The following is a 115343-nucleotide window of genomic DNA, read 5'->3' as shown; positions in this document are numbered from 1 at the left end:
TTTAGAATCTCATGGGGATTCACTATTTTTTTCATGTGCTAATGGTGATTTAGTAGTTTTATGTGTTGCAGGCGGAGGATATGCTCAAAATATAGGCGGTAAATCTAAAATTATGATATCAAGGAGTACAGATGATGGTATTACTTGGAGTGATTGGAAACTTGCTGAAGGAAATGTCAATAGTTTTGGACAGGGGCTATTGTCTGGTTATGACAGAGGATTTGCAGCTTCGGGTACTGGAGCAAGACTTGCTAATGGTACTTTGATGGGGGCTATGCTTATAAGAAAAGGAAGCAATAATAATACAAGAGCAGCTGCTGTTATAGTTTCTACTGATAATGGTAATACTTGGACAGTTAGAAGTATAGTTAAAAGAAAATCAGGTGCACAAGATGAACCTAAAGTTATTACTCAATTAAATGACAGAAGAATTTTATTATCAGTACGCTCAGGACAAAGAGGCAATAAAAGGGTATGGTTTAGATCTAAAGCTGATTTGGGGGCTGATTGGGAAGAATTTACACCTACTGGAAATTTTTATGATGCTAATTGTAATGCAGAAGGTATTTTATTTACTTCTGTCTTAGAGGGATATGATAAGAATAGGCTTATACATTTAGCATTGGATTCTAATACCGATAGAAGAAACCTAACTGCTTTTATAAGTTATGATGAAGGTCAGTCTTGGGAAAAACAAAGGGTTTTAAATTCTGGAAGAGCAGGATATGCAGCATTGGCTAGATTAAATGATGGTACAATAGTTACTCTTAGTGAGGAACAGGGCGGACAATCAAACTTGCCTCAAAATTCAGGTAATGATCTTTATAACATTGTATTTAGAAGATTTAATTTAAGATGGCTTACTAATCAGAAAGATTTTTATACTCCTCCTGATAAAACTGCTATAAGAAGAATATTATAATTTAATATCATATAAAAGCATCAAAAAAGAGAGGAATTTATTTCCTTTCTTTTTTTATTTATAGAATTTCATTGAAATAATTATAAATATAATGTACTATTATGTTAATTGAATTATGTTAATTATGTGATATATTCAAAGGATTTTTCTATGGCTTCAGTTGTTACTTTTGGAGAAATAATGTTAAGACTTTCTCCTCCTTCAAATTTAAGATTTCTACAGGCTAATTCTTATGATGCAAGATTCGGAGGAGGCGAGGCGAATGTTGCTTTTGCATTATCTAATTTCGGAGTTGATGCTTCATTTGTTACTAAACTCCCTAATAATGATATAGGTCAGGCATGCATCAATGAGTTAAGAAGATATGGTGTTGATGTATCTAATATAGCTTTTGGCGGAGATAGAATAGGTATATATTTTCTTGAAAAAGGTGCAAGTCAAAGAGGTTCTAAAGTTATATATGATAGGGCTAATTCTTCTATATCTAAGTGTACTAAAGAAGATTTTGATTGGGATAAAATTTTTGATGAAGCTAAATGGTTTCACCTTACGGGAATAACTCCTGCACTTGGCAAAAATGTTTCTGAAGTCTGTATTGAGGCTTGCAAAAAAGCTAAAGAAAAAAACATTGCAATTAGTTTAGATTTAAATTACAGAAAAAAATTATGGACATCAAAAGAAGCTAATGAAACTATGAGCAAATTAATGCCTTATATTGATATATGTATTGCCAATGAAGAAGATGCTGAAAAAGTATTTGGTATTAAAGCAAAGGACAGTAATATTATAGAGGGTAAATTATCTCATGAAGGCTATAAAGATGTAGCTAAAGAAATAGTAAATAGATTTAAAGTGAAAAAAGTGGGAATTGCTTTAAGAGGTTCCATTTCTGCAAGTGAAAATCTATGGTCTTGTATGCTTTATAATGGAGAAGAGTATTTCTTTTCAAAAGAATATTTAATAAAAATAGTTGATAGAGTAGGAGGCGGAGATAGTTTTTCTGCTGGGCTTATATATTCACTTTTAAATGGAAAAGATGACAGGGAAGCATTAGAATTTGCTGCGGCTGCAAGCTGTTTGAAGCATTCTATTGACGGTGATTTTAATATTGTAACTGTTGATGAGGTTATGACTGTTTATAATGGAGACGCTTCAGGACGAATACAGAGATAGTTAGAATTTATTTTTTATTCTTGACAATTTATATTCTTAATACTACAATTATATTATATATATGAAAAATAAATAAACTAGGAGTTTTAAATTATGAAAGAAGCAGTTATAGCTATAGATATTGGCGGAACATCTATGAAAGGTGCTGTTATAGAGGAAAACGGCAATATTTTATATAAAGATAATTTTGATGTAAATCCTAGTCATACAACAGAAGAGCATAAAAAAGTTATTACAGAATTTGTTGAGAAATTAAAAAGCAATATGCCTAATGATTATAAAGCAGTGGGTTTAGGAATAGACTGTCCGGGTGTTATGAATAGAGAAACACTTCATATGGGAGGAGCTGAAAATATACCGGGACTTAAAGGATTAAAATTTTCAGATATTGGAAATAAATTTAATATTCCTACAAAGACAGCTAATGATGCTAGTATGGCTGCTTTAGGAGAAGCAAAATATGGAAGCGGTAAAGAAAAGGATTATCAGTCTGTAATGTTTATTACGCTTGGAACGGGTGTTGGTGGCGGATTTGTACTTAACGGACAATTATTTACAGGTTCTTTGGGAGGTGCCGGAGAGATTGGGCATGTATTTGTAGTTCCTGACGGAGATAAATGTAATTGCGGTTCAAGCGGATGTATAGAAAGATATGCATCAGCCACCGGATTTATTGCTATGGCTAAGCAGAAAATTCATAAAGGTGTTATTCCTACAACTTTAACTTATGAAGAATTAGATAAAGGTAAGGCTAAAGCTTTATTTGATGCTGCCAAAAAAGGCGATGCACTTGCAAAAGAAACTATTGCTGAATGTTCTTATTATTTGGGTATGTCTATAGCTCAGGCTTTGAATATGCTTGATTTGGATTTGGTTCTTATAGGCGGCGGACTTTGTAAAGATTTTGATATGATGATAGAGCATATTAATAAAGGTGTTAGAAATTATGGGCTTAGAATGATGGTTAATAATGTTGAAATAAAACCTGCTTCTTTAGGAAATGATGCCGGAGTTTTAGGATGTGCCGCTTTATTTTTTAGAAATAATTAATATTTGTCATTGACTTTTTTTTATATTATGGTAATATACAGTAAGCCGATTATATTGGTAAACTTTTCCATAATAGCAAAATGTTCTTAATTATTTTATAATTTCTAAAAATATAGAATATAAAAAAGACATTGTTACTTATTTAGTAATCAAAGCATTATGATTTTTATACTGCTAATGTTTATATATGAAATTTATGGATAGGGTGCCTTAATCGGTACTCTATTTTTATTTTAAAGGATATGTTATGTCATTACCAGTTATGAAAGACCTTTTAGAGGCAGGCGTACATTTCGGACACCCAACTAGAAAATGGGATCCTAGAATGAAACCTTTTATTTTCCAAGAGAGAAATGATATTTATATCATTGACCTTATGAAAACTTTAACTTATGTTAAAAAAGCTCATGAAGCAGTAAAAGAAATGGCTAGAAACGGCGGAAATGTTCTTTTCGTTGGTACTAAAAAACAAGCCTCTCAAAGCATTAAAGAAGCTGCTGAAAAATGCGATATGTACTATGTTAATAATCGCTGGTTAGGAGGTATGCTTACAAATTTTGCTACTATCAAAAAAAGTATTGCTAGACTTAAAAAAATAGAAAAAGAAGAAGTTGACGGTACTTTTGATAAACTTCCTAAAAAAGAGGTTATACTTCTTCTTAAAGAAAAAGAAAGATTAGAAAAAAACTTTGCCGGTATTAAAGATATGGAAAACTTACCAGATATGCTTTTCGTAATAGATCCTATGCAGGAAGCTATTGCTGTAAGCGAAGCTAGAAAATTAGGAATACCTGTAGTTGCAGTTGTTGATACTAACTGTAACCCTGAAGTTATAGATTATCCTATACCTGGAAATGATGATGCTATAAGAGCTATAAGTTTATTTGCAGGTGTTGTTGCTTCTGCTGTTATAGAAGGTCAGAATGAAGCAGGAAAAGAAACATTAGCTAAGCATGACAGTTCTTCTGAAGAGCCTGCTGAAGAAGTTTACGATAATAGTGCTACAGAAGCTGCTGAGGCTGTTGCTGAAAAATATGGTGTTTCTCAGGAAGATGATGAATAATTAATATAATTTGTTAATAATAAAATATTTAATATAAAGGAAAAAATTGATGGCAAATATTAGTATGGATACTATTAAAGAGCTTAGAGAGCGTACCGGCGTAGGTATAATGGACTGTAAAAAAGCTCTTCAGGAAACTGACGGCGATATGGATAAAGCTATTCGCCTTCTTAAAGAAAAAGGTGCGGCTGTTGCTGCTAAAAAGAATGAACGTATTGTTAAAGAGGGTTCTATAGGTTTCTGCATTAATGATGATAGAACTAAAGCTGCTTGTATAGAACTTCAATGTGAAACTGACTTTGTTGCTAAAAATGAATTATTCATCAATTTAGCCAAAGAAATTGCTAATACAGCTATGGGTTTAGATGATGTATCTGTAGAAACAGTTCTAAATGCTAAAGGTTCTAATGGCGATACTATTCAAGGTATGATAAATGAAGGCATACAAAAATGGGGTGAAAAAACTGTACTTGCTGAAGCTAAAGTTATGAAAACAGATGGATTCTTTGGTACTTATGCTCACTTCAATAATAAACTTGTTGCTATAGTAGAATTTGATGTTAAGCCTAAAGGCAAATGTCAGGAAATAGCAGATCAAATAGCTATGCATGTTGCTAGTGAAAAACCTCTAGCTTTGAATAGGGAAGGAATAGATTCTAATGCTGTTAAAGAACAGAAAGAAATCTTTGAAAAACAAGTAAGAGATGCAGGAAAACCTGAAAACATGATAGAAAAAATTGTTGATGGTAAAATGAATTCTTGGTATTCTGAAAGCGTTCTTATAGATCAAAAATTATTTACTGACAATAAAATAACTATCAAAAGTTTAATAGATGAAATCTCTAAAGAAGCAGGTTCTAAGGCTACTATTAAAAACTTTGTAATTGTTTCATTAGGTTTATAATCAATAAAAAATTAAGCGGATTATTATTTTTTAATAGTAATCCGTTTTATTTTAATAAAAATAAAAAAGGTTATGACTTGTATCATAACCTTTTTTAATGAGTATAATAAATGAGTTATTAATTTCTTAATCGCTGAATGATATAACACCTTCAATAATCGCTTCAAATCTTTCAGGTTCAATAATCATTACAGTATCATCTACTTTCAAATTAGGTGCGAAATCTCCTATACTTATCAAGAAAGAGTGAGCACTTTTGTATTGTCTTGCATATTCCATAAACTGATCCACTGTATCCTGTCTCATAGGATATCCTGAAGTATCTAAGGCAAATGTACTCTTATATGACTGTCCTTCAGAACCGAATTTCTTAATAGTTACAAAGAATACTAATGTGTCAGATTTTTTAGTATGATCTGTAACTACATATCCATTTAAGGTCAATATTCTATAGAAGTATTTTTCAAGATATTCTATAATATCCATTTCCAATGCAGTTCTGAATGCATTATTCGCAATAATAGAACTGTAAGTTTTTAATTTTTGATCAACATCTAAGTATATATTTCTTACAGATTTAATTATTTCCCATTGCTTAACTGCCGCTTCAAACTGCTTATTTTTTACCAAAGTTTCAGCATATCTGTATCTTTCATCTACAACTTTTTCATTTGGTATATTTTCTTTAGTTAAAACTTGTCCGTAATATTCTCTTGCTTTACTGAAATTTCCTAGTTCATAATAAGAATTAGCAAGATTCAAAGATATAGCATCTTTATCAGATACTTCATTACTTTCATAAGCTATTTCCAATTCTTTTATTGCATTTTGGAAATCTCTGCTTGAAGATAATATTTCACCTAAAAGTAAATGGTATTGAGGATTTGAATTATCTAAAGCAATAGCTTTTTCTATATTCTGCTGAGCGGCATGATATGAACGAATTTTATAAAAACAAAATGCCAACATATATAATAACTGCGGATTACTGTCATTTTGTGCTGCAGCTAATGATAAATATTTTTGTGCCTGAACCCATTCTTCATAATTATAGCATACAAGTCCTGCTTTATATAATGAATCATAATCCTGATCCCTAATTTTAGTAATCATATCATATTCATCTATAGATTTTTTACTGTTTCCTGTTTGTTCATATATTTTTGCTAGAAACTCTCTTACATTCAATTCTGTTAATTCTTTTGTAAAATAAGCTCCGTCTATCATATTTTGAAGTGCCGCCATAGCCAATATATATTGCTGCTGCTTATAATACATATTAGCAGTCATCCATAATATATTAGCATCTTTTTTATATTTAGGGTCTAAAGTATTAATTTCTCGCATGGCTACATCATAGTTTTGTTCATTATAAGCCTGAACAATTTTTTTCAGTTTAATAGGGTATGAGCCGCTCTTTATAACATATTGAGTAGCAAAACCTAATAAAACAATTAATACTAATATTACAATTAATGAAGCTTCCACGGTTCTTATCCCTTTTATTCATAATATATAACTGGACTTCCAGTTTCTTCTGATTCATTTAAAGCATCTTTGATTTTTTTCATCATATTGTCTTTAATAACAAATACAGAGATCTTATTTGATATATTATGAGAAAAATCAAATCCGCTTACAGCTATAGATACATTAATATCTACAGATTCTTCATTGTATTCAAAATTATAATTTTTTAATGCTTTAAAATATCTTTTTGTAGCTTTCCAAGCCTCTTCTTCATTTGCAAAAATTACAGAGTATATAATACCTTCATAAAGCATGCATTGATTTTCACCTATTCTGGCATTTTTCTTTATTGCTTTTATAAGTTCATCTTCTAATTTTTTATAAGCAGTATTTCCGTATTCTTCTCTTATAGAGCTGGCATTTGATATTTTAAAAGCTATTATTCCAATAGCATGCTTATATCTTTGTGAAAATGCTATTATGTTTTTGATAGTGCTTGAAAATATTTCATATTCTGATTTATCCATTTTAACAACTTCATAATCACTATTTTCATCATTATCATCTTGTATTATATTATCTTCTATACTGTAGCCTAAATTATATAATATAGTTTTATACATAAATATAATAAGTTTTTTCAAATTATATGATAGCTGTATAGATATAAAAAACAATCCTATTGCTAATATACTGCTGTAAAATGTGTAATCTCTTTTATATAATAATTTTTGTATTTCTGGAACATAGCTAAGAGATAATATTAATATTATAGAAGTAACTGCAAAAAAAAGTAAATTTTCTATTGTTTTAGAAACACCTGTATAACTTTTAGTAGGCTGCATTAATACTATAATGAAAGCATATAATATTGATATTCCAATCCATATCCATACCCAAACATCAAGAGCATATAATAGGTAAACAAAAAAATTCTGAGTATTAGGCGATATCAATAATATGTATATAGGTATAATTACAGCACTATATATCAAAGTACATATCATAGCAGCAAAAAAGCCGTATATATATGATTTAGATAAGTTTATTTGTTTATCTTCCATAAATAGTTCCTAATTTTTTCGCCATATTGCATTATTAAATTTAAGTTTAGGCTGACCGAATACTTTCATCATTTTTTCTAATTCTATTTTATTAGAATAGATAGCATATTCAAGTCCTTTTCTGCCTTTACTTATAGCAGCAATAAAACTTTCTTCTGTTATAGAAACTGCATTAGCTCCTAACATAAAATATTTAAATACATCAGCCCCATATCTAGGAGATTCAGCAAGCCATAATAACTGCATTTTATGACTATTATGCAAATTACATGTTACTCTATTAATAGTATCGGCAACTTTTTCCATACCTTTTAATGCATACCTATTATTATTTGAAAAATATACAGCATTTGCATGTGCTGAATTAATATTATGTATATCATTTTCATTAGATATCCCTTTAATTATTACAGGTATATCTATTTCTTTTATTAGTTTGGACAATTCTTTTTCGCTTCTTATATGTATCTTATTATTGGAATTAATATTATAACAATATGAGAAATCTATTCCAACAGCACAAGCACCATTCTTTTCAGATTCTCTTAATCTTTGAAGTAAAACATCTTGGGTATTATTACCGTCAATCATAATAATACCTCTTTTTTTATCTTTTACAGTTTTTACAGATAATTCAAATAGTTCTTCATTATTAAAATCATTTAATATAGCCAATACTTCGCAGTTAGAAGCACTATCCATTATAGTTTCATAATATTCTCTTATATCCATTATGCCGTCTATTACTTCTGTTAAATTATGTATGGTATCTATAATGACAGGATGAGAAACATGAGTATTAAATAATGTTGTTTCTAATTTTACTTCTTTTTCTTCATGTATAATACTTGGATTAAAAGAATAATTTGAAAGTCCTGTTTTTTCATCTATACTATCTTTGAATAGGTAATTTGCATTATGTTTTGATGCTAATTTTTCCTGGGCTATTCTTTTTATTTCTTCTACTGTTATACTTTTTTCATCTGTAAGTTTGAAATGGACAGCATTTATAGCCTTATTTGCTATTGCTACAGCCTCATCTCTTGTTTTCCCTACAGTTATAACATTACCTGCTTTTTCCAAGTTATTTGTAGGTGTTACTAATATATCGCCTGTTTTTGTTTTTATAAATACTTCTTTAACACCTTCTATTTTTTTAGCATTTTCAACCCCTTCAATAGATTCTATTATTCCTGTACCCGGAAGAAATGCTTTTTCAACGGAAACTTTATCCCATTTGGGTTTTAAATCGCTTGGAGGATTTCCTAATGCTATTTCTATTGCATTTTTTATTAGATTAACACCTGTAGAAAGAGGGTAGGTATAGGCACTCATAAATCCGCCGGATAATCTTGCTGCAATTTCTCCTACCATAGCACCATTTTTTGTTACTTTTATATCTCCTTTAGCAGCTCCTATTTTGAGATTCAACGCTTTTATACCAGCTTTCATTACATTTATGGCATCATCTATCTTTTCTTTTTCTAATGCAGAAGGCATAATATGACCTGTTTCTATGAAAAATGGAGGAAACTCTATTATTCTGTCAGCAACTCCTGTAACATATATCTCATCATTATATATAAGCATATCAATAGATAGTTCCGGACCGTCCATAAACTCTTCTATTATTACTTCCCCAGAAGGCGAAGCACTTTTAGCTCTGTTAAATGCCGCTAATATATCGCTTTCACTTGATACTTTCATTACACCGCGAGCCCCCATATTATCAGCAGGCTTAACAACAACAGGAGTATTTAAATGCTTATATGCTTCCATAGCCTCTTCATAATTCCATACAGGAAAGAAATTCGGCTGAGGTACATTGTTCTTTTTGAATCTTTCACGCATTCTTATTTTATTTGATGCAGCATAAGCATCTTCAAATCTATTTCCCGGAAGTCCTAAAGCGTTGGCAACTGCCGCAACAGTAGAAGAAGCATCAGTACCTACAGTTATAACTCCATGTATTTCCATTTTCTGACTTAAATCTCTTGCCGCTCTTACGCTTCCATCAACATCTCTAGTAGAAACTACCATAGGATAATCAGCTATTTTCATTCCATGTGCATCTTTATTATAATCAAATACTATTGTGTAAAGTCCCATTTCCTGAGCTATTTGTATTGCAGGTACTTGCAATAAGCCAGCACCTATTATTATTATGCGTTTGCCTTTCATTTTGGTATTGCCTTTTTTATTCAGTTTAAAATATTCCATTATATAGTATTATTAGTATCGAAATTTTAATACTAAACTAGAGAATTTTTAACTATTTGTATTAATATTATTGAGTTTTAGTAAATATATATTATAATTCTAAGCAAATATATTTTATTAATTATTTTCATTAAAAAAATATTATTTTAGGTATAATTAAAATGAAGAAACTACTATTTATCTATTTAACTATTGCTATGACATTTATAGTCTCATGCAGTAACAAAGTTTTAAATCCGTCAGAGAGTATTGATGGTATAACTTATTATGATCCTAACAATGCAGAAATAAGTAAATTTAATGCTATTGTTTTTATAGGTGCTGATCTTTATAGTATTAATACAGAGTTTAAAAAAATTGCTGAATCGGATAATGCTATAATTTATATTCAAAATGGTCAATCATTTGATATGAATAATGTAAAGAAATTATTTACTAAATTTGAAGCAAATTATGATGAGGAAATAAGAATATATGGTGAACCAATATCTTTTCCAAGTATTAATGATGATAAAATGGTATTCTTGATATATAATTTTTATCCTAATTCAGAGCCTGGAGATTTTGCAGGTTTTTTTTATGGAGCCGATTTATTTGACTACGAGGCAACTGTTAATAAAGGTAAGTATATGTATATAAATATTAATGGTATAAATAATCCTGATGCCGTAGTTGGTACAATGTTACATGAATTTCAGCATTTAATTAATGCTAGCGTAAATTTAATAAATTCAGGAAATGAAATGGATTTATGGCTGAACGAGTCACTTTCAGAATCAACATCTGTTTTATTTGAACCTTTGACAGCCGATTCTAGAATAAGATTTTTTAATAGATTTCCTTATTATTCTTTTTTTTCTTGGAAGATTAATGAAATTATTGGGAATATAAATACTGAAAAAAGTTCTATTAATTCTCTTTATTTTAGTTATTGTTCTTCGTCAGTATTTATGAGATGGATTAACCATATAGGCGGTAAAGAAGCTATTAGAGCCATAGCACATTCAAGTCCTTCATTAGACTCAAAAACTAGATTGGTTAATTCTGTTCAAAGTTTAAATATTGGTAATAGTGTAGAGGAGATATTTATTTCTTGGATAAAAGATATATATAAAGATAATCTTACAGATGTTAAAGTTCAAAATATCCCATTTGATACATTTGTTAATTCTTTATCAGATCCTAGTAAAGGATTGCCTTTGGCACCTGGAGGATTCATTATTTATGATGCTGATGAATATGATTTGAATAATCAGGAAGTTAAAACAGAAGTTTTGGATTCTCAAAATAATATTTATTTAGCATGGAATGGTAATTTTAATTCTGTTAGTAGTTTAGGGGAAGTTAATCCTAATGATGTTATATGGATTAATGCAATAAATATTTCTTCTTCTGCATCATCTTTATCAAAAAGCGAAATGTTTAGCTTTGATTATTTCAAATATAATAAAATTTATATAGATAAAGTATTAACACCTGAAGAAGTTATGAAAGCTAAATCTAAAGAATAAATATTAATTAAATATTTCATAAAATTAGGCTGCTGTTTAATAAATAGCGGCCTAATTATTATTTTATAAAATAAAAAATAATAATATTGACAATTAAATGTTTTATTATAATATAATATAAGTAGAAATAAAATAATAAATTATCAGGAATTTTTATGAATAAAAATATAATATTTATTTTTTCAGATCAGCAAAGATGGGATACAATGGGAATTTATGGTCAAAAATTAGATACCACACCAAATTTAGATAGATTGGGTAAGGAATCTACAATATTTGATAATGCATTTACTTGTCAGCCTGTATGCGGACCTGCAAGGGCATCATTACAAACAGGGCTATATTCTACAAAAACAGATGTATTTGTCAATGCTATTCCGTTAAATGAAAATATAAAAACAATAGCATCATATTTTTCAGATAACGGTTATCAAACTGCTTATGTCGGTAAATGGCATTTAGCTTCAACAGGTATAGGAAATGATGGATCTAGTGAAGATTATATATATAATCCTATACCGGAAAATAGAAGGGGAGGATATAAAGACTATTGGGTAGTTTCAGATGCACTAGAATTAACCTCTCATGGATTTGGAGGGTATTTATTTGATAAAGATATGAAAAAAGTAGAATTCAATAAATATAGAGTTGATGCTGTTACTGATTATGCCATTGATTTTTTAGATAATAGAGAAAAAGATAAACCATTCTTTTTATTCATTTCATATTTAGAACCTCATCATCAGAATGATAAAAGAAGATATGAAGGACCTGAATATTCTAAAGAAAAATTTTCAAATTTTGAACTTCCTAAAGATATTGAATCACTTGGATGCGGAGATGCTAAAGAAAATTATGCTGATTATTTAGGTGCTTGTCATTCTATAGATTATAATTTTGGAAGAATAAGAGAAAAATTAGAAAAATTAAATATTTGGGATAATACTTATATAGTATATACAAGTGATCATGGTTCTCACTTTAGAACTAGAAATAAAAATATGCCTAAAAACGGACAAGATGATTATAAAAGAACTTCTGAAGATGCTGCAATACATATACCTCTTATTATAAAAGGAGGAGAATTTAATACAGGAAAAAGAGAAGAGAAATTTGTTAGTTTAATAAATCTTCCTCCTACTTTACTAAAAATGGCTGGTATAAAATATCAGGATATGGATGAAATATCTATACAGGATATTATAGATGATAAAAATTATAAAAATATAGTATTTTTACAAATAAGTGAAAGTTTTGTTGGAAGAGCTATCAGAACAGAAGACTATTCATATTGTATATATGATCCTGATAAAAATCCGCTTAAAGATAAAGATAGTTTAACATATAAAAGTTACTCATTATATGATTTAAAAAAAGATCCGTATCAATTAAATAATGTTGTTAATGATGAAAGTTACAAGGATATTAAAATTAAATTAGAGGATATTATAAAAGAAAAAATTAAAAATATAGAAAAATTGGATGTTAAAATAGATTAATTTTATTAGTAAAATATCATTTTTATAGTTTTAGAACAATTATTTTATAATATTAATAATTGTTCTAATTTTTTTATAATTTAGTATTATTAAAATTAATTGCATATTAGATTTTTTCTATTTCTTCTTAGTCTCATATAAATTTCTAAATTATATAGAATTCATTATAACATAAAGAAATAAAAACTCATCAAAATTAAATTCCGTATTAATGCTGTAAAATATTTTTTTGACTTTAATCATTTTATGTATATACTATAATATTATAGTTATTATATTTTACTAATGAAACTGATATTTAGCTTATTTTATAAAATATATTAATAAAAAAAGGAGAATATGATTATGTTAAAAAAAATACTTGTTATTGTATTCAGTATTTTGGCTATTATTTCATGCTCTAAAAAGACATCTAATACCAATGCTGATGCTTGGACAGAAATAACTCCGGATACAGAAACTACCATAGAAGTATGGGCTTGGAATATAGGGGCTAATCATTTAGAAGATACTATTTCTTCTTTTAATGCTAAATATCCAAAAATTAAAGTTAATGTTACTGAGTTTGGAGGTCCTCCAGCTTTAAAACAAAAATTATTTGTTACTTTAGGCGGAAATTCTGAGTTGCCTAACTATGTACAAATAGAGGATCCTGATATAGCATTGATAACTGAACAATATCATCAATACTTTTTAGATTTGAAAGATCAAATGCCTGATAATTGGAGCAATGTTGTAGAACCTTCAAAAATATCTACAAGTTTTGATTCTACAGGTAAGCAAGTAGTTATGCCTTGGGGAATAGCTCCTGCTGTATTATTTTATAGAGCAGATTTATTTGAAAAAGCTGGTATAGATATTAATAGTATAGTAACTTGGGACGACTTTATAGAGGCAGGAAAAAAACTTCAGGCTGCTTTGCCTAATACTAAGATGATAGGTTTCCCTTATACTGTAGGATTTTCATCTCTTATAAGAGCTACTATGCTTCAGCTAGGTACAGATTATTTTTCTAAAGACGGAAAAATAGCTATTGCTTCAGAAGCTGGTATAGAAGGAGCTAAATTAATACAGAGATTTGTAAATGAAGGTATAGCTTTTGATACAACAGATTGGACAGGAACTATAAGAGCCTCAAAAACAGATGATATAGCTACTATTCCTTATGGAATATGGTGGGGAGGTACTTTAAAAGATCAAGCACCAGAAATGAAAGGAAAATGGAAAGCTACTTTCCTACCTGTATTAGTTGAAGGACAGAAAAGAACTTCTATATGGGGCGGGGCTTCAGGCAGTATAATAAATTGCGGAGATCCTGTAAAACAGACAGCTACTTTAGAATTTGCTAAAAATGCTATATTGAGTGTAGAAAATCAAATGATAGCTTTCAAAAAATACGGATTATTACCAGCATATACACCTGTTTATGAAGAAGAAGAATTCTATGAAGAAGATCCTTATTTTGGTAAAGGTTTCAATGAATTAATACCTCAATTAAGTAAAGAAATGCCTTTGGTAGCAAAATATACAGAAGCATTTCCAGATGCACAAACTTTAATGGAATCAGCTTATCAGGATTTAGTTAATAATAATGCGGATCCTGCAAAAACTATGGAAAATGTTGCTAAAGAATTGAATAATTCTACAGGTATAGAAATAGCAAAATAAAATTATGTTATAGCAGTTAGTTTATAAATAATAAACTAACTGCTAGTTAGCAGAGATACAAATTATTTTTTATAAATAAATTTGATATTTAATTGGAAAAAGGAGAACTTAATCATGTTAAAAAAAATACTTGCCATTGTATTTAGTATTTTGGCTATTATTTCATGCTCTAAAAAGACATCTAATACCAATGCTGATGCTTGGACAGAAATAACTCCGGATACAGAAACTACTATAGAAGTATGGGCTTGGAATGTTGCCGCCAATCATTTGAAAGATACTATTTCTTCTTTTAATGCTAAATACCCAAAAATTAAAGTTAATGTTACTGAGTTTGGAGGTCCCCCAGCTTTGAAACAAAAATTATTTGTTAGTCTAGGTGGTAATGGTGAGCTTCCTAATGTTGTACAAATGGAAGATATTGATACTCCTCTTATTACAGAACAATATCATGAATATTTTTTAGATTTAAAAGATCAAATGCCTGATAATTGGAGTAATGTTGTAGTTGCTTCAAAAATATCTACAAGTTTTGATTCTACAGGCAAACAAGTTACAATGCCGTTTGGAATAGCACCTGCAGCTTTATTTTATAGAGCAGATTTATTTGAAAAAGCAGGTATTGATGTTAATAGTATAGTAACTTGGGAAGATTTTATAGAAGCAGGTAAGAAATTACAGGCAGCATTGCCTAATACTAAGATGGTAGGCTTTTCATATACTACAGGTTTTTCTTCCTTCATAAGAGCTATGATGCTTCAGCAAGACAGAGACTATTTTGATCAAGATGGAAAAATAGCAATATATTCAAAGGAAGGAATAGAAGCTGCAAAAATGATGCAGAGATTGGTTAATGAAGGCATAACTTTTGATACAACAGATTGGACAGGTACTATAAGAGCCTCAAAAACAGATGATATAGCAAGTATACCTTATGGAATATGGTGGGGTGGCACTTTAAAAGATCAGGCACCAGAAATGAAAGGTAAATGGCAGGTTACTTACTTACCTGTATTAGCAGAAGGACAGAAAAGAACTTCTATATGGGGCGGAGCTTCAGGCGGAATTGTAAATGTAGGAGATCCTGTAAAACAAACAGCTGCTGTAGAATTTGTTAAAAATGCTATGATGACAATAGACGGTCAATTAATAGCATATAAACAATATGGTTTAATACCTACATATTTACCTACTTATGAAGATGCTAAATTCTTAGAAGAAGACCCTTATTTTGGAAAAGGTTTTAATGAGTTATTAGGTGAATTAGTAAACCAAATGCCTTTATCAGCTAAATATACAGAATCATTCCCAGAGGCACAAACACTTATGGAATCAGCCTATCAAACTATAATCAATGATAAAGCAGATGTAGAAAAAACACTTCAAAATACTGCTGAACAGTTGAAAAATAGTACAGGCGTAGAAATGGCTAAATAAACTAATTGTTTATAATAGTTTTATAACAGTTAGTTTACTTTGTATATATGTGAACTAACTGTTTAATTTTTTAATTAAATGCATTTTATTAATTAAATATATTTTTTGTAAAATTTTATATTAATATGTAAAAATTATTTTTTAAATTGTATTTTATTATCTTGTATTATACATTATGAAATAAACTTAATTCTAATATACTTAAATGCTGACGGAGGAATAATGAAGAAATATTCAAGAAGATTCGGATTCTATTTATCAATTCCTGTTATTATTACTTTAATATTATTCAATTTTTGGCCTTTTATTGAAACAATTGTATTGAGTTTTATGACGCAGAGAAGAGGAGAGTTTTTATTTAATGGAATAAAAAATTATCAAAGACTTTTTGGTGATAATATATTTAGGGCAGCTATAGTTAACTCTTTTATATTTTATATAATAAGACTTCCTATAATGCTCATTACTTCTACATTATTGGGAAGTATTATTCATAGAGGTGTAAAGAAATTAAAATCTTTTTTTGAAGCATCTTATTTTATACCAGTTTTAGTTGATGCTGTTGCCTACAGTATGATATTTTTACTTATATTTCAGGATAGAGGAGTAATCAATTTTGTACTATCTAAATTTGGAATAGAAGCTATACCTTGGCTTAAACAAACTATACCGGCAAAACTTCTTATAGTAATAGCAGTTTCTTGGCGTTGGACTGGTTATAATATGATTTTATTCCTTGCTGCTATGCAGAATATACCGGAAGATTATTATGAAGCAGCAACTATAGACGGAGCTAATTCTTGGCAGAAATTTTTATATGTTACATTGCCTTCTTTAAAACCTATAATTTTATTTACTACTATAATGTCTACAATAGGTACATTGAATTTATTTGAAGAGCCTTTCCTTCTTACAAATGGAGGACCTAATAATGGTACAATGACCTTGGGGCTTTATATATATAATCAGGCATTTGTTTCATTAAATATGACTTATGCCGCTACGATATCAGTTCTAATATTGATTATAGTTGGAACTTTAACTTTCTTGCAGTTGAAATTAGGAGATAAAAAATCATGAGAACTAGTAAAAAAAATAAAATAATCACAATATTATTATATGTATTATTATCAATAGGAGCTTTTTTCAGTATATATCCTATTTACTTTATGTTTGTAGCAGCAACAAAAAGTTCAGGAGAAATATTTATGAATACTCCTCCGATATTTTTTGGAGATTATTTCTTTGAAAATTTGAAATCTCTTAGCAATAGAATTCCTATATGGACAGCATTATTTAATTCTTTAAAAGTATCAATAATATTTACAGTTATTAATCTTCTTTTATGTTCATTATCAGGATATGCATTTGCTAAATTTGATTTTAAAGGCAAGAATTTTTTATTTACTTGCGTGCTTCTTTCTATGATGATACCTGTTTACAGCAGATTAATACCTTTATATAGAATGATGACATTTGTTAATCTACAAAATACACATATTGCACTTATATTGCCTGGTTTAGCCGGAGCATTTGGTGTATTTTTGATGAGGCAGAATTTTGTTAGTATACCAGATGCTTTGATAGAAGCTGCAAGATTAGACGGAGCAAGTGAAATATATATTTTTGCTAAAATTATCATGCCTTTAATGATACCTTCTCTTGCAGCTTTAGGAATATATATTTTTATGGGACAATGGAGTAATTTCACTTGGCCTTTAATAATTTTGAATACAGAAAATATGTATACATTGCCTGTGGCACTTTCTGTATTAAAAGGTGATACTCGTATAGATTACGGGCAAATTATGGTTGGTGCAATTTTTGCAGTACTTCCTGTTTTGGTAGCTTTCCTATTCTCAAGTAAGTACTTTATATCAGGACTTATGGGAGGAGCTGTAAAAGAGTGATATAAATAATAAAATTAATTGATTTGAGCAGCCTATATTTATAGTTATATTGCTGTGAATATAGGCTATTATAATAATATTATCAATTTGTATTAAAATTTATTCAATACAAATAATAAAATAAAAAATAATTAATAAAAAAATTGACAATGTATTATTTATTTACTATACTATAAATATAAAATGTTACAGTACACGCAAAAAATAAAAGAGATTAAAAAATGGATAATAAAAAAACAAATATTATATTAATAACAGCTGATCAAATGAGAGCCGATTCTATAGAATATGTAAATGATGAAGTAAAGACACCGGTATTAAATGAATTAGCTGAAAATGGAACCGTATTTATAAATTCTTTTTGTACAAGTCCTGTATGTACTCCTTCAAGGGCATCTATTTTTACAGGAAGATATCCAATGAATATAGGGGCTTGGAATATAGGTACAGAATTAAATGAAGATGAAAAAACTTTGGCTGATTATTTGAAAGAAGAAAACTATTTTAATGTAGCTTCAGGTAAAATGCATTTCAGACCTCAGTTAAAAAATCTTAATTGGGAATTTGAAGATGTAGCAAAAAGAGATAGAGTAAGAGAAAGAGATAAAACATATTATGGATTTGATATAACACATATAACAGAAGATGATAAACAAGGTGAGTATTTAGATTTTGCCAATAGCCATGGATGCAATTTAGAAACAGGTAAAGGATATGATGGAGTTAATCCTATACCTGAAGAATTTCATCAAACTTATTGGACAGCCCAGAAAGCTATAGATGAGATAGAGAATTATAATTTTGATAATCCATTATTTATGTGGGTAAGTTTTGTTGATCCTCATCATCCTTTTGATCCAATAAAAAAATATTATGATATTTATAAAGATATTAATCCTAAAGAGCTTAACAGTAAATTAAAATTAGATAGCAGAAGACCAGAATATTTAACTAAGCAAGGAGACAGAGGTTATTGGCCTGGCGGCGGTGAAGAACATGATTATAGTGAAGAAGAGATAAAAGAGATAAAAAGACTTTACTACGCTATGATAAGTTTTATAGATTCGCAAATAGGAAGAATTATAGAAAAGTTAAAAGAAAAAAATGAATGGGATAATACAATAATAGTATTTACGAGCGATCATGGAGAATATTTAGGGGATTACGGACTTTTAAGAAAAGGTCCTTTTATGTATGACTGTCTCATAAAAACTCCTTTATTATTTTATGGTAAAGGCATAGTAAAAAATAGAAGCGATGAAATAATAGAAAATGTTGATATAGTTCCAACAATATTAGATATGTTAGGAAAAGAAATACCTTATGGAATACAGGGACATAGTTTAAAGAATATTTTGACTGGAAAAGATAAAAATAAAACATATAAAAAGGGAGCAGTAATTACTTATGATGCCCATGATAGAGGCATATTTATAAAGACATATAGAACTAAACAATATAAACTTTCAATATTTTTAGATGAAGAGTATGGTGAGTTTTATGATTTGGAAAAAGATCCTAATGAGGAGAATAATTTATTTTTTAATAAGGAGTATGATGAGATAAAAAATAAACTATTATTAGAAATGTGTCATAAGATGATAGAATGCAGTGATCCTCTAAATAAAAGATATGCTAGTTGGTAATTATTTTATTTATAATAAATTAACAATTTTAAGGAGATATAAAATGAAAAGAACAGTGAAAATTATTACTTCATTAGTTTTAATTACATGTTTATTTTTATTAGCTTCATGTGCTAATAAAGGCTCATCATCTTCTAATGATGCCAAAACATTGAAAGTGGCTGTAATGCCGTTTTTAAACTCTGTACCTATTGAGTATATGATAAATAATAAATTAGATGAAAAATATGGTTTTAAAATTGAAACTGTATATTTTCCATCAGGCGGACCTATGAACGAAGCATTAGGTGCCGGCTTATGGGAAGTTGGTACTTTAAGTGCTGCTTCTGTTTATTCTTTAGCTAATTATAATGCTCATGTTGTTGCTGATATAGGACACTCTGAAGGCGGAATAGAAGTATTAGTTAATCCAGACTCTGATATTTTAACTGTAAAAGGTGTTAATAAAGACTTTCCAGAAGTTTACGGAGATGCTGCTACACTAAAAGGAAAAACTATAGCTGTACCTACTGGAACAATATCACATTTGAATGTTATACATTGGCTAAGAGCTATAAATGTTGATCCTAATACAGTTAATATAGTTCATATGGAATTCCCTCAGGCATATCAGGCTTTAAAAGCAAAAAAAATAGATGCTGCAGCTTTAAATCCTCCTACTTCTTTTTCTGCTGAAGCTGACGGAATGAAAATAGTTTCAAGTTTAACTACATTAAATATACCTCAGTTTGACTCAATAATAGTATCAGATGAAGCATTTAATAATAAAAAAGATACTATAGTTTTATATATTAAAGCATTCTTAGAAGCATGCGATGCTTTGCAGGCAGATACTAATATGGCAGCAGAAGAATTATTAAATTGGTATACAAAAAATGGATCAAGCTCTACTATAGAAGCATGTCAGTCTGAAGTAGCTACTCGTCCTTTTGTTACTACAGAAGAAATTAAAAATATAAAAATAGGGGATTCTGTAAGAGTAACAGCTGACTTCTTTGCAAGCCAATCACTTATTACAGAAGATAAACTTCCTGTTGTTGATAAAAATGTGGATACTGAATTATTAAATAAAGCATTAAACTAATATAACAATTTTTATAATCTTATAAAGGACTTTATAAATGGAAGAGAATATAATAATTAATCCATCACTTAAAGAAAAAGAAAAAATCGTCATAGCAAACAAAAAAAGAGATAGAAATAAATTTTTTCTTATATCTGTAATATCTGTTGTAATATTTCTTATAATATGGCAGTTAATAACAGATGTATTTAAATTATTTCCTTCATATTCTCTTCCAAGTCCTTATACAGTTTTTAAATCCTTTATTTACAAACTTACAAACAAAGCACCGGATAATGGTACATTATTCCAGCATATATTAGCATCTTTGCAAGTAGCATTAACAGGTTATTTTTTAGGTGCTGCTATAGGAATACCTCTAGGAATATGTATGGCTTGGTTTAGTAAATTTAATTTAGTAGCAACTCCTTTGTTCGATCTAATAAGACCAATACCTACTATAGCATGGATACCTATGATGATATTATGGTTTGGTATAGGATTAGGAGCAAAATCAGCAATAGTATTTATGTCTGCTTTTGTGCCTTGTGTTATTAATACATACAGCGGAATAAAAGCTACTACTCAGGTACATTTATGGGTTGCTCAGACTTTCGGAGCTTCAAGGGGACAAATGCTTAAAGAAGTTGCAATACCTACAGCTTTACCTTATATATTTACAGGACTTAGGGTATCATTGGGGGCTTCTTGGACTTCACTATGTGCTGCTGAAATGCTTGCTGCAAGCAGAGGTTTGGGATTTATGATACAGTTAAATAGACAGTTAGCCAGGGCTGATTTAATAATAGTTGGTATGCTCACAATAGGTGCAGTAGGTGCTATTCTATCAGTGGGATTAGGATATTTAGAGAAAAAATTTGTTAAGAGATGATAAGGGGCATTTATGAAAGATAAAAAAAGAATTAAATTATCTGATTTTGAGAAACCTATTTGGGCAATCATATCCATAGCAGGATTTTTGATAGTATGGCAATTATTAACAACTTATACCCCTATAAAAATAACTACACCTAAACCATTAGAAGTATTTAAATTTTTAATATGGAGTATAAATCATAATATAGGACAGCAGACTATATTAGGGCATGTACTAATAAGTATATTCAGAGTATTAGCAGGTTTTGCAATAGGTGCTGTAACAGGAATTATACTTGGTATATCTATGGGAGTAAATAAATATGTAAGGGCTGTAATAAGACCATTTTTTGAAGTATTCAGACAAATACCTCCTATAGCTTGGATACCTATGGCTATACTTTGGTTCGGAATAGGGGAGGTTCCAAAAATATTTATAATATTTATTGGTACTTTCGTCAATGTTACTTTAAACGCTTATGCAGGAAGTTCGCAGGTTAATCCTACTCTAATAGGTGCTGCTAAAATGCTTGGATCTAATGACAGAGATATATTTTTGCATGTTATACTTCCAGCTTCAGTACCTCAAATATTTAATGGTATGCAGGTAGGATTTTCAGTAAGTTGGATGGGTGTATTAGCGGCAGAAATGGTTAGTTCATTTGCAGGTGTAGGTTGGGTTATAATAAGAGGATCTGATACTGCAAATATACCTCAGGTTTTGGCTGGTATGATAACTATAGGTATAGTTGGTTTATTATTATCTTCTTTAATGAGATATATAGAAAAAAGATTAACTATTTGGAATTCTACAGGAATATAAAATTAATTTAGGTTGTGTTATGGAAAATAAAACTATTATAAAAATGAATCATGTAAATAAAGTATTTTTCAGTGAACATGGATATAAAGAAGTTATAAAAGATATCAGTCTTGAAGTTAAAGAAAATGAATTTGTGGTATTATTTGGACCGGGTCAATGCGGAAAAACTACATTAATAAATTTAATAGCAGGATTAGAAACATCTGAAGACTCTGACATAGTAGTTAATGGTAAAAAGGTAACAGCACCGCACCCTGAAAGAGGAGTTGTATATCAGACTACGGCTTTATTTCCATTTTTAACTGTTATTGAAAATGTGGAGTTCGGTCCTAGAGCAAGAGGCATAGCAAAAAAAGAAAGAAGAGAAAAAGCTAAATATTATATAGATCTAGTAGGGCTTAACGGATTTGAAAATAGTTATCCTAATCAATTATCAGGAGGTATGAGGCAGAGGGTAGGTATAGCTAGGGCTTACTGCAATGAACCTGTTGTAATGCTTCTTGATGAGCCTTTCGGACATTTGGATGCACAAACAAGGTATATGATGGAAGAAGAAATTGAAAAAATTTGGCAGAAAGAAAAAAGAACTGTTGTATTTGTTACTAATAATATTGAAGAGGCTGTATATTTAGGCGATAGAATAATACTTCTTACAAATTGTCCTACTGTTGTAAAAAAAGAATATATTATAGATTTACCAAGACCTAGAAAATTAACAGATCCTGATTTCTTAAAAATTAGAAATGAAATAAATGACAATATGGATATAACTTTATAACATTAAAAGGATATACTTATGACAAATGATACTAGAGAAGTTAAAGTAAAAGTTTCTAGACTTACAAAAAAATTCGGTGATTTATTGGTTTTGAATGATATATCATTTAATGTTATGAAAGGTGAGTTTTTATGCATAGTAGGACCTACTGGATGCGGTAAAACTACATTCTTAAATAGTCTTACAAAATTATATAAACCCACTTATGGTGCTATACAAATAGACGGAGAACATGTAGATTTGAAAAAGCATGATATAGCATATATATTTCAGGAATATTCTACTATGCCTTGGCTTAAAGTAGAAGAAAATATCAAATTTGGATTAAAGATAAAAAAACTTCCTCAGGATATAATAAATGAAAGGGCTGATAAGGTTATAAAAATGGTAGGGCTTGAAAAGTTTAGAAATTTTTATCCGAGTGAACTTTCTGCTAGTATGCTTCAAAGGGTTGTTATAGCTAGAGCATTTGCGGTTGAACCAGAACTTCTTTTAATGGATGAGCCTTATGGGCAATTAGATGTATCTTTAAGATTTAAACTAGAAGATGAACTTTTAAATATATGGAAAACTTTAGGAACTACAATAATATTTATTACTCATAATATTGAAGAAGCTGTTTATTTGGGAGAAAGAGTTTTAGTATTGACTAATAAGCCGACTTCTATAAAAAAGGAAATACATATAGATTTGCAGCACCCAAGAAATATTGCTGACCCTAAATTCGTTGAATACAGAGAAGAGATAACCGAACTTATAAAATGGTGGTAATATATACTAAAAATAAATAATTAACATAGAAAATACTATAATAAATTTTCTCTGAATATTACTTGCGTTTCTATATATGTGTATCTTTTATCTGGTATAGTTTTTGTGAGTAAATATTCAAATAAAACTTTTATTGCTCTGTATCCTTGTTCTTTTGGATTTTGTGTTATTGAAGCTATAATACCTCTGTCTAAAAGCCCTTCTTTTACAACATCTGAAAAGTCATAAGTGATTATTTTTATTTTATTGTATAGCCCTAATTCTTTAATGGCATTTATAACATATTTACTAGTTTCGGCACCGGGACATATAACAACATCTGTATTACTATATTTTAATAAATAATCTTTACTTTTATTAAAATTAAGATTATTGTCTTTTTCCATTTCTATTACAGACTGAACATAAATATTTTTATAGTCTGTTTTAAGTCGGTTTTGCAAACTATCAACACGTTTTTTATTTCCAAGCATTTTATTGAAGTTATTGGAAAACACTAATAAATTAATATGGTTTCCATTAGATATAATATTTAAAATAGAAGCAGCTATTTCTCCTGCTAAATCATAATTGCATCCAACATAAGCTATACAATCATTACTATTTATGAAAGAGTTTAAAAGCACAATAGGAACATTATTATTATGAAGCTCTGATATTTTATTTATAACTCTATTGTCGTTTATAGCAACTATTGCCATGGCATTAGCACCTTCTTTAACAGCATCATCTATAAGCTCTAATTGATTGTCAGCATCGAAATCTTTACAGCGTTTTATAATAACATACATTCCAAACTCTTCTATTTCTTTTCCGGCAATTTCTATGCCTTTTATAACATCTTCAAAAAATACATTATTGTAAGTATTAAGTACCGCAGCTATTTTAAATTTCTTTTTTCTAATGGCTAATGATTTGGCTATTTTATCTGGTTTATAATTTAATGACTTAGCAATATCAAGTATTTTCTGTTCAACTTCAGGATCAATTCGTCCTCTGTTATTTAAAGCCCGGTCAACAGTTCCTATTGAAACGCCTGCGAGTTTAGCTATTTCTCTTATGGTAGCCATATAAAATCCTATTTTTTTACTGAGTATTATAATATAATGCTTTTATTTTTTATGTCAAATATTTTTATTATAATTTTTAATTGTATCAAAATATATAATTAATTTATATTTTGACAAAATTGCATTTTTTAAGTATATTTATAATTATCTATTAATCTATAATAGGGAGAGTTTAAATAAAATGAGTGATGATAAAGATATAAAAAAAGAGCTATGGGCGGCTTCTGACAAATTAAGAGGCAATATAGATGCTTCAGAATATAAGCATGTAATACTTGGACTTGTATTTTTAAAATATATATCTGATAAATTCGAGATAAGATATAATGAGCTTGTGAAAGAAGGTTTTGATATGCAAGATGATGCAGATGCATATAGAGAAAAAAATATATTCTATTTGCCTAAAGAGTCAAGATTTGATTATATATCATCTCATGCCCGTTCTGATGAAATAGGTGCTATTATAGATGAGGCTATGCTTAAAATAGAAGAAAATAATAAAAAATTAAAAGACATACTGCCTAAAAATTACAGCCGTCCTGAACTTGATAAAAGAAGGCTAGGGGAGATAATAGATTTATTTTCTAATATAAAAATAGTGAATAAAAATAAAAAGGATATATTAGGAAATGTGTATGAATATTTTTTATCTCAATTTGCAACTGCAGAAGGAAAGAGAGGCGGAGAGTTCTATACTCCGTCGCCAATAGTTAAACTTTTAGTAGAAATATTAGAACCGTATAAAGGAAGAGTATATGATCCCTGCTGCGGAAGCGGAGGAATGTTTGTACAAAGTGCAAAGTTTTTAGAGGCACATTCTGAAAGTGTAAACAGCATATCAGTATACGGACAAGAAAGCAATCCTACAACTTGGAAACTTTGCACTATGAATATCGCTATACATGCCATAGACGGTAATTTGGGTAAAAAAAATGCTGATACTTTTTTTGAAGATTTACATAGTGATTTAAAAGCTGATTATATATTGGCTAATCCTCCTTTTAATATGTCAGATTGGGGAGGCGATGCTTTAAAAGATGATTATCGCTGGAAATTGGGTATTCCTCCTAATGGGAATGCAAATTATGCTTGGCTTTCTCATATTGCATCCAAATTATCAAAAAAAGGAAAAGCTGGGGTTGTACTTGCAAACGGCTCTCTTTCTACGCAAACATCAGGCGAGGGAGTAATAAGAGAGAATATGATAAAAGATGATTTAATAGAATGCATAATATCTCTTCCAACTCAATTATTTATATCTACTCAGATACCTGTTTCATTATGGTTTTTGAATAAGGATAAAAAACAGAAAGGAAATGTGCTTTTTATAGATGCAAGAAATTACGGCAGAATGGAAAGCAGAGTTCAAAGGGTATTGGATAATGAAGATATAGAAGCAATAGCAGAAACTGTTCATAATTGGCAGAAAGGCAAGGGATATAAAGATATAAAAGGATACTGCAAAAGTGTAACTATAGATGAAATAGCCAAAGAAGATTATATACTAACAACAGGACGATATGTAGGACTTGAAGAAGAAAGTAATGAAGAAGAAGATTTTAATTCTAAGATGAAAGCACTAACAAAAGAGCTTGAAGAATGTTTCAAAGAAAGCAGAAAACTAGAAAAGAGCATAAAGGATAATTTAGAGGAAATAGGGTATGCAATTAAATGAAAATATACGCTGGAAACAAAGATTTAATAATTTTAGTAAGGCTTATAAATTATTAAATAGCGTATTTGAAGAAAGAAAAATAGAAGAATTATCAATATTAGAGCAGGAAGGCGTTATACAAAGATTTGAATATACCTATGAGCTTGCATGGAAAACATTAAAAGATTATTTAGAATATAACGGCAATTTAAATAATATAGATATTACAGCAAGAAATGTATTTAAAGAGGCATACTCTGCGGGTATAATAAAGGAACAGGGGATTTTTATAGATATGATGCTAAGCAGGAATTTACTTTCCCATACTTATGATTTTGCGAGATTTAAAGAAATCATAATAAAAATAGAAAATGATTATTTAAATGTTTTAGAAGATTTGAATAACTTTTTTGTAAATAAATTATAAGAGCGGTTTTATATATGATAGATGAAAAACTTCTTTATGATATGAACAATATTTTTAAATCTCATAAAGAAATAGAAAAAATAATACTGTTTGGGTCTAGGGCAGAAAACAGAGAAAAATATAATTCGGATATAGATTTATCTGTGATAGGTGATTTTGATTTTCTTTTTTGCGAGCGTTTGAAGGAAGAGCTTTCAGAATTAGAAACTCTTTTAAAATTTGATGTAATAAGTCATAATGATATAAACAATGAAGAGCTAAAAAACAATATAGAAAAATATGGTAAAATAATTTATAATAGGCTTAATTAAAATAGAATAGGGTAGGCTATGTCTTTAAATCTCGAAGCATTAGAGAAATCAGTAAAAGCGTTAGAGAAATCTATAAATGTATATTACTGCTATAAAGAAGATGAAAATAAAGACTTGATAGAAACGATATCATCAGGAATAATACAAAATTTTGAAATAGCCTATGAGAACAGTTGGAAATTAATTGCTAGATGGCTTGATAAAAATATTTCAGCGGATACATCGTATAAAACTACGAAAAAAGGATTATTCAGGCTTGCAGGCGAGTATTTTTTGATAGATGATGTAGATATTTGGATAAAATTTCATAATGCAAGAAATAATACATCGCATAGATATTCTGGGGTTTTATCGTATGAAGTTTTAGAGTATGCATTAAAATTTCCAATGTATGCACAATCTCTTTTAAAAAATCTAAAGGAGAGAGTATAATGATATCAATACCATATAATGATATAGAAATAATAAATAAAATTTTATCTGATAATATAGAATATGGTAAAGTTTATGCCTTTGGTTCAAGATATAAATGTACTAATAGAAAATTTTCAGATTTGGATTTAGCTATTGATTTAAACAGGAAAATGAGTATAAATGAAATAGAAAATTTAAAATATGATTTTGAAGAAAGCGATTTAAGCTATAAAGTAGATATTATAGATTATAATAATATCAGCGAAGAGTTTAGGCGACTAATAGACTCTGGAAGTGAAATAATTTATAATAGCAGATAGCAGGAGTTTTTTAATAAATGAAAAAAAATCAAAAAGAGTGGCAGGAAGTCTATTTTGGGGATAAAAATTTTATATCTATAATAGATGGCGATAGAGGAAAGAATTATCCAAAAGAAAATGATTTTTTTGATGAAGAATTTTGTTTATTCCTAAATACAAAAAATGTAACAAAGAATGGATTTAATTTTCAATCTAATAAATATATAACAGAAGAAAAAGATAGTATATTAAGAAATGGTAAATTAAATAGATATGATATAGTAATGACTACAAGAGGAACTATAGGAAATATTGCTTTTTATGGTGATAATATTCCTTATGATAATATAAGAATTAACTCCGGCATGGTTATTATAAGAGCAGAACATAATAAAATAATACCAAAATATTTATATATGTTGTTAAAATCAAAATATATACAAGATAAAATATCTATGTTAACAACAGGAACAGCACAGCCTCAATTACCTATATCAGATATAATTAAAATAAATTTTTTACTTCCTTCATTAGAAGAACAAAAGAAAATCGCCTCCATACTCTCATCGCTTGACGACAAAATCGAACTCAATAACCGCATGAATAAAATACTCGAAGAGATGGCACAGACTATTTTTAAGGAATGGTTTGTCAATTTCAACTTTCCGGGCGAAGATGGCAAACCCTATAAAGATAGTGGCGGCAAGATGATAGAAAGCGAGCTAGGGGAGATACCAGAGGGGTGGAGAGTTGGAACTATTGGAGAATACTCTAAAGTGAAATCAGGATTTGCATTTAAAAGTTCATGGTGGATAGATAAGGGAATACCTGTTATAAAAATACAAAATGTTTCATCAGAAAATATAAATATAGAAGAATGTTCTTTTGTAGATGAAGATAAATATAAAGCAGCAGAAATATTTAGAGTAAATGCTGGAGATTTATTAATAGCAATGACAGGAGCAACTTTAGGAAAATTTGCTATAGTACCAAAATTAAAAAAAGATGCATTAGTTAATCAAAGAGTTGGCAAATTTTTTTTAGGAGATGACCCTATAAAAAAATTGCCTTTTATATATTCTCTATTAAAATTAAGTTCAATAAGTAATATTATAGTTTCTCTTGGAACAGGAAGTGCACAGCCTAATATTAGTCCTACAGATATAGAAAATATAAAAATAGTTTATCCAAACGAAGATATACTAAATAAATATAATCAATATACGGAAAAGATATTTATAAAAATTATCAATGCTAGAGATGAAAACCATAAACTTGCTTCTATTCGGGATACGCTATTGCCTAGGCTTATGAGCGGGGAGATTAGGCTCAAATAATAAAAATCAATATCACTGAAAGCGTCTTGGTCTTTCTATTGTTATTAAATAGTTCCATACATAGTAAAATATAGTGTCTTTTGTAGTAAAGTTTTCTACAGCTTCATCTTTTTTTAGTTTTATCATAGAGTTAGAGAAAGCCTCATCTTTTTCTAATTCTTCTATTTTTAAGGATAATTCATCTGTATGTGCCTTTACTTTAGACATAAGCTCTACAGGCAAGTTTCTCTCATAGTCTTTGCTTGTTAAAGTTTCAAGTGCATATTCTATCTTGTCTGGTGTTATTCTTGATGATATTTCTTGTTCTCTTTGGGCTTCTGTATTTAGAATATTTTCTGTCCAAGTATTAAACTCATTAATCCATTCTTTATACATATTACCGTATTTATCAGATTCTAATGTATAATCGTTCCTTATGTCAGTTGGAAGTATATTTAAGAAATTTTTATATCTTTTCTCCATAGCGTATATAGATCCGCCGTCATTTTTGCATGATATAATTATTAAACTTAATATTAAAAAAAGTGTTATTTTTTTCATTAGTGCATATCCGTAATTTTATTTTTCTTTATTAATGCTAGATTATACTATAATATATAAAAAAGTTCAATTGTTAATGAAAATTGCTTGTACGCTCATATTAGTATATTGGTATAAAAAAATAACATGCATAAGTTAACATAATACACATTATCGGAATATAAATTTATTCTTTTTTTTGCATTTATTTATTGAATACCTAGCTACAATTTTGTCAAAATTATTTTTTAAATTTAAAATATTTGCAGGGCTTTGCCCCGCACCCCAGTTCTTTTGTTGACACAAAGAACCAAAAAGACTGCATTTTTAATAAAATATATTTATTGTAATACATTTTAAATATATTTTATTAATACTTAATAATACTTTATATATTTATAAATTATAATTGTTTAGGTATACGCCAATATTAGCTGTACTTTAATGACGAGTAATTTTCCGCCTGTTTTAATATATTATCCAATGCCTCATTTTCCTTTTCTTTTGGATATTTATGCAATTTCAAAAATCTTTTTATATCCATTTTCATTTTTGCCTTTGTGGATTCCTTATTCTGCCAATCTATATCTTCAGAATTTTTTTCTACTATTAAAGCCAATTCTTTAGCCATCGTTTTTATTTCTTCCTTATTATAATCATTATTCATAGGACTGCATATAGCATCATACATAGCTTTTTCTTCATTTGTCAGTCCTAAATCATTAGCTTCTTTTTCTATATTATCCAAATCATTAGCAAGACTCAAAAGCTCATCTATTACCTCTATATTATTTATAGCATTATTATGATATTTCTCCATTATCTTTTTCATTCTATCAGAAAATATATTAGATTGTATTATGTTTACTTTTAAATGTGCCTTTATTTTATCACTTAATAATTTATTCAATACTTCCAATGCTATATTCTTATACTTCATATTGGCAACAGATTCTAAATATTTTTTATCAAACAAAGAAATCTCCTTAGAATCCTCATTTCCATCAAAAATATTCATAATACCTTCGCTTTGTATGCTTCCTTCAAGTATTTTATTTATTCTATGATTTATCTCTCTTAATGACAATTTCTGATGACTTTGCATTTTAGTTATTATTACTTTAACCGCTTCATACAATGCTGTTTCTGCAGATTCTTCTCTTGAAATAATACTTCTGCATAATGCTTCCGCTTTTTTTAATGCCGCTGCATTATTTAAAAAATCGTTTCTTTCTTTCTCTTCAAATGAAAACACATAATCGGCTAATTTAGTTATAAGGTCTAATCTCTCTGTACTTGAACAAGTGTAAAAGTTGGAATAATCAATATCTTTAAAAATATTTCTAATATATGCAATAATATCATTAAACTTTGGCAATGCAGTATTTGCTATATCCATATTACCATAATTTTCTTTATCTCTTTTTGTATAATCATTCATAGCCTTTTTAAGATTATCCGCTATACCTATATAATCAACTATAAGTCCGGAGTCTTTATCTTTACAAACTCTATTAATTCTAGATATTGTCTGCATAAGATCATGACCCTCTAATGGTTTATATATATACATTGTGTCAAGCTCTGGAGCGTCAAAACCTGTAAGCCACATACTTACAACTACAGCTATTTTAAAGTTTGAAGTTTTATCTTTAAATTCAACTGCCAAATCTCCCCTATATGATTTAGTACCAAGTATTTTACCCCACTCTGCTGGATCTTTATTTGTGTTGGTCATTACAGGCTTTATCATGCCTTCCCATTGTGGTCTAAGCTCTAATGTTTTTTTATATATTTTTATTCCTATAGGACGAGAATATGCCACTATAAATGCCTTTCCTATAAGTACATTTTTTCTTTTTTCATAATGTGCTATTATATCTTTGCATAAAGTGTCTATTGCCGCATCAGAACCTAGTATAGCATCCATTTTTGAGAGTTCTTTTTTAGATTTTTCTATAGCCTCTTCTGAAGCCTCATTATTCTCAAGCATTATTCTGTATTCTTCATCAGCTTTTTTTAATTTGTCCTCATCAAGTTTCAAATGATTCACTCTACCCTCATAATATATAGGCACTGTTACATCATCTTCGACAGACTGTGTTATATCATATTTGTCAATATAATTACCGAAAACATCTTTTGTATTTCTGTCTTCTTTTTCTATAGGTGTACCTGTAAAACCTATTTTTATGGCATTAGGAAAAGCATCATTAATATATTTGGACATATTATATTTTATTTTACCGTCATCTTTTATTTGAGTCTTTTCAAGATCATGCGAGCGGTGTGCCTCATCTGCTATTAAAACAATATTGCTTCTTCTAGATAATGCCTTATCATATTTCTCAAACTTATGAAGTGTTGTAAATATTATACCGCCTTCGTTAATATCTTTTAACTCTTCTACAAGTTCTTTTCTTGACTCTATTTTTTTTGGTGTTTGTTTTAAATATGTACTTTGAGCACTTGAAAAAGTTGAAAATAATTGTTCGTCTAGTTCCGTTCTGTCTGTAATTATAACTATTGTAGGATTATCCAAACTTTGAGATATAACCTTTGCAGCCATAAGCATAGTAAAAGATTTGCCGGATCCTGTGGTATGCCAAACAATACCTGCTTTTGTTTTTTTCTCTGAATATGCTTTTTTTATATTTTTAATTATTTTATTAACAGCAAAATATTGATGATATGCAGCTAATATTTTAGATGTTTTTAATTCTTCTTTTTTTCCGCTTTGTATATAAAAAACGAAATAATGAAGAATATTTAAAAATCTTTCTTTTTGAAGCATTCCATTAATTAAAGTTTTATACTGTTTGTTTAAATCAGCATTTTTTTCTATAATATTAATGTCTTCGCTTTCTCTTTTCCAAGAAATAAATCTGCTTTTATCAGCCGTAATAGTGCCTACTTCTGCTCTTATGCCGTCAGTAATAACACAAAAAGCATTATAATAAAAAAGATTAGGTATACCATTTTCCATATAGTTTTTTAACTGCAAATATGCATCATCTATAGTTTCAGAATCAGCAACAGGATTTTTAAACTCCATAACAACAAGAGGAATACCATTTAAATATATTATTACATCAGGTCTTTTATTTTCAATATCTATAATAACAAGCTGATTAACAATATAAAAATAATTATTATCTATATTTTCATAGTCAGCTAATTTTATGTATGTTGATTTATTTTCATTATCAAAATAATTAACTTCTATTCCAAATGAGAGATATTTTTGAAAGGTTTTGTTTTTATCTATATAATTAATTTCTTCGAGATTAGTAATTTTTCTTAAAGCCTCATTAATAGCTTTCTCTGAAACATTAGGATTAATTTTTTTAAGAGCTTTATATAATACTTCAGTGATAACAACATTTTTTGTATTATTCATAGAGGGAAAATTTTCTCTAATATCTCCCCCATAATAATATTCATAGCCAAGGTTTTGAATCATCTCAATAACAGCTTCTTCAAAATCACTTTCATGCATATACTTTTTCATAAATAAAACTCCTATACTGTATAGTATATAGTGTATATTTATTTTATATAAAGTCAAATAAATTATTTAATTTTAATTTGGCATTTTATAATTTGATTCAGGAATGTATATCGGCATAAATAAACTATTTTACCCTAATCTCCCCGCTCATAAGCCTAGGCAATAGCGTATCCCGAATAGAAGCAAGTTTATGGTTTTCATCTCTAGCATTGATAATTTTTATAAATATCTTTTCCGTATATTGATTATATTTATTTAGTATATCTTCGTTTGGATAAACTATTTTTATATTTTCTATATCTGTAGGACTAATATTAGGCTGTGCACTTCCTGTTCCAAGAGAAACTATAATATTACTTATTGAACTTAATTTTAATAGAGAATATATAAAAGGCAATTTTTTTATAGGGTCATCTCCTAAAAAAAATTTGCCAACTCTTTGATTAACTAATGCATCTTTTTTTAATTTTGGTACTATAGCAAATTTTCCTAAAGTTGCTCCTGTCATTGCTATTAATAAATCTCCAGCATTTACTCTAAATATTTCTGCTGCTTTATATTTATCTTCATCTACAAAAGAACATTCTTCTATATTTATATTTTCTGATGAAACATTTTGTATTTTTATAACAGGTATTCCCTTATCTATCCACCATGAACTTTTAAATGCAAATCCTGATTTCACTTTAGAGTATTCTCCAATAGTTCCAACTCTCCACCCCTCTGGTATCTCCCCTAGCTCGCTTTCTATCATCTTGCCGCCACTATCTTTATAGGGTTTGCCATCTTCGCCCGGAAAGTTGAAATTGACAAACCATTCCTTAAAAATAGTCTGTGCCATCTCTTCGAGTATTTTATTCATGCGGTTATTGAGTTCGATTTTGTCGTCAAGCGATGAGAGTATGGAGGCGATTTTCTTTTGTTCTTCTAGTGGCGGGAGTTTTATTTTGATTTTTTTTAAATCATTAATTGTTACATGACCTAATCCCGTTGTCTGTTTATTTGTTGCTATTGCTGTAAAATTGGGTTTTAAATATTTTAAGATATAAAAGAAATATCTATAAAATACACCGTCTTTAGTTTTTATTTTAAATATATGCTGATTGAGCCAGCCATTTGGTAAATTATAGTAAAATACATCTATTGAAGTTTCAGGGTTTCCAGACCAAGAAAATAGCATATCGCCTTTTTTTAGATATACAGAATCATCAAATACATCTTGAGTAAATTTAGTTTGAGAAGTAATACCATTTTTTAATTCCGCAATTTTTATTACAGGTTTACCGCTATCTGTAAAGTTAATATTTTTAAATGCTAATCCATTTTTCCATATAGCTAAATTATATAATATTTTTTCTTCCCAATTTACATAATATATAGGCTTGTATATATTTCCTTTTTCTATATTATCATTTTTCATTATTAAAAAACCTCTAATTACATTATGAAAAATCAAAAATATTTAAAAATTGCCCAAAAAGCTGCTGCCTATTCTAACCATATTAGAACCATGCTTTATTGCTAGTTCATAGTCAGATGACATGCCCATAGAAAGAATTGATAAAGGATTATCATATTTTAAATTAATAGATTTATATATGCTGTTGAGTTTCTCAAATTCATCTTCAATAAGTAGTAAATTCTCACTATCTTTTCCTATTCCCATTAATCCTTTCACTGATATATTACTCATTTTGATAATATTTTCATATATATCCATATAATTATTTAAATTAAATCCGCCCTTCTGACCTTCATCGCTTATATTAAACTGAAGCAGTATATTTTGTATCTTATTATTTTTTAATGCCTCTTTATTTATACATTCGGCTATCTCTATAGAATCTACACTCTGTATCAAATCTGCGTATTTTACTATATATTTAACTTTGTTTGATTGTATTCTTCCTATAAAGTGCCATTTTACATCATTTTTAAATTGAGCAATCTCCCCTGCCCTATCCCTCAAACTTTGAGCTTTACTTTCTCCCAATGGCAAGTCTATATTTAATGATAAAAACTCTTTTATTGTTTCAATAGAAGAATATTTACTAACGGCTACAATATTTATATCGTATTTTATATTATATTTCTGCTTTGCTGTATTTATATTATCTAGTAAAGAATTATACCTTGTTAAAATATCATTTCTATTCATTTTTTATTTCCTTGGGTGCTTGAATATTATAAAACTTTTAATATTTTTTTTCAATTATAAAAAAATAAAATAATAAAGTAAAATATCAAAAATACGATTTATTATATATTGAAATTTTATCTGATTCATGTTAAGTTAACATAATATATTAGAAATAAATTATGGAGAAAAATAATGAGAGTTCAGGAAAGAAGAAACAGAGAAATGAATTTAAACAGTTTGCTGATGACATCGCAAGATGCTTCTATGAAAATGGCTGTATCATCATCTCCGTTTGCTGCAATGCTCGAAGAAGAAAAAGAAATAAAAAGATATTCTTATGAATTAGATGAATTGAAAAAACAAATATATGATGCCGGAAATATGCTTGAAAAAAGTGCCAATATAAAAGATTTTCAAAAATTTAGAGATTTAATAAGATCATTAACCGACAAATTAGTAAAAGATGCCTACAGAATAAGAATAGTATCTTCATATATGAGAAGAGGCCGTGAATATCAAGTAGTTTCAAAAATAAACGAAGAACTCGATTCATTATACAGACTAATAATGTCAGAACAAAAAAATCATATCGCTATAGCAAATAAGGTTATGAGACTTAAAGGTTTAGTATTAGATTTAATGTCATGAATATATTAGCATTTGATACTGTATCAAGCAGTTTTTCTATAGCCTTGCAAAATAATGATAATTCAATAATAGAATACAATAAAGAAGATGTCAGAAATCATAATGAGGAAATACTTCCTGTATTAGATAATTTTCTAAAAGTAAATAATTTTTCATTGGATAAAATAGATTATATTGTATTAGGAATTGGTCCTGGATCTTTTACGGCATTGAGAATAGCATTTGCCACAGTAAAAACAATATGCTATGCTAAAAATATTCCTATAGTTGGAGTTTCAAGTTTAGAAACTTTATACGAAAATATTTCTGAAAAAGAAGGTATAAAAGCTGCTATGATAGATGCTAGAAAAGGCAGCGTATATGCTAATATATACAATGATAACGAAAAAATAACAGAGAATAATGACCTCACCTATCAGCAGTTTATAGATATAATCAATTCCATTAAAACTTCAAATAAAAATATCACTTTATGCGGAGATGGATTTTATAAAAATCAAGATTATTTTAAAGAAAATTTAAAAGATTATAAAATAAATGACTTAGATAAATCATTCAATATAATAAGAGCTTCTAATAGTATAAAATTATCATTGCCAAAAATAAAATCCAACAACTTTGATAATATTTTCAATTTGCTGCCTTTATATCTAAGAAATAGCGAAGCCGAAAATAAAAAGAATAAATGACAAATTACATAATTCTTGTTAATTATTAAAAATATATAAAAAATATACGATAATTATTACGATATATGAAAAATATATCTTGACTTCATAAAAAATATTGTTATTATATATATGTATTATAATATATTTGTAAAATAATTGTTGGAGTTTGAAAGTGAGAAAATTGCAATCCTTGAAAGTGAAAATACCATTTTTTGTAATGCTGCTTGTTACTGTAATGACAATTATATTGGTTACACTTCTTATTAGAATAGGTTCTCAAGGTATTAGAAGTTCTGCCATATTTGGATTTGAATCTACTACCAAAGTATATGCCAGAATGATAAATGTATGGCTAGAACAGTCAATATTTACATCTGAAGCTATAAGCAGAGGATATCCTCAATTAATAACATTCCTTCAAGATAGGACACCAGAAAGTAAGGCTGCTCTTGAAACAAGTCTTAAAAATGTTGTGGCAAATAATAGTAATATACAAGGTATTGTTGTATTAGATGCCAACGGCAGTGTTGTATCTGATAGTTTAGATGGAAAGGTTGTTAATTCCTCAAGTACAAGAAATTTTAGTGGAACGGAAATATGGCAAAAGATTATGTCAGGTCAGTCTGCGGTACTTCCTTCAGTAGACCCTTCTCCTGCTGATAATACTAAATATGTAGTAAAAATTTTCTCACCTATAAAAAATGCATCCGGAAATGTAGTTGGGGCAATATCAACAATGATAGATTGGTTGGGTTTTATAGATAAGGAATTAAATCTTGTAAAATTTGGAAATACCGGACACCCATTCATTGTAGACCCTGACAGATGGGTTATAGCAGACCCTATACCTTCACATGTTAGAAGCGAAGTTTTAAGAAATGCTGATTATATAAAATATGCTGTTGAAAATGAATCCGGATATTATGAATTTAAATCTCCTTTCAATGGCAAAGATTCTATAGCTACTTTTTATAAGGAACCTGTATCAGGTTGGTCTGTTGTTATGAGTATAGAATCTGATGAATTGTTTGCACATATAAATGCTATGAAAAAATACGCCATTATAGGTACAATAGCAATACTTATTATAGCATCTATAGTTATAGTGTTCTACATAAATAAAATAACTACTATACTACATGTACTTGCTGTAGATTTAACTATGCTTTCAAAAGGGGATCTTAGTTGGTCTACTCCTCCTGGATTTGAAAAGAGAAAAGATGAATTTGGTGATATTGCTGTTGCCTTAATAAATATTTTGGATCAATTAAATGAGAAAGTTAGAATAGTATATGACAGTGCCTATACTGTAAAAGCATCTGCTAATGAGGTAGCACAAGGTAATATAGATTTATCAAACAGAACTGAAAATCAGGCATCAGGACTTGAAGAAACTGCTTCTTCTATGGAAGAAATTGCTTCTACAATAAAATCTTCTGCTGAACATACTTTAGAAGGTAATAATATGATGATTAGTTCTAAAAAAGCTATTGAAGAGGCTGGCAGAATTATAGAAGAAAGTACTCAAAATATTGAGGCAGTATATGAATCAAGTTCTAAAATTAGTGCTATTACTAAAATAATTGAAGATATCGCATTCCAAACTAATATACTTGCTCTTAATGCTGCAGTAGAAGCGGCAAGGGCTGGAGAACAAGGAAGAGGTTTTGCAGTAGTTGCTTCAGAAGTTAGAAACTTGGCTCAAACTACTCAAACTTCAGTTAAAGATATTACTACTTTGGTTGCTGATTCAGAAGAAAAAATCGCTGCTGCTACAGAGACTGCAAGAGAATCTAAAGAAATATTCCAAAATTTGAGAGTTCAAATAGAAGAAACTGCTAAAATCATGCAGGATTTAAGTTCTACTGCTATGGAACAGCAGGCTGGTGTAGACCAAGTTAATATAGCTATTACTCAAATGGATATGACTACTCAGCAGAATGCTGCTTTAGTAGAGGAATCTACTGCTGCTTCTGAAGCTTTATTCTCACAAGCTGAAGAATTGGTAACTGCTATGGAATTCTTCAAATTAAGAGGCTCAAATACTAAAAAGAGCATAACACAAGTAGAAAGAAAAAAATCTTCTCCAAGTACAGATTCAAAAGCGGTTCAGGAAAATAAACCAGTTTCAAAATCTGAATCAAGTGTAAAAATTAATAAAAAACCAGAATTAAAAAGCCCTATTAAAAAACATCATGAAGAAAAAATGCCTCAAATGCCTGCTAAAACAGTAAAAGACAATGAATTTGGAAATACATTTGATACTTCTAAAGATACTTCCGATGGTTTTGAATCATTTTAATCTTTATTAAATAATAAAATAAAGCGATAGAATTTTCTATCGCTTTTTTATTTTAACATTTAAATTACTTTAACTATTTGTTGTATTATATTATCAAAATTATTATCTTCACATTTTATAGATACTAATTTATTTTCATCTATACTAAGTCTGTATGCTCTGTCATAATAGTAAAGCATATTAAGTACGCATTCATATATCTTTCCATTATTAAGCAGCTCTAAAGATTCTTTCAATCTTTCTCCTCCTAAACGCTTTCTTATCTTTATAATAGATTCTCTTAAATCTTCAATATTATATTCTCCGTATGTATTAACAATATATTCAGCTCGGCATTCTTTTGGTATATCTAAATATATGATTTTTTGAGCTTCTCTCATTTTATTAAATAAAGATTTAGGTATTGCTCTTCTTCCTATAAGCAGGCTTTCATCTTCAAACCAAAGTGTAGAATTAATATCATACTTTAATAGTTCATAAGATAAATTATTTTCAAATTGTTCCTGAGACGGCTGTTCTCCCTCATTTATCCATCCAAAGGCAGAACCTTTATGTTTTGCTATTTTTTCTAAATCTATTACATTATATCCCATAGATTTTAATTTATTTAATATCAATGTTTTCCCGCTTCCTGTTTTTCCTGTAAGCAAATATATTTTATAATCTCTTTCAAATGAACTTAATACATAGTTCCTATATCTTTTATATCCGCCTTTAAGCATATAAACATCATATCCATAATTTGAACAAAGCCAAGCTGTAGATTCGCTTCGCATTCCGCCTCTGAAACAATGCATAAGTATTTTATTTGTAGAATTATATTTTTTGGCTATTTCATCGATAGATTTTAATATATCCGTCATTCTAACAGACACATATTCTAGTCCTTTTAATATAGCCTCTTTCCTTCCTATTTGTTTATATATAGTTCCTACATCTTTTCTTTCTTTATCATTGAATAAATATACATTATATGCATTTGGAATATGAGCATGATTATATTCTATTGGAGAGCGTACATCTATGATAGGTAATTCATCATAATTAGCTAGTTCTAAAAATTCTTCTATATCAATAACTTTAACCATAATAACCTCTTATATTATTATGATAAATATAATATAGAAAAACTTAAAAAAGTAAAGACATTAATTTATAACATAACTATATAAAAACCAATAATGAGCAAAAGAACCCATTAATACAAATATATGAAAGATATCATGAGTAAATTGCTTAGTTTTATCATTACATTTTTTACCCAAAGCATATAGAAAAGCTCCTATAGTATAGAATATTCCTCCCCATATAAGCCAATTTAAATGCATAATATCAAATCTATTCATTAAAGGTTTGAATGCAAATATAATTATCCAACCCATTAATATATATAAAATAAGCCTTAAAACTATATTTTTATATTTTATTACCGTATTAGATAAGATACCTATTGAAGCACAAGACCATATAACTGATAATATTGGTATGCCTATATTTCTTGGTAATGAAAATATACAAACAGGAGTATAAGTTGCTGCAATAAATACATATATTCCTATATGATCGAATTTTCTGAATATCTGCTTAACATTACCATTAGGAAAAAAATGATATAAAGAACTAAATGTATACAAAAATATTATTCCAATTCCATAAATAATTATTGGTATGGGATTCATTTTGATTTTAACAAGCATAAGAACTAGTCCGGCAATACCAAGCAAAGCACCTATGCCATGTGATATTGCAGAGTACAGCTCCCCTATTTTTCTTGATTTATAATATTTATTTTGTACATCAATATAAACAGCACTTTTCTCCATCTATATTATCCTATATTGTATATATTTATAATTTTAATTGATAAATAAAAAATATAAATGAAAAAAAATAACTATATTATTATATTATTACTAGCATATTATAACTATATAATAAAATTAATAATACATTTAATACTTATATTAGAATAATCTTCCTATAATTTCCAAATCATTCCAATCAATTTCATGCTCCATAGGTACAGGATATGAATTCCAATCTACATTTATAGCCGGTACCCATTCTTTACCTATACCATAACCATTTTTTCTAAGCCAATGAGATAATCTGTCTTTATAATCTTCTCCATAAGTTTTTGCTATATATAAATTGCCTGATTTGAATGCTAACCCTATAGGCAAATAAATACTCCTGTCAGAAAATGTTGTATTAAAATAATAATTCATATATAGTATAGAATAATCATTTTTCTTTAAAGCATCTTGATATAGATTCAGTGAAGGCAAACTTTCTATAATATAACTTTTTAATGTGGAATTCTTATAATAAAATGCTTCATTTGTTTCTTTCATCAAGAATAATTTATATTTTATTTTTGATTTATAACCATATACTATATAATCCATATTGGCATTTTTATCAAATCTATAAATATTCTGATAAATATCTGATGATGATTTATTAGTTATATATTCTTTCCAGTATATTACATCATTGTTTAAATAAATTTCCGGTGCAGTTAAACATGATATCATAAAAAAAAACAATGGAAAGAATAAAAATAATTTCATAATGAACTGCATATATATTATTAAGATTATATCATATACTATATGAAATATTTAGCAACTAATTTTAGAATTTAATAATTGATATTTTTTACATTATTATTAAAAATAATACTTGCAATAATATCAACTTAAAAATAAAATATAGTAACTTTAAATATTATAATTTATTGTAATTAAGCGGAGTATTATATAAATGATAAAAAATATAGCTCATATAAAGTTTAGAGGATCCAATATAGGTAAATTTGAACATTTGCATATAGAAAATATAAAGGTAAAAGATGCATGTGTTATAGAAACAGATGAAGGAATAGAAATAGGACATGTACTAAATTTTGAGTATATAGATTCAGATTTATTGGAAGAGGATAATAATATAAACTCTGATAATGTATCAGAAAATAATGAAGATATACAAGAAGAAAATGAAGCTATTAATGAAGATGAGATATCTGAAGAATTAAAGGACATTGCTGCCAAAGAAGAAAATAATCATATAAAAACTAAAAATAATAAAAATAAAATATTTAATATTTTAAGAATAGCAGATGAAAAAGATTTAGAACAATATAAAATTAATATGGAAGATGCGGCTGAAGCTTTTAAGATATGCAAAGAGAAAGTGAATAATCATAATTTAGATTTAAAATTAATAAGCTCTTATTATTTTTTGGACAGGGCTAAACTTTTATTTGAATTTATAGCTGAGGAGAGAATAGATTTTAGAGAATTAGTTAAGGATTTGGCCGCACATTTTAAAACAAGAATAGAATTAAGGCAAATAGGCGTAAGAGATGAAGCTAGGTCTATAGGTGGATGCGGAATATGCGGAAGAGAATTATGCTGTAAAGTAATAAAAGGAAAATTTGAAACTATAACTATAAAAATGGCAAAAGAACAGGGTATGCTTTTAAATACAATGAAAATATCAGGACAATGCGGAAGACTTATGTGCTGTCTTGCTCATGAATATAAGGCTTATTGTTCTCTTAAAAAAGATTTGCCTAAAGTAGGTACTAAATTAGTATTTAATAATGTACCGGCTGTTATAAAAGAATTAAATCCTTTAAATAAAAAAATGTTAATAGAAACAGAGGATAAAAGACTTATATATATTAGCGTGAACGATTTGAAGGCAAATGAGGAAGGTTTTTTAATAGCTAGTATTAAAGCAGAATAAAAATATTTTATAATATTAGAGTTTTATTAACAATAATAAAAAGTGAGCTTAAGTGTATACAGGCAGGCGATTTAATTTATTATGCCTATATAGAAATAATAAAAATTAAATGGAGATGAAAATATGTCAAAAAAAGTTATGTTAAGCGGAATACAGCCGACAGGTTCTCTTCATATTGGGAATTATCTTGGGGCTTTAAAAAATTGGGTTGATATACTTAATGATTATTATGGATTTTTTTGTATTGTTGATTATCATGCTATAACTATTGAATATGATGTTTCTCAAATGCAAAAAAGAATAATAGAAGCTGCTGTAGAATATTTAGCATGCGGTCTTGATCCCAATAAATGTTCTATATTTGTTCAATCTGATGTAAGAGCACATACAGAACTTGCTTGGATATTCAATTCTATTATACCCGTAGCAGAGCTTGAAAGAATGACTCAGTATAAAGATAAATCAAGAAAGAATGTTGAAAACATCAATGCAGCATTATTAACCTACCCTTCTTTAATGGCTGCTGATATTTTACTCTATCACCCTGATATAGTACCTGTTGGAGAAGATCAGGAGCAGCATGTAGAGCTTACAAGAATGATAGTAAGAAAGTTTAATAATAGATATGGTGAATATTTCAAAGAACCGGATACTTATCATGGAAAAGTTTTAAGGATATTGGGTTTAGACGGACAAAATAAAATGAGTAAGTCTTTAAATAATCATATAGCATTGTCTTTAACTGCTGAAGAAACAGAAAAATTGATAATGCAGAAAGCTATGACAGATACAAATAGAAAACTTAAAACTGATGCCGGTAATCCTGATATATGTAATGTTTATAGTTATCATAAAATATTTTCAAGCGAAGAAGAGCAGAAAGAAATTTGTGAAGGATGTAAAAATGCTTCTATAGGCTGTGTACAATGTAAGAGAATGCTTGCCAAAAACATTAATAATGAATTAATGCCTATAAGAGAAAATATCAATAAATATTCTAATGATAAAGATTATGTTTATGATGTACTTAAACAAGGTGCAAAAAATGCTTCTGAAGTAGCTGAAAAAACATTATATGAAGTAAGAAATTTAATGGGTTTAGTTGATGCTAAAAGAAAATAATTGAAAAAAAGGGACTTTATATAAGTCCCTTTTTAAAAACTTAACTATTTATTTTTTTAGAATATATCTATTAATGTTTTCGACATGTTCTTCATAAGTAACAGAGAATGCATGTTTTCCTGTTCCATCAGCAACAAAGAAAATATAATCTGTATCAGCCGGATCTAATGCCGCTTCTATAGCCTTAGCACCAGATGAACATATAGGACCCGGAGGAAGCCCTGTATTTTTATATGTATTATAAGGATGCTCCATACGAAGGTCAGCATATTTAAGATTGGGTTTTTCTATATAATCACCTTTTACTAGGGTCATAGCATATATTGTTGTAGGATCTGCCTCTAGTCTTTTGTCAATATTTAATCTATTATAGTATACTGAAGATATAAGTTTCGGATCATCTAAAGGTCCCATTTCCTTTTCTACTATTGATGCCATAGTAAGTACTTCATGTACATTTCTGCCAATTTTTTTAGCTCTTTCTTCCAAATCAGGAAATTGTTTAAAAAGAGAATCTATCATATAAGTAACTAATACTTTAGTTGGATTGCCTTTAACTATATAATATGTAGATGGAAATATATAGCCTTCAACACTGTCAGAAGGAATATTGTATTTTTTTAATATTTCTTTATCATGACAAACCTTTAAGAATTCATCTTTTGTTGTAAAGCCCTGACTTTCTAAATAATTTGCTATTTCATAAATATTCTTTCCTTCAGCAATAGTAAGTCTTACCATAGCTTGTTTACCGCTATTAAGATGCTTCATGATGTCTATCATACTCATATTTCTATTAACTTCATAATAGCCGCTTAAAAGTTTTCTGTCATATTTTAAATATTTTGCAAATGCTACAAAGATCTTAGAATTTCTAATAAGTCCCTGCAGTTCTAATTTATTCGCTATACTAGAAGCACCTTCACCTTGTTTTATTTCAAAGTATACTTTTTCATCATCTCCGCCTACAGGGCTAATCATATACTGAATGAATGCCACAGATGAAGCAGATACTACAGCAGCAAGAATAATTAATATAATAAATAACTTTTTCATAATTTGCTCATTTTATGTTATATAATTATTTTTCTATATTTGTATGTATATCATTTATAGATATTTCTTTTTCTTCTCCGCTATCCATATTTTTTAATTTGCACATTCCTCTTTTGAATTCATCTTCTCCAAGAACAACAGCATATTTAGCATTTCTTTTGTTAGCAGATTTGAATTGACTTTTAATAGATTTAACTGCGAAATCATAATCACAGCTTATATTATTAGCTCTTAAATCCTGCATTACTTTTAAAACTTCATTTTCAGTTTCTTTAAATGCTACAATAAAAGCATCAAGCCTGTCAGTTATAATATTATTCTGATTTTCTAGTACAAGCAAAAGCCTTTCGATCCCCATAGCACTTCCTACAGCAGGAACATCTTTTCCATTATTAAATATACCAATGAGATTATCATACCTTCCGCCGCCAAGTATGGCACTTTGAGCACCTAAAGCATTTGTTTGAACTTCAAAAGCAGTTTTTGTGTAATAATCAAGTCCTCTTACAAGCATACTATCAATAGTAAATTTTTGACCTATTCTTGTAAGTTCTTCACATAATTTATCAAAATGCTCTTTACACTCATCGCACACATAATCATAGAATTTTGGTATATCTTTTATTGTTTCTTTACATTTTTCATTTTTACAATCTAATATTCTTAATATATTACCATCATATCTTCTTTGACAAGTTTCGCAGAGTTCATCTTTTCTGCTTCCAATAGCCTCTTTTAATGCATTATTATAAGAAGGCTTACATTTAGAACAGCCTACAGTATTTATTAGAAGATTTACATTATCAATACCAAACTCTTTTAATACATTTATATTAAGAAGTATAATCTCAGCATCTATTAAGGGAGATGAATTCCCAATGCATTCAACTCCAAACTGATTAAATTCTCTGTATCTTCCCTTTTGAGGACGCTCTGCTCTATACATAGTTCCCAAATAAAATAATTTATTTATAGCAAACTCATTTTGCATAGAGTTTTCAACATAAGCACGAGCCACAGAAGCAGTACCTTCCGGTCTTAATGTTAGAGATCTGCCTCCTCTGTCCTCAAATGTAAACATCTCTTTTCCTACAATATCAGTACCCTCTCCTATTCCTCTTGTAAAAAGATCTGTATACTCAAATAAAGGTGTTCTTATTCTGCCGTATCCATAAAGTTTTACTATATTTTTTATTTTATTTTCTATATATTCAAGCCTTTTAGAAGAATCATAGAAAAAATCATTTGTACCTCTTGGTTTTTTTATATCCAACATGTTCGCTAATCCTAATTATTTTATTTTTTAATTTAAAACTTCCTGAGTTTTACTGCTTCCTGCTTTATATGTATTATTTGGGGGTTCATATATAGGTTTTGAATTTCTAACTGCTCTAATCCCTGTTATTCTTTCACTATAAGAAGGCATAACTGACAAATCTTTAAACATTGTAGACGAATAGTCCAATATTTGAGTATTTGCAGGTTTTGATGAAAGTATTTTTGAAAATTCAGACAATTTAGCATCATCTGCCGTACCTATTCTGCTTCTCCAATAAATAACAGTAGGATAGTACCTATGATTTTCAGTTAAAGAAGAACCTACTTCAGCAAACATTTTATCAGCTTCATACAAATTATTATAAGCAAATAGATTGACAGCCCCTAAATAAAGTCTTGTTCTCATTAAAAGATTAGAATTATCTTTCTTACTATAAGCAAATGTTAAATCTGATTTAGCCTGAGCAGCAAATTCAGCAGATATTCTTCCTTCATTTAGGAATCTTGAATAATAGGCAACTCCTCTGTAATATGTATATTCTTCTACGGATATTCCCATATATTCATTATAAGGGTTTGTATTAAACCATTCGGTTGCTACTTTGGCAGGTCTTGATAATACATCTCTTATTATGTTTCTTGTGTTTTCAGCATTTCCATCGTATTTATTAACAGGTGTATTTTCTTTTCCTACTGTTAAAGAAACATCTTCTTTCTTTTCTTCTTTGCTTAATTCTTCTTTTATCTCTTCTTTTAAGCCATTTAAATCATTTTCTGTATTATGATCTTCTATTATTATAGAAAATAGATTATATTTATCCTTTTCAACTTTTACAGCATTAGTATATAATTTATCTGCAAAAGATATATAAGCCTCATACACTCCCTCAGAAACTTCTATAACAAAGTTAGTAGAAACTTCAGTATTAAATGAATAATCTTCTATATCAACATTTATAGGACCATTATTAGGATTTTTATCTATCAATATAGTTAATGGATATAAAGTTTCATTTATAGTTTCTATATTTGTAGGCTCAGGGATATCTTTTTGATCATTTGTTCCTCTTAGTATATTTGTTTCATATTCAATAGTTTTCGGATCATCTATTACTATTTCGTCTACTATTTCTCTTTCTATTGAATGTATTTTTCTATTTGAAGGATATTCAGGAGTTTTTTCGCTTTTGGCTATATCCTGAAGTTCATCCAACTCCTCTTTTTCCTCTGGTTCTATTTCTGTTTGTACCAAATCTGCTTCAGCATCTTCATTTTTTTCTATTTCTTTTTCTATTTCATCAATATTTTTAGCAGGGGAATATCTTTCAAAAGTATCAAATTTTTGTGCAGTAAATACAGAAAGACCTTCTTCTTCAGGAAGTATAGGAATAGAGTTTTTTATTAATGTATAAACATCCATATTTGAAGTAGTCCATTCATAAACTTTCTGAGTCATATTTTCAGGAGATTGTAATTTTTTCATCATTTCATTTATAGTTTTATTTTCACCTGAAAAATAGTCATATATTTTATTATTTGGATTTTTTGATAGTATATTTAAAGTTTCATAATAGCTTTCATAAACCATCGGAGTAATATAACTTAGATACATGCTCCAATATATTGCTGTTGGATAGTTAGGATTTGAAGTTTTACAATTATCAGCATAATATTTAAATATTCTTGCAGGAAGTTCTTTATCTCCCGGTAATATAGTAAGTATTCCACCTAAATATAGGAAAGCTCTGTCATTATAAGAATAAACAGGATCATTAGGTAGTTCTAGAGCCTTTCTGAAATCGCTTGCAGCTCTATTAACTTCGGTTCTAGCACTTCCAAATTTTACAAATGATAAATATCTGCTTACCCCTCTATAAAAATCGAATACATATTCATTTACACCATATTCATCAGAATAAGAATTTTTCTTAAACCACTCTATAGATTTTTTAGGAGATTTATTTTGCAAATCTTCTATATAATCTGGAAATGTTATGCTGTTTTGAGAAAATAAAGGGAAATATATCAGCAATATAAATGCAATAACTTTTTTCATTGTTATCTCCGAATATTTTTTAACTATTCTTTAAAATATCGACATCTGTTAAAAAACTTAAGATATTTTACTATAAAAAAATATAATATCAAGTATGGTAAAATATTTTTGTATATTATTAAACTAAATATTAATTTGATAGTAAAATGATAAGTTTTAATTTATGTAATGTTAATATTTTAAGAAATATTATCTATATATAAAACCTAAATTTGCAGTTTACATAAGAAAATATTATGATAATATATAAAAAATTTGAATTTTAGGCGAATTTTAACATCTTGAGAAATTAAAACATTTAAATACTATTGACATATACATTAACATAATATAGAATTATGTTAATATACTATATTTACGGAGTTTTTTTATGACCCCTGTTCTTCAATTAATACTAACATTTGTTGTTCCTCTATTACTTATCGGTATATATAGCGTAGTCAATAGAAAAAAAAATTACGGCAATAATGATTTTAATGAAATGTTTGCTGAAGAAAAAGCTGTTTTGGAAGGTATTGTAGAAGAAAAGATTTCCGAGGTGAGAGATAATGCTATAGATTTGGAGATAGCAGTTAAAAAAGCAGGCTTTATAAGCAAATCTATGGAAGAAGACCTCGCTAAATTAAATAAAAGAATTGAGTCATATAAAGATTATAAAGCTGCAGTATCTCAGTATCAGGAGCAGGTTGATTCTCTTGAAGAGGCTTATTTAGAAATATTAAACAAAGTAGATACTGTATTAAAAGAAAGAAATACTATAGAAAAAACTTATAAAAGAATATCCGATGTTAAAGCAAAAATGACAGAATTAGAAAAGAATGTCGGATCTATTCAGGATAAATTAATCGAATCTTATAATTCTAAATTAAATGAATTTGAAAGCGAACTTTATAAGAGATTCGATGCACTTACTACTAATCTTTTAGCCCGTGATGCACATTACAGTACTATGGCAGAACAGGAAAAAGAAAAAATATCTGCTCTTACAGAAGAATTCAAGCTTCATGTTGCTAAAAAAGAGGAATTATTTACTAATCAGCTTACTCAGCTTGCTGAAAGAACAGCCCGTCATAATATAGAACAATTAGCTGAATTATTTGAAAAAGGCAGAGATGAGCTTATAAACAAATATTCATCATTTGCTGATGAGATAGATACTAAATCTAAAGATATAGAAAATCGCTATGAAACTTTAAGTCAGTCTAAAGACGGACTTGAAACAGAGTTAAATAATTTAAGAGATACTATACATGACAGACTTAATTCTATAACAGAGTCAAGTGTACTAGAATTCAAAGATGAGATGGAAAAAACTAAAGAGATGCTCTACTCTACTCTTAAAGAAGGACTTGAAAAAATAAGTCAGGATAAAGAGGAATTTTTGGATTCTATAGAACAGAAAGCATATTCTTTGGAAAAATCTATAGATGATATAAAAGATAAAGCAGATTATATAAGCAAAGATTATGCTGAAAAAGCTCATCAATTAGAAAATGAGTTCTCTGTATTAAAAGATGATATAAACAATAGATTTATAGCCGAAGTAGAAAGTTTCTCTAACCATATAAAGAATGTACTTGAAAATGAAGACGACGGAGTAATTACTCTTTATAGAAATAAAACTAAAGAGCTTAATGATTTAATCATATCTATAGATGGTATGAGTGAAGAAACTATGCTTAGAGCTGAAAGCAGATTCGAGGATATAGTTAATGATATAGACAAATTAAAAGATGATATATTAACTAGAGCTCAAGATGATATGGAGTATTCTATAGATAAAGCAAGAAGCTCTTTAATAGCTGAAATCAATGAGCTTAGAAATGATGTTGAAACAGAGACTAATCTTTTGAAAGATAAAATAGATGAAACTCATTATCAAACTTCTGAGATAATATCTATTCTTAATAATAAACAGGAAGAAATACTTGATTCTTTAAACTTACAAAAAGAATATTTGTATAAAGATTTAGAAGCACAGGCTAATGACAGAGTTAATGAAATAGAAAGATTATTTTCTTCTGTAAAAAGAGAATTAGAACAGAATATTGATTCATATATCAAAAATACTTCTTCTGATTTGAGTGCTATTGATGAGAAATTATCAAGTTTGAAAGAACAGTATGATAAAGCTTCTTCTGATATAGATACTTTAAGTAAAGATACAGAATATAATATAAAAGAAAATTTAGAAAAGCGTTTAGAGATATTGGAAAAATCTTCTGCTGAAATCAATGATTTAGTAGGCATAGCTAATGAAAAATTAGATACAGGAATAAAAGATACTGAAGAAAAAATAGATGATATAAAGAAAGAAATTTCACAATACAGCGATTCTTATATAGAAAGTTTAAAATCTCATTTAAAAAATGTTCTAGATGATTATGAACAAACAAAAATGAAAGCTATAACTGACAGTATTGATTCTGTTATAAATCAGGTTGATGAAAGCGAAAAAAGACATGATGAATTAATAAGCAATATAGAAAACTCCATTGATGAGTTTAAAAACAAAATGGATTTGGCTATAAATGAAAATGTAAAATTTAATGAAGAAAGTAAAAAAGAAGTTGTTGATATGCTTCATAATGAACTTCGTCAGGCTACAGATGCATTTGATACTCTTTTGAATGAAAAAAGAGACAGCATGAACAAGATAAAAGATGAAATCGAAGACATAATGCATAGAGTAGAAAACGGCAGAGATACTTTTGAAAAAACTATAAATAAAGTATATGAAAATGCTGAAGATAGAGAAAAAGCATTAATGTCTGATATAGAAGATAAATATAATTCTTTAGATAAGAAAATAGACGGTGTATTAGATGAAAGAAGAGCTGATTTGAATGCTATAAGTGCAGAATATAATGCTATGCTTGAAAAGTATTCTAATAATTTAAAAGATGATTATGAAGAATTAAAACATCATGCATCTCTAATGAGCGATGAATATAAAATTCGCATAGAGAATTTAGGCGAAAGAATTAATGAAATAATTGATAATGCTAATAATATGCAGTCCGTTATTGATTCTAAAGCATCAGAAATAGATTCTTATATAGTTTATAAAAAAGAAGAAATAGATAGAAAGAGCAGTGATATATTTGCTGGTGTAGAAGAAAATGCATCTAAAAAATTAGATGAGCTTAGAGAATTAATAGATAATGCTATAAATAAATATCAAGATGAAATAAAAGAAATAGAAACATACAGATTTGAAGAAAGTCAGAATATAATTCATGATATAGAAAATATTGGTGCTGGTATAAGAAAAGATTATGAACAGTATACTAATATGCTTGAAGATTTCTATAAAAAAGAAAAAGATTCATTAAATGACTATGCTAATAGTTTGAAAGATGAAATAGAAAAAGCAAGAGAGGAATCTGAGGCTAAACATCTTTCTAATGAAGCTAATTATATAGATGAGTATTTAAATAAAGCATCTTTCAAAATAGATGAAGAAGTTAATCGTTTGAATGAAGAATTAAATAGTTCATTCAATACTTTATACAGCGGATTCTCTAAAATATTGGCTAAAATAAGAAAAGCTAATAATAAAAAAGCATTGCAGTATATTGCTAAAATTAAAAAGCATGCTGATAAAGTTATATCTAATACAGCAGCAGAAGTTAGAGATAGTCTTGGTCTAACATTAGAGGACTTAAGAAATGAGTTTATATCATTGAAAGATAATGTTGATGATAAATTGAGAGAAGAAGCTGATAAATTAATTTCTAATAATGAAAATGTACTTGCTATATTGGATGATCATAATAATAGATTAGAGCAGATCAATGATTTAAGTAATACTATAGAAAATATTAAAGAAACTTTGTTGGAGCAGATTGATGATTTAAATTCTCATTTGTCTGATGCTAATGAAAACTTTAATAGTATTATAGATAATATAAAATCTTCTATAATAGACAGAGATGAATTGATTGAACTTCAAAATAGTGAAAAAGAATTTTTGAAAAATCAGATAGAAGATATAAAAGAAGAATTTGAGCTTTTCAAAGATCAAATGTTAAGAACTAATGAGGTGGAAATACCTGCATTATTTGATGAAGAAAAAGAAAGAATAGAAAACATGTTTGATGAGTTCAGTAAAAATTTACTTATGAGACTCACAGATAATGAAAGCGATATACATTATATTAAAGATGTTTTATCTGAGGAAAGAAGTCATTTAATATCACAAATAGAACTTTTAAGAAAAGATGTTGATGACATAAAAGATGATAATACAGTTACAGTTTTATCAGAAGAAAAAGCTGTGCTTGAAAATTCAGTAACTGCTTTAAGAGATGATTTTGATAAAATAATTGATTTGGAAAGAGATTTTATTACTCTTAAAAATAGAATGGAAGGAATAGACAGCGGATTAAAAGATGATGTTAAAGAGTTGTCTGATAAATTAAGAGATTTCAAAAATAACTTGGAAGAAAAAATAGAAAAAGATTCCAGCGGATTATATAGAGATTTAGAATCACTTAATAATAATTTTGAAACTGTAAGAAAGAATATGTCTTCTTTCTTGGATAAAGATAAAATAGAAGAATTGCTTAATAAAGAAAAAAATAGATTGGATTCTATATTTGAAAGTTTGACTTCTAATAATGAAAGTTTCAAAGATAGATTAGAAAAGCGTATGTCTTATTTTGAAGATATATGGTCTGATAATACTAAAATCAAAAGCATATATGCTGCTGACATAAGAGAAGAAGTTGAAAATATAAGAAAAGAAGCAGATATCAAATACGACAATCATATTTCTGAGTTGAAAGAAAAAATGAAGTTAATAGAGCAGGATATATATGATTGGAAAAATGGTAATTTAAATACTTTGCTTTCTCAATTAGATGAAGCTAGAAGGGGAATAGAAGAATTTATTAATACTTCAGAAGGTAAAAAGAATCAATTTATCATTGACATGATTAATGATATAGAAAAGAAAGAAAATGAAATCTATTCTCGTATAGATGAAAAAATTTCAGAAGCTGAAAATAAACTTGCTTCTGTAGATGAAAAATTGAACAATGCAATAGGAAATAGTTTAGAAGAAATACATAATAGAATAAATGAGTCTGTTGCAAAATATGATGAAGAAATAAAAAGAATTGAACATCATAGAGAAACTGAAACAGAAAATATAATATCTGATATAGAAGATTTAGGCAACAGTATAAGAGAAGATTATGAAGAATATTCTATTATGATAGATAAGATATATGAAGATGCTGTATCTGAATTAGAAGTTCATCTTGAAAATATCAAAAAAGAGATAGAGAGAGCAAGATCCGAAGCTGAGGAAAAACATTTAAGTAATGAGAAGAACTATATAGATGACTATTTATTAAACTACTCAGAAAAAATTGAAGCTCATGTTAATGATAAGTTAAGTATTTTGACAGAAAGTAAAGCTCAATTAGATGATATGATAAAAGAGTCTTTCAATACACTTAATTCCAACTTGAATGATGCTATGAACAGATTTAATGAGGAAGCTAATACACAAATACATTCTGTTGTTAATAGATTAGAAAAAGAAGCAGAAGAAAGATTGAATAATGATAATAAATATATATCTGAATTAGAAGAACAGTTGAGAGCTATAAGTGTTAAAATAGATAATGAGCTTTATAATATTTCTTCAAAATTAGATAATGAGATATCTGATGTTAAAACAAAATATAAAGATTTGAGTACTGATTTTGATGAGGAATTAGATATGATTAAGGCTTCTATACTTGATAGAGATGAGCTTATGGAATTACATAATTCCGAAAAAGAGATCTTATCTGAGCAAATGGAAACTTTGAAAACAGAATTTGATTCTTTCAAAGATGAGCTTTTAAAAGCAAATGAGGAAGATATACCTACTCTATTTGAAGAAGAAAAACAAAAAATAGAAAAAGCATTTGAATACTTTACTTCTAATCTTTTGGATAGAATGAATAATTCTGAAAATGATATAAACTATGTTAAAGATGTTATAGTTGAAAATAGAAATGCATTCTTAGAAAAGATTGATAATATAAAAAGAGATATAGAATCTATAAAAGATGACAATACTATAGCACAGTTGGCTTTAGATAAACAGTCATTGGAGGATTCTTTCAATACTATTAAAGATGATTTCGGTAAATTATCTGATTTAGAAACTGCTTTATATCAATTGAGAGATAATGTTGAAGATATAGATTTAAATTTCAAAGATGATATAAAAGTTTTATCTGAAAGATTTGAAGAATTTGAGAATAAAGCTGTAACTGATGAAAGATTCGATAATTTGTCTTACAGCATAGATAAAATTAGAGATAATTTAAAAAATTCTATAAATAAATCTTCTGAATTAGAAAATGAGTTTTCATCTATAAAAGAAAATCTTTTCAAAGCATTAAGTAAAAATGAGAATATAGAAAATTTATTTGCTGATGAAGTAAAAAAATTAGATTCTTTATTTAATAATATCAAAACAGATAATGCTGAATTTAGAGACAGATTAGAAAAGCGTATAGATTATTTTGAAGACACTTGGTCTGACAGCGGAAGAATTAGAAGCCTTTATGCAGCTGATTTAAGAGATGAATTGGAAAATATCAAAGCAGAAGCTGATATAAAATTAGAAAATTATGTTAATGATTTAAAATCTCAAATAGAGGACATTAATAATGATGCTTCTTCTTGGAGAGATGAATATATTAATGATATAAAAGAAAGAATTGATGCTATGGATAAAGACATATCCAGCTGGAAAGACGGACGAATTAATGAATTATTAGAGCAGTTGGAAAATGCTAAAGAAAGCATAAAAGATTATTTAGAATCTTCTGAAGGAAAAAAAGAGGAATTCCTTTCTGATATATTATTAAAAATAGAAGATAAAGAACATTCTATCTATAATAGAATAGATGCAAAAATAGAAGATATTGAAAACAGATTATCAGTAGTTGATGGAAAAGTATCTGATGATATAGCTAGAGGATTAGAAGAAGTAGAAAATATAGTAAATAAAGCTATAAATAAATATAATGAAGAGATTAAGAATATTGAACATCATAGAGCTGAAGAAGGCAGTAAATTATTAGGTGATATACAATCAGGATATGATTATTATTCTAAACTCATAAATACTACATATAAAGATTCATTATCATCTTTGGCTGATTACACCAATAGAATAAAAAGTGATATAGAAAAAGCTAGAAAAGAAGCTGAAAATAAACATTTAAATAATGAAAAGAATTATATAGATGAGTATTTAAAAGAATATTCTGCTAAATTAGACAATAAAGTTAATGAAAAAATTAATATATTAAATGACAGTAAAAATAAATTAGATGATATGATAAAAGAGTCATTTAATACATTAAATATTAATTTAAATGATGCTATATTAAAATTCAATGAGCATGCTGATTCTAAAATCAATAGTGCTCTTGAAAAAATAGAAAAAGATGCATCAGAAAGATTCTTCAGTTATAAAAATTATGTTTCTGAATTAGAAGAAAATTTAAGAGCTATCAGTGCCAAAATAGATAATGAGATGTATAATGTATCTTCAAAATTTGATAATGATATATCTGATTTGAAAAACAAATATAAAGAGTTAAATGCTGATTTTGAAGAATCATTAGATATAATAAAAAGTTCAATACTCGACAGAGATGAACTCATTGAACTTCAAACTTCTGAAAAAGAACTTTTATCAGAAAGAATAGATGAGCTTAAAAATGAGTTTAAAAGTTTTAAATATGAGATATTAGCGGCAAATAGAGATGATATACCTGCTCTATTTGATGAAGAAAAAGAGAGAATAGAAAAAGCATTTGAAGATTTTACTAATACTTTATTAGATAGAGTAAATGATTCTGAAAGAGATATTAATTATATAAAAGATATCATTTCTGAAGATAAAATTTCACTATTAGAAAAGATAGATAATTTGAAATCAGAAATTGATGTTTTAAGAGAAGATGATACTATAACTCAATTAGCTTTAGATAAACAGGCTTTAGAAGTTTCATTTAATTCTATAAAAAATGATTTCTCAAAATTAGAAGAATTAGAAAATCATTTATATGAATTAAAAAATAATATGGATAATTTTGATTTAGATTTAAAAGATGAGGTTAAAAGTTTATCTGATAAATTTAATTCTTTTGAAAATAAAATCAAAGAAAATGATAATAATATAAGAGATATATCTTCTAATATGGATACTATAAGCGATAATATTGGAGATTTAAGTTCTGATATTAATGTAATTAGAGATGCTATAAATAATTCTATAAATAAATCATCAGAATTAGAGCATACTATATTAAAAGATAAAGAGGAATTAGAAAATAGATTATCTTCTATAAAAGAGAATTTGTCATTAATATCATCTAACAATAAAGTTTCAGATACTTTATTTAATGATGAGGTTAAAAAGTTAGAGAGTTTATTTGATAGTTTCAAAAATGATAGTATAGAATTCAGAGATAGATTGACTAAGCGTATAGAATACTTTGAAGATACTTGGTCTGACAGTACAAGAATAAGAAGTTTATATGCTGCTGAAATGAGAAATGAATTGGAAGAAGTTAAAAAGGAAACTGAATTAAAATTTGAAAATTATCTTAATGATTTGGCAGGCAGAATAGAAACTATTGATGAAAATATATCTGGCTGGAAAGATGGAAAAATTAATGAACTTCTTTCAGAATTAGAAGCAGCAAAAAATAATATAACAAATTATTTAGATTCAACAGAAAATAGAAAAGAACAATTAATTTCTGATGTGCTTTCTAAAATAGAAGAAAAAGAAAATGCTATCTATAACAGAATAGATTCTAAAATAGCTGATATAGAAAATAAATTATCAGTTTTAGATATTAAAGTTTCTGATGATGCATATAATAAGTTAGAAGAAGTAAAAGAAAAACTAGATAAAGCCATAAGTAAATATGATGAAGATATACAAAATATTGAGCATTATAGAAATGAAGAGGGAAGCAAACTTTTAGAAGACATAAAATCAGGATATGATTACTATTCTAAATTGATAAACTCAGCTTATAAAGATTCTTTATCTTCTTTGTCAGAATATACAAATAAAATAAAAGCTGAAATAGAAGATGCTAGAAAAGAAGCTGTACATGATAATAATATAAATAAAAATTATATAGATGAGTATTTGAAAAATTATTCTGATAAATTGGAAAATCAAATTGCAGATAAAATAAATATATTAAATGAAAGCAAGAATCAATTAGATGATATGATTAGAGATTCGTTTGCTACATTAAACAGCAATTTTAATGATGCTATAGCTAAAATAAATGAAAATGCAGATAATAAAGTAAATTCAGTTATAAGAAAATTAGAATCAGATAAATTGCTTAATTATAATGAATATATTAAAGAATTAGAAAATCATTTAAGTTCAATAAACAGTAAAATAGATAATGAAATATATAATGTAACTTCTAAATTTGATAATGGTATATCAGAGCTTAGAAATAAATATGATGCTTTGAATATAGATTTTGAAGAGACATTAGATTTGATTAAGAGTTCTATTTTAGATAGAGATGAACTTACAGAGCTTCATAATTCAGAAAAAGAACTTCTAGAAAATAGAATAAATGAACTTACAGAGCTTCATAATTCAGAAAAAGAACTTCTAGAAAATAGAATAAATGAACTTACAGAGCTTCATGATTCAGATAAAGAATTATTGGGAAGCGGAATATATGAAGTAAAAACAGAACTTGATAATTTCAAAAATGAGTTATTGGAAAGCAGATTATATGAACTTAAAAATGAGTTTGATAATTTCAAAAAAGAAGTTTTAAATGCTAATAAAGATAGTATACCTGCTTTATTTGAACAGGAGAAACAGAGAATTGAAGATGCATTTGAAGAGTTTACAAATAATCTATTAGATAGAGTTAATGTTTCAGAAAGCGATATTAATTATATAAAAGATATTATTGCAGAAGATAAGCTTACTTTATTAAAACAAATAGATAATTTGAAAACTGATATAAATTCTTTAAAAGAAGATGATATATTGACTCAATTAACTTTAGAAAAAGAAGCATTGGAAGAATCATTTAATTCAATAAAAAATGATTTTGCCAAATTAGAGGATTTGGAGAAACATTTGTATGAATTAAGAGATAATATGAAAGATGATGCAGCTAGTGTATATGATAAGTTTGAGAATATAGAAAAAGAATTCACTTCAAGCTTGAATAATGTTAATTCTGATATAGATAATATTAAGAATGATATAATTAATTCTATAAATAAATCATCAGAATTAGAAAACAATATATTAAAAAATAAAGAAGAATTGGAAAATAAATTATCTGCTATAAAAGACAATCTTCTTTCAATGTCTTCAAGAAACGATAGTATAGAGACATTATTTAATGATGAAGTTTCTAAATTGGAGGATTTATTTGATAAAGTTCATAATGGAAATATAGAGTTCAGAGACAGATTAGAGAAGCGTATAACTTATTTTGAAGATACTTGGTCAGATAGTACAAAATTAAGAAGTTTGTATGCTTCTGAAATGAGAGATGAGTTAGAAGAGATAAAAAAAGAAACAGAAATCAAATTTGAAAATTATCTTAATGATTTGAATAATAAAATAGATGCTATGAATGATGATATTTCTATTTGGAAAGAAAATAATATCAATGATCTATTATCTCAATTAGAAACTGCTAAGCAAGATATATCTGCTTATTTGGATACTACAGAAGATAAAAAGAATAAACTTATCAGTGAAGTTTTATCTAAAATTGAAGAAAGAGAAAATAATATCTACAGCAGATTAGATGAAAAAATAGCGGAAATAGAAAATAGATTATCAGAAACAAATTCTAAACTTAATGATGATATAGCAGTAAATTTAGATAATCTTCATAATATGATTAATGATGCTTTAGTTAAGTATAATGAAGAAATAGAAAATATTGAAAATTACAGAACTATAGAATCGGATAAATTATTGGAAGATTCTAAAAAGCTTATTGAAGATATAAAATCTGGTTATAATCATTATTCTAATCTGATAAATGAAGCTTATAATAACTCTGTTAATTCTTTGACAGATTATTCTAATTTGGTTAAAGAAGAAATAGAAAAAGCCAGAGAAGAATCAGAATCTAAGCATTTAAATAATGAGAAAAATTATATTGATGATTATTTGAAAAATTATTCTGATAAATTGGATGCTAAAGTTTCAGAAAAAATTGATACTTTGAATGCTGCTAAAGATAGTTTGGATAATATCATAAAGGATTCATTTAATAATTTAGAATTGAATATGCAGGAAGCTATATCTAAATTTGAAAAAGAATCTAATAATAAACTTTTAGAAGTCATTGAAAAATTAGAGAAAGATTCTAAAGCAGTTATATTTGATAAAAATGAATACAGTGTTTATCTAACAGAACAGTTAAACGGCATCTCAAAAAAGATAGAAGATGAGATATCTAAAATCAATGAAAGAATGGATGGTGATTTGTCAAATATCACAGAAAAAATGGATTCTAATATAGCTTCATTGAATAATAAAGTTTATGATGATATTAATTCTATAATTGAAAAATATGAATCTTTGAGCAAAGATTTTGATACTTCATTGGAAGTGTTAAAAGATTCAATATTAGATAGAAATGAATTATTAGAAATGCAGTCTTCTGAAAAAGAGATTCTAGTTTCAAAAGTAGATGAACTTAAAAAAGAATTTGAAAGTTTCAAAGAAGATATATTAAAAACTAATAAAGAGTCTATCCCTTCTCTATTTGATGAAGAGAAGAAAAAAATTGAAAATGCTTTTGAAGAATTCACTGAGGCATTATTAGATAGAGTAAATAATTCAGAAAGTGATATTAATTATGTTAAAGATATAATATATGAAGATAAGTCTTTCATTTTAGAGAAAATAGATAATTTGAAAAATGAATTGTACTCTCTAAGAGATGATGATACTATTAATAGATTGACTTTAGAAAAGAATGCTTTAGAAGAGTCATTTAATTCTATAAAGGATAGCTTCTCTAAATTAGAAGATCTTGAAAATAATTTATATCAATTAAGAGACGATATGGTAGATGTTGATATAAATTTAAAAGATGAAGTTAAAAACTTAGTTTCAAAAGTTGAAGAACTTGACTCTAAAATCAGAGAAGATATTTCTAAAGATTTAGAAGATTATTCAAATGATTTAAGTATGCTTAACTCTAATGTAAATACATTAAATGATTATATAGAATCTATAAAAGTAAATATGCATGATTCTTTGAATAAATCTTCTGAGATAGAAAATACTATATTAAAAGATAAAGAAGAATTGGAAAGTAAATTGTCTTCAATAAAGGACAATCTTCTTTCAATATCTGGAAAAAATGACAGCATAGAAACATTGTTTAATGATGAAGTGCAAAAATTAGAGAGTCTTTTTGATAAAGTTAGAAACGATAATGTAGAGTTTAGAGAAAGACTTGAAAGACGCATAGAATATTTTGAAGATTCTTGGTCTGATAATGCCAGAATACGAAGTTTGTTCTCTTCTGATATAAGAGATGAGATAGAAAATATTAAATCATATACAGAATTAAAATTTGAAAATTCTATCAATGAGTTGAAAGATAAAATGGATTCTATGAATTCTGATTTGACTTCCTTCAGAGATGAATATTTGAATGAGCTTAAATCAAGAATAGATTCTATGGATAATGATATTATAAGCTGGAAAGATGGAAGAATCAATGAGCTATTGGCACAATTAGAAGAAGCTAAAAATAATATTTCAAGTTATATAGATAATTCGGATGTTAAAGCTGAAAAAATATTATCTGATATTCTATCAAAAATAGAAGAAAAAGAATCAAGCATATATAATAAGTTAGATGAAAAGATAGCAGATATAGAAAATAAATTATCTGATATAGATTCAAAACTTAATAATGAAATAAATACTAATTTTAATAGTATATATAATATGCTTAATGAGGCTTCAGATAGATATAATGAAGAAATAAAAAATATAGAAAATTATAGAAAAGATGAAAAGAATAAATTATCAGATGATTATCAAAAATTTATTGATGATATGAAATCGGGTTATGAGTATTATTCTAATTTGATAAATGATGCATATAATAATTCTTTGAATTCTTTGAAAGATTATTCTAAATTAGTAGAAGAAGAAATAGAAAAAGCCAGAGAAGAATCAGAATCTAAACATTTAAATAATGAGAAAAACTATATAGATGAATACTTAAAAGAATATTCTGATAAATTGAATACTGAAATAGCAGAAAAAATGAATATGCTTACCGAAGCTAAAGAAGAATTAGATGATATGGTAAGAGACTCTTTTGATAATTTGGAAAGCAGTTTTAATGATGCTTTAATTAGATTTGAAGAGGAAACAAGCAGTAAAGTTTTAGATGCTATTGAAAAATTAGAGAAAGAAACAGAATCTGTATTATTCAAAAAATATATGTCAGTTTTAAATGAAAAGATTCGTTCTGTAAATGAAAAATTAGATAATGAGACTTCTGATTTAAAAGAAAAATATGCAGATTTAAATTCTGATTTGAATAATGCAATTAATATGATGAAGAATTCTGTAATAGATAAAGATCAATTAATATCATTACATAGTGATGAAAATAATACTATTATAGAGAAACTTGAAAAACTTAAAAATGATTTCCAAACTTTCAGAGAATCATCATTGAGATTTGACAATGAAGATGTTCCTGCTTTATTTGATGATAAGAAAAAAGAGATAGAGCGTATCTTTGAAGAGTTTACAAGTGTAGTTCTTGACAGATTAAATATTACTGATGATGAGGTTAACAAATTAAAGGATACTATTATTTCTGATAAGTTAAATTTATTAGAAAAAATGGATAATTTAGAAGTTGAAATAGAAACTGTTAAGAAAGATAATACAATAGAGCAGTTAGCTTTAGAAAAGAAAGCTTTGGAAGATTCTTTTAATACTATAAAAGAAGATTTTGCTAAATTAGGAAATTTAGAAAGTAATTTATATCAATTAAAAGAAAATATGTCTGATGTTGATATACTCTTAAAAGATGAGGTTAAGGCTTTATCAAACAGATTATCCGATTTTGAAGATAGAATAAAAGATGATATAGTAAGAGATTTAGATGAGTATTCTATAGAATTAAATAATCTCACATCTAATGTCGGTAAATTAAATTTAAGAATTGATGGGATTAAAGAACAGATAGAAAACAGCATTAATAAATCTTCTGAATTGGAAAATCTTCTTTCTAAGGAAAAAGAAGAATTAGATAATAAACTATCTTCTATTAAAGATGATTTAATTTCTAAATCTGAAAATAGCGATATAATAGAGCAGACATTTATTAAAGAAAAAGAAGAATTAACTAATCTTTTCAATCAAATAAGAGAAGATAATAAAGACTTTAGATATAGATTGGAAAAGCGTATTAGCTATTTTGAGGATACTTGGTCCGACAGCGGTAAATTGAAAAATATCTTCTCAGCTGATATAAAAGAAGAATTGAATGATATTAGAAATGCTAATGATATAAAAATCAATAACTCTATTGGTTATTTAAAAGATAAAATAGAGTCTATAGATAATGATATATCTAATTGGAAGGAAAATGGCATTGAAGAATTAGTTAAACAACTAAAAGAAGCTAGAGAAAGTATATCTAATTATTTAGATGATTCAGAGATAAAAGGAAAAGAAGTTGTATATAGTATTTTATTGAGCGGCAGAGAATATCTTGAAAAATATTTGAAAGAATATTATTCAGAATTAGAATCTCAATTATATGATAAAATGAACTTATCTAAAATAGATTTGGATAATATATTGAAATCTTCTTTTGATAATTTAGAAACAAAATTTAATGAATCTATAACTAAAATTGAAGAATATTCAAATGATAAAATGTCCAAAACTTTAGAAGATATAGAGAAAAATAAATATGATTTAGATATTATGATAAATGATTCATTCAATATGTTGAATCAAAGTATTAATAATGCCGTATCTAAAATGCTTGAAGATTCTGATGATAAGTTAAGAGATGTTATAGAAAGTTTGGAATCTCAGATAAATGATCTTATATCTAATAAAGAAGAGGAAATAGTTAATAAGATATCAGCTTATGAAACTGAACTTAAAGAGGAGCAGGCTTCTTCATTAGAAGATATTAGAAATGAGTTATTAGAGCTTTATAGTGAATTTAAAGATAATGTTAATTATGACGGTTTAAAAGATATAGGAGGAAAATTAAATAATATAGAAAATTCATTATTAGTAGTTAATACTCAATTAGAAAATAAAGCAAAAGATATTTCTGATAGAATAGATTTAGAAAAAGAAGAATTATATACTTCTGTGAATAAATTGTCTTCAGAATTTGAGTATTTCAAATCTAATATAGACGAAAGATTTAAAACTCAAGTAAGCGATTTTATATCTAATAATGAACATATATTATCCCTATTCGGAGAGTACAGTGAGAAAATTTCTTCAGTAACAGACATATTAGAAGATATAGAAAATGTTAAAGTATCTCTTATCGATGAGATAAATAAAGTTAAAGAAGAAATAGATAATAAGTATTCAACTCTTACTAGAGATTTTGATAAATCTATAGATGAGATAAAAGATGCTGTATTGGATAAAAATAATATACTTCAGTTCTATGTCAATGAAAAAGAATTATTATTGAAAGAAGTTGATGAGTTAAAATCTTCTTTTGCTTCATTGAAAGATGATATATTAATCAGCACAGATGAAAGAGCAGAGGCTTTTATTGATTCAGAAAAATTGCGTATACAATCTGCGATAGATGATGTATTTGAAACTTTAAGTGCTAAAATCAGCAGCAATGATGATAGTATTTCTGGTTTGGAATCTTCTTTATCAGAATATAAATCTATTATATCAAATACTATAGATGAATTTAAAGATGAAATTTCTTCTATAAAAGACAATCATAGTTATAATGATTTAATTGAGGAGAGAAATAGATTAGAAGAATCATTCAATTCTCTTAAAAATGATTTCTTAAAAATAGAGGATTTAGAAAAAGATTTATCTGTTATAAAAGATAAGGTGAAAGGTGTTGATACTAGTTTAAATGATGAGGTTATAAGACTTTCTGATGAATTGAGAGAGCTAAAAGAAAATTTATCAAATGAATATAATTCTGATATAACTAATGAAAATATTGATGCAGTTTATGAAGATTTTAGAAAGCTTAATGAAAATTTAGAATCATTTAAAGAAACTGTTATACCTCAATTATCTAACATTAGTAAATTGGAAGATAAAATATTGGATAGCAAAGAGGAAATTTATAGAGATTTAAATGATATAATGGATTCTTTGCCTAAATCTTATGCTGGTGCAGAAGAAATATCCATATTAGAAGAAAAACTTGATAATATATTTAATAACTTCAATGACAGTATAGTATCTATCAAAAATGATTTAGTTGATAATATAGAAAAAGATACTAAGGAGTTTAAAGATAGAATAGAAAAAAGAATAGAGTTCTTTGAAGATACATGGTCTAGTGAAGAGAAAATTGTAGAATTGTATGGCAATATAATATCTGATAATTTTGATGTATTAAAAGAAGGATTAGAATCGCAATTCAATGACTCATTTGCAGAGTTCAAAGATAAAATAGAAACTATGCAAAATGATTTGAATAGCTGGAAATCTTCTAACCTTAATTCAATAACAAATACATTAGATAATGCTAAGGATATAGCATCCGATAATGCTGATTATTCTGAAATCAAATCTATGATAGAACTTCTTAAAGAGGATATCTATAATAAACAGTTAGAATTGCAAAATAATGTTGATTCTAAATTAGAAGAAAGTATTTCAAAAATAGATTTGTTTGATAGTAGAATAAAAGACTTAGAATACAATCAAGGATCTTTGGGTGCTGATTTAGCTAAATATAGAGAGAAATTATATTCTATATTAGATGATTATGATGATAAAGTAAAATCTAAGGTTATTAATCTTCAAAACAGCTTAAAAACAGAAGAGAAAAATACTTTGGACTATATAGAAAATAATATTAGTTCTATAAAAGATGATATTAACAGTTCTAGTAAAGGTGTAGATATAAAAATAAAAGCTTTGGAATCTTATATAAGTAAGATAAATAATGAGCTTAATACTAATACTTTGAAACTTTCTAATGAATTGGCGAAAGATAAAAAAGAACTTCTTAATACAATAGATGAGTTTAGAAAAGAGGTTTATTCTAGAATAGCTGAGGAAGTATCAAGTAAAGATTCAGAGCTTTTAAATAGCTTTGAAGAGTTTAAAAATCAAATAATAAACTCAGTTCCTAATATAGATGAACTTGCTGATCTTTTCGTATCTGAAAAAGAAGATATAACTAATGAGTTTTATGAGTTAAGAGATGAAATCCTTAATAATCATGAAGACAATAAAAATTTTGCTAAAATGTTTGAAGAAGAAAAAGCAAAATTAATAGATGAACTTGACCATTTCAAATCAGCTGTGAGAGTCGAATACATATCTGCAGAAGAGAGATTTGAAGCACTTAAAAAAGATTATTTAAATAACTTGAATAATCTTTTAGATGTAGAAAAGGCAGATTTGGAATCTTCATTTGAAGAGATAAGAAAAGAGATTAATAATATAAAAGATGTTTCTGTATCGAGAGAAGAAATAGAAAAACTTATTGATAGTTACAAACAGGAAATAACAACTTCTATTGATAATAAAAAAGCAGAAATTTCTGAAAATGAAGAAGCTGTAAAAGTTGATAGTTCTTATGTAGAAAAATTGATAGAGGAAGAAAGAGCTAGAATAAATGAAACATTAGAATCATTCAGAAAAAATATAGAAGAAAACTACTCTACTGTTGAAGCTGTTGCAGAAGTTCTTTCTAAAGAACAGGATTCTGTTGAAACTAAGCTTTTGAAAATGAAAGAAGATATACTTAGTGATATGCCTACTTTAGAAAATGTAAGTCAGATATTTGTAGAAGAAAAAGAAACTTTGAAAGATGAACTTAAAGAGGAGTTTGTTTCTTTAAGAAATGAAATATTAGGTTCTGTTCCTACTAATAATGACTTAGCTAATATGGCTCAGCAGTATGGTGCTAAGATTAGAGATGATTTCCAAATATTAGAACAGGATTTTTCTGAGAGCATCAAAAGATATAAAGAAAATATATCTAATGAAATGGCTGGATTTAGAAATGAGTTTAATGAAAGAATAGCCAATATAAAAGATTTAGCAGAGGCTTTGCAGGCTGAAAGAGATAGATTAATGGCTGAAATAGATGATATTAAACTTAAATATGAAAGCGGAGCTATATATTCTGATGAAGCTTTAAATACTATAGAAGGCGACCGAGACAGACTTTTGAATGAGTTTATTAGTTTCAGAAGATCAATAATTGAGCTTATAAAAGAACAAGATGCAACTATGACTATGTTTAATCAGGAGAAAATTAATATCATTGATAGTATAGAAGCCTTGAAAAATAAAATTTCATTCGATACTATAAGCAGAGATGATGTTATTTCTATGATTGAAGATGAGAGAAGACAGGTTGCAGATATGTTTGAAAGCATACAAAATGATTCTATGGATACTGATTTAAGATATCTTACAGATTCATTCAGAGATGATATTATAAAAGTATTTGAAGAATCTAATGATGAGTTCAGAAAGCGTATAGAAGCTAGAATAGTTCATTTTGAAGATGCTTATGCTTCAGCTGATAGAATAAAAGATTTCTATAAAGATGCTATAATTTCTGAAGTGGATAGTTTAAGAAGCGATGCAGAAAAAATACTTATAGATTTGAATAACAAAGTAGAAAATACTAAAGACCAAATAGACTTATTGGAAAATGATAGATTAAAAGGTATAATAAGCAAAATAGATGAAGCAGAAAATGATATAAATTCTTTCATAAATAGCATGAAGGCTAATATTAAAGAGCAGGAAAATGAGCTTAGAATGTTAAGTCAATCTCAGAAACATATATCTCAGGAAGTAGAGACTGTTCGCAGAGAGAGAGAAGCTCTTATGGATATGGTTAAAAATTCTGATATAAATATCAAAAATAAGTTGGAAAGTTTAACAAGTGCCGTATCAGAAGCTGCTGATATTGCTTCATTAAAGATAGCTGAGAAAGAAGAAGCGTTCAGCAATAAAGTAAAAGAAGCTGAAGAGTATATTAACTCATTGTCTTATAGAATGACTGAAGAAAATAATAGTGATTTGGCTAAGGCGAGAGAGGATATTAATAATTTAATTTCTTCCTTTAATGAATCTATAGTAAAAGAAACTAATGATTTGACACCTCATATAATGACTATAGTTGAGAATTTTATTAATAATGAAATGAAGAAATTTGATAAATTCTCTGATGTAAGAAGTGCTATAGAGGGTATTGAAAATGATATTAATAATAAGATAACTGAGGCATTCAATAATATGAATAAAGAGCTTGAAGATAATATTATTGAATTTAGAAAGAAAATAGATACTTATCAGGAAGAATTTATCAGTGAATTAAAAATGTCTGTAAATATGGAAGGTGAAAAAGCAGTTGATGAAATTAGATCTATACATAATGATGAAGTTGCTAAATTAAAAGAGATGTACTTAACTACTGAAAAATTCTATACTGATAGACAAGAGAAAAATCATGAGGATTTCTCAAAATTATTTGAAGAAGCGTATAAAGACTATAATGAAAAAATAGAATCTTTATATACTCAGTTAGATGATACTAAACTTCAAATAAGTACTTCTGTTGAAGATGTTGTTTCTGATTTGAAACAGGCTTTGAGCATTAAAGATGAGTTTTTAACTTCTGTTGAAGATAATAAAGAAAAACTTGAAGCTGTTGAGGAGCAAATGAATAATTTAGAAAATGAGCTTGCTCCATCAGTAGAAAAATTAAAAATCATGATAGAGGAAAAAGCATTGGAATTGAAAGATAAAATCAATGCTTACTCTCAGGATATAGAACTTCAAGGAGAGAAATTCAATTCTAGATTAGAAGAATTATCTAATAATGCTAAATCTACTGTAGAAAATAAAGTAACTGAATTTGATTCTATAATAGAGAATGTTTCTAGTAGAATGTCTGCTTTATTAGAAGAAAAGAATTCTGAGTTTGATGCTTTGAAAGCACATTATGAAGGACTTTCCGAATCATTGACAGCATTAAAAGATTCTATATCAGAAGCAGTTAATGAAAGAATATCTGAAGCGAATAACATTATAGAAGAAAATGTTCGTACTATAGAAGAATCTGCTAATGAGAAATATGAGAAATATATAGCAAGACTTAATTCTAATTTAGAACAAACATTATCGCTTTTAATGAATGATGCTAAAGAGCATATACAGAAAGCAAAAGAAGAGATAATCAAAGCTCATACTAATAATTTAGATGAGTATGATGAGAGAATTACAAATATGAAAGATATTGTTTCTGCTTTGGAAGAAGATATAACTAAATATTCTTCTGAAATAGATGCAAGACTTGAAAGTATTAATTTAAGCTATGATGAAAAAACAAATATTATACTTAAAGATTTTGACAATAGAACTGATGATTTAAAATTAAAATTAAATGATGCAGTTGAATCTATTGATAAAATGCTTGATGTAAAAACAAATGATATTTCTTTAGAATATGAGGCTATGAAATCAAAAATAGATGATATAGCTAAGGATATAGACAAATATTTGAATACTGTTAAAGTATTTGATAATGCTAAAGAAATGGCAGCATCTATAAAAAATGATGTTTCTAAATTGAATGCTTTGGTTGAAGATACTAAAGCGGTAACAGTTGAAATGAATAAGACTATGTCTGAATTTGACAGCTTAAAGAAAATGCATCATGAGATATTAGATTATGCTGAAAGTCTTAAAAAAGAAAAAGACAGCTTGAAGGATACTCAGGAAAAAGTAAATATGTTAATGGAAATGTCTGGAGAAATACAAGACAGATTTGTTAATATAGCAGAAAACAATGCTATTATAGAGCATGCTGAGGAAGGAATACAGGTTGTTATAGATATAGCATCGCAAATAGAAAATAAACTTTCATTTATTAAAGATAAAGAAGAGTATGCTGATGATATATTACAGCAAATAAGAAAAGCAGAGATAGAATCTGAAACTATTTTAGAAAGAATTGACAGCATAAAAGAGGCTATGGTAGAAGTTGAAGATACTAGAAAGAACTTTATGGATAAGATTTACTCTTTAGAAAGAGATATGGCTAAAATAGATAAAAACGATAAGAAAGTTCAGCTATTTATTTCTAAATTAGAAGAGCTTAATGTCATTATAGATGAGATACAAAATCAGAGAGAAAATCTTGTTCGTATGAAAAATCAGTATGATGATTATGATAAGAATATTGTTAAGAACTTGGAGAGAGCCGAGTATTTTGTAAGATATTTGGAAACTTTGCTTGATAATGCTGATAAATATATGTCTGATAAAGGTTCTAAAACTTCTAAAAAAGGAACATCTAAAGTAGATAGCAAGAAAGAAGAGTTTATAATTAGAATGTATAAAGAAGGTTGGAAACCAGATGAGATAGTAAAAAATAGTTCATATTCAAGAGATGAGGTTGAAAGAATTATAAAAGCATGGAAAGATAAGCAATCCAGAGGATAATTTGAAAATAGTTTGATTGTTCTCCTTCTTAAATAGGGTTTATAAAGTTATTTTTATAAACCCTATTTTTTATTTCATTGTAATCTGATATGCTTTAAATTATAATAATTAGACTTGTTTCAAAAGTACTTGACATACAATCTTGTAAGTTTTTTATCTTATTATAGATTATTATATGATATTAATTGTTATATAAAATAAATGTTATATATTCTGTATAAATTATATATTCAAGTCATAAAATGCAGAGTACTGCTTACAGTAGGAAAAGAAGTTGTAGTTTTGCAGCAAATACACAATTAAATGTTCAAATTACAACAGAACCATTATAATTATTAAGGCTTATTAAACTTTTTATTTGAAATGTATTCTTTATATTAAATTAAAACTAATAAAATATTATAAGTTAAATTCCCCACCATTTTGAAGCATCTGATTGATATGCCCATTGATAAGAACTGTCCGATGTAATCCAAATTTTTGCTAATTGGTTTCCATTTTTAAATATATAAAGACCATTACGAGAATATACCACTTCATTATCGAATGAGTCGTCTGTATTATTTGTAACATTAACTATTGCGTTAAAATTAGTTTGATATCCAAAATATTGTACTTTCCAACCTGTATTAGCCGTTACTTTTCCAGCATTTGGATCCATTGTTCCAACAGATGCAGTAGATGCTGTTAATGTTGTTCCGTTTCCTGTACCTTCTGGTCTTGGTATCACAGGCAGTACAGAATTAATTGTAGTTTCTATATATTTATTATCAACCAGATCATTAGTACCATAAGCAGTAACTGCTATATAATATAAAGTACCATTATTGAATGTATAAGTAGGAATTTCTATTATAAAATTTGTTCTAGTATGATTGCTGCTTGATACAGTTGGAAGTGCTTGCAGTGAATTTTTTATAGCATTATCAGGTTGTACCAAATTATGGGAAGTACCCGCATATATGTTAAAACCAAGAAAATCTGAAGCTATTACGCCAGACCAAAAACTTATACTTACTTTATTATTACCCGGTATAGCATAAATATTATACGGACTATTATATTCATCTACTACAGTTATGAGTTCTTCATTACAAGAAGTAAATAAAAAAATGATTGATATAATAAATACTATTATTTTTTTCATATATTAATAACTTAAGATATTAGCAGAAATTTGACGGCAATAATCAGCTACGATACTGCTAGTACCATTTACACTCCTTACATATATTTTACCATAATAGGCATTATTTCCATCTGTTATTTTTATCAGATAAAGTCTGTTAGCTTTAACCTGTAAATCAATATTTCCATATCCGTTTTCAGGAGGAACTACAATATCATCTAAAGAAGTACCTGATACCATCATCATACTTGTATTATTAACATTTTGAAAATATAGACCGCCATTATTCACTAACCTTGCTAAATCTCTTCCTTCTAAATTTAAAGTAGTACCGGGAGTTATGGTTTGATTTAGAACATCAGGTCTAGGTGTTCCCATTTGTACAAAATTATCATAATAATAATAACTTTCTAATTGCGGGGTTATCTGATATGCTGATACCCAAATATATATAGGTATGCCATTATTTAAGTCAGAGTCTTTTAATGTGTATATATCTGTACTATTACTAGAAAAATAAGAGCCTGTTTCAATAGTAAATGAATATTTTTTAGTAACTGTAGATTTTGTTTCTATTAATGTAGGCAATGCCTTTTGCTGATTATATAATCGGTATTTTCTAGGGTATGTATTATCTCCAAAGTATATATTATATCCGCTAAAAGACGGCTCATTATTCTGAGCTTCAAATTCCACTGTTATTTTATTGTTTCCAGGTATAACTTTTGTTATATAAGGCTGATTTAATTCAAGTGTTATTCCTGTAACATCTGGAAGTCCGCAGGAAATCATCGGCAATGATAATATTGCAATATATAAAAGTAATTTATGCATATTCATATTAATATTATAAACTAAAATATTAATTATATCAATACTTATTTATTTGTACTTCCAAATCCGCCTTCTCCCCTATCAGTATCAGATAATGAGTCTGCTTCTTCAAAATATATCTTTTCAACTTTAGCAAAAACCATTTGAGCTATCCTATCACCATTATTTATAGTAAATGGCGTATCAGTTAAAGATGCTAATATTATTTTTAATTCTCCCCTATAATCACTGTCTATTGTTGCAGGAGAGTTTAAGCAGAAAATACCGTTTTTTAATGCTAAAGAACTTCTGCTTCTAACTTGTGCTTCATAACCTTCAGGAATCTCGATAAAAAGTCCTGTTGGTATTAATACTATATCATTTTTATTTAAAGTAATAGGTTCCTCTATATTGGCATGTAAATCAAGTCCTGATGAACCAGATGTTTGATATTTAGGTAAAGGATTTTTAGATTTATTAATAATTTTTATTTTGAGCATTATTCCTCCAATATTTTATCTGAATAATAAAGCTAGTATCATTATAATAATTAATGCTGTAATACCTTGTACAAAAGTAGCTAAAGTTCTAGCTTTATATGCATCTTTTATTTTTAAACCAGATAATTCTACGACTATCCAAAAATAACTATCATTAGCATGGGAAGCTATCATAGAGCCTGCTCCTATAGCCATTAATACTAATATTTGAGATATAGGAGTATTAAATCCCAATGTACCAAGGAGAGGCGCAAAAAGTGTAGCCACAGTAACAACTGCTATTGTAGATGATCCTAATATTATTTTTAAAGCTGATGCCATAATAAAAGGCAGTATTAAACCCATATTTAATGCTCCGAATACATGTCCTAATTCCGGTATGATTTTGGCTAATTCGGTTGATTTTAATACTTCTGCAAAAGCACCGCTCGCACCAACTATAGCTAAAATACTTCCGGAAGACCTTATACCATCACCTATCCACATAGATATTTCTTCTTTATTAAATTTATGAGTTAGTAAAAGTGAGAATAAAAAGCCTATAAATAATGCCATAGACGGCTCACCTAAAAATATAAATATGTTTCTTATTATTCCATTTCCTAATCTAAAAGAATCAAATCTAACAATACTTCCAATTGCCATCAATATTATTGGCACTACTATAGGGGCTAGAGATTTCCAAGCGGGAGGAAGTCCTCCTATATCACTTATTAAAGTTTCATAAGTTGGAGATTTATCTGGGTAATTTGTTTTTTTTATGTATTTAGAAATAAATATACCGTATATAGCACCAGCCAAAGAAGTTGGAATGGCAACTATTAGTCCTATTATTATTATTGTCAATAAATGTGCTTCTAGTCCGAATAGATTTACAACTGCAGCAGGACCAGGAGTTGGAGGTATTAAAGCATGAGATGCATAAAGCCCAGTAGACAATGCAACTGATAATGCAACAGGAGATGCTCCGCTTTTCTTGGCAACAGCTTTTCTTAATGGTGTTAGTATTAAATATCCAGAATCACAAAATACAGGTATTGACACTATAAAACCTAATATATTCATAGCCAAAGCCGGATGAGATTTACCTACTATTCTTAATACTATCTCCCCTAATTTTAAGGCAGCACCGGACATTTCTAATATATTACCTATAACACTTCCTAAAACTATTATTATGCCTACACTTGCCAAAGCATTGCCAAAACCTTTACCAATTAAAGCAGATATTTCTGTTATATAGTTTGTATCATTATTAGATGGGACATGAAGTGTGAAAGCTAGAAATATTGCTACTAATAGCATAGCTATGAATGGATGAACTTTAAACTTTATTGTTAAAATCATAACTACAATAATAGATATTGCCAACATAGCTATTACAAAATAACTAATCATTAAATATCCTTATGTTTTATTTTTATATTGAAAATACATAAAATATTAGTCATCTTCTGGAACTTCAGCGTGAATATATCCTTCTTCAAAGAAATTTATTAATTCTTTTTCAGCCTGTTTAGCTGTTTCTTCCATTCCATCTTCATATTCTATTTCTAATATTAGATTGGCTCCTTGAAATGCTCCAAGTCCCATAATATTAAATACACTTTTTGCATCTGCTCTTACGCCATTATAAAGTAAAAATATTCCTATATTTGAGTATTCATTTTTACTTGATATTTGTGATAGAACTCCTGCTGGTCTTAGATGCATTCCATTTTTGCTTTTGATTGTTACTACATTTGTTAATGTCATTAGATATCCTGAGATTTTATTATATTCCTATTATAGTATATTTATTTATATTTTTCAAGGTTATTTTATTTACAATTCCCACCCTTTATATTTACTGCTAATTTATAAAATTATAATCTAATAATATTTTTTGTTTTTGTTTGAAATATAGCACCCACCCTAATTTCTATTAAATTTATAGTATATTTAATGCACGGTTAGCAGATTATCATATTTTAATAAATTTTAATTATAAATTAGCTTTATTTCTTAGTTTTATTCTGCGTGCGGATATAAATTTTTTAATCTGATTTTTTAATAAAAATTATAAATATAAAAAATGCTTGGGTGGGCATGTTTTTTATTTTTTCGCTATAGAGAATGTTTAAATTTAATGTTCTAATTTAAGCACTAAATATTAAAGGGCGGGGAATATAATAAAATTCTTTAAATTATAATGTGTCTATATCATACTTTAAGAAATTAATGAATACTTAAATACAATATATTTGGCTTTAATACTAATTTTCAGTTTTAGTATTGCGTTCATTTATTATATAATCAGAAACTTCATTTGATAAATTTTCTATAAATAATATTCTTTCATTAAGAGTATTTACGAAATAATTATAAAATACAACTGTAGGTATAGCAATGATAAGTCCTGCTGCAGTAGTAAGAAGAGCATTAGCAATACCTGAAGCCAAAGCAGAAGGGTTTCCGCTTCCAGCAACTGATATTACAGCAAAGGATTGTATCATACCAAGAATAGTACCTAAAAGTCCAAGCAATGGAGCAACAGTTGATATTGTTGAGAGTGCAGAAATAAATCTTTCAAGTCTTGGAAGTTCTTTATTGGATGTACTTTGCATAGCTTCTTTTGGCATATCAGAATTTTTAAGACCTGACATAACAATATTTGCCAAAGGCGATTTTGCTGTTTCGCATAAGGCAATGGCCGCTTTTAATTCTTTATCTTTTATTAAAGAAATGAGTTTAGGAGCCAATGAATTATCCTGTGATTTTATTCTAGTAAAGTAAATGAATCTATCAATTATTATTGTTAATCCCAAGATTGAAGATATTAGAAGTCCTATCCAGCAAACCATCATAGCCGAATTTAAAAGACTTTCAGAACCGAATATACCATTCATATATATAAATGCCTCATTAAAATGTCATTATTTGTTAAAACATTATAATTGTAAGAATATAAAAAATCAATAGAAATATTCTGTATATAAAATTAAATTTATATCAATAATAAGCAGTTTTAATATTGAAGCTGTATAATTTATCTTAATTATAATAATTTTGTATAGTATTAGCTGTTATATTTTATTTATAAAAAATCTTGACTTTTTTATTATCAATAGTATAATGTTATGCAAATATTAAACAGTTTTAGGAAAAATAAAAATGTGTAATATAGTTTTATACATAAGAAATTATCTCTCAAGGCGTTAAGCCTCCATTTCATTCACAGCTTAAAATCAATCTCTCAAAAATAAAAGCAATTATATATTATTCTTTAATATTATTAATTATTATAGGAGTGTTTTATATGATAAAAGTATCCGTTATAGGTGCTACAGGGTATGCAGGTGCAGAATTAATCAGATTATTACTGTCTCATAGCAAAGTAGAATTAAAAAATCTATCTTCAAAAAGTTTTGTAGGAAAAAATATAAATGAAGTGTATCCTAATTTAAATAAGAACTTAGATAAATTATTATTAGATGAAAATGAAATATTTGAAGACACTGATGTTGTATTTGCATCACTGCCTGCGGGTTTAAGTGATGATATTGCAAATAAATGTTTTGAAAAAAATATTTTGTTTATAGATTTGGGTGCTGATTTCAGATTAGATGATGAAGAAGATTATAAAAATTGGTATGGCAAAGAATATAAATATAAAAATCTTCATAAAGAGTCAATATACTCAATACCTGAAATAATTAAATATGATAATGTATATGGTAAAAAAGAATTAAAGAATGCAAAAATTATAGGAAATCCGGGATGCTACCCTACTTCTATAGGTTTGGCATTAGCCCCTGCTTTGGTGAATAAATTGATAATAAAAGATGATATTATAATCGATTCAAAATCAGGTGCTACAGGTGCAGGACGGGAATTAAAATTAAATACCCACTTTACAGAATGTAATGAAGCATTTGCTCCGTATAAAATAGCAGAACATAGACATACACCGGAAATAGAACAGACATTATCAAATATATATGGTGAAGAGATAAAAGTAACTTTTGTTCCTCACTTACTTCCATTAAATAGAGGAATAGTGTCAACAATATATGTCAAATTAGAAAATAAAAATCTTAAATTAGAAGATATACATAATACTTATAAAGAGTTTTATAAAGATTCATCATTTGTAAGAGTATTAAATATAGGAGAGACAGCAAATTTAAAATATGTTAAATACTCAAACTACTGTGATATATCTTTGCATATAGATAATAGAACAAATAAATTAATAATAGTATCAGCAATAGATAATATGGTAAAAGGAGCAGCAGGACAGGCAATACAAAATATGAATATAGCATTGGGCTTAAAAGAAGATGAAGGACTTAATTTTATTCCTCCAGCTTTTTAATAATTAGTTAGATTAACGGAAAGATATTAAAACTATAAACGAGCAGCTGATAACTTGTGAAGTAAGTTGTCAGTTAATTAAAAGTGAGTTTATAGCCAGCAATAATAAAAGATGAGGGATTGAATTGAATTTCTACAGCTTTTTAATAAAATATAAGAATTATAGGCATATAACAATTTTTATTAATGATAAGTTTTAGCAATAATAGGAGATTAAATAGATGACAAACATTAAACAAATTGAAGGCGGTGTATGTGCTGCTAAAGGTTTCAAAGCAAACGGAATACATGCTGGTATAAAAAAGAATAGCGAAAAAAAAGATTTAGCAATAATTTACAGTGAAAGTTTATGTTCAGTGGGAGCTGTATATACACAGAATAAAGTATGCGGAGCGAATATCATAGTAAGCAAAGAACATTTGAAAGACGGTAAAGCAAAAGCTGTTATATGTAATTCTGGTAATGCTAATACTTGCAATAAAGACGGGGTTGAAAAGGCAAAAGAAATGTGCAAACTCACTGCTGATGTATTGGGTATAGATGAAAAAGATGTTGCAGTTGCTTCTACAGGCGTTATAGGAGTTCCTCTTAATATAGAGCCTATACAAAAAAATATAAAAGAACTTATGAACAATGCTAATCACTCTGCAGAGCATGCTAAAAATGCAGCAAGTGCAATAATGACTACTGATACATTCATGAAAGAAATAGCTTATGAATTTGAAATTGACGGTAAAAAAGTTCATATTGGGGGAACATCAAAAGGAAGCGGCATGATTCACCCCAATATGGCTACAATGCTTGCATTTTTAACTACTGATTGCAGTATTACAAGTGAAATGCTTCAAAAAGCATTAAGCGAGGATGTGAAATCTACATACAATATGATTAGTGTTGATGGAGATACTTCTACTAATGATATGTGCGTGGTGCTTGCTAATGGCGAAGCTGAAAATACTTTAATAGATAAAGAAGATGATAATTATAAGATATTCTGTAAAGCATTAAATATGGCTAATACTTATTTATCAAGACAAATGGCAAAAGACGGAGAAGGTGCTACAAAATTAATAGAATGCGAAGTAATAAATGCTAGCGATATAAAATTGGCTAGAAAAATAGCAAAATCTGTAATTACTTCAAACTTAGTAAAAGCTGCTATGTTCGGCTGCGATATGAATTGGGGCAGGATTTCATGTGCTATAGGCTATACTGAAGATGCTGATTTTGATATTAATAAAGTATCTATAAATGTAGGTTCTAAATACGGAGAAATGAATGTTTATAAAGATGGTTATGGAGTGGAGTTCAGCGAAGAAGAGGCTTTAAAAATATTAAAAGAAGATGAGATAAGAATTACAATTAATATGAACTGTGGTACAAGTAAGGCAGTTGCTTGGGGATGTGATTTGACTTACGATTATGTAAAAATTAATGGCTCTTACAGAAGTTAAATAATATAAAGGAAATAAAAAATGGATAATATTTCAAACAGAGATAAAGCATTTATACTTAATCAGGCATTGCCTTATATACAAAAATATACAGAAAAAACTGTTGTAATAAAATACGGCGGAAGTGCTATGGAAAACCCTGAATTGAAAAAGAAAGTTATGAGTGATGTTGCTTTGCTTTCTACTGTAGGAATAAATGTTATAGTTGTGCATGGAGGAGGTAAAGATATCACTTCTATGCTTAATAAAATAGGAAAAGAATCAAAATTTATAAATGGGTTTAGATATACTGACAGTGAAACTGCTGAAATAGTAAATATGGTTCTTTCGGGTAAAGTTAATAAAGAATTAGTTGCATCGCTTGAAAACTGCGGAGGCAAATGTCTTGGTATATGCGGTATTGACGGCAAGATGTTTAAAGTAAGTAAATATAAAAGTGATGATGATTTGGGGTTTGTAGGAGACATTGATAATGTTAATACAGATTTGCTTAATACTATTATATCAAATAAATATATTCCAATAGTTGCTACTGTAGGATGCGATGATGAAGGAAATATTTACAATATTAATGCTGATACCGCTGCTGCTAAAATAGCTGAAAGTATGAAAGCTGAAACTTTAATATATATGACTGATACTCCGGGACTTTTAAAAAATAAAGATGATGAAAACTCTTTAATAAGTCAAATTAATATTAAAGATATAAATAATCTTATAAAAGACGGAACTATATCCGGAGGAATGATACCTAAAGTTAAGCATTGTATAGATGCAGTTGAGAATGGAGTATCAAAAGTATTTATAATAGACGGAAGATTATACCATTCATTATTAATAGAAATGTTCACTGATGAAGGTATAGGAACTATGTTTTATAAAGATTAATAATTAGATAAAAAATAATTAACAAATACAAATGAGGGTAAAAATATGGCATGCAAAAAAACAAATAAACAAAATCCTGAAAACACTGAAAAACTAAAATTAAAAAAAGAATATATTAATAACAGTAAAAAATATGTGGCGAATACTTATGCGAAATTTGATTTAGTATTGGAATCAGGAAACGGTGCTAAATTAAAAGATATAGAAGGAAAAGAATATATTGACTTAGGAAGCGGAATCGGAGTTAATAGCATTGGTTACGGTAATAAAAATTATATAAATGCGGTAACTAATCAATTAAAAACCTTGCAGCATACATCTAATCTTTACTATACAAAGCCTTATATTGATTTAGCTAAAAAGCTATGCACTATTACAAAATATGATAAAGTGTTTTTCTGCAATTCTGGTGCTGAAGCAAATGAAGCAGCTATAAAATGTGCAAGAAAATATTCTTTCAATAAATATGCTGATAATAATAAAGACTATAAAAGAAATAAAATAGTAACTCTAAAAAATTCTTTTCATGGCAGAACTATGGCTACAATATCAGCTACAGGTCAGGAAGTTTTTCATAATTACTTTTTTCCATTTTTAGAAGGTTTTTCATTTGCAGAAGCTAACAACTATGAAGATACTATAGAGAAATTAAAAGACAATGCTTGTGCTGTAATGATGGAGCTTATACAAGGAGAAGGCGGAGTTATACCTCTTGATAAAGAATATGTGCAGAAAGTACATAAATACTGCAGTGAAAATGATATACTTTTTATAATTGATGAAGTTCAGACAGGAGCAGGAAGAACAGGAAAGTTTCTATGTTCTGAACATTTTGGAATTAAGCCGGATATTACTACTATAGCTAAAGGTTTAGGAGGCGGTCTTCCTATAGGTGCTATGCTTATGAGTAAAAAATGCTCTGATGTATTTGTTCCGGGAGATCATGCTTCTACATTCGGAGCTAATCCTGTTGTTGCTGCCGGTGCTTTGGAAGTATTAAATATAATAGATAAAAATTTACTAAAAGAAGTTGAAAAGAAATCCAAATATATAAAAAGCAAATTAATGAAACTTGATAATGTAGTAAGTGTAGACGGAATAGGTCTAATGCTTGGAATAGGACTTAAAGAAGGATTGAATGCTAGAGAAATAGTAGAGAAATGTATATCAAATGGTATTATTCCTTTAACTGCAAAAAATAAGATAAGACTTCTTCCTCCGCTAACAATTACAGAAAAGGAATTAGAAAAAGCTGTATCAATACTTTGCGAATGTATAGAATAATGTTTTTTATAAAATAAATAAAGGTGCCTCATATTATACTTTATCAAGAGTTTGTTAAAATAAATGATGTTAGGGTTTTAGAGATTTTTATATCTTAACAAAATATGTGTAATATGAGGCATATAAAAAAGATAAATTTCATTTTAGAAATATATTATTGATTGCATAATTAATAGCCTATATACATTAACATAATAAAGTATTTTTGTCAATAGAAGATATATAATGTACATTAAAACATATAGAAATATAAATTAAAATAATATAGTAACTATGAGTAAAGTATTAAAACAATCAAAAGCAGTTCTTGTTACTGCATTAATGTATAATAACATAGATGTATATAATTGTGTATTAGAAAAACTCATTTATCATTTTGGTGAAATTGAGATTATAAGTGATGAATATTTATTTTCACATTCTGTTTATTATAAAGAAGAAATGGGAGAATATCTAAATAAAAGATTTGTAGTTTTTAAAGATATGATAGAAAGAGATTACATAAGCGATGTAAAAAAAATAACAGACATTATAGAAAAAGAATATTCAGATGAAAATAATAGAAGAAAAATCAATATAGATCCTGCCATATTAACTTTGGAAAATTTTATTCTAGTTACAAATAAAAATTTTACGCATAGGATATATTTAAAAGACGGAGTATTTGCAGATTTAACTCTGATATATAAAAAGAAAAAAGGATACAGTGAATTAGAATGGACTTATGCGGATTATTCAAGCGAAGAAACAAAAAAGTTTTTAAATAAAACAAGAGAGCTTTTCTATAATAGACTTATAGAAAGCTCTCCATTTGGTTCTAATTGGAAATAATATTTTAAGAATCTTTTATACCGGCAATTTTTACAAACTCTTTATCCCATACACCTATATGCTCTATTAGCAGTTTAGCTAAAAGATCAGAAAAGTCAATAGCTATCTGACGCCAATCATTGCTGGATTTAAATGCTTTATATTGATCATCAATAGCCTTTTCAAATCTTCTATGTTCTTCAAAATGCTCTTTAATCTTATGATATTTATCTTTGTGAGCAACCTGTATTTTTTGTTCTTCAGAAAAATGGTATTTAGTATAATTAATAGCACCTTTAAATGCTTCATCAACATCTTCTTTTACACCATTATATAAAGCTGTATGAACCTTATTAGCATATTCTATTATCTGAACATGCTGACTATCTATAGTTTTATTATGAGTATAATACTGATCAAGCCATTCTAACTTTTTAGCACCAACCTTAAAGAAAGACATAGCATTGGATAACTGCTCCATTTGATCTTCAAGTTCCTTAGATGATTCATGCATAGATGAAACTAATGTACTATTATCTTGAGTTTGAGCATCCATATTAGACATAGCACTATTTATGCTGTCTATACCTATTAATTGTTCTTTAGTAGTATTGGCCATATCAGCTATAACTCTTGTAGTCTCTTCAATTTTACTTTCTATATCTTCAAATAAAGTTCTGGACATATTAGCAGAATCAGTTGCTTTTTTTACCTTATCATTACTTTCTGTAATAAATGAAGTAATATTATTAACAGAGCTTTGAGTAGTTTGTGCCAAATTTCTAACCTCAGAAGCAACAACTGCAAATCCTCTGCCCTGCTCTCCTGCCCTTGCTGCCTCTACTGAAGCGTTCAAAGCCAATATATTAGTTTGGAATGCTATATCTTCAATAAACTTTACTAATCCGCTAATCTTTTGACTGTATTCAAATGCCTGACTAGTATTTTGAGCTGTTTCAGCAATGATGCTTCCGGCTTTTTCTACTGCGTTTCTTGCATCTGTCATCATATCATTAATAATAGAAGCATTTTCTGCTGTTTTCTTTATAGTGCTTGAAATCTCCTCTGTAGCTTCGGCAGTCTTTTCCAAATCTGATGCCTGATCCAAAGTTCTAGTAGCCAAATCTTTATTTGAATATGATAAAGAATAAGCAGTTCTCTTAGTCAAAGCAACATTAGAATTAGCTACATCTATAATATCTCTTATAGATGTTTTTATATCATCAAAACTTTTTATTAATTCTCCTGTTTCATCTTTTCTTTCAAAATATTTATTATTTACATCAAAAGTCAAATCTCCTTTAGATATTAAATTCGCCAATCTCAAAGCTTCTTTAAGCGGAGATGTTAATCTTCTTGTAAATGCTATAATAACAATAGTTACAATAATTATTATAGCTATTCCGAATAATATTGAGAATATAATAGTTTTTCCTAATGAAGAATATAATTCTTTTTCTAAAATAGTTATTATGATATACCAATCTGTATTATCTACATTGTAGTATGACATTAAATACTTTTGATTATCAGAACTATCCTTATAATGCATAATACCGTTTTTATTTTTTAAAACCTCATCATAAGGAAGATAACTTTCTGCAGTAGTTAAAATTTTATTCTTGTCATTATGAGCTAATATTTTTTTATTTCCGTCTATTATGGATATTTTTCCGGTTTCTCCGATTTTTACATTTAAAATATATCCATTAATTAAATTTCCCCAATCTACATTTCCAGATAATACTCCTATAACCCTTCCGGTATTATCTTTTATTCCAGCCCATATTCTATAAGTAGGATTTCCAGTGGCAACTGATTTACTTACACTTGCCTCGCCTCCCTGATTATATCCGCCGGAAACAAATTTCTTCCAACCTTCATCATTTTTATCCATAGTTACATTATTGAGAATACCGTTTTCAGAATCTATTATAGAGTTTCCGTTTAAATCTAATAATATAAAATTAATAAATGAACTTTTTGAAGTTTTGAAATATTTTAAAGCTTCTTCAGCCCTAAGTTTTAAAGTTTCATCTTCAATATTTAATAAAAAATTTATTAATGCCTCAGAAGTAATAAAATTTTTCATAGAAGAATAATTATCCTCTAACCAAAGATTGATTAAATTTTTATAAGAAATTGATGTAGATTCAAATCCGCTTTCAACAGCATCATCTATAACCTTTGTACTAAAGAATAATACAACCCCAACACTAAGTAATATAGACAAAACTATAGCAGTTACAAATAAAAAAGGTATTTTAAACCTTAAACTATATATTTTCATACTTTCTCTCCGAAGTATATTTTTTATGTATAGATAAAATAATAACACTTATAAAAATAAATTTCAATATAGCATATATATCTTATAAGCATTAATTATCAATAAGTATATAATATTCACTTTTTATGAAATAATTATATATTAAAAATATAATAAAAGTTTTTTATATTGCAAAATATTTTTATAATAATATCGTGTATAATATAAAATTTTATTACTATATTCCAGCTATTTTTACAAATTCTTTATCCCAAACCCCTATATGCTGAATAAGCCATTTACTCAAAATATTTGCCATATCTAAAGCCGTATTTTTCCAATTATTAGATGTATTCAATTCAGAAATCTTTTTAGACACTAAATTCTCAAAACTTCTATGCTGTTCAAAATGCTCTTTTATTTTTTTATATCTATCAGCATTTTCTTTTTGAAGTTTTTCTTCATCAGCAAAATGGTATTTAGTATAATCTAATGTCATATTAAATACATTTTTTACTCTATCCTCATCTTCTTCATATATGGCAGAATATATATCATTAATAAAATTTAATAATTTTTTATGCTGTTCATCTATATGCTCATTATTAGTATTATAACTTTCAGACCAATCCAAATGATAAACACCGGTTTTGAAGAAACTTACAGCACTAAAAAAGTTATTAGTTTGTTTCTCTAATTCTGAAGAAGAATTTTTCATAAGTTCAACTAAATCAGCATTATCTTTAGTTTTGGCATCTATACTAAGCATAGAATTATTAATTTTAGAAACATCTTCCTGCTGTTTATTAATTTTTACAACCATCTCTTTCATTATATTAGTAGTATTTTCTATTTTTTTCTTTATTTCTACAAATAATTTTTGCGACATATTAGCAGAATCGGTAGCTTTTTTAATTTTATCATTACTATCTTCTATTAGAGAAGTGATATTTTTAGCTGACTCGGATGTATTCAATGCTAAGTTTCTAACTTCTGAAGCAACAACTGCAAATCCTCTGCCCTGCTCTCCTGCCCTTGCTGCCTCTACAGATGCATTTAAAGCCAATATATTAGTTTGAAACGCTATATCTTCAATTATCTTTATAATATCAGCTATCTTTTTACTAGATTCAAAAACAAGCTCTGTATTTTTAGCAGTATCAAATATTATAGATCCGGCATTATTTATTTCATTTCTAGCATCTATCATACCTTCACTCATAGATTTCATATTATCTGTAGACTCATCTATAGCTAAAGAAATATTTTTCATAAATGATGTTGTTTCATTTATATCCGATGCCTGAGATATAGTTCTTTCTGAAAGATCTTTATTTGAATAATATAAACTATAAGCTGTTCTTTTTGTTTGCGATATATTTGAATTTACAACTTTAATAATATCCTTTATAACTTTTTTCATTTTATTAAAGCTATTTAAAATATCACCTATTTCATCTTTTCTATTCAAATGTTTTTGAGATATTACAGTGGTCAAATCTCCATTTGCAATATTATCAGCCTCTTTAACAATCTCTTTAATAGGAGATGTTATATATCTTGAAAATAGCCAAATTAGAATAATAAATAAAATAATTAAAATAGCAGCTATATATATAGGATGTCTTAACATATTATTAACAGGACTATAAAGCTCGCTTTCAGTTATAGTTACTATTATATACCAATGAGGATAAATAATAGTGTTAAAATAAAGCATATAAAGTTTTCCATCTTCACCTCTATAATGTTTTATTCCTGTTTTAAGCTCTGTAATATCTTTTAAAGGCTCAAATTCTGAAAGACTAGTTAATACTTTAGTTTCATCTTTAGAAGCTATTACATTCTTATTTTCATCTATTATGATAATATTTCCTGTTTCGCCGTATTTATAATTGGATATAGAATGTCCTATAAAATCAGCCCAATCAATATGATATGATAACACGCCTATTATATTACCATTAGCATCATTTATATCCGAATACATTTTGAATACAGGCTTTCCTGTTATAGCCGATTTAGAAATCCATATTCTCTCATTTTCAGAATTATTTCTATATGAATAAAAATCAGAATCCGAGCCATGATTATAATTCATTAAACTGCCGCCTTCAGAATCAAGCAAAACCTTTCCATCCGTATCTAAAATTACAAAATGAAGTGATGATTTTCTATAATTTTTAAATTCTGAAAGACTATCAGCTGCAATTTGTGCATTTTCTTCTGTCCTATCTAATAAATAATTAATAATACTTTGATTTGTAGAAAAAGAATCTACCTTTGATTGTTGTTCTTCTATCCATAGATTAACCGTGCTTTCATAAGCAACGGCTGTAGTTTCAAATCCATTTTGAGCCGCTATATCAACGGACTTCAATGATATTAAAAACATTATACCTGTTATTACAAATATTGATAATGTAATAGAAAGTCCCATAATAAGCGGTATTTTAAATGTTAAACTATTAAGTTTCATTTTGTAACCCTTATTATAAAATTTTAATACGATTATATCATAATTGTAAAATTAAATCAAATTATGAGACTATCTTAATAAATTCAAAGCATCTTTAGGTAAATTATTAGAATGTACAAGCATAGCTAAAGCAGACTGCGATTTTATTGAGCTTATAGCCTCAAAAATAGAAGCTTCAGCTACATCTCTATCCATTTTTTTACTGCCGTAAGCAATTACATTCTCATAAGAAGTCATAAGTCCTTGAATATATGTATTAAATCTATTTTTATAAGCTCCTAAATCAGATCTTTGTTTAATAACATATCCTATAGCTTCATCTATTATTCCTATAGTTCTATTTGCTTTGCTTACTGAAGATACAGAAACATAACTGTTGAATTCATTTTTTAATTTTAAAGAATTTGCAGTCATTGTAGCAATATAAATTCTCTTTCTCTGATCTCTGCTAGGACCTATATGAATCCACATACTTGCTGATGCATTAACAGTATTTGAGAATCTTCCTGTCAATATATTTAAAGTATTAAATTGTGCCTGACTAGCTACCCTATCTATTTCATCTATTAAATTTGATACTTCTGCCTGAATATATGCTCTGTCAGAATTATTGTATATTCCATTTGCAGATTTTACTGATAATTCTCTAATACGCTGCAATATATTTATTGTTTCATCCAAATATCCGTCAGCTGTCTGTATAAAAGATATGCCGTCTTGGGTATTTTTTTCTGCACGAAGTATATATCTTCTCTGTACTAGAGGTCCTTTATCACCTGCAAATAAACTAGGAAATTTTTTCTTATGCTCAGTAGAATTAACTTTTAAATATCTATTTGCTCTAATTGCATTAATATTATTTGTTATTATCATAAAAAACCCCAATCACTCATTTATTTATTAATTATATAATAAATAAATAATATTTTCAATAATTTGCTAATATTATCGGTATTAATCATAGAATTTTATGTTATTTAAATGAAATAAGTCAGATAAACTTTAAATTTATTTTATAAATCTAATCTTTTTAGGTTTATAATATAATTAAAATTATTAAAAAATAAATCATTATTAGTGAAATGAATAACTATAATATGAAAAAATTAGCTATACTTCATCCTACTTTTGGATACAATGGCGGTGCAGAAAATGTAATACTTTCATTTTCAAAATATTGTCATACATTAAATATAGAAGTAACGATATATACTTATAGATTAAGGAATAATATTCCAAACTACATAAAACAGATAAAAACCGATTTAAAATTAAATCCTTTTGTTTTTAATAAAGTATCTAAATTTCTAGCAAATGAATTAAGGGATTATGATGCTGTTTTAATACATAATTTTCCGGCATCTATATTCTTTGGTTTTGCCTCAAAATATGCACAAAAAAATAATATTAAACTTCCAAAAAGTTTTTGGTATTGTCATGAACCTAGTGTAAGGCTTTACGGATATGATGATAAAAGCTATAAAAAACTTCAAAACACATGGGATATAATTGCAAGATATACAATGTATTTAGATAGATTTGGAATAGAAAAAATAAATTATATAATGTCAAACAGTATAAGAACTAAAGAGGCAGTAAAAAGAGTTTATGATAGAGAAGCTGAAGTTATATATCCTTGCATATCTGATATAGAAAATATTATGCCTATCAATGAAGGAAAACATTTTCTATACATAGGAAGAATAGAAAAACCTAAAAATTTGGAAAAGGCTATTATTGCTTTTAAATCATTTATTGAAAAAATAGAAGATAAAGAATTAAGATTTATAATAGCAGGAAAAGGCAAACATGAAAATTATTTAAAAAAACTAACAGAAAAAATAAATATGAATAATAATATTATATTTAAAGGTTTTGTAACCGATGAAGAAAAAAGAGAATTGATGAATGAAAGTTACGCTTTAATAATGCCGGCCGTTAATGAACCATTTGGTCTTACTGTTATAGAAGCATTATATTCTTCTTGTATATCTATAATATCCAATAAATCAGGAGTATATGAAGCAGTTAAAGATTTATCTATTAGCTGCAATATGGAAGACACAGATGAAATAGAGAATTCTATACTATTAGCATATAATGATAAAAATATAAAAAATAATATCATAAACGCATCAAAATCAATATTAAATATATTTACAGTATCATCATATAGCGAAAATGTAATAAAATATATATCAAATCGCTTGTAATATTTTTAATATGTATTATAGTTATAATTGACTATGTATTATTTTATAGTTAAATAGTGATAATTAATTATGGAGAGATTATGAAAAATTACACATCTATACCTAGTGCATTTTTTGAAACAGTAAAAAAAATGCCTCAAAGTCCTGCTTACAGATATAGGGATAATAACGAAGAAAAAATTACAATCACATATAAAAAACTTTATGATAAAATAAATGCTGTCGCTAAGGCATTCGATCTTAAAGGATTATCAAAGAAACATGTTGCTATATTTTCGGAAAATAGGATAGAATGGTTTATATCAGATATGGCACTTTTAGCATTAGGATCTGCTGATGTTCCAAGAGGCATAGATTCTACATCCGATGAATTGAATTACATAATAGAACATAGCGAAGCACAAGCAGTTCTAGTAGAAAATGAATATGTTTTTAATAAGATAAAAAAACATCATAAGGATTTATCATTAATAGTTTTTCTTGACAGTTTTAAACATGATCCAGATAATAATATATATTCTTTTGAAAAGCTTTTAGAACTTGGTGAAGAGAGTTTAAATGGCGATGAAGAGTTTGCTGTAAAAAAGGCATCAAAATTAACTAATGAAAGTACAGCAACTATAATATATACTTCCGGAACTACAGGAAAACCTAAAGGAGTTATACTCACGCATGGAAATATACTTCATAATATAAGAGTTCTTCCGGACATAATAAAATTGCAGCCGGGAGAAAAACTTCTCACTATACTTCCTATTTGGCATATATACGAGAGAACAATATCTTATGTAACAGCAATAACAGGTTGTTTTACAGCTATTACAAATAAGAGATATTTAAAAAATGATTTCACAGAAGAAAAACCTGATATATTTATTTCTGTACCTGCAATATGGGTTAATATATATAATACGGTAATGAAAAACATAGACAGAAAAGGAACAATAGCTAGAAATCTTGCAAAATTTTTCATAAAAAGATCTTTAAAATATATAAGAAGTCTAAGATTTCAGAATGATTTAGTTTATTTATTAGGCGATGAATATAAAAGCCATAAAAAATCAGAGTACAGCATAGGTATATTTGATCCTCTTTATCATAAAATGGCCAAAAAAATGGTATATAGTAAAATATTAGAATTAACAGGCGGTAAAATGCGTCTCACTATATCAGGGGGCGGAGCTTTGCCTATGTATATAGAAGACTTTGTTGAAGCTGTTGGAATAAACTTAGTTGTGGGATGGGGTATAACAGAAACTTCTCCGGTTGTTACATTGAGATCCCCTTATAAAAATTATAGAGGAACTTGCGGTGCTCCAATACCAGAGGTAAAAATAGAAATTAGAGATAAAGAAGGAAATATATGTAAAGACGGAGTTATGGGAGTATGCTATATAAAAGGTCCTAATATTTTTAAAGAATATTATAAGGATCCGGAATTGACTAAACAGGCAAAAGTTGATGGATTTTTTAATTCTGGAGATTTAGGTGCATATACTCAGCAAGGTGAAATAGTATTAACAGGAAGAGCAAAAGAAACAATAGTTCTTCTTACAGGTGAAAATGTAGAGCCTCAGCCTATAGAAAATAAAGCATTGGAATCGCCTTATATTCATCAAATCATGCTTATAGGTCAGGATAAAGCTTCAACAGGAGCTATTATAGTAATAAATAAAGAAAATATAAAAGAATATTTTGATAAACATAAAATTTCTTATGATGAAAATACACTTTCTTCTTCAAGAGATGTTTATAAATTAATAAGAGAAGAGTTAGATAATTTAATCAATTATAAGAACGGATTCAGACCTTATGAAGCTATAGCAAAAATGATAATCACAGATGAAGAGTTCACAATAGAAAATGGGCTTTTAACTCAGTCTTTAAAAATAAAAAGAGCTAATGTTATGGAGGCATATAAAGATAAAATAGATTCTTTATATGACAGAATTAAATAATTCCTAATTCATTTATGATTTTATACATATTATAAACATTTAAAAAATTTATTTTTAATGTATAATAAAAATAAAAATTTAGGAAAATAAATAATGTTCATAACAAGTAAAAATGCAATAGTTGAAGCTATTTCAAAAGATTTAGTAAAAACTTTATATATAAAATTTCCAATTTCAAAAAGAGAAAAAGATATTATCAAATTAGCTGAAAAAAAGAAAGTATCAATTAAAAATGTTGATAAAAATGAAATGGAAAAAATTGTAGGAAAAATATATTCTGTAGCTGCAGATATAGATGAAAATGCTGAAATAGGAATAGAAAGTTTTATAGAAAAAGCATTTGAAAAAAAAGAAAATCCTTTAATATTTATATTAGATTCTATAACTGATGTTCATAATCTAGGAGCTATAATAAGAAATGCATATTTTTTTGATATAGCAGGAATTATAATGCCAAAAGATAATTCTGCCCCTATTAATGAAAAGGTTTATGAAATATCAGAAGGGGCAGCATATCATTTGCCAATATCTATAGAAACTAATTTAAATAGAGTTATAGATTTTATGAAGGATAAGGGTTTTTGGATATATTATGCAAGTGAAAAAGGAGAAACCTCATTAGAAGATTTTAAATTTAATTCTCCTACTGCGATTATATTGGGTAATGAACATAGCGGAGTTAGAGATATATTAAAAAAAAATTCAGACGGAAGTGTTATCATAAATTCTTCTACAGATTTTGATTCTCTAAATGTATCTGCCGCATCTGCCATTATAGGTTATGCCTACTCTATTTATAAATAAATATTATTAAATTATATTTTATAAATATTAATTAATATTGTTATATAATAATGTATATATAGATTTTTTTACTTGCAATAATAGTAAAAAAGTATATATTAAATATATAGGATATAAAATTTAAGGCATAATATATGGAGATTTAAGATGCCTATAGCACCTTTAGACTTGCAACAATTATATATGCAGCAATCGCATATAGGCCGTATGGAGCATGTAAGAATGGCTGCAAAAACTATTGCAATGCAGTCAGAAGATAGAGATATACATAGAGATTCCTATATAAAAGATTCTACAGTTGTAAAGTCTGAAAATATATCTGATGAAACTAAGGTTAAAGAAAAAAAAGATGAGCAAAGACCAAAAGATCATGGATATATGTCCTATAGAAAAAAGAATAAAAAAAGAATGACAGATAATACTGATAATGATGAAAAAAATAATATTATAGAAATAGAAGAGGTTTCAGCAACAGATAAAACTAAAGGTTCAAGAATAGATTTTTTAGGATAATTAATCTAATTATGCAAATTGTAATATCTATAATCATTAATATAGTTATATTGGCAGTTACCCTACCGCTATTTTATATTTATATAGTTTCAAAAGCTAGGGAAAGACTAGAAAAAGAAACTATGTCAAAGGCAAGAGAAGAAATAGAAGCTCTAGTAAAAGAATTTAATAATATAGCTTTATCAAGAATATCAATATTGGAAGATTCCATAGTAAGAGCAAACAGATTGGTAAAAGAATTAAATAACTTCCAAAGTGATAAAAAAGATAATAATATTAATAATGTATCTACAGCAATAAAAGAAGAAATAAAAACAGAAGAAAATATAAATAAAAAAGATGATATTTCCGTACAAGAATCCAACAATATAGAACTTCATAATTCTAATAATAATGTAGTAATGAATAATGAAAATAAAAAATTGGATATAGAAGATAATAATATAAAAATAAACTCTAAAATAGAAACAAAAGAAAAAAATGCAGAAATAAAACCTAAACCTAAAAAAAATAACATAGATACAGCAGCTAAAGCAATAGATGATGAAGCAAGAAGAGAAGTTATAGAAAAATTAAGAAATAAATTAGATAGAACCATTAAAACAAATATGGCAATATATGATAAGCCTATAGAAGACAAAACTATAGCATTTGTTAATGAACCTTTAGAAAATACAGTAAAAACTTCTAATAAGAATGAAGATATAATTAAGCTCTATAAAGAAGGTTTAAGTAAGGAAGAAATAGCCAAAAAATTAAATTGTTCTATAACTGAAATAGACATAGTAATAGATTTAAATATGGATTAATATTTATAATTTCAATAAAAAAACCGCCTATTAAAATTAATTAATAAGCGGCTTTTTTATGTTATGACAACTTTATGCGTCTGTTTTTACAACTTTTTTCTTATAGATTGTATCAACTATAACACCCAAAGCATTATCGCCGGATACATTGCAAGCAGTACCGAATGAGTCTTGAGTGATGTATAAAGCAACCATTATGGCACTTAAAGGACTGTCAGGACCGCCAAGACCAACCATATAAAGGAAAGGCAAAGCTGTCATTATTGAACCGCCAGGAGCACCAGGAGAAGCTATCATAGCTATACCAAGCATAGCAATAAAAGGTAATACAGTTGTATAAGTTATAGGTATCTGATTCATTAAACATACTGCTGTAGCACATGCTGTTATTGTTATCATAGAACCTGCCATGTGTATATTAGCACAAAGAGGTACTACGAAATTTCTTATTTGTTCAGATATTCCGTCTTTTTCAGCACATTGTAAATTTACAGGTATTGTAGCAGCTGATGACTGAGTACCTAAAGCTGTTGCATATCCTGCTATTTGGTTTTTCATAAGCATAAAAGGATTTTTCTTTCCTATTGTACCAGATACTAAGAATGCTATTAATAGATAAAGTAAATGCATTATTATTACTACTATGAATACTTTCCATAATATGCCTAAAATTACAAAAGTTTTTCCAGATCTAGTCATATCTACAAAAGTACCACAAATGTAAAGAGGCAATAAAGGAATTATAGATACTCGTAAAACTTTATCTATAATAGTTGATAACTCTTTAAAAACATTGTACAAATATTCGCCTATTTCTTTTCCTCTCATAGTAGAAATACCAAGCCCTATTATGAAAGCAAATAAAACTGCTGCTAAGGTATCTAAAAGAGGGGTTACTGTTATTGATAGATAAGGTGAAACAGAATTTCCAGCAGCATCAGCTATTCTTTGAATATCATCAGGACTCATAAAACTAGGAAATAGATTATAAGCTACTAAAAAAGATGCTGACCCACCGATTAATGTAGAACCATAAGCGAGTATACAAGTTACAAGAAGTAAGAATCCCGAGCCTTCTTTTAAATCAGCTATACCCATAGACACATAGGAAACTATCATTAGCGGTATTACAAACTTTAGATAAGAGCTGAATATTCCAGATGCCGTAACAATAATTCTTGATATTACTTCTGGTATAAAATGCTGTCCAAAGAATATACCGAGTAGAATTCCGATGATTAGTCTAGGTACTAATCCAAGTTTAAATTTTTTTTCCATGTATTTCTCCTAAATTAATATGTATATTATATAATATATACAAAAATATTAATCTGTAAATAGAGAACACATTTTTTTTAATTCTATATAATAATAACATAATGAGAACACACTATATTACTATATATAATATCTAAAAAATATAAAATTTCACTATAAATGATAATATATGTAAATAAAAGTATTATAAAGTCACAAAAACATTTTAAATAATTATTTAATAACCAAATCAGATGTGCAATTTGGGCATTTTACTGCATTAATATTAATACTAGAACAACAATATGGACAAGTTTTTTCTTTTAATTCTTTATCATCTTTTTCTTTTTTTAAAATTTTTGCCTGCATTCTATTAAATAACTTTATTATCAAAAAAATAGCAAAAGCAGTAATAATAAAGCTTATAATAGTATTCAAAAAAACTCCTACACTAATAACAACAGCCCCAGCTTCTTTAGCAGCTGCTATAGAATTATAAACTCCAATATTATCAGAACCTTTTTTTAGAACTATAAATATATTAGAAAAATCTATACCGCTTAATAGCATACCTATAGGAGGCATTAATATATCATCTACAAAAGAATTAACTATCTTTGTAAATGATGCTCCTATAACTATACCGACAGCCATATCCAATATGCTTCCTTTCATAATAAAATTTTTAAACTCTTTTATCATAAGAATACCCTATAAGATTTTTTATTATAATTATATATTAAAAATTAAAAATATACACTAGACTTGTTTCAAAGTACTCAAAAAGATTATAATAATAAAGTTGGTTTTTAAACAAGTCTGCTATAAATACTATTATTAATATATTAATCATTACTGAAAAAAATAATACTTATTGCAGGATTGTATAATGCTATATAATTTATATACTGAATTACATAGTACTAAAAAAGGAGATGAGTTATGTTATTAAAAAAACTAGGTTTTACTAGCAAAGAAAACTTTAGGGCATTTATAACCGTGATAACAGCAGGGCAAATAATATATTGTGCCTTTGAAGCTTTTAAAGCTAGTTTTTACACACCATTAATAACAATGTTAAATATTACCAATACTCAATTTGGTGTATTATTTACATTAATAGGTTCTGCTATGTTTTTCTATATCCCAGCAGGATGGCTTAACAACCGATTTACTCCTAGACAATTAATTATCAGCGGACTTATTATAAGAATCATAGGAACAGTATATATGGTAGCAGTAGTAAATGCATCATATATATCATTATGTTTAGTTGCCTTGTCTTGGGGAATAGTAGATGCTTTCTTTTGGCCTGCTATTTTAAATGGTACCAGACTTTTTGCAAGTGAGGAAAATCAAGGTATTGCTTTTGGATTATTAGAATCTGGAAGAAGAGCGATGGAATTAGGTATGAATACTTTAGCATTATTTATATTTGCAGCATTAGGCTCTAGCCCTACTGCTATGAGAATAATAATAACAGCTTATACTTTTTTAATAGTATTATGGGTATTTTTATCATTTAAATTTATACCTAATATAAAGCTGTTAAAATCAGAAACAAGCACTGAAAAAAATAAAGAAGCTTTATCCGGACTTATAAAAGCATTATTATATCCTGAAGTATGGTTATCAGGTATTATTGGTATGTCAGTATATACAGCATATATAGCAGTTGTATATTCTGTACCTTATATGCAAAATGTTTTTGGTTTATCTACTTCTCAAGCAGTTGTTTTTGGTTTATTTAATGCTTCTGGAATAGGAATATTAGGCGGGATAATTGGTGGATTATTAGGAGATAAAGTGTTTAAGTCTCCTGTAAAAATGCTTTCTTACTCTCTATTATTAACTGTAGTTGTATTGCTAGGTATAGTGCTAACTCCAAAAAATCCTAATTATTTATATATAAGTATGATATTAATGTTTATATATTCTTTTGTTATATTTATATCAAGATCTGTTTATTTTGCCCCTATAGGAGAGGCCAATATACCTAAAGAATTCAGCGGATCTGCTATGGCAGTTGCTAGTTTTTTAACCTACTCTCCTGTATTTTGGGCTTATGGAGTAAATGGTGCATTAATTGATATGAATAAAGATAATCCATCTCAAGGATATTATTATATTTTCTTAATAGGATTAATCTTTACTATCATAGGTGCTTTATCTGCGATAATTTTATCAAAATTAATAAAAATTAGAAAAGAAAAAAATAAAATAGAATCAAACGCAAATTAATACTAAAAATTGATTCAAGGAGTTTTATATGTATTTAAGAAAAGTAATAGCTCATAGAGGATTTTCGCATCAATATCCTGAAAATACTATGTTATCATTTCAAAAAGCAGTAGAACTTGGAGTAAAATGCATAGAAACAGATGTTACAATATTAAAAGACGGCACACTTGTTTTATTTCATGATTATGAAACTAAAGATCATACAGATTTTGACGGTATTATCAATGATCTGGATTATAACTCAATACAAAATATAGATGCTGGTTCTTGGAAAGATGAAAAATTCAAAAACACTAGAATACCTACTCTAAAAGAATTAATAGATTTATGTAAAAAAACAAATACTATTGTTAATTTGGAATTGAAGGGTGAAGCCTCAAAAAATGAAAAATATTGGGACAGTATAGTTGAAAATACGGTAAAAACTGTGGCTGATAATAAAGCAGAAGATCTTATATTTTATTCAAGTTTTGAATTTGATATGCTTAGAACTTTGAAAAAAATATCTAAGAATTCCAAATTTGGTATTTTGCTTTGGGAAGAAACAGACCATTGGAAAGAAATAGCGGATGAATTAAAACCTCAGTCTATGCATTTATATGATCAAACTATAAATAAAGAGTTGGCTAAAAATATTAAGGATGAAGGATATGAACTTTATATATATACCGTAAATTCTTTAGAGCTTGCTAATGAACTTTATTCTATTGGAGTAGACGGAGTATTTACAGATATGCCAAATATATTTGATTCTAAGCCATATTAATTATAATTTAAGGAGGCTATTTATTAGCCTCCTAATATTAAATCGTATATATATTTTATAAATTATCTGTAATAATAGTATCTCATCCTATAGCTATTTAATTGTGCTAATTGTTCATCTGTAAGAACATCTAAAACGGCAACATCTTTTTCTACTCTAAGATAATCTATTTCTTTTTCTAAATCTTTCTTTTGATTTATTAAATCTTTTATGATATTTAAATCAATATCTACTTTTTCTCTTTCCAATTTGAATTTATAATCAATATTTCTTTTTTGATATTCTAAATCACTGATTTTTAATTCATACTCATAAAATATTCTGCTAATTTCATCTATTTGTTCATCTGTTAAATATACTCCTGCATTTCTGCACATTCTGTATATATCTCCTTTAGGACCTCCTGCTCTAGGTCTTGGAGCTGGTTCTCTTCTATCTCTTGGTACTGGTTCATATCTTCTTCTATCACCAGCTGCAGGGTCTGGAGCAGGAGGCTGAGCAAATGCCATTGATGATATTAATGTAATAATAAAAAGTGATAATAATATTTTAGTTTTCATTTTTTAATCTCCTTGATAATGATGTAAAACATTTTGTTTTTTCTTGATTTATTAGACGAGTATTTCATATAAAAGTTCCCAAAATATTTAAAAATAAATAAAAAAATTTTATTAATAATAATACTAGTTTTAATGAAATGTTTATACCGTATTAATTTATATATAAGAAATAATATAAATTTAGAAGCATTAAGTTTGTATAAAAGACCTGTTTTAAAAATACTTGAAAAGATTAAGTATAAAAATTATTAAATTAACAAATCATAAAAAAAGAGACTTAAAAAGCCTCTTTTTAACAATAAATTTTTTATATTAAGTATTAATTTTTAGTTAAATATTATCTAATATAATCCTTAAATCTTTTTTATCTATTATGATATTTGCTTCTTTTTTTAGAATATCTTTAGCACAGAAAGCTGCCCTATTTTTAGCATGCTTAAACATACTCAAATCATTAGCCCCGTCGCCAACTGCTAAAGTATCGTCATAAGAAACATTAAGAAGTTTTTGAAGAGTTAAAAGCATATTTCCTTTGCTGTCAGAAAACATCATCTCTCCGCCTACTTTTCCTGTAAGAATATTATTCTTTACATGAAATATATTAGAAAACTCTGCATCTAAATTAAGTTTTTGAGCAAACAAGACAGTGGCATTTTTAAAGCCTCCTGAAAAGCATACGCATTTATATCCTTTTTTATGGAGCTCTTCTATAGTTTCTTTAGCTCCGTTCATTATAGGAAGAGAACTGCAAATTTCATTAACAGTTTCCAATTTTATACCTTTAAGTAAAGCTACCCTACTTTGCAAACTCTCAAAAAAATCTAATTCTCCTCTCATTCCTTTTGCTGTAATCTCAGAAATCTCATCAGCAAAATTTGTTTCTCTTGCAATAATATCTAAAGTTTCCCCATCCATCAAAGTAGAATCAAAATCAAAAACTGCTAATTTCATTTTTATTTATCCCTATATTTTTATAAAGTATACTCTGCTGTAAGCCTTACATATTTAGGTTCATGAACACCTTCTATATTAGAAATTTTTGTTATGACATCATTTCCTATACTTCTATCAACATTTATAGCCATTATAGACATATTGCTTCCCTTAATATTTTCTGATACACTCATTGAACCAATATTTATACCGTCTCCTGAAAGTACAGTTGCAACTTTAGCTATCATAGCAGGCTGGTTTATATGAGGAACAACCAATATATGAGGCTGAGGTTTAATTATAACATCATAATCATTTAGTTTAACTATTCTAGCAATATTTTTAGCTATTAATGATACAGACACACTTGTTACATCTTTATCAGTAGTTAATTTTACTTTTAATATACCTGTAAATGTAGAAGGAGATTCTGATTTAATAGTTTTTACTTCTATTCCTCTTTGCTTAGCAAGGTAAGGGGCATTAACATAGTTAACATCTTGGAACATATAAGATAATGCACCTTTTAGTATAGCTACTTCAAGAGGCTGAATATCTAAATTAATTAAATCTCCCTGAGCAGTTATCTCTAATGATTTTATTTTACCATTAGCAAGCTGCATTATCATCTCACCAGCATTTTCAGCTATTTTCATGTAATCTTTAACAGGCTCTAATTTTTCAGGATTAAGAGAAGGTATATTAACTGCTGATTCAGTATATCCTCCGGAAAGTACCTGTTTTATCTGTTTTGCTACATCCAAAGCTACATTTATCTGAGCCTCTTTTGTACTTGCACCAAGATGCGGAGTAAGTATTAAATTATTATTTTTATACTGTGTTAAAGGACAAGTTTCTATTTTAGGTTCATTTACAAAGACATCTACTGCAGCTGCTGCTATAGTTCCTTTTTCTAGTGCCTCTTTTAAATCTTCTTCATTAACAAGTCCGCCTCTGGAACAATTAATAATTATAGCAGTATTTTTCATTTTACTCATATTATCTTTGTTTATGATATTATTAGTTTCTGGAGTTTTTGGTATATGAAGTGATAAATAATCAAGTTTTGGTAAAAAATCATCTAAAGAAGTTTCATAAATAGCTCCAGACTTTTGTACAATCTCTTCTGTAGAAAAAGGGTCATAAACTAATACTTTCATTCCAATAGCCAAAGCAATATGAACAACCTTTCTTCCTATTCTTCCAAATCCCATAACACCTAATGTTTTTCCAAAAAGCTCATTACCTGTAAACTTATCTCTTTCCCATTTAGCTTCTTTAGTTGATACAGCAGCTGGAACTATATTTCTTGATATTGCAAGCATTAATGCTATAGTATGCTCTGATGCTGCAATAGTATTTCCGTCTGGAGAGTTTACTACTATTACACCTTTTTCTGTAGCAGCTTCTACATCTATATTATCTACTCCTACCCCAGCACGTCCTATAATCTTTAAATTTTTTCCAGCTTCTATGATTTTTTTTGTTACTTTAGTCTGACTTCTTACCATTAAAGCATCATATTCACCAATAACTTTAACTAGTTCATCTTCGCTCATTGTAGGAAGAAAAACAGCCTCAGAAACATCAGCTATTATATCCTTTACGCATTCATTTACCTTATCAGTTATTAAAACCTTCATATATTGTCTCCTATTGTTGTTATGCTCGCCTACGCCTATAATCATCTGCCAAACAAGTTTGTCAGATGGCTTACCCAAAGGTACCTACTTGGTCGGCTCACTTTGTTATTGTTATGCTCGAAAAAGCCTATAAGCTCCTCGATAATGACTTTGTACGCCTTAGGCGAATTATCAATACAGTCTTTATAGCTTATTATTATTACTAAAAAATAAAATATTCTAATATAATTATTACTAACTATATTAGAATATTAAAATCAAAACTATTTACTATTTATTTAATTCTTCTATTAATTTTTTAACTCCGCTTCCAATTTCAAATTTATATCCCAATTTTAAAAGGCTAGCTTCCAATGAACCCATAGCCATTATTAAATCTCTCTCACATACAAATCCAAGAGTACCTATTCTAAATATTTTATTTTCCAAAGCACCCTGACCATTTGCAACAATAATATCATAATCTTCTTTGAGAGTTTTTCTTATATCAGGAACACTTATGCCATCAGGCGGAAGTATTGAAGTTATGGCATAGCTTGCATTACTGTCATCTTCTACAAACAATTTTAATCCTATAGTTTTTACGGCACTTCTCAATGCTAAAGAAAGTTTTTTATGTCTTTTATTAATATTTTCAATACCTTCTTCTTTTATCATTTTCAAAGCAGTATGAAGAGAAGTTATAAGATTAACAGCAGGAGTAAAAGGAGTTGTGTCTTTGGCTAGAGATTTTTTATGTTCTGTCCAATTAAAATAAAAGCTAGGATATTTACATTTTTCATGCATTTTAAAAGCATCTTCGCTAGCAGTTAAAAATGAAAGTCCCGGAGCAATCATAAATCCTTTTTGAGAACCTGATATAGCTACATCAATATTCCATTCATCTGTTTTAAACTCCATAGCACATAAACTTGTTATTCCGTCTACTACAGATACAGCACCATGTTTTTTTATAATAGAACATAATGTTTTAACATCATTAGCAGCACCTGTAGAAGTTTCACTATGAGTAAGTGTTACAATTTTTATATCTTTATCCTTATTTAATGCCTCTTCAAGCATTTCAGCTGTTATTACTTTACCTGCTTCAACCTCTATTTTTGTTACAACAGCTCCTCTGCTTGCAGCAATTTTTGCCCATCTTGAACCAAAATTACCAATAGACAAACATAATACTTTATCGCCTTCATTAATAAGATTTTCCAAAGCAGCACACATTGCACCTGTTCCGCTTGCTGTAAATAAAAATACATCATTCTTAGTTCTAAACACATATTTTAAATTTTTATACACTTCTTTTAATATGTTTGAAAATTCCTTACTTCTATGTGCCATAGGATGCTTTGCCATTTCTACCAAGGCTGACTCTGGTACGGGTGTTGGGCCTGGTATCATCAAAAAAGTTTTATCTTTCATAATAGAAGTCTCCTTAAAAATAACAATACAAAATAAAAAATATTTCGTATATTATAGTACATATATTATTTTTTACAATACTGTATCTAGTAATATTTATATAAAAATATTTATTTTATATACAAAAATTATTGTCTTTTATAATTTATTTACTAAATTTATAATACATCATATATGATAAGATAAAAACAATGAAAAAAATAATTATTTTCATTAGTATATTAATACTAAGTGCATCATGCTCTAATGCTGGAAAAACAGGAACAAGCTACAATAATGATAATTCAGGAAGTGCAAATAATACAGGAGAAACTTTATCTTTAGAACAAGAGAAAAAAAATAAAGAATGGATAAATAAAGTAAAAACTCAGAAAATTAAGGCGATGAATTATTATTTTGATAATGAAGGAAATATAATTAATAATAATGACAGCACAAAAATGTATACATTCTACAAATATTTAGATGCTTATACTGCGATATACTATTATGAAGGTGATCCGGCAGAGTTATATGATATAGGAGATTCTATATCAGGTATTAATGCAAAAGTGTATTGTCTTGTAAAGATAGATGAAGAACATAATAAAATGTATTTTTTAGATGGTAAACAGCCTCAAAATTGCACAGAAAAATATTCAAAAAAAATAACTTATTTTGTTGCTGAAAATAATGAAAATCCCAATTGGAGTAGTTTCCCTTATATGACAGAAAATGATATAAATACTACTATAGATATTAAAGATAAAAGATGGTCAGATTGGGGATATTTTGGCTCAAATATAGTAGGATAATTTATTTAATATAAAACTCAAAAGGTATTAGCTTATTTTGAAGTTAATACCTTTTTTATTTAGTACAAAGTATACATCAAATATTTTAATACAAAACTTCTTGACAATACATTATCTTTTATATATTATTTAATATCTCATAATTACAATTATATAAGTTAGTTTAATTTAAGGAAAACAAATAATGAAATCACTAAAAAAAGAAATTATATATCCTATTGTATTTGCATTGCTTTCTATATTATTTTTCTACAGCAATTTAACATTTTCTTATCTTCAAATGGGCGATGTTATTCTTTGGGATATTAAAAATATTAAAGATGCAATATTAAACGGAAATTTATATTTTTGGAATAATGCCTATTTCACAATAGCTTCTTCTTCAACAGTACCTATTCACCCAAAATCTTTACTAATAGCATTATTGCCTAATAATATATATCCTCAAGTAAGCATAATGTTTCATATAACTATTATGGGATATGGTTTATTTTTATTCTTGAGAGAAAAGAAATTATCAATAAATGCTTCTATATTTGGTGCTGTTGCTTTGATGTTTTCAAATGCCATAATAACATTAATACTTCCGGGACATTTGGGTAAATTTGAAACTTATTGTTATTTTCCATTCGTATTATATTTTCTTTCAAAGGCCATGAATACTGAAAAATGGATTCATTTCTTTTTTACAGGGGCATTTTTAGGCATAGCATTTTTAGGCGGAGCTTTAGATGTAGCTATGTACTTCGCTTTATTTTTATCATGTTATTTTTTATATTTACTTTACAGCAAGAAAAATGATAAAAAAATAATGGACTTTATAAAAACAGATATTAAAAAAATAATTCTTTTATGTGTAAAGTTTGCATTAGTGGCAGTATTTTCTTTTTTAATGTCTATACAAATAATAATGATTACAAGAAATACTCAAGATATGGGGGCAGCCGGAGTTACAGATAAAAATCAGTTATGGCAGTGGGCTACAAGATGGTCTTATCCTCCTGAAGAAGTATTAGGTTTCTTTATGCCGGGTTTTTTTGGATACTATTCTGGAAGCGAAACTCACCCTTATTGGGGAAGAATAGCCAATATGCCGGGAGAGCCTAAAACTTCAAACTTCTCTTTAACTTCTGCAAATATTGGGTATATAACTTTCATATTTATAATATTTGCAATATTTATAAGCAGAAAAAAATACAGTGAAAAACATTTTTGGATTGGTACTGCTTTATTCTTCTTAATAGCAAGTTTCGGAAGGTATTTTCCTGTTATATACGGAGCTTTATTTCAAATACCAATATTTCAAGATGCAAGAAATCCTAATAAATTTATAGAAATTATACCTATTCCGTTTGCAATACTCTCATCATTTGCATGCGATTATATATTTAAAGCATTTGAGGCTAAAAAAGAAGATAAGCTATTAAAATATTTAGAAGATGATTATAAATATATAAATATAGCCCAAAAGATTATGTATATAATAACGATAGCCTCTGTTGTATTAGCATTAATAACAATACTAACAAATGGAATGATATATAACAATTTTGTTGCAAATTGGAAAGAAGCCAATGCGGCTTTAATATCAAAAAATATATTTATGTCATTTATAAGATTAGCCTTAATATCTTCTTCCGTACTTCTTTTAATTAATAATACAATTTCATTAAAAGAATTAACTATAAAAGATAAATTTCTTGTTATAGTACCGTTAATAGGATTTATATTATTTTCTGTATATGATTTAGGACATATAGGTTTTCTTATAATAGGAAGTATTATAGTATTTTTATATGTTATTATTGCTAATAAAGAAAATCTATTTTATAAATATTTGCCTTATATGTTTATTGCTGTTTTATTTTTGGATTTAGCCCAAAGCGGAAACATGTTTATAGTAAAATCCAATTATGATCAAATGTACAACTCCACTCCTATAGTAGATCATATACTAAATGAAAAAGGAAATGAAACAACAATGCCTATATTGATTCCTTATTTATACAGATACACTACTCATACAATGCCTTACTATAAAATACCTTTAACAGAACCTCCTGCAGCAAGCCGATTATCAAAAGATATTACAGATGTATTTTCAGCATTTAGAATAAATGATTATGTAGGTTATCAGCCTAGACTTATGGATTTACTTGGAGTAAGATACATTTTAAGTCCTACATATTTGGATCAGTCTGTGCTTTCAAATGATTTAACAAAAATAACTGAATATCAGGATCAGTTCTCTGCTGCTGTTTTATACGAACTTAAAGGATATAGAAATAAATATGAATTCGTTAACAATGCCTATAATGCCGTAGATTTCAATGATGGTCTTGGAAGAATTACAATGCCTAATTTTAATTTGGCTAATGAGGTTGTTCTATTAAATAACTCAAATAATAATATTACATTAAATAATGGAAATGCAATATATACAGCTGAATTACTTGAAGAAACAGATAATAAAATAATTTTGAATGTAAAAACTCCGGAACCGGGAATTCTAGTATCTAAAGAACGTTATAATACTGACTGGTCGGTTACTGTAAATGGAGAAAAGAAAGAATTATTAAATGCCAATCTGCTATTTAGGGGTGTTTATGTAGATGCAGGAGACAATAATATAGTTTTTGAGTTCACACCGGCAATGAAATATTTATACAGTACAATAATTTGCTGGATAATATTTATAGCTTTATCTATTTTTAATATAATTCTATATTTCAAAAAACAGGATAATTAATACTAAATATTTATATTATTTAAAAAACAGTTTTAATAATTTTACATTAGAACTGTTTTTTAAATTTATAGATAATATGTACGATAATATGTAAGTAATAATTATAAAAATTATAAACTTGTAAATGAGAAGTAAAATATTTGTAAAAAATATTGACATATAATAATAAACATGATATAATAGAAATATAAAAGGAGGAGGTTATTTATGAAAATATTGAAAGTAATATTAACTATTATTATAATCTCTTCCAGCACTTTATTTGCTGATGATTGGATAATTTCTCCTGATTATTTACCTGAAAGAGCCAAGCAATTTGTAGCACAAATATTTCCTGATGCACAGATATGGTATGTCGAAATGGATGACGGCAAATATGAAGTTGAGCTTTCAAATGGTATAAAAATAGATTTCTTAGGCAATGGAGATTGGAAGGAAATAGATGCAGAATATATAGGAATACCATATAATGTATTTCCTGCCAATGTTGCAAACACAATAAGAAATACATATCCGCAAACCGTTATAATAAGTGCCGAAAAGAAATGGGGTACTTATGAGATAAAGCTTAATAATATGATGGAGCTTTATATATCTTCTGACGGTCAGCTGATAGGACAAAAATTCGACGATTGATTTACTTTCCATCCCATATACAATGCAGGGTATTAGATTTTTATCTATGCCCTGTAATTTTTTAGCGGTACTTCATTTTATTAAACTTGTTTAAAAACTATTTTAATGATTATCTATAGTGTTCTAAATTTATTATGCGGCTTTTTACTCACCAAGATATTTATTAGTATATACGAAAGCGTCCTAAGGCAGGTGCTGTCAGCATATTTATATAAAAATAATAAATAAACAATATATAAAATATTATATATTAATTTTAAAAATTGAATTATTTTTATAATTTTCTAAAATCATTTTAAAATAATTCTAATATATTAATATCAATCATTATAATACTTACTATAATATTCATAGCTTTTAATAACTCTCTCTACATAATATTCGGTCTCTTCAATATCAATAAATCTTCCTGTACGATACATATTATTAGTACCATACTCTGCTTTCCACCTTCTTCCTCGTCCTGAACCTGCATTATAGCTTGCCGCTACTAATATATAATTGCTTGCCTTTTGACTGCTAAATAACCAACCCAAATGAGAGATTCCCAAATTAATATTTTGTTTAGGATCTGTTAAATCTAAAGGATTATATCTATACCTAGCCTTTTTATTTTCAGCTGCAGCAGTTGAAGGCATAAGCTGCATAAGTCCCATAGCCCCAACCCAAGATCTAGCCTTAGGATCAAATAAGCTCTCCTCTCTCATTATGCCGTATACAAATGCAGGCTCTATCTTATAATATTTAGCCTCCGGCACTACATACTCATCAAAATACCTAGGATAAACTTTTCTTCTAAGCTCATCCGGAAGCAAGTCTGTATTATCTGAATATGGATATCCAAAATATTTGCCTATATTTGCTGATATCTGCATAAGCCTTTTTGTATTTTCAGAACTTATAAATATTTTCTCAGCAAAATAATATAAAGGATATGTTACCTGCGTCTTTTTGAATATCTTATCGAACTCAGTATATGCATTGTCATAATCCCCATAATAATACAATATTATTGATTTGTTAACTTCTCTTCTAGTCTGAAGTGATAATTCATTAAATAAATCTTTCTCGCTTCTATTGGCGTATAAATCCCTTACAAATCTATTTCGCATAAGAATATTTTTAGCCATTGCCCTAGCCTCTTTAGTAAGTTCATCTTCTTTGCCTGTAGAAATATAATTTAAAAATTGTATCTTATCAAGCATCTGCATAGATTTAGTAAAATTAGAATCTGAATAATATTTTTTAGCTTCATTGAAATAATAAGTATTACTAAGTTCAACATTAGCTACCATCTCGCTATCAGCAAGACTCAAAGCTCCTTTAACAAAATAATGACTTTTACTAGTTAAAAGGCTCTGCATCAAATATTTATCTCTTATATCATTATCTCCAAATTCTTCAGCAGCCCACATATTCCAAGACAAAGCAAAATCATGTCTGAAATTAGGATACCTTGCCTCCAAAGCCTTAGTAGCAAAATATGTTTCTGTCTTATTTTTTAATTTAAACGCCTTTCTCAAATATGATTTTAAAGCTAATTCTGTCTGCCAGCTTTTAGGAAATCTTTTCATTACATTTGTAAGATAAGTTTTTGCCTGAACAAGATTATTTCTATTCAAACTAGAATTTACAAAATTATTATATATTCTAGGAACATAATCATCTCTAGGATACTCTTTCAAAAAAGTATTATAAAGCTCCAATGATTTATCATAATCTTTCAATTTATTATAATTATCTGCAGAATAATATAGCCCTAATCTTCTATGTGTTTTATTATTAGCGTTTGATAAATATTCGTCAAATAAAGCAGCAGCATCTCTTCTATTTCCAGATAACTGCTTAATTCTAGCCATATAGTATGTGGAACTTGCTTTATGAGAATTATTATCATACAAATCCTTAAAATAATTTAGAGATGCTTTTCTATATCCTGCTTCATAAAGTATGGCTGCTGTTTTAAATTTTAAAGCATTAGAAAAAGAAGAAATATCATCCGAGAAATTATTATTATAATATATAGCTGCTTCGCTTAATCCGAATCTGCTTAAAAGTTCATAAGCTATCATTCTAGCTTTATTAGTATCATCTGTACTTCTTAAAGCTCTTATTCCTATAAATTCCTTAATCCATTTTTGAGCCTTTCCATTAAAAAAATTGCTCACAGGATAATCATCCCTGTAAAACTCAGCGAGTGCTTTATACTGCTCAGCATAAGGGTATAATGATGAACGGGGATACTCTTTCATTAATAGTGAATATAAATCTATTGCCTCATTATACATATTAGTAAGAAAGGCACTTTTAGCTCCGTAATATATAACATAGTCCCTTATAATCATATCATCTTCTGTATTCATTATATTTGTAAATTGATTATATGCTTCTAAATATTTTTCTCTATTATGAAGCTCCAATGCAGTGCCGTAATTGATTTTACTTTTTGATATAATATTCTTTTCTAATGATATATCCTGAGCACCTAATATAGATGTCATAACAATAACGATAATTTCAAAACAAAATGTAAATATTAAAATTCTTTTATTAAAGATTCTGAAAATGTTTTTTTTCATTTAATATAAGCCTAAAATAGTTTTTATATAGTAATTGTTATTGTATTATTTTTTTGATTTTTTGCAAATAAATTTTACATTTTCATTACATTTTTAATATATTTATACTTTAATCATTATAATATTTACTATAATGTTCATAACTATTTATAACTTTCTCTACATAATATTCAGTTTCTTCAATATCAATAAATCTTCCCGTACGATACATATTATTAGTACCATACTCTGCTTTCCATCTTCTTCCTCGTCCTGAACCTGCATTATAACTTGCAGCCACTATTATATAGTTACTTGCATTTTCACTTTTAAATAGCCAGCTTAAATGTCCAATACCTATATTAATATTTTGCTTCGGATCAGTTAAATCTAAAGGATCATATCTGTATCTAGGATTTCTATTTTGCTCTTCAGCTGTTGCCGGCATTAACTGCATAAGACCCGTAGCTCCAACCCAAGACTTAGCCTTCGGATCAAATGTGCTTTCCTCCCGCATTATAGAATATACAAATAACGGATCTATTTTATAATATTTTGCTTCTGGTAAAACATATTCATCAAAATATCTAGGATAAACCATCTTTCTAAATTCATCTGGAAGCAAATCTGTATTATCATAATAAGGATAATTAAAATACTTTCCTATATTGACCGATATCTGCATAAGCCTCTTGGTATTGCCCGAATCTTTAAAAATTTTTTCAGCAAAATAAAATAACGGATAAGTTACTTCTTCTGCTTTCTTAAATACTTTATCATATTCTGTATATGCATTATCATAATCACCATAATAATATAATAATATAGACCTGTCAGCTTCATTAGTAGTTTGCAATGATAATTCATTAAATAAATCATAATCGTTTTTATTAGAATATAGTTCTTTTACAAATTCATTTTGCATAAGAATATTTTTAGCCATATCTCTAGCTGATTTCATAAAATCATCTTCTTTTCCCGTAGAAATATAATTTAAAAACTGAATATTATCGAGCATTTCCATAGATTTAGTATAATTTGAATCAGCATAATATTTTTTAGCTTCATCAAAATAATAAGCATTACTAATTTCAACATTTTTAATCATCTCATCATTGGCTAAACTCAAAGCACCTTTTATAAAATAATGATTTTTACTTGTAAGAAGAGTTTCCATTAAATATTTATCTCTTTTTTCAGTATCTCCAAATTCTTCAGCTGTCCACATATTCCAAGATAATGGAAAATCATGTCTGAATTTTGTATATCTTTTCTCTAATGCTGAAGCTGCAAAATAGGTTTCGGTTTTATTTTTCAATTTGAATGCTTTTCTTAAATATGATTTTAATGCTAATTCTGTCTGCCAGCTATTTGGAAATTTGTTCATAACATTAGTTAAATAAACTTTTGCCTGAACTAAATTATTTTTATTTAAACTTGTATTGACAAAATTATTATATATTCTTGGAACATAATCATCTTTAGGATATTCTTTCAAAAAAGTGTTATACAATTCCATTGATTTGCTATTATTTGTCAATTTAGAATAATTACCTGCAGAATAATAAAGCCCCATTTTTCTATATGTTTTATTATTGGCATTAGATAAATATTCATCATACAATTTAGCTGCTTCTGCCCTATTTCCTTCTGCTTCATTTATTCTAGCCATATAATAAGTTGAGTTTCCCTTATTGTAATTATTAGAATATAAATATTGGAAAAGTTTTAATGCAGATTTTCTAAATCCAGCATCATACAGCACCGAAGCAGATTTATATTGTAAATTATTATCAAATAATGATATTTCATCTTCGTAATTATTGTTATAATAAATAATAGCTTCAGTGTTTGTTAATTTAGTTATAAGTTCATAAGCTATCATCTTAGCTTTATTAGTATCATCAGTATTTCTTAAAGCTCTAATACCTACAAATTCCTTAATCCATTTTTGTTTCCTACTATTAAAAAAGTTGCTGACAGGATAATCATCTCTGTAAAACTCTGCTAATGCCTTATACTGCTCTGCATAAGGATATAATGGAGAATTTGTATATTCTTTCATAAGCAATGAATATAAATCTATTGCCTCATCATACATATTCGTATTTAAAGCACTTTTGGCTCCGTAATATATAATATAATCTTTAATAATTGAATCTTCATCTCTGTTTATTATATTTGTAAATTGATTATATGCCTCTAAATATTTTTCTCTATTATATAATTCTAATGCAGTACCATAATTTATTATATTTTTTGAAGTTATTTTTTTCTTTAATGAAATATCCTGTGCGGTTAGAATAGAAGCGATAACAACAATAATAAGAGAAAAAGAAATAATCAGCAATATAAATCTTTTATTAAATAGAATTTTATTTTTCATTGAACCTCATCAAAAATAGTTTTTATATAGTGATTATTATTTTATTATTTTTTTCATTTTTTGCAAACCAATTTTACATTTTGACTTATTATGATGATTATATATTTGATTAAAATTTTTATAAAAAGTATATAATTTTATTATTATTTTTTATATATTTAAACAAAATGGAGGGAAGATGAATTTAACAGAATTAAGAGATAAACAAAAACAATTTTTCAAAAGTTCAAAAACATTATCATACGACTTTAGAATAGAACAATTAAAAAAATTACAATCAATGCTTATAAAGTATGAAAGAGATTTTATAGATGCTCTGTATAAAGATATGCAGAAGTCAGAATTTGAAGCCATAGGAACAGAATTATTTTTTGTAATGGAAGAGATTAAAACATTCATAAAAAATCTAAAAAAATGGATGCATAATAAAAAAGCAAAAAGAAATATGGTAACTATAGACTCCAAAACAACTATAATAAATAAGCCATTTGGAGTATCATTAATAATATCACCTTGGAATTATCCAATACAATTAACTTTTCTTCCGCTTGTTGGGGCAATAGGAGCTGGCAATACCGCTATAATAGCACCTTCTCAATTAACTCCTACTGTTTATGATGTAATATATAATTCTATTAAGGATACATTTGATGAAGAATATATTGCTGTTGTAGATAAAAGTATACCTCCGGAAAATGTAAGTAAAATAGAATATGATAAAATATTTTTTACAGGCTCTCCTAGAGTTGGAAAAATTATTATGTCAAATGCTTCAGAGTTTCTTACTCCTGTAACATTAGAGCTTGGAGGAAAATCGCCTGTTATAATTGATGATATAAAAGGAGATAATTTTAATAAGGCTGTAAAAAGAATTATATGGGGTAAGTTTATAAACTCAGGTCAAACTTGCGTATCTCCAGATTATATACTTATAAGAGAAGACTTAAAAGAGAGATTTTTAAAAGCATTTAATGATGAAATAAAATTATTCAATGAAGAAAAAAAGCTTCATAGAATAATAAATGAAAATCACTATAAAAGATTAAAATCATATTTAAATGACGGAAAAATTATTTACGGCGGTGAATATGATGATAATAATTTATCTATTTCTATAACATTGGTAGAACCTAGAGATTTAGAAACTAATATTATAAAAGATGAAATCTTCGGAAGCATTTTTCCAATACTTTATTATAAAACAAAAGAAGAAGCTAGAGATATAATAGAAAAAGTATGTCCTAATCCTCTAGCTATGTATATATTCTCTGAAAATATTGATTTTAATTATTACTTTATAGAAAAAATAACTTATGGAGGATGTTCTGTAAATGATACTATAAGCCATATATTAAATTCTAATGCTCCATTTGGAGGAGTTGGAAACAGCGGAATGGGTAATTACCATGGATATTATAGTTTTAAATGCTTCTCAAAAGAAACTACTGTTTTAACTAAAGGTTATGGGTTTGAAGTAAAAACTAAATATCCGCCTTATTCTACAAAGATTAAAGAAGTAAATTGGCTTTATAATTTAGTAAAGAAATAATTTCATTATATATTAATTGTTATACATGTTTCAAAAATAAATTTATTAATACTTATAGTGTTTTAATTTAGTATTTTTTATTTTTGAAAGTTTTAAAACAATCTGCTATATATAAAGTATTGATTATGTGTAAAATCTAATCAATACTTTTTATTTTAATATTCTAATTTTTAGTCTTTGATAATAAAGTAATATCAGATATTCTCATGTTTTTATCAACTGCCTTACACATATCCCATATAGTAAGAGCAGCAACACTAACAGCAGTTAATGCCTCCATTTCTATACCTGTTTTATAACTGCATCTGCAATAAGATTTTATAACTATTCCATCATCTTCTAAAATAAAATCTAAAGATACTTTTTCTATATTAATATTATGACATAAAGGGATAAGCTCAGAAGTGTGTTTAGCTCCCATAATGCCTGCAATCCTAGCAGCCGATATGACATCTCCTTTCTTTATATTATTTTCTTCTATCAATTTAAGAGTATCTTTTGATAAATATATTTTTCCTGATGCTTCCGCAGTTCTTTTTACAATATCTTTATCACCTACATCAACCATATTAGCATTACCGCTTTCATCTATATGCGTTAATTTATCACTCATTTTTATGACCTCAATTTTTATTTAATTAACCGCCTATCATACTTAGTGATTCAGCATCACTATAAGCACCATTTTCAGGCTTTCCTTCAATACATTTTATTATAGAACCTCTTATATCATCAAAATCAATTTTAAATTTTATATTACTATGCAGACAGCTTAATAAATATCCGTCAGATAGTAATCTTATTCTATTGCAGTATTTACATTTTGCAGGTCTGTCATAATCTGCAGAATCTATTTTCTGACTGTTAATATCATAATACTGAATAGTTTGAAGTTTAGCATTTATACTTTCAGCATATTTTTTTAATAAAGGTAATTCTTCTATACTTTTTTCATCATAAACAACAACATTAATTTTTAATTGAAAGCCCAATTCAGAAGCTATTTTTATTCCTTTCATAGCATCATATAAACTTCCGCCTCTTGTAATATATTTATACCTTTCACTATCTAAAGTATCAAGCGATATATTAATGGAATCAAGCCCCGCATTTTTTAATTTCTCTGCAATGCCTTCAAGTAAAACTGCATTAGTTGTCATAGCTATTATATCAACTTTTTCTATACTCCTAATCATAACTACAAGCTCATCAATATTTTTTCGTACTAAAGGCTCGCCTCCTGTTATTCTAACTTTTTTAATTCCTAGTTCAGAAGCCTCTTTAATAACATCATATATTTGCTCATAACTCAAAATTTGATTATGTGCTTTTTTTATAATACCTTCTTCAGGCATACAGTATACACATCTCAAATTACATCTGTCAGTAACGGAAACTCGTATATAATTTATCTCTCTATTAAAGGAATCTAACATCAACTATACTTCCTTTTACAATATCTGAAATTCCAATATCTATTTTTAATATACCATTAGCCTCAGAGAATGATGATATCATAGAAGAATTATTATATTTTATAAGTTTCACTAATAATTTTGTATCATCAAAAAATAATCGTACAGGTATATATTCAAGCCTTTCAGCATCTTTTCTATTAAAGTCTTCAGTGATTAAAGCCTTTATATAATTGGTATCATAATTTATACCTAAGCAATTTAATATATAAGGCTTAACCATTATTTCAAAAGTCATAAAAGAAGAAACCGTATTACCCGGTAAAGCAAACACAGCCTTTTTGCCTAATTTACCAAAAAATAAAGGTTTTCCGGGTTTCATAGCAATACCATGAAATATTTGATTAACTCCAAGATCCAATAATTCTTTATGCACATAATCAAAATCTCCCATAGACACGCCCCCGCTTATAAGAACAATATAATTCTCATCTAATGCTTTTGAAAGTATTTCTTTTATCTCTTTTTCATCGTCATTAACTTTACCGTAAAATTTAGTATTACAGGATAAAGCAGAAGTTCTTGCAGTAAGCATCGGAGCATTAGCATCATATATCTGACCTTCTTTTAAACTTTCTCCTATATTTGCTATTTCATTACCTGTGGATATTACAGCAGTATTTATTTTCTTTTTTACTTCTATATTACTATAACCAAATCCTGCAAGTATGGCAACATCTTTAGGTAAAAGCATTTTCTTATCCAATACTTTATCTCCAGATTTTTTATTATTGCCTTTTTTTATTACATTATTAGTTATTTCTTTTTTAGTAAAATTAATAACTGTTTTAGAATTTTCTTTTACCTCATCTATCCACTCCACTCTCTGAACCGCATCGCAATTTTCAGGAAGCATAGCACCTGTCATTATTTTTATACATTCTCCGCTTTTAATATCAATTTTATCGCAAAGTCCGGCATATATAATTTTATCTTCTATTAAAACATAACTATTTTTATTTTCATCTTCTTTTTTATAAGCATATCCGTCCATAGAAGATTTACTAAAAGGAGGATCATCATTCAAAGCATAAATATCATCAGCTAAAACTCTATTATAAGAATCAAGTACTGATATTTTTTCATTACCATAATCTTCAGAATTTTTTAATACTAATTCTAAAGCTTCATTAGGATGTAAAAAAGTTCTAGCCATATATGCTCCTATTTATTGCAATATATATTCGTTAATTTCATAAAGTTATAATTCTAAAAATATAATAAAAATTATAGTTTTTTTAATTAAAGTTTTTTAATTGCAGTAACTTTCTTATATATAGTAAATGTCTGCAATTATCAAATATTTATAGTTTGTACTTTCCGAATAATATTGTAATTGATAATAAATTAATTTTTTATTTTTCTTCTATTCTCTGCTTTTGCTCTAACAAGTATAAGTTCGGCTGCTATACTGATTGCTATTTCTTCTGTAGTCTCTGCACCTATTGCTATTCCTATTGGAGCATGCACTCTCGATATCATTTCATCAGTATAATTTTCTTCTTTTTTTAATCTGTCATGCAATGTCCTTATTTTATTCTTACTTCCTATCATTCCAATATATAAAGCATCAGTTTTTAAAGCATTTTTTTCAACTATATAATCATTAGAATGTCCTCTTGTTACTATTACTATATAATCTCTATTACTAATATTTATTTTATCAAAAACATTTTCATAATCTTCTAGTATTATTTTACTAGCATTAGGAAATCTGCTTTTATTTGCAAACTCTTCTCTATCATCTATAACAATACAATTAAAACCTATTTTATACAAAACTTCTGCCAAATCATAAGATACATGCCCTCCGCCGAATATATAAACATTGCTTTCCTTATCTTCAATTTCTTTTTTTATATTATTTATTGTATCTTTATTATCATTTAAATATATAAATGATATCTCAGCACTTCCTCCGCATACCATAC

The 115343-nt window shown here is 27.5% G+C and carries 80 protein-coding genes (2 of these 80 running past the window's edge); 45 read left to right on the top strand and 35 right to left on the bottom strand.

The annotated features are described in order from the left end of the window. The 5 genes from BHAMNSH16_RS00855 to tsf form a co-directional block, all read left to right on the top strand. Positions 1–922: the 3' portion of a sialidase family protein gene (locus BHAMNSH16_RS00855; protein ID WP_008727017.1), read on the top strand. It extends 425 nt beyond the left edge of the window; only the last 922 of its 1347 coding nucleotides appear in the window; its start codon lies beyond the left edge, outside the window; its stop codon occupies positions 920–922. Between the two features lie 150 nt (positions 923–1072). Then, the gene (locus BHAMNSH16_RS00850; protein WP_008727019.1) at positions 1073–2095 is read left to right on the top strand and encodes a sugar kinase; all 1023 of its coding nucleotides are present in this window, start codon (positions 1073–1075) and stop codon (positions 2093–2095) included. A 93-nt stretch (positions 2096–2188) separates the two neighbouring features. After that, the gene (locus tag BHAMNSH16_RS00845; protein ID WP_008727020.1) at positions 2189–3145 is read left to right on the top strand and encodes an ROK family protein; all 957 of its coding nucleotides are present in this window, start codon (positions 2189–2191) and stop codon (positions 3143–3145) included. Between the two features lie 247 nt (positions 3146–3392). Further along, positions 3393–4208, top strand: coding sequence for a 30S ribosomal protein S2 (rpsB, locus tag BHAMNSH16_RS00840; RefSeq protein WP_008725173.1), 816 nt, complete (start codon positions 3393–3395; stop codon positions 4206–4208). A 49-nt stretch (positions 4209–4257) separates the two neighbouring features. After that, on the top strand, positions 4258–5112 hold the full coding sequence (tsf, locus tag BHAMNSH16_RS00835) for a translation elongation factor Ts (protein WP_008727023.1): 855 nt from the start codon (positions 4258–4260) through the stop codon (positions 5110–5112). Positions 5113–5238: 126 nt separating this feature from the next. Here tsf and BHAMNSH16_RS00830 read toward each other — a convergent pair whose 3' ends face one another. From BHAMNSH16_RS00830 to BHAMNSH16_RS00820, 3 genes are read right to left on the bottom strand one after another with little or no spacing between them, the layout of a single operon-like run. Next, on the bottom strand, positions 5239–6600 hold the full coding sequence (locus tag BHAMNSH16_RS00830; protein WP_008727025.1) for a tetratricopeptide repeat protein: 1362 nt from the start codon (positions 6598–6600) through the stop codon (positions 5239–5241). 14 nt (positions 6601–6614) lie between these two features. Next, entirely contained in the window at positions 6615–7646 is a 1032-nt protein-coding gene (locus BHAMNSH16_RS00825) for a hypothetical protein (protein ID WP_069732188.1), read from the bottom strand. Positions 7647–7655: 9 nt separating this feature from the next. After that, the gene (locus BHAMNSH16_RS00820; RefSeq protein WP_008731721.1) at positions 7656–9827 is read right to left on the bottom strand and encodes an alpha-hydroxy-acid oxidizing protein; all 2172 of its coding nucleotides are present in this window, start codon (positions 9825–9827) and stop codon (positions 7656–7658) included. 200 nt (positions 9828–10027) lie between these two features. On the opposite strand from BHAMNSH16_RS00820, the gene BHAMNSH16_RS00815 reads away from it, so the two are divergent. From BHAMNSH16_RS00815 to BHAMNSH16_RS00760, 12 genes are all read left to right on the top strand, one after another. Continuing rightward, positions 10028–11377 (top strand): hypothetical protein, encoded by a 1350-nt coding sequence (locus BHAMNSH16_RS00815; protein ID WP_008731723.1) that lies wholly within the window; start codon positions 10028–10030, stop codon positions 11375–11377. A gap of 155 nt (positions 11378–11532) precedes the next feature. Further along, positions 11533–12876, top strand: a complete 1344-nt coding sequence (locus BHAMNSH16_RS00810; RefSeq protein WP_069732189.1) for a sulfatase family protein — start codon at positions 11533–11535, stop codon at positions 12874–12876. A 345-nt stretch (positions 12877–13221) separates the two neighbouring features. After that, entirely contained in the window at positions 13222–14544 is a 1323-nt protein-coding gene (locus BHAMNSH16_RS00805; RefSeq protein WP_008726777.1) for an ABC transporter substrate-binding protein, read from the top strand. Between the two features lie 114 nt (positions 14545–14658). Further along, positions 14659–15981, top strand: coding sequence for an extracellular solute-binding protein (locus BHAMNSH16_RS00800; protein ID WP_008726776.1), 1323 nt, complete (start codon positions 14659–14661; stop codon positions 15979–15981). 222 nt (positions 15982–16203) lie between these two features. Next, complete coding sequence (locus tag BHAMNSH16_RS00795) at positions 16204–17061, top strand: carbohydrate ABC transporter permease (protein WP_008726775.1); 858 nt, start codon at positions 16204–16206, stop codon at positions 17059–17061. After that, on the top strand, positions 17058–17891 hold the full coding sequence (locus tag BHAMNSH16_RS00790; RefSeq protein ID WP_008726773.1) for a carbohydrate ABC transporter permease: 834 nt from the start codon (positions 17058–17060) through the stop codon (positions 17889–17891). Before BHAMNSH16_RS00795 ends, BHAMNSH16_RS00790 begins: the two co-directional genes overlap by 4 nt. 221 nt (positions 17892–18112) lie before the next feature. Continuing rightward, entirely contained in the window at positions 18113–19537 is a 1425-nt protein-coding gene (locus BHAMNSH16_RS00785) for a sulfatase family protein (RefSeq protein ID WP_008726772.1), read from the top strand. 43 nt (positions 19538–19580) lie between these two features. Continuing rightward, positions 19581–20621: an ABC transporter substrate-binding protein gene (locus BHAMNSH16_RS00780; protein WP_008726771.1), complete on the top strand. Its 1041-nt coding sequence runs from the start codon at positions 19581–19583 to the stop codon at positions 20619–20621. Between the two features lie 37 nt (positions 20622–20658). Further along, a complete protein-coding gene (locus tag BHAMNSH16_RS00775) occupies positions 20659–21492 on the top strand; it encodes an ABC transporter permease (RefSeq protein WP_008726770.1) in 834 nt (277 codons plus the stop codon). A 12-nt stretch (positions 21493–21504) separates the two neighbouring features. Then, a complete protein-coding gene (locus BHAMNSH16_RS00770; RefSeq protein ID WP_008726769.1) occupies positions 21505–22299 on the top strand; it encodes an ABC transporter permease in 795 nt (264 codons plus the stop codon). Between the two features lie 19 nt (positions 22300–22318). After that, positions 22319–23077 carry an ABC transporter ATP-binding protein gene (locus tag BHAMNSH16_RS00765; protein ID WP_008726768.1) on the top strand — a complete coding sequence of 253 codons (759 nt, stop codon included), beginning with the start codon at positions 22319–22321 and terminating at the stop codon, positions 23075–23077. An 18-nt stretch (positions 23078–23095) separates the two neighbouring features. Beyond that, positions 23096–23848, top strand: coding sequence for an ABC transporter ATP-binding protein (locus BHAMNSH16_RS00760; RefSeq protein ID WP_008726766.1), 753 nt, complete (start codon positions 23096–23098; stop codon positions 23846–23848). Positions 23849–23883: 35 nt separating this feature from the next. On the opposite strand, the gene BHAMNSH16_RS00755 is transcribed toward BHAMNSH16_RS00760, so the two are convergent. Beyond that, positions 23884–24918 carry a LacI family DNA-binding transcriptional regulator gene (locus BHAMNSH16_RS00755; protein ID WP_008726765.1) on the bottom strand — a complete coding sequence of 345 codons (1035 nt, stop codon included), beginning with the start codon at positions 24916–24918 and terminating at the stop codon, positions 23884–23886. 181 nt (positions 24919–25099) lie between these two features. Here BHAMNSH16_RS00755 and BHAMNSH16_RS00750 point away from each other — a divergent pair, with 181 nt between their 5' ends. From BHAMNSH16_RS00750 to BHAMNSH16_RS00725, 6 genes are read left to right on the top strand one after another with little or no spacing between them, the layout of a single operon-like run. Beyond that, positions 25100–26593, top strand: coding sequence for a type I restriction-modification system subunit M (locus BHAMNSH16_RS00750; protein ID WP_008726763.1), 1494 nt, complete (start codon positions 25100–25102; stop codon positions 26591–26593). Then, positions 26580–26999 carry a nucleotidyltransferase substrate binding protein gene (locus tag BHAMNSH16_RS00745; protein ID WP_008726762.1) on the top strand — a complete coding sequence of 140 codons (420 nt, stop codon included), beginning with the start codon at positions 26580–26582 and terminating at the stop codon, positions 26997–26999. Before BHAMNSH16_RS00750 ends, BHAMNSH16_RS00745 begins: the two co-directional genes overlap by 14 nt. A 14-nt stretch (positions 27000–27013) precedes the next feature. Beyond that, positions 27014–27310, top strand: coding sequence for a nucleotidyltransferase domain-containing protein (locus BHAMNSH16_RS00740; protein WP_008726761.1), 297 nt, complete (start codon positions 27014–27016; stop codon positions 27308–27310). 18 nt (positions 27311–27328) lie between these two features. Further along, positions 27329–27742, top strand: a complete 414-nt coding sequence (locus BHAMNSH16_RS00735; protein ID WP_008726760.1) for an HI0074 family nucleotidyltransferase substrate-binding subunit — start codon at positions 27329–27331, stop codon at positions 27740–27742. Next, positions 27742–28044, top strand: coding sequence for a nucleotidyltransferase domain-containing protein (locus tag BHAMNSH16_RS00730; RefSeq protein WP_008726758.1), 303 nt, complete (start codon positions 27742–27744; stop codon positions 28042–28044). Before BHAMNSH16_RS00735 ends, BHAMNSH16_RS00730 begins: the two co-directional genes overlap by 1 nt. A gap of 17 nt (positions 28045–28061) precedes the next feature. Next, positions 28062–29360 (top strand): restriction endonuclease subunit S, encoded by a 1299-nt coding sequence (locus tag BHAMNSH16_RS00725; RefSeq protein WP_088859727.1) that lies wholly within the window; start codon positions 28062–28064, stop codon positions 29358–29360. A gap of 12 nt (positions 29361–29372) precedes the next feature. On the opposite strand, the gene BHAMNSH16_RS00720 is transcribed toward BHAMNSH16_RS00725, so the two are convergent. The 4 genes from BHAMNSH16_RS00720 to BHAMNSH16_RS00705 all read right to left on the bottom strand — a co-directional run bounded on the left by BHAMNSH16_RS00720 (position 29373) and on the right by BHAMNSH16_RS00705 (position 35548). Beyond that, complete coding sequence (locus BHAMNSH16_RS00720; RefSeq protein ID WP_008732917.1) at positions 29373–29900, bottom strand: hypothetical protein; 528 nt, start codon at positions 29898–29900, stop codon at positions 29373–29375. A 409-nt stretch (positions 29901–30309) separates the two neighbouring features. Beyond that, positions 30310–33390, bottom strand: coding sequence for a type I restriction endonuclease subunit R (locus BHAMNSH16_RS00715; RefSeq protein ID WP_008727680.1), 3081 nt, complete (start codon positions 33388–33390; stop codon positions 30310–30312). A 124-nt stretch (positions 33391–33514) separates the two neighbouring features. Beyond that, positions 33515–34810, bottom strand: a complete 1296-nt coding sequence (locus BHAMNSH16_RS00710) for a restriction endonuclease subunit S (protein ID WP_088859726.1) — start codon at positions 34808–34810, stop codon at positions 33515–33517. Positions 34811–34852: 42 nt separating this feature from the next. Beyond that, positions 34853–35548 carry a YggS family pyridoxal phosphate-dependent enzyme gene (locus tag BHAMNSH16_RS00705; protein WP_008729285.1) on the bottom strand — a complete coding sequence of 232 codons (696 nt, stop codon included), beginning with the start codon at positions 35546–35548 and terminating at the stop codon, positions 34853–34855. A 174-nt stretch (positions 35549–35722) separates the two neighbouring features. On the opposite strand from BHAMNSH16_RS00705, the gene BHAMNSH16_RS00700 reads away from it, so the two are divergent. The 3 genes from BHAMNSH16_RS00700 (at position 35723) to BHAMNSH16_RS00690 (ending at position 39151) form a co-directional block, all read left to right on the top strand. Next, complete coding sequence (locus BHAMNSH16_RS00700; protein ID WP_008729283.1) at positions 35723–36178, top strand: YaaR family protein; 456 nt, start codon at positions 35723–35725, stop codon at positions 36176–36178. Continuing rightward, complete coding sequence (gene tsaB, locus BHAMNSH16_RS00695; RefSeq protein WP_069732008.1) at positions 36175–36867, top strand: tRNA (adenosine(37)-N6)-threonylcarbamoyltransferase complex dimerization subunit type 1 TsaB; 693 nt, start codon at positions 36175–36177, stop codon at positions 36865–36867. Before BHAMNSH16_RS00700 ends, tsaB begins: the two co-directional genes overlap by 4 nt. Positions 36868–37021: 154 nt before the next feature. Continuing rightward, positions 37022–39151, top strand: coding sequence for a methyl-accepting chemotaxis protein (locus tag BHAMNSH16_RS00690; RefSeq protein ID WP_008729281.1), 2130 nt, complete (start codon positions 37022–37024; stop codon positions 39149–39151). A 59-nt stretch (positions 39152–39210) separates the two neighbouring features. On the opposite strand, the gene mnmH is transcribed toward BHAMNSH16_RS00690, so the two are convergent. The 3 genes from mnmH to BHAMNSH16_RS00675 all read right to left on the bottom strand — a co-directional run bounded on the left by mnmH (position 39211) and on the right by BHAMNSH16_RS00675 (position 41724). Beyond that, positions 39211–40239 carry a tRNA 2-selenouridine(34) synthase MnmH gene (gene mnmH, locus BHAMNSH16_RS00685; protein ID WP_008729280.1) on the bottom strand — a complete coding sequence of 343 codons (1029 nt, stop codon included), beginning with the start codon at positions 40237–40239 and terminating at the stop codon, positions 39211–39213. Positions 40240–40299: 60 nt separating this feature from the next. Continuing rightward, complete coding sequence (trhA, locus tag BHAMNSH16_RS00680; RefSeq protein WP_069732007.1) at positions 40300–40974, bottom strand: PAQR family membrane homeostasis protein TrhA; 675 nt, start codon at positions 40972–40974, stop codon at positions 40300–40302. 141 nt (positions 40975–41115) lie between these two features. Further along, positions 41116–41724 (bottom strand): hypothetical protein, encoded by a 609-nt coding sequence (locus BHAMNSH16_RS00675; protein WP_069732006.1) that lies wholly within the window; start codon positions 41722–41724, stop codon positions 41116–41118. A gap of 193 nt (positions 41725–41917) precedes the next feature. On the opposite strand from BHAMNSH16_RS00675, the gene BHAMNSH16_RS00670 reads away from it, so the two are divergent. Beyond that, positions 41918–42904, top strand: coding sequence for a PSP1 domain-containing protein (locus tag BHAMNSH16_RS00670; RefSeq protein WP_008727837.1), 987 nt, complete (start codon positions 41918–41920; stop codon positions 42902–42904). 123 nt (positions 42905–43027) lie between these two features. Continuing rightward, on the top strand, positions 43028–44026 hold the full coding sequence (gene trpS / locus BHAMNSH16_RS00665) for a tryptophan--tRNA ligase (RefSeq protein ID WP_008727838.1): 999 nt from the start codon (positions 43028–43030) through the stop codon (positions 44024–44026). 48 nt (positions 44027–44074) lie between these two features. On the opposite strand, the gene mltG is transcribed toward trpS, so the two are convergent. From mltG to BHAMNSH16_RS00650, 3 genes are read right to left on the bottom strand one after another with little or no spacing between them, the layout of a single operon-like run. Beyond that, the gene (gene mltG, locus BHAMNSH16_RS00660; RefSeq protein WP_008727839.1) at positions 44075–45082 is read right to left on the bottom strand and encodes an endolytic transglycosylase MltG; all 1008 of its coding nucleotides are present in this window, start codon (positions 45080–45082) and stop codon (positions 44075–44077) included. A 25-nt stretch (positions 45083–45107) separates the two neighbouring features. Beyond that, complete coding sequence (gene hisS / locus BHAMNSH16_RS00655) at positions 45108–46358, bottom strand: histidine--tRNA ligase (protein ID WP_008727840.1); 1251 nt, start codon at positions 46356–46358, stop codon at positions 45108–45110. 27 nt (positions 46359–46385) lie between these two features. After that, positions 46386–48416 carry a PDDEXK family nuclease gene (locus tag BHAMNSH16_RS00650; RefSeq protein ID WP_069732005.1) on the bottom strand — a complete coding sequence of 677 codons (2031 nt, stop codon included), beginning with the start codon at positions 48414–48416 and terminating at the stop codon, positions 46386–46388. Between the two features lie 370 nt (positions 48417–48786). On the opposite strand from BHAMNSH16_RS00650, the gene BHAMNSH16_RS00645 reads away from it, so the two are divergent. Next, a complete protein-coding gene (locus BHAMNSH16_RS00645; RefSeq protein ID WP_069732004.1) occupies positions 48787–70170 on the top strand; it encodes a SpiroCoCo family coiled-coil protein in 21384 nt (7127 codons plus the stop codon). Positions 70171–70576: 406 nt separating this feature from the next. On the opposite strand, the gene BHAMNSH16_RS00640 is transcribed toward BHAMNSH16_RS00645, so the two are convergent. From BHAMNSH16_RS00640 to BHAMNSH16_RS00615, 6 genes are all read right to left on the bottom strand, one after another. Beyond that, positions 70577–71317: a hypothetical protein gene (locus BHAMNSH16_RS00640; protein WP_069732003.1), complete on the bottom strand. Its 741-nt coding sequence runs from the start codon at positions 71315–71317 to the stop codon at positions 70577–70579. A 3-nt stretch (positions 71318–71320) separates the two neighbouring features. Beyond that, positions 71321–72139: a hypothetical protein gene (locus BHAMNSH16_RS00635; protein ID WP_008728056.1), complete on the bottom strand. Its 819-nt coding sequence runs from the start codon at positions 72137–72139 to the stop codon at positions 71321–71323. A 38-nt stretch (positions 72140–72177) separates the two neighbouring features. Continuing rightward, positions 72178–72612, bottom strand: a complete 435-nt coding sequence (gene dut, locus BHAMNSH16_RS00630; RefSeq protein ID WP_008728055.1) for a dUTP diphosphatase — start codon at positions 72610–72612, stop codon at positions 72178–72180. 15 nt (positions 72613–72627) lie between these two features. Beyond that, complete coding sequence (locus BHAMNSH16_RS00625) at positions 72628–74010, bottom strand: GntP family permease (protein ID WP_008728054.1); 1383 nt, start codon at positions 74008–74010, stop codon at positions 72628–72630. A 45-nt stretch (positions 74011–74055) separates the two neighbouring features. After that, entirely contained in the window at positions 74056–74367 is a 312-nt protein-coding gene (locus tag BHAMNSH16_RS00620) for an HPr family phosphocarrier protein (protein ID WP_008728053.1), read from the bottom strand. A 500-nt stretch (positions 74368–74867) separates the two neighbouring features. Then, the gene (locus BHAMNSH16_RS00615; protein WP_008728052.1) at positions 74868–75500 is read right to left on the bottom strand and encodes a MotA/TolQ/ExbB proton channel family protein; all 633 of its coding nucleotides are present in this window, start codon (positions 75498–75500) and stop codon (positions 74868–74870) included. Between the two features lie 410 nt (positions 75501–75910). On the opposite strand from BHAMNSH16_RS00615, the gene argC reads away from it, so the two are divergent. From argC to BHAMNSH16_RS00590, 5 genes are all read left to right on the top strand, one after another. Then, positions 75911–76969, top strand: coding sequence for an N-acetyl-gamma-glutamyl-phosphate reductase (argC, locus tag BHAMNSH16_RS00610; protein WP_008728051.1), 1059 nt, complete (start codon positions 75911–75913; stop codon positions 76967–76969). A gap of 220 nt (positions 76970–77189) precedes the next feature. Beyond that, on the top strand, positions 77190–78422 hold the full coding sequence (gene argJ, locus BHAMNSH16_RS00605; protein ID WP_008728050.1) for a bifunctional glutamate N-acetyltransferase/amino-acid acetyltransferase ArgJ: 1233 nt from the start codon (positions 77190–77192) through the stop codon (positions 78420–78422). Between the two features lie 21 nt (positions 78423–78443). Then, positions 78444–79310, top strand: a complete 867-nt coding sequence (gene argB / locus BHAMNSH16_RS00600; RefSeq protein WP_008728049.1) for an acetylglutamate kinase — start codon at positions 78444–78446, stop codon at positions 79308–79310. Between the two features lie 45 nt (positions 79311–79355). Next, positions 79356–80594 (top strand): aspartate aminotransferase family protein, encoded by a 1239-nt coding sequence (locus BHAMNSH16_RS00595; RefSeq protein ID WP_008728048.1) that lies wholly within the window; start codon positions 79356–79358, stop codon positions 80592–80594. 273 nt (positions 80595–80867) lie between these two features. Continuing rightward, a complete protein-coding gene (locus BHAMNSH16_RS00590) occupies positions 80868–81425 on the top strand; it encodes a DUF4416 family protein (RefSeq protein WP_069732002.1) in 558 nt (185 codons plus the stop codon). A 4-nt stretch (positions 81426–81429) separates the two neighbouring features. On the opposite strand, the gene BHAMNSH16_RS00585 is transcribed toward BHAMNSH16_RS00590, so the two are convergent. The 3 genes from BHAMNSH16_RS00585 to BHAMNSH16_RS00575 all read right to left on the bottom strand — a co-directional run bounded on the left by BHAMNSH16_RS00585 (position 81430) and on the right by BHAMNSH16_RS00575 (position 87025). Then, positions 81430–83694, bottom strand: a complete 2265-nt coding sequence (locus BHAMNSH16_RS00585; RefSeq protein ID WP_008727442.1) for a methyl-accepting chemotaxis protein — start codon at positions 83692–83694, stop codon at positions 81430–81432. A 217-nt stretch (positions 83695–83911) separates the two neighbouring features. Beyond that, the gene (locus BHAMNSH16_RS00580) at positions 83912–86152 is read right to left on the bottom strand and encodes a methyl-accepting chemotaxis protein (protein WP_069732001.1); all 2241 of its coding nucleotides are present in this window, start codon (positions 86150–86152) and stop codon (positions 83912–83914) included. A gap of 69 nt (positions 86153–86221) precedes the next feature. Continuing rightward, positions 86222–87025 carry a flagellin N-terminal helical domain-containing protein gene (locus BHAMNSH16_RS00575; protein WP_008727443.1) on the bottom strand — a complete coding sequence of 268 codons (804 nt, stop codon included), beginning with the start codon at positions 87023–87025 and terminating at the stop codon, positions 86222–86224. 209 nt (positions 87026–87234) lie between these two features. Between BHAMNSH16_RS00575 and BHAMNSH16_RS00570 the strand changes: the two genes are divergently transcribed. From BHAMNSH16_RS00570 to BHAMNSH16_RS00550, 5 genes are all read left to right on the top strand, one after another. Next, the gene (locus tag BHAMNSH16_RS00570; RefSeq protein WP_069732000.1) at positions 87235–88365 is read left to right on the top strand and encodes a glycosyltransferase family 4 protein; all 1131 of its coding nucleotides are present in this window, start codon (positions 87235–87237) and stop codon (positions 88363–88365) included. Between the two features lie 80 nt (positions 88366–88445). Continuing rightward, complete coding sequence (locus BHAMNSH16_RS00565; protein ID WP_008726862.1) at positions 88446–90323, top strand: AMP-dependent synthetase/ligase; 1878 nt, start codon at positions 88446–88448, stop codon at positions 90321–90323. A 93-nt stretch (positions 90324–90416) separates the two neighbouring features. Then, positions 90417–91127 (top strand): 23S rRNA (guanosine(2251)-2'-O)-methyltransferase RlmB, encoded by a 711-nt coding sequence (rlmB, locus tag BHAMNSH16_RS00560; RefSeq protein WP_069731999.1) that lies wholly within the window; start codon positions 90417–90419, stop codon positions 91125–91127. 147 nt (positions 91128–91274) lie between these two features. After that, entirely contained in the window at positions 91275–91640 is a 366-nt protein-coding gene (locus tag BHAMNSH16_RS00555; RefSeq protein WP_069731998.1) for a hypothetical protein, read from the top strand. Between the two features lie 11 nt (positions 91641–91651). Continuing rightward, positions 91652–92449, top strand: coding sequence for a DUF6115 domain-containing protein (locus BHAMNSH16_RS00550; protein WP_008727683.1), 798 nt, complete (start codon positions 91652–91654; stop codon positions 92447–92449). A gap of 72 nt (positions 92450–92521) precedes the next feature. Here the strand turns inward: BHAMNSH16_RS00550 and BHAMNSH16_RS00545 are convergent, their stop codons facing one another. Further along, positions 92522–93727 (bottom strand): dicarboxylate/amino acid:cation symporter, encoded by a 1206-nt coding sequence (locus tag BHAMNSH16_RS00545; RefSeq protein ID WP_008727682.1) that lies wholly within the window; start codon positions 93725–93727, stop codon positions 92522–92524. A 213-nt stretch (positions 93728–93940) separates the two neighbouring features. Next, positions 93941–94408, bottom strand: coding sequence for a large conductance mechanosensitive channel protein MscL (gene mscL, locus BHAMNSH16_RS00540; protein ID WP_069726864.1), 468 nt, complete (start codon positions 94406–94408; stop codon positions 93941–93943). 240 nt (positions 94409–94648) lie between these two features. On the opposite strand from mscL, the gene BHAMNSH16_RS00535 reads away from it, so the two are divergent. Continuing rightward, positions 94649–95947, top strand: coding sequence for an MFS transporter (locus BHAMNSH16_RS00535; RefSeq protein WP_008726946.1), 1299 nt, complete (start codon positions 94649–94651; stop codon positions 95945–95947). A gap of 28 nt (positions 95948–95975) precedes the next feature. Further along, positions 95976–96713, top strand: a complete 738-nt coding sequence (locus BHAMNSH16_RS00530; protein ID WP_008726947.1) for a glycerophosphodiester phosphodiesterase — start codon at positions 95976–95978, stop codon at positions 96711–96713. A gap of 62 nt (positions 96714–96775) precedes the next feature. Here the strand turns inward: BHAMNSH16_RS00530 and BHAMNSH16_RS00525 are convergent, their stop codons facing one another. The 4 genes from BHAMNSH16_RS00525 to BHAMNSH16_RS00510 form a co-directional block, all read right to left on the bottom strand. Beyond that, positions 96776–97273: a Spy/CpxP family protein refolding chaperone gene (locus tag BHAMNSH16_RS00525; RefSeq protein WP_008726948.1), complete on the bottom strand. Its 498-nt coding sequence runs from the start codon at positions 97271–97273 to the stop codon at positions 96776–96778. A gap of 330 nt (positions 97274–97603) precedes the next feature. Beyond that, the gene (gene serB / locus BHAMNSH16_RS00520) at positions 97604–98224 is read right to left on the bottom strand and encodes a phosphoserine phosphatase SerB (RefSeq protein WP_008726949.1); all 621 of its coding nucleotides are present in this window, start codon (positions 98222–98224) and stop codon (positions 97604–97606) included. A 20-nt stretch (positions 98225–98244) separates the two neighbouring features. Continuing rightward, the gene (gene serA, locus BHAMNSH16_RS00515; protein ID WP_008726950.1) at positions 98245–99849 is read right to left on the bottom strand and encodes a phosphoglycerate dehydrogenase; all 1605 of its coding nucleotides are present in this window, start codon (positions 99847–99849) and stop codon (positions 98245–98247) included. A 270-nt stretch (positions 99850–100119) separates the two neighbouring features. Next, positions 100120–101265 carry a pyridoxal-phosphate-dependent aminotransferase family protein gene (locus BHAMNSH16_RS00510; protein WP_008726951.1) on the bottom strand — a complete coding sequence of 382 codons (1146 nt, stop codon included), beginning with the start codon at positions 101263–101265 and terminating at the stop codon, positions 100120–100122. Between the two features lie 191 nt (positions 101266–101456). Between BHAMNSH16_RS00510 and BHAMNSH16_RS00505 the strand changes: the two genes are divergently transcribed. From BHAMNSH16_RS00505 to BHAMNSH16_RS00495, 3 genes are all read left to right on the top strand, one after another. Continuing rightward, positions 101457–102059 (top strand): hypothetical protein, encoded by a 603-nt coding sequence (locus BHAMNSH16_RS00505; protein WP_069731997.1) that lies wholly within the window; start codon positions 101457–101459, stop codon positions 102057–102059. Positions 102060–102243: 184 nt separating this feature from the next. Beyond that, positions 102244–104808 (top strand): hypothetical protein, encoded by a 2565-nt coding sequence (locus BHAMNSH16_RS00500; protein WP_069731996.1) that lies wholly within the window; start codon positions 102244–102246, stop codon positions 104806–104808. A 207-nt stretch (positions 104809–105015) separates the two neighbouring features. Continuing rightward, complete coding sequence (locus BHAMNSH16_RS00495; RefSeq protein WP_008726965.1) at positions 105016–105444, top strand: PepSY-like domain-containing protein; 429 nt, start codon at positions 105016–105018, stop codon at positions 105442–105444. 320 nt (positions 105445–105764) lie between these two features. On the opposite strand, the gene BHAMNSH16_RS00490 is transcribed toward BHAMNSH16_RS00495, so the two are convergent. Continuing rightward, positions 105765–108023, bottom strand: a complete 2259-nt coding sequence (locus BHAMNSH16_RS00490; RefSeq protein WP_069731995.1) for a lytic transglycosylase domain-containing protein — start codon at positions 108021–108023, stop codon at positions 105765–105767. Positions 108024–108132: 109 nt separating this feature from the next. After that, positions 108133–110388 (bottom strand): lytic transglycosylase domain-containing protein, encoded by a 2256-nt coding sequence (locus BHAMNSH16_RS00485; RefSeq protein ID WP_069731994.1) that lies wholly within the window; start codon positions 110386–110388, stop codon positions 108133–108135. Positions 110389–110566: 178 nt separating this feature from the next. Here BHAMNSH16_RS00485 and BHAMNSH16_RS00480 point away from each other — a divergent pair, with 178 nt between their 5' ends. Beyond that, positions 110567–111937: an aldehyde dehydrogenase family protein gene (locus BHAMNSH16_RS00480; RefSeq protein WP_069731993.1), complete on the top strand. Its 1371-nt coding sequence runs from the start codon at positions 110567–110569 to the stop codon at positions 111935–111937. A gap of 163 nt (positions 111938–112100) precedes the next feature. Here the strand turns inward: BHAMNSH16_RS00480 and moaC are convergent, their stop codons facing one another. The 4 genes from moaC to BHAMNSH16_RS00460 all read right to left on the bottom strand — a co-directional run. After that, positions 112101–112550, bottom strand: coding sequence for a cyclic pyranopterin monophosphate synthase MoaC (gene moaC / locus BHAMNSH16_RS00475; protein ID WP_008728242.1), 450 nt, complete (start codon positions 112548–112550; stop codon positions 112101–112103). 25 nt (positions 112551–112575) lie between these two features. Continuing rightward, entirely contained in the window at positions 112576–113373 is a 798-nt protein-coding gene (locus BHAMNSH16_RS00470) for a GTP 3',8-cyclase MoaA (protein WP_008728243.1), read from the bottom strand. Next, on the bottom strand, positions 113357–114568 hold the full coding sequence (locus BHAMNSH16_RS00465) for a molybdopterin molybdotransferase MoeA (protein ID WP_008728245.1): 1212 nt from the start codon (positions 114566–114568) through the stop codon (positions 113357–113359). Before BHAMNSH16_RS00465 ends, BHAMNSH16_RS00470 begins: the two co-directional genes overlap by 17 nt. Before the next feature lie 191 nt (positions 114569–114759). Next, a protein-coding gene (locus BHAMNSH16_RS00460; protein ID WP_069731992.1) for an XdhC family protein crosses the window boundary here: on the bottom strand, positions 114760–115343 show its 3' portion. The gene runs 277 nt beyond the window's last position; only the last 584 of its 861 coding nucleotides appear in the window; the start codon falls outside the window, past its right edge — the gene reads right to left on this strand; it ends in the stop codon at positions 114760–114762.

Source organism: Brachyspira hampsonii (genome assembly GCF_002214805.1).
Classification (GTDB): domain Bacteria; phylum Spirochaetota; class Brachyspiria; order Brachyspirales; family Brachyspiraceae; genus Brachyspira; species Brachyspira hampsonii.
Note: the sequence above shows the minus strand (reverse complement) of the source record. Positions and strands in the feature narration are given on the sequence as shown.

What these genes read in the sequence shown, in the direction of transcription:
- BHAMNSH16_RS00710 (WP_088859726.1), bottom strand. Translation starts at nt 34,810, where the DNA reads ATGAAAAATGATAATATAGAAAAAGGAAATATATACAAGCCTATATAT.
- BHAMNSH16_RS00525 (WP_008726948.1), bottom strand. Translation starts at nt 97,273, where the DNA reads ATGAAAACTAAAATATTATTATCACTTTTTATTATTACATTAATATCA.
- BHAMNSH16_RS00590 (WP_069732002.1), top strand. Translation starts at nt 80,868, where the DNA reads ATGAGTAAAGTATTAAAACAATCAAAAGCAGTTCTTGTTACTGCATTA.
- BHAMNSH16_RS00510 (WP_008726951.1), bottom strand. Translation starts at nt 101,265, where the DNA reads ATGAAAGATAAAACTTTTTTGATGATACCAGGCCCAACACCCGTACCA.
- trhA (WP_069732007.1), bottom strand. Translation starts at nt 40,974, where the DNA reads ATGGAGAAAAGTGCTGTTTATATTGATGTACAAAATAAATATTATAAA.
- BHAMNSH16_RS00500 (WP_069731996.1), top strand. Translation starts at nt 102,244, where the DNA reads ATGAAATCACTAAAAAAAGAAATTATATATCCTATTGTATTTGCATTG.
- BHAMNSH16_RS00645 (WP_069732004.1), top strand. Translation starts at nt 48,787, where the DNA reads ATGACCCCTGTTCTTCAATTAATACTAACATTTGTTGTTCCTCTATTA.
- BHAMNSH16_RS00575 (WP_008727443.1), bottom strand. Translation starts at nt 87,025, where the DNA reads ATGATAATAACAAATAATATTAATGCAATTAGAGCAAATAGATATTTA.
- BHAMNSH16_RS00820 (WP_008731721.1), bottom strand. Translation starts at nt 9,827, where the DNA reads ATGAAAGGCAAACGCATAATAATAATAGGTGCTGGCTTATTGCAAGTA.
- serB (WP_008726949.1), bottom strand. Translation starts at nt 98,224, where the DNA reads ATGAAATTAGCAGTTTTTGATTTTGATTCTACTTTGATGGATGGGGAA.
- BHAMNSH16_RS00805 (WP_008726777.1), top strand. Translation starts at nt 13,222, where the DNA reads ATGTTAAAAAAAATACTTGTTATTGTATTCAGTATTTTGGCTATTATT.
- BHAMNSH16_RS00700 (WP_008729283.1), top strand. Translation starts at nt 35,723, where the DNA reads ATGAGAGTTCAGGAAAGAAGAAACAGAGAAATGAATTTAAACAGTTTG.
- BHAMNSH16_RS00780 (WP_008726771.1), top strand. Translation starts at nt 19,581, where the DNA reads ATGAAAAGAACAGTGAAAATTATTACTTCATTAGTTTTAATTACATGT.
- BHAMNSH16_RS00570 (WP_069732000.1), top strand. Translation starts at nt 87,235, where the DNA reads ATGAATAACTATAATATGAAAAAATTAGCTATACTTCATCCTACTTTT.
- BHAMNSH16_RS00765 (WP_008726768.1), top strand. Translation starts at nt 22,319, where the DNA reads ATGGAAAATAAAACTATTATAAAAATGAATCATGTAAATAAAGTATTT.
- BHAMNSH16_RS00825 (WP_069732188.1), bottom strand. Translation starts at nt 7,646, where the DNA reads ATGGAAGATAAACAAATAAACTTATCTAAATCATATATATACGGCTTT.
- BHAMNSH16_RS00850 (WP_008727019.1), top strand. Translation starts at nt 1,073, where the DNA reads ATGGCTTCAGTTGTTACTTTTGGAGAAATAATGTTAAGACTTTCTCCT.
- BHAMNSH16_RS00715 (WP_008727680.1), bottom strand. Translation starts at nt 33,390, where the DNA reads ATGAAAAAGTATATGCATGAAAGTGATTTTGAAGAAGCTGTTATTGAG.
- mnmH (WP_008729280.1), bottom strand. Translation starts at nt 40,239, where the DNA reads ATGGTTAAAGTTATTGATATAGAAGAATTTTTAGAACTAGCTAATTAT.
- BHAMNSH16_RS00725 (WP_088859727.1), top strand. Translation starts at nt 28,062, where the DNA reads ATGAAAAAAAATCAAAAAGAGTGGCAGGAAGTCTATTTTGGGGATAAA.
- BHAMNSH16_RS00620 (WP_008728053.1), bottom strand. Translation starts at nt 74,367, where the DNA reads ATGACATTAACAAATGTAGTAACAATCAAAAGCAAAAATGGAATGCAT.
- BHAMNSH16_RS00530 (WP_008726947.1), top strand. Translation starts at nt 95,976, where the DNA reads ATGTATTTAAGAAAAGTAATAGCTCATAGAGGATTTTCGCATCAATAT.
- BHAMNSH16_RS00745 (WP_008726762.1), top strand. Translation starts at nt 26,580, where the DNA reads ATGCAATTAAATGAAAATATACGCTGGAAACAAAGATTTAATAATTTT.
- BHAMNSH16_RS00545 (WP_008727682.1), bottom strand. Translation starts at nt 93,727, where the DNA reads ATGGAAAAAAAATTTAAACTTGGATTAGTACCTAGACTAATCATCGGA.
- BHAMNSH16_RS00625 (WP_008728054.1), bottom strand. Translation starts at nt 74,010, where the DNA reads ATGATTAGTTATTTTGTAATAGCTATGTTGGCAATATCTATTATTGTA.
- BHAMNSH16_RS00755 (WP_008726765.1), bottom strand. Translation starts at nt 24,918, where the DNA reads ATGGCTACCATAAGAGAAATAGCTAAACTCGCAGGCGTTTCAATAGGA.
- BHAMNSH16_RS00740 (WP_008726761.1), top strand. Translation starts at nt 27,014, where the DNA reads ATGATAGATGAAAAACTTCTTTATGATATGAACAATATTTTTAAATCT.
- BHAMNSH16_RS00565 (WP_008726862.1), top strand. Translation starts at nt 88,446, where the DNA reads ATGAAAAATTACACATCTATACCTAGTGCATTTTTTGAAACAGTAAAA.
- BHAMNSH16_RS00795 (WP_008726775.1), top strand. Translation starts at nt 16,204, where the DNA reads ATGAAGAAATATTCAAGAAGATTCGGATTCTATTTATCAATTCCTGTT.
- argJ (WP_008728050.1), top strand. Translation starts at nt 77,190, where the DNA reads ATGACAAACATTAAACAAATTGAAGGCGGTGTATGTGCTGCTAAAGGT.
- BHAMNSH16_RS00640 (WP_069732003.1), bottom strand. Translation starts at nt 71,317, where the DNA reads ATGAAAAAAATAATAGTATTTATTATATCAATCATTTTTTTATTTACT.
- BHAMNSH16_RS00785 (WP_008726772.1), top strand. Translation starts at nt 18,113, where the DNA reads ATGGATAATAAAAAAACAAATATTATATTAATAACAGCTGATCAAATG.
- BHAMNSH16_RS00720 (WP_008732917.1), bottom strand. Translation starts at nt 29,900, where the DNA reads ATGAAAAAAATAACACTTTTTTTAATATTAAGTTTAATAATTATATCA.
- BHAMNSH16_RS00800 (WP_008726776.1), top strand. Translation starts at nt 14,659, where the DNA reads ATGTTAAAAAAAATACTTGCCATTGTATTTAGTATTTTGGCTATTATT.
- argB (WP_008728049.1), top strand. Translation starts at nt 78,444, where the DNA reads ATGGATAATATTTCAAACAGAGATAAAGCATTTATACTTAATCAGGCA.
- BHAMNSH16_RS00810 (WP_069732189.1), top strand. Translation starts at nt 11,533, where the DNA reads ATGAATAAAAATATAATATTTATTTTTTCAGATCAGCAAAGATGGGAT.
- BHAMNSH16_RS00770 (WP_008726769.1), top strand. Translation starts at nt 21,505, where the DNA reads ATGAAAGATAAAAAAAGAATTAAATTATCTGATTTTGAGAAACCTATT.
- BHAMNSH16_RS00750 (WP_008726763.1), top strand. Translation starts at nt 25,100, where the DNA reads ATGAGTGATGATAAAGATATAAAAAAAGAGCTATGGGCGGCTTCTGAC.
- BHAMNSH16_RS00550 (WP_008727683.1), top strand. Translation starts at nt 91,652, where the DNA reads ATGCAAATTGTAATATCTATAATCATTAATATAGTTATATTGGCAGTT.
- mltG (WP_008727839.1), bottom strand. Translation starts at nt 45,082, where the DNA reads ATGAAAAAGTTATTTATTATATTAATTATTCTTGCTGCTGTAGTATCT.
- BHAMNSH16_RS00480 (WP_069731993.1), top strand. Translation starts at nt 110,567, where the DNA reads ATGAATTTAACAGAATTAAGAGATAAACAAAAACAATTTTTCAAAAGT.
- BHAMNSH16_RS00775 (WP_008726770.1), top strand. Translation starts at nt 20,659, where the DNA reads ATGGAAGAGAATATAATAATTAATCCATCACTTAAAGAAAAAGAAAAA.
- BHAMNSH16_RS00470 (WP_008728243.1), bottom strand. Translation starts at nt 113,373, where the DNA reads ATGTTAGATTCCTTTAATAGAGAGATAAATTATATACGAGTTTCCGTT.
- BHAMNSH16_RS00670 (WP_008727837.1), top strand. Translation starts at nt 41,918, where the DNA reads ATGATAAAAAATATAGCTCATATAAAGTTTAGAGGATCCAATATAGGT.
- BHAMNSH16_RS00615 (WP_008728052.1), bottom strand. Translation starts at nt 75,500, where the DNA reads ATGAATGGTATATTCGGTTCTGAAAGTCTTTTAAATTCGGCTATGATG.
- BHAMNSH16_RS00465 (WP_008728245.1), bottom strand. Translation starts at nt 114,568, where the DNA reads ATGGCTAGAACTTTTTTACATCCTAATGAAGCTTTAGAATTAGTATTA.
- BHAMNSH16_RS00650 (WP_069732005.1), bottom strand. Translation starts at nt 48,416, where the DNA reads ATGAAAAAAGTTATTGCATTTATATTGCTGATATATTTCCCTTTATTT.
- BHAMNSH16_RS00760 (WP_008726766.1), top strand. Translation starts at nt 23,096, where the DNA reads ATGACAAATGATACTAGAGAAGTTAAAGTAAAAGTTTCTAGACTTACA.
- BHAMNSH16_RS00595 (WP_008728048.1), top strand. Translation starts at nt 79,356, where the DNA reads ATGGCATGCAAAAAAACAAATAAACAAAATCCTGAAAACACTGAAAAA.
- dut (WP_008728055.1), bottom strand. Translation starts at nt 72,612, where the DNA reads ATGCTCAAAATAAAAATTATTAATAAATCTAAAAATCCTTTACCTAAA.
- rpsB (WP_008725173.1), top strand. Translation starts at nt 3,393, where the DNA reads ATGTCATTACCAGTTATGAAAGACCTTTTAGAGGCAGGCGTACATTTC.
- BHAMNSH16_RS00815 (WP_008731723.1), top strand. Translation starts at nt 10,028, where the DNA reads ATGAAGAAACTACTATTTATCTATTTAACTATTGCTATGACATTTATA.
- BHAMNSH16_RS00505 (WP_069731997.1), top strand. Translation starts at nt 101,457, where the DNA reads ATGAAAAAAATAATTATTTTCATTAGTATATTAATACTAAGTGCATCA.
- BHAMNSH16_RS00635 (WP_008728056.1), bottom strand. Translation starts at nt 72,139, where the DNA reads ATGAATATGCATAAATTACTTTTATATATTGCAATATTATCATTGCCG.
- BHAMNSH16_RS00580 (WP_069732001.1), bottom strand. Translation starts at nt 86,152, where the DNA reads ATGAAACTTAATAGTTTAACATTTAAAATACCGCTTATTATGGGACTT.
- BHAMNSH16_RS00490 (WP_069731995.1), bottom strand. Translation starts at nt 108,023, where the DNA reads ATGAAAAAAAACATTTTCAGAATCTTTAATAAAAGAATTTTAATATTT.
- BHAMNSH16_RS00485 (WP_069731994.1), bottom strand. Translation starts at nt 110,388, where the DNA reads ATGAAAAATAAAATTCTATTTAATAAAAGATTTATATTGCTGATTATT.
- BHAMNSH16_RS00555 (WP_069731998.1), top strand. Translation starts at nt 91,275, where the DNA reads ATGCCTATAGCACCTTTAGACTTGCAACAATTATATATGCAGCAATCG.
- BHAMNSH16_RS00585 (WP_008727442.1), bottom strand. Translation starts at nt 83,694, where the DNA reads ATGAAAATATATAGTTTAAGGTTTAAAATACCTTTTTTATTTGTAACT.
- argC (WP_008728051.1), top strand. Translation starts at nt 75,911, where the DNA reads ATGATAAAAGTATCCGTTATAGGTGCTACAGGGTATGCAGGTGCAGAA.
- BHAMNSH16_RS00730 (WP_008726758.1), top strand. Translation starts at nt 27,742, where the DNA reads ATGATATCAATACCATATAATGATATAGAAATAATAAATAAAATTTTA.
- BHAMNSH16_RS00495 (WP_008726965.1), top strand. Translation starts at nt 105,016, where the DNA reads ATGAAAATATTGAAAGTAATATTAACTATTATTATAATCTCTTCCAGC.
- serA (WP_008726950.1), bottom strand. Translation starts at nt 99,849, where the DNA reads ATGAAGGTTTTAATAACTGATAAGGTAAATGAATGCGTAAAGGATATA.
- BHAMNSH16_RS00675 (WP_069732006.1), bottom strand. Translation starts at nt 41,724, where the DNA reads ATGAAATTATTTTTATTCTTTCCATTGTTTTTTTTTATGATATCATGT.
- mscL (WP_069726864.1), bottom strand. Translation starts at nt 94,408, where the DNA reads ATGATAAAAGAGTTTAAAAATTTTATTATGAAAGGAAGCATATTGGAT.
- BHAMNSH16_RS00790 (WP_008726773.1), top strand. Translation starts at nt 17,058, where the DNA reads ATGAGAACTAGTAAAAAAAATAAAATAATCACAATATTATTATATGTA.
- BHAMNSH16_RS00845 (WP_008727020.1), top strand. Translation starts at nt 2,189, where the DNA reads ATGAAAGAAGCAGTTATAGCTATAGATATTGGCGGAACATCTATGAAA.
- tsf (WP_008727023.1), top strand. Translation starts at nt 4,258, where the DNA reads ATGGCAAATATTAGTATGGATACTATTAAAGAGCTTAGAGAGCGTACC.
- moaC (WP_008728242.1), bottom strand. Translation starts at nt 112,550, where the DNA reads ATGAGTGATAAATTAACGCATATAGATGAAAGCGGTAATGCTAATATG.
- BHAMNSH16_RS00705 (WP_008729285.1), bottom strand. Translation starts at nt 35,548, where the DNA reads ATGAATAGAAATGATATTTTAACAAGGTATAATTCTTTACTAGATAAT.
- BHAMNSH16_RS00735 (WP_008726760.1), top strand. Translation starts at nt 27,329, where the DNA reads ATGTCTTTAAATCTCGAAGCATTAGAGAAATCAGTAAAAGCGTTAGAG.
- trpS (WP_008727838.1), top strand. Translation starts at nt 43,028, where the DNA reads ATGTCAAAAAAAGTTATGTTAAGCGGAATACAGCCGACAGGTTCTCTT.
- hisS (WP_008727840.1), bottom strand. Translation starts at nt 46,358, where the DNA reads ATGTTGGATATAAAAAAACCAAGAGGTACAAATGATTTTTTCTATGAT.
- tsaB (WP_069732008.1), top strand. Translation starts at nt 36,175, where the DNA reads ATGAATATATTAGCATTTGATACTGTATCAAGCAGTTTTTCTATAGCC.
- BHAMNSH16_RS00535 (WP_008726946.1), top strand. Translation starts at nt 94,649, where the DNA reads ATGTTATTAAAAAAACTAGGTTTTACTAGCAAAGAAAACTTTAGGGCA.
- rlmB (WP_069731999.1), top strand. Translation starts at nt 90,417, where the DNA reads ATGTTCATAACAAGTAAAAATGCAATAGTTGAAGCTATTTCAAAAGAT.